Origin of the sequence: Gordonia sp. NPDC062954 (assembly GCF_044543825.1) — a bacterium.
GTDB lineage: Bacteria > Actinomycetota > Actinomycetes > Mycobacteriales > Mycobacteriaceae > Gordonia > Gordonia tangerina.
The window spans coordinates 170,700-284,956 of the sequence record NZ_JBITWL010000003.1 but is presented as its reverse complement, the minus strand read 5'-3'; the positions used below and the strand labels follow the sequence as shown (position 1 = coordinate 284,956).

Sequence of the window (114,257 nt, the reverse complement as noted above, 5' to 3'; positions counted from 1 at the left end):
GCGGTGATGTAGGTCATCCGATGGGGACTCCACAACCGCTGCAGGCGATCGGGATCCCCGGTGCCGCAATCCCGGATCGTGCGATCGTCGTCAGCCATCGGCGGTGCCCGCCCGGTCCGCCGTGTCGATGGCCGCCTCCGTCGGAGAATCGTTGCGTCGCTGCGCAACCCAATCGGTGATGAGCGCCACCGCGGTATCCACCGACACCCCGTTGACCTGCGACCCGTCGCGGAACCGGAAACTCACCGCGTCGGCGGTCACGTCGCGCTCGCCGGCGAGCAGCATGAACGGCACCTTGGCCTTGGTGTGGGTGCGGATCTTCTTCTGCATGCGGTCGTCGGAGTAGTCGACCTCGGCGCGGATGCCGGCGGCCTTGAGCCGATCGACCACACCCTGCAGATGGTCGGTGAAGGCCTCGGCGACCGGGATGCCGACCACCTGGACCGGGGCCAGCCAGGCCGGGAATGCGCCGGCGTAGTGCTCGGTGAGCACCCCGAAGAAGCGCTCGATGGAGCCGAACAGAGCGCGGTGGACCATCACGGGACGTTTCTTCGTCCCGTCCGGGGCGGTGTATTCGAGTTCGAACAATTCTGGCTCGAAGAAGTCGAGCTGCAGCGTCGACATCTGCCAGGTACGGCCGAGTGCGTCCTTGGCCTGTACCGAGATCTTCGGCCCGTAGAAGGCCGCGCCCCCTGGATCAGGCACCAGTTCGAGACCCGACGCCGCACCGACCTGGCGCAACGTCTCGGTGGCCTGCGCCCACACCTCGTCGGTGCCGACGAACTTCTTGGGGTCCTTGGTGGAGAGCTCGAGGTAGAAGTCGTCGAGGCCATAGTCCTTGAGCAATTGCAGCACGAACTGCAGGGTGCTGGTCAGTTCGTCGACGACCTGCTCCTGCGTGCAATAGATGTGCGCGTCGTCCTGGGTGAATCCGCGCGCGCGGGTCAAGCCGTGCACCACGCCTGACTTCTCGTAGCGGTATACCGATCCGAACTCGAAGAGCCGCAGCGGCAACTCGCGATAGGAACGCCCCCGCGAGCGGTAGATCAGATTGTGCATCGGGCAGTTCATCGGCTTGACGTAATAGTCCTGCCCGGGTTTGCGGATGGTCCCGTCTTCGTTGTACTCCGCATCGAGGTGCATCGCCGGGAACATGCCCTCGGCGTACCAGTCGAGGTGTTTGGACACCTCGAACAGGTGTCCCTTCGACAGATGCGGGGTGTTCACGAACTCGTAGCCCGCGGCGACGTGCCGGGCCCGCGAGAAGTCCTCCATCTCCTTGCGGATGATGCCGCCCTTGGGATGGAACACCGGCAGCCCGGATCCGAGCTCGTCGGGGAAGCTGAAAAGATCCATCTCGGCGCCGAGCCGGCGATGGTCGCGGCGTTCGGCCTCGGCCAACAGGTCCAGATAGGCGTCGAGCGCCTCCGTCGACTCCCACGCGGTGCCGTAGACACGCTGCAGATCGGCATTGTCCTGGTCGCCACGCCAGTAGGCCGCCGAGCTGCGGGTCAGCTTGAACGCGGCGATGTACTTCGTGGTCGGGACGTGCGGGCCGCGACACAGGTCGCACCAGATCGTCTCGCCGGTACGCGGATTGAGGTTGTCGTAGGCCGTCAGCTCCGCACCGCCGACTTCCATCACCTCGCTGTCGGCGGCAGCCCCCTTGTCGTCGATCAGTTCGAGCTTGTAGGGCTCGCGCGCCAACTCCATCCGCGCGGCGTCCTTCGACGCGTACACGCGCCGCGAGAACCTCTGACCCGACTTGATGATCTGCTTCATCTTCTTCTCGAGAGCCGTCAGGTCCTCGGGGGTGAACGGCTCGGCGACGTCGAAGTCGTAGTAGAAGCCGTCCTTGATCGGCGGACCGATACCGAGTTTGGCGTCCGGGAAGAGTTCTTGCACGGCCTGGGCCAGGACGTGCGCACAGGAATGTCGGATGACGCTGCGACCGGCCTCGGTGTTTGCCGCCACGGGCTCGACGTCGGTGTCGAGATCGGGGGTCCAGGACAGGTCACGGAGCTGCCCGGCGGCATCGCGGACCACCACGATGGCCTCGGGTCCCTTGTTCGGCAGGTCGTGATCGCGCAGCGCCGTGCCCGCGGTGGTCCCGGCCGGCACGCGAATCGTGGCGGGGGCGGTGACCTGCAGATCGTCGGGCACGAGGCGCTCCTCAGCAGTTGTGACACGGGGGTCGTGTCGATGGGCATGGGTTACTCAAGAGATCGTATCTGCGCCCTATCCGACGACCGGGAACCACCCGGAGCCGTCCCAGGAGGCTTTCGGTCAGGACAGTCGGCTTGCGGTCACGACAAGATGGGGCTCGACAGCCAATCGGCGTCGATGTTGAACCATCCGGCGACCATGCCGACCGCGCCGAGCAACCACAGGGTCACCACCACGACTGCGGCGGTGCCCAGCCAGAAGACGGCCTGGACCGACCAATGCTGCCGACCGATCCAGACCATCCAGGCGTCGTACTTGCCACGCGCGAACGTCAGCAGCCGGTGGGCCCAGCCGAACTCCGAGGCAAGGATCCCCAGGCCGACGAACACGATCAGCCACCCCGGGCCTGGGTAAGGGATGGCGACGACGCCGCCGGCGAGTACCAGCGTGCCCACGACGCCGATGGCGACCCGGTACCCGAGGTTCAACGTTGGATTCTGCCGGATCACATATCGGCGTTGGCGCGCCCACACTCGCATCTTGGTCGCCACGCCACTCCGTTCCCTCGCCCGTCGGGCCGTCGCGGCCCGCCCTCCTCGTGACACGATCGATCCGCCGGTGCCCGTCTCGTCGATCACGGTCGGCAGATGGGCACCCCGGCGGATCACGGCGTCCAGGATACGTGTCAGTCCACCGGTGCCCCCATGCATATGGACGCCGCGGCTCGAGTTCGCCGACACGCCGTGAACCCGTCCCGGCGGCGTTAACCTATCGATGTTCACGACGGTTGCCCCACGTCTCCGGGTGATCAACGGGTGGCCATGATGCAGACCGGACCTGACCTGCGCGCTCGCTCCGGCCTGCCCATCGGGCGGTGACCGGTGCTCTCGACTCTGCCGGCCGCGTTCGGCAACCACCTCCGTGTGCACGATCCCGATCACGATGCGCTGCGCAGGGCCGTACGTGCCGGACTGATCATTCCGGTGTCATTCGCGCTCGGTCTGGCGGTTGGGGGTGCACAGACTCCGTTGTTTGCCGCATTCGGTGCCTTCGCCGTGCTGGTCTTCGCCGATTTCCCCGGCGACCGTCATGCGCGCGCCACGAGCTACCTCGGCCTGGGCATCGTCGGCGCAGTGATGATCACCGTGGCCACTCTCGTGTCCCGGTCTGCGTGGCTCGCGGTGGCCACGATGTTCCTGGTCGGCGTGGTCGTGATCTTCGTCGGGTTACTCAGTGCCGCCCTTGCTGCGGCGCAGCGCTCGGTGCTGTTGACATTTGTGCTGCCGGTGGCGACGCCGGCGGCGCCCAGCGCCGTCGGCGACCGGCTGCTCGGCTGGGCGATAGCCCTGGTGTGTTGTGTTCCCGCGGCGCTGTATCTGCTCGCACCACATCATCACGACCGGCTGCGCAGGCAAGCCGCCCGGATGTGTCGCCTGCTCGCCGATCTGGTCACGGGCAACGGCGATCTCAACGAGGCACGCGCGACCATGCGGGATCTCCGGACGAGTTTCCAGGCGACCGCGTGCCGACCGGTGGGCCTGTCGGCGGGTAGTCGGGCACTCGTGCGTGTGGTCGGTGAGCTGGAATGGCTCACCGACCGTCTGACCCTCTCGTCGTCCGGAACCGTGGCGACCGGGTCGTCGCCGGCGACATCGGCACGGATGTTGCGTGCGGCAGCGGCGACACTGGGGGCCGACGGCTCCGAACTCCGATCGGCCATGCGCACTCTCGAGCAACTGGTGGCAGAGCTGGATTCCGAACGTGACCAGGCCTTCGACGACTTCGCGGCGGCAACCGATCACCGCACGGCAACTGCCGTGCTCGCCTCGCACGCGGTGGATTCTGCGGTGGCCACCGTCGGGCGCATCGTCGCCTGGTCGGGGGCCGCCGATGCGCGAAGAACGATCGACCGGCTCCTCGGGCGGGGGCTGTCCGGCCGGGGCGCCGACGGCCGCATGATCCCGGCTCCATTGGTGTCACCGCACTACACCCGTGGCTATCTGCGCTCGCGGTCGGTGAGTCTGCAAAACAGTCTTCGCGGTGGGTTGGGTCTGGCCGCCGCAGTCGCGGTCACCGAGTTGCTCTCGGTACAACACGGTTTCTGGGTCGTACTCGGCACGTTGTCGGTACTCCGCAGTTCCGCGCTCACCACCGGATCCTCGGTGCTGCGCGCCATTGTGGGCACCGTCATCGGGTTTGCGCTCGGCGCCGGGTTCCTCGCGATGGTGGGCACAGGTCCGGTGGCGTTGTGGCTCGCCCTTCCGCCTGCGATCTTCCTGGCCGCCTTCGTCCCGGAGGTGGTGTCGTTCATCGCGGGTCAGGCCGCCTTCACGGTGACGGTTCTGTTGCTGTTCAACGTGATCGACCCGGTGGGCTTTCAAGTCGGGCTGATTCGGATCGAGGATGTGCTGATCGGTTCGGCCGTGGCCGCCGTCGTGGCCGTGCTGCTGTGGCCACGCGACGTCGGTACCGCACTTCGAGCAGGCAGCGACGACGCGGCGGTGGCCTGCTCCCGTTTTCTGCTCGCCGCGGTCCGACACGTCACCCGCAAGCGGCCGCTCGATACCGCGGTCGTTGCCGACACTTATTCCGCGGCGAGGACGTTCGACGATGACGTACGCCAGTACCTGGCCGAGAAGGGCGGCGGACCAGGGGGCCTCACGCCGGTGCTGGATGCCTCGACACGAGTGGTGCGGACCGTACAGGCCGCAGAAGCGATCGGGCGGCTCACGCCCGATTGCCGCGCACCTGCGGGCTCAGGGGTCGGAGAGGTGCTCGAACGGCATGCGGCACAGATCGCCATCTGGCTCACCGAGGGAGGCCGACGACGCGCGTCGGCCTCGGTCGGTGCCGACCTGCTCGATGTGCTCGATGCCCATCGGGTAGGCGCCGACCTGCTCTGGACCGCAGCACATCTCAACGAACTGGAGTTGTTGTGGGACCATCAGACGCGGTCGGACCGACCGGTGTGAGGACGCCCGCCGGCAGTTTGCCGCCCACCGGCACGGCGTGCGCGAGGATCACACGAAACGCCGCACGTCCTCGCCGCCGCCATGTGCCGGCCACCCCGGGCCACCGATGCTCGCGAACCTCACCCATGCGTCATGCATGTCGTCGGCGATACGTTGATCCGGCTCGGGTCCGACCAACGCATGGGCCGCGGCGAGATGGTCGAAGACGAACGGGATCTCCACCGCGTGGCCGGCCTGGATGTCGGCCTGCGGACTGCGGTAGCCGAACTCGTACAGGTACGTCGAACCCGTCGGCCGGGATTCGGCGATTTCCGTGGTCGGCGACGAGAAGGCCCGCGCGGTGAGCGCCTCGCTGAGCACATCACCGGCACTCGCCCCGGCAGCGAGCCGAGTGCGGAGATGGTCGAGGCCACCGGGCGCGCGACCCAGGACCGCTGCCGCGCCCTCCTCGGTGACGGCCTGCGCTCCGCCGGTCGCGACCATGAAGAAGCGGAATTCATCGGCATTCCAGCCCGCGAGCAACGGTATGTCGGCTCCGGCACCCGCGGCGATGGCCTGACGGGGAACCGCTGGGAGGACTTCGCCGTCCACGACCGGGAACTGTGACATGATCCCCATACCGACGTCGACGACCGTCGGCCCCCACACCTCCGGGTTCGGGTCGAGCATCAGTTCCAGCGCCACCGTCGATTGGGCGCGCAGCATGTCGTCGACGCCGATACGGCCCAAGGCCTCGACGGACGCATCGACGTCGAGGATCTCCGCGAGACGAGCAGTGACCTTGCGCGCGTCGGTCGGATCGGCCGCGGCAGAACCATTGCCGCTCTGCATGATCGCGCGCCGGAACAGACCGGTGGCCAGTGGCGAGGCCAGCAGTGACGCGATGCTCATCGCTCCGGCGGATTCGCCGAAGACCGTGACGTTGTCGGGATCCCCACCGAAGGCCGCGATGTTGTCACGCACCCACCCCAGCGCGGCGATCTGATCGAGCAGCCCACGATTGTCCGGCGCCCCCTCGATCGACGCGAAACCCGCTGCGCCGAGCCGATAGTTGATCCCGACACAGACGACGCCGTCACGAGCGAACGTGTCCCCGGCATACATCTCGATGCGATTGGAACCACGTGTGAAGGCGCCCCCGTGGATCCACACCATCACGGGCAGTCCTCCCGCGCTGGGGTCCGGGGTCCACACGTTGAGATTCAGGTAGTCATCGCCGAGCACGATGGCGTTGTCGAACAGTGCCGCGATCGGGGCTGGATAGGCGACCTGCGGGGCGGTCGGTCCGTACTCGGTGGCCGGTCGCACTCCCTCCCACGCAGCGGGAGGCGCCGGAGCAGCGAAGGCCGCCTCGCCTACGGGTGGTGCGGCGTAAGAGATTCCGAGATAGGCGAAGATCCCGTCGGCAGTCAGGCCGCGAACGCGGCCACTGGTTGTGTCCACCGCGGGAGCATCCACGCCAGCACGAGTCATACCGATCGACCGTACGCGACCGTGCCGGCTGTGGTGACTCATCCTCGGAAGCCGATCCCCGTGGTCGACGCAGGTCTACCGTGGGCTCCAAGGGTGAATGGAGGAGTGATGGCCGACCCGACCACTGCCGTGCGTGATGTCGAGCAACGCTACGACGAGGCGTGGCAGCGGGGTGACCTCGACGGCATCCTCGCGTGCCTCCATCCCGCCGCCGTGCTGGTGAGCCCGCGTGACGAGGTGGCCCGTGGGCACCGTGAGATCCGAGCCGTGTTGGGCCGACTACTCATCGGCGAGGCCGCCGGATCGTGTCACGAGAGCACCATCGACCGCGTCGAGTTCGTCACCGACGACGTCGCAGTTGTCGACGGCCGGGCGCGGGTGACGGGGGTTGCGCGCTCGCTCGGCGGCGAGGCAGCAGTTGTCGTGCACGGTTTCACCGACGTGCTCGTACGCAGCGACGAGCGGTGGGTCATCTCCCAGATCCGCGCCCATGGTCTGCATTCGCCCGAGCGGTGACGAGACTGCGTACCTGCCGGTCGATGGCGACTTCGGCCCTCTCACCCACCCAGGCTCAGGCGCGGTCCAACTGCGAGGTGAGGTGGTGGGTCATCGGCACACCGACCGCCGCCATCGCGAAGTCGGTGCGCAGGCTGTCGCCGTCGAGCCGATATCGACGTTCGGTTGCCTCCACCGATTTGGCCGTGGCCGTTGCGGTCACGACGCCGGACATCCTGAGTTCGACGACCCCGTCGATGACTTCCAGCGTGCCCGCGCACAGTTCGGTGTGCCCGGTCGGCTGTGCGAGGGTGAGTTCGACAACGCCGTCGGCCGGCACGCGCAGGAATCCGGATTCGGTGTGCAGCGGAACACCTGTCGCCGAGCGAGTGCGCTGGCGGTAGACCAGGAAGGGTTTGCCGATGTTCTCGACGGTGATCGTCTCGATGTAATCGAACGATTCGATCGTCGGATACTCACCGCTGCCCGGACCGGTCCAGGTGCCGACGAGAGAGGCGATAGGGGTCAGATTCGGGGCAAGATCCACCCTGCGAGGGTAATGCCGCACCGACGGCGAAACAGTGAGGCCCTCCCCGCAGAAAGCGGAAAGGGCCTCACTGGACTCCTGGTGGTCCCGGCTGGGATCGAACCAGCGACCTTCCCGGTGTGAACGGGACGCTCTTCCACTGAGCCACGGGACCGCGCGAGACGCCGTCGGCGCCTGTGCACGAGGCAGAAGATTACACGCTCACCACTCGCATCCCCAAATCGGCCCGTTGGGTGCGCCGAACATTCTCAAGCGGTCGGCGCCGCACATACGATTGGCCGCTCACAGCACTTTGACCAGGCGATTTGGCGAAGCGCGAGTACGTCGGATAGTGTTCCTCATCGCGTCGAGAGCAACAAAAGATCCACAAGATCGCTCCCGACCACGCGGATGTAGCGCAGCTGGTAGCGCATCACCTTGCCAAGGTGAGGGTCGCGGGTTCGAATCCCGTCATCCGCTCGAGGCGAGTCCTCTCGCATCTGGTGGTGTGGCCGAGTGGTGAGGCAACGGCCTGCAAAGCCGTGTACACGGGTTCGATTCCCGTCGCCACCTCCACACCAATTGCATATCCCGCGCGATTAGCTCAGTGGGAGAGCGCTTCCCTGACACGGAAGAGGTCACTGGTTCAATCCCAGTATCGCGCACCACGAAAAGCCCGCTGCCCCGCAGCGGGCTTTGTGCATCTGAAGGCTGGTGCGGCTCGAGCACCCCGGAAAGGCAACCGGGCCAAGGCCCTCGAGGATGTCGGACCCGACCTGGGGCCCGCCCCCTGACGCGCAAACCTTGAGTGGTTCAGCTCCCGATTCCCAAACCACCCGCGATCGTCGGCCACGCACGATGCAGGTCACGATTCCAGTAGCCCCACGAGTGCAGCCCCGGCCGGAAATCGTAGGTCGCGCTGACACCGGCTCTCTCGGCGCGCGCCTTGAAACCCAACGTGCACTGCAGGACGACACTTTCCAGGAGACCACCAACCGGCGACGCGAGGCCGGCGAGGCCCAGCGACGGGTCCGGCACGCCGTTGCCGCTGGAGATGTAGACGACCTTCCCTCGCAGGGCGGCCACATGAGCGGCAGGATCGTGGGCCGCCCACTCCGAGCCGCTCACCGGGCCCCACATGTTGTCCGGGTTGCCGCCGCGCGTTGCCACGGTCGCCGCGGTCGCCTGTCGGAACTCACTCGATCCCTGGTCGAGGCACCCGCTGAATGCGGCCACCGCCGTGTACAGGTCGGGATGGCGCACAGCGATCGACATGGCGCCGAGGGCGCCCATGGAGAGCCCACCGATGGCGTTCACGCCGTTACCCTGAAAACGCGAATCAATCAGTGGCGGCAACTCTTCGGTGAGAAACGTCTCCCACCGGTTGTTCCCGAGCACCGGGTCGGCCGTAGACCAGTCTGTGTAGTAGGAACCGGTACCGCCGATCGGCAGCACCACGTTGACCGCTTCGTCAGCCATGAACTCGGCGATATCGGTCTGGTAGGTCCAGCCGCTCTGGGTGTAATTGGTGTAGACGCCGCCGTCGATTCCGTCCAGGAGATACCAGGTCGGCCGCTCCCGGTCCCGCCGTTCGGGCACAAGAACCGACACGCGGATCGGTCGATCCATCGCCCGCGAATACACGGTCACCGTCGCGTGGTTAGGGGTCGTCATGGACATCGCGAGTATTCGAGACGGCCCGCGCGCATCGGGTACGGCCGCGGCGGGCCCGCCTGCCCATCCCCCCACGCCGATCATCAAACATGCTGCGACGACCAGAACGGCAGATCTCTGCCACATTGCTTGTCTCCCCCACAGAATCCCGACCACGGCCGGCCACCTCGCGGTCCCCACCGCCGAGATGATCAACGACAGTGAAACACGAATGCGTCGGCTCCGGGGGCAATACGGACATGCAGGCCCCACATGTCAACAGGGCCGACGATCATCCGAGTCAGTTGTCGGTCGCCAGACCCAGAGCGCCCAGGCACATCAGGTCGAGTGTGTCGAGCAGAGCGTCTTCGTCGGCGTCCTCCCCTTGGACGAGCCACAGGTAGAGCGTGTGGTCGACCATCGCCGCCATCGCGCGTGCCGCCATCACCGGATCCAGTGACGCCCGCACCCGACCCTGTTCCTGCCAGTGCGCGATGGCGCCGGCCGTCTTGTCGATCAGCGACGCACGATGCTCGTGGCGCAGGTGCCGGAACTCCTCGTTGAAGGTCGCCACCTGTTCGACGATGGCCATCATGCGAGCATGCCGCCGATACGCCTGGTAATAGGAACGATTGGTGGCGATGAGGCGCTCAGCTGGGGTCATTCCCGGAGCAGACGGTTCTTTGCGATGCACTTCGGTGAACAGCCGGGTGCTCAACTCCCGGAAGACGTCTTCCTTCGACACGAAGTATCGGTAAAAGGTCCCGTAGGAGACACCGGCCTCCTGAGCGATCAACTCCACTCGCGCATCGACGAATCCGATGCGCTCGAATACCCGCTGCGCACCGTCGAGCACGGCGTCGCGCGTGGCCCTGCCCCGCGGCGACAGAGCGTCGACCGGCGCCGGCACACCCGAGGTGCTTCCGGTGGACTTGTTGACAGCGAGCCTGGCCACGAACAAGACTCTTCAACAAGTTGACATGACAGTCAAGTCATGTCACGGGTCGCCGATCATCTCCGAAAGGACGCTCCACATGCCGACCAACCCCAACTTCGAACTCCGCGGCATCAACCACCTCGCGCTCGTCTGCGCCGATATGCGCAGGACCATCGACTTCTACTCCGGTGTCCTCGGCATGCCCCTGGTGAAGACCCTCGATCTGCCCGGCAACCTCGGACAGCATTTCTTTTTCGACTGCGGCGGCGGCAACACGGTGGCGTTCTTCTGGCTCGCCGACTCGCCGGACGCCGCCCCCGGTATCGCCGCCCCCAAAGGACGCCCCGATGAGGGCGAACTGGCCAGCGCCATCGGCTCGATGAACCACGTCGCCTTTGCCGTGCCGCCCGAGGACTTCGACGACTACCGCAGCCGTCTCGAGGCCGCCGGCGTCGCGGTCAGCCCCGTTCTCAACCACGACGACAGCGCCGCCGGCGTCTCCCGGCATGTACATCCGGGCACCTTCGTCCGCTCCTTCTACTTTCAGGACCCGGACGGAGTTCTGCTGGAGTTCGCTTGCTGGACGCGCGAATTCACCGACGCCGACGTCGCCCACGAACCGAAGACGGCAGCGGACCGCCGCGTCGCCACCCCCTCCTGAGCCCACCAGAACGCCCACCGAGAGGAACTCATGCCACGCCTGCCCGAGGTCCATCGCGCCGACGTCACCGACGACAAGATCCGGTACTTCTACGACCGCCTGTTCGGCCCCGACAAGGACCCCGCGACCGAGCACGGGACGATCCATGCGACCCCCGGTGATTGGTGGACGGTGTTCGCCAACTCCCCCGAGGTGTTCGGTCACGCAGTTCGCGGCTTTGCGCTCTACCGCAATGCGACACTCGATCCCCTGCTGCGCGAACTCGGTCAGGGCCGCGCGGGTTATGCGCGCGGCAGCCAGTTCGTGTTCTCCCAACACTGCAAGCAGATGCGGTCACTGGGTATGCCCGAGGAAAAGATCGCGGCGATCCCCGCGTGGCAGGTCAGCGATCTGTTCAGCCCCCTCGAACGTGCGGTGCTGGCCTACGCCGACGGTCTGGTGCTCGACGGTGGACGAGTCCCCGACGCGGTCTTCGCCGTGCTCACCGAGCACCTCCCGGCCAACCAGATCCTGGAACTGACCTACATCACCGCGCTGTACGACATGCACGCCACGATGGCCAAGGCACTGCGACTGGAGTTCGACGACGTCCCCGAACGCGTCGCAGAGGTCCGGATACCCGAGGGCGTCAAGGTCGCCGACCTCTCGGCGGATCTGTCCGGAGAGTAGCCGGGCCCGCCTCACCACCGGCGCGGCGTACGCTGCGCATGTGCGAGCGCCCACCGTGATCGAGATCGTCGACGACCCGCGCCACGCCGCGGAGATCGCCACGCTGGCGGCAGCCACCTTTCCGTTGGCCTGCCCGCCCCACTCGACGACCGCGGACATCGCCGAGCACATCCGTGAGCACCTGCAGCCGGCGAACTTCGACCATCACATCACCAGCGCCGACAGTGACGTCGTGGTGGCGCGCGACGGGATCGAGGGACCGGTCATCGGATACAGCCTGGTGCTGCACACCGCGCCGGTCCACCCAGATGTCGCGGCGGTGGTGACGCAACGGCCGGTCACCGAGATCTCCAAGATGTACGTGGCACCGGACCATCACGCCCGCGGACTCACCGAGGCGCCTTCGCACATGCTGATGCAGACCGCACTCGAGGTGTCACGCTCCCGAGGCAGCGTGCTGGCATGGCTTGGCGTCAATCAGGAAAACGAACGCGCACAACGCTTCTACACCAAAATGGGTTTCGCACGGGCCGGAGTCAAGACGTTCGATCTCAACGGCTCCGTCGAGCACGACTTCATCTTTGTTCAGCAGCTGTGAAATCCGCGACGGCCGGCGTCAGACTGCGCTCTCGGCGAACCGCGACAACGCCAACAACCGCGACGTCGCACGCAGGTACTTCTTCTTGTATCCACCGTTGAGCATCTCTTCGGTGAAGATCTCGTCGAGCTTGCTGCCAGAAACGGTGACCGGGATGTTGGCGTCGTAGAGACGGTCGGCGAGAACCACCATGCGCAGTGCCACCGACTGATCGCGTGCGGCGTGCACATCGCTGATGCAGACCAGCGAGACACCGTCGACGAGATCCTTGTACTTCGACGGATGCAGCGTGCTCAGGTGATCACACAACTCATCGAAGTCGTCGAGGGTGGCACCGACGGTCGACTCGGCGAGTTCGGCGAGTTCGGCATCCGAGCGTGGATCGGGTGCCGGCGGCAGATCACGATGCCGGTAGTCGGGGCCGTCCACCCGGATCGTCTCGAACACCGCGGACAACTTGCGGATCTCGCGCAGGAAGTCCTGGGCGGCGAATCGCCCCTCGCCGAGCTGTCCCGGCAGCGTGTTGGATGTCGCCGCGATGGAGACCCCGTTCGTCGTCAACTCGGTCAGCAATCGAGACACCAGCATGGTGTCACCCGGGTCGTCGAGTTCGAATTCGTCGATACAGAGCACCGTGTGCTGTGAGAGTCGTTCGACGGCGTTGACGAAACCGAGGGCTCCGACCACGTGGGTCACCTCGACGAAGGTCGCGAAGGCTTTCGGCTCCGGCATCGAGTGGTAGATCGAGGCCAGCAGATGGGTCTTGCCGACACCGAATCCGCCGTCGAGATAGAGCCCGACGCCCTGGCCGGTCTTCTTGCGGGAGAACAGGCCACCCTTACCGCCACGCACCTTGGCCGCCCGGGCCACGAAGTCGTGCCCCTTGGCGACCGCCTCGGCCTGTGAGGGCTCGGCCGGATCGGGGATATAGGAGTCGAAGCTGACCGAGTCGAACGTCGACGGGGGCACCATCTCGTCGATCAGCGCCTCGGGTGCAACCGTCGGATTGCGGTCGCAGAGTCGTGCGGTCATAAGGGGCAGCGTAACGACCTCGGCCATGATGGAGTCATGTTCGGTCTACAGAAAGCGACCCAGCTCACACCTGCCGATGACCAGGCCACAACCCTGCGGTGGCTCGCCGAGCAGTATGCCTACCCACCGCTTCCCTCCTCTCCGCCCTGCCTGCCCCGACCCTTCGTGCGAGCGAACATGGTCGGGTCCATCGACGGTGCGGTGACAGTGGACGGTCGCTCGGGCGGGCTCGGCGGACCCGGCGACAAGGCGGTGTTCCGTGTGCTGAGAGCACTCGCCGATGTCGTCGTGGTCGGCGCGAGCACCGCGGTCACCGAGGGCTACCGACAACCGTCGGCCGACGACGAGTTCACCGCTGACCGCACCGCGCGAGACCAGACGCCCGCACCCGCGCTGGCGTTGCTGTCGCGGTCGTTGTCGATCCCCGACGACTTCGCGCCCGTGGCTCAGCCGCAGACCCTGGTTCTGACCTGCGCGTCGGCTCCCGCGGACAGGCGCTCGGCCCTGACCGACATCGGCGCGACACTCATCGACTGCGGCGACGACACCGTCGACCCGCACGCCGTCCTCGATGTGTGTGCCGAGCGCGGTTGGGTCCGGGTGTTGACCGAGGGCGGGCCGTCGTTGCTCGGCTCGTTGGCGCAGGCAGATGCGCTCGACGAACTGTGTGTCACCACCGCCCCCGTCGTCGTCGGCGGCGATGCCGGCCGCATCGTCTCCCACCGTGACGCCCTACCGACTCGGCCGATGCGGCCGGTGTCGATCATCACCGACGACGACGGCTACGTCTTCACCCGATGGGCGCGCACACCCACCGAAGACACGTACGGGCACCGCACCGACACCGACTAGGCTCGCGGTCATGCGACGAGCACCCCGGCGGCGGACCCGCGGATCCGAACCGAGGCGCACGGCGATGCCGGCCATCGCTGCGGCGCTGGTGACCGTCCTCGGCCTCGGTGGGTGTGCGGTCGGCCCGGACACCGGACCTCAAGTGGTGCACGGCGGTGGGGGCGGCGGCGAGCAGCCGTCGTCATCGGCGGCACCGACGGGCCTTCCGCCGATTCAGGCGCCACGCAATGACCTCGACTGGACCGACTGCGCACCCCAGACCGCCACCCGGTGGGGTGTCGACCGGCCAGACGGTGTCACGGTGCAATGTGCGGATCTGACCGTCCCCGTCAACCCCTACCGACCCACCGGCGACACCCTCACGGTCGGCCTCACCCGGGCACAGGTGGCGGCCACGCCCGACGACGCGGTGCCCGTCGTGTTGACCTCGGGTTCGGACCTGCCGTCCTCACGGACGCTGCTGATGCTGGCCGCCGGTCCGGGCCGCGCCCTACTGGAACAGCATCCGGTGGTGGCAATCGACCGCCGTGGGGCACCGACCAGCGGCGAACTGGACTGTATGACCCGCGAGGAGCGGGCCGCGATACGCAGCAACGGCCTGGCCGGCGACGCCGACGCCACCCAGCAGCAACGGATCGACCGGCTGGCCGGGTCCGCCTCATCAGCCGCAGGTGGATGCACCGAGACCCTCGAACCGCATCAACTCGACTTCGGCGAGGCATTCGCCGCCGCCGACATCGAGGCCTTGCGTATCCGGTGGGGCGTCGACCAACTGGCGCTGGCCGGGGTCGGCGAAGGCTCCGACGTCGTCCTCGCCTACGCCGGGAACTTCTCGGGTCGCGCCGGACGCATCATCCTCGACACACCGACCCCGTTCGGCGCGAACGCCCGCGACCGCGCAGCCACCCGCGCTACCGGCGTACAGGCCGCCTTGCGGACCTTCGCCCAGCAGTGCAGCACCGCCGGCTCGTGCCCGCTCGGTGCCGACGGCACGGCCACCATCGCCGATGTCCTCGCCAAAGGCCGGGCCGGCCGGCTCAGCGGATTGTCCGACACGGAGGCATTGTCGGCGATCACCACGGCGGTGGCGCTGGCCCCCGACCGACCGGCCGCGACGACCGAGACCGCCGCGGCGATCGCGGCCGCCGATCGTGGCGACATCGGCGCGCTGACCACGCTGGCCGACCGCGCCGCCGCGCTGCGGCTCACCGACGGTCAGCTGGTCGCCCGCTGCAACGATGTGAGCGGGCCGGTGGGTCAGAACGAGATCCCGGGACTGATCGACGCCTGGAGCAAGCAGAACCCGCTCACCGGCGCCGACACTGCGCTGTCGCTGATGCGATGCAACGCGTGGGCGTCGTCGACGCCCGTGAACCCGCCGAGCGCGTTACCGGTCGACCCGCTGGTACTCGACGGTGCCAACGACCCCATCAACGGCGGTGGCGGCGCCCAGGCACTCGGTGGTCTGTTCATCAGGGCCGGCACCACGCCAACAACGGTGAGCTGGGGTGGTCTGGGATATTCGGTCCTCGCCCGTAGTGCCTGCGCAGCCGACATCGTGACGCAGTACCTCGGTGACGAACCACTCGGTGAACCCACCGACCGTGGTTGCCCGAGCTGACTGCGGCGACGCGGCCCGCAACGTCGCAGGGCATGCGGTTTCGGCGCGCTGCTCGTAGTACGGTTCGCGGGTGGCGATTCTCGACAGGTACCTCCATCCGCAGATGACCTTTGATCGGATCATCCCGATGGTGCTGTGGCCGATCTCCATCATGATGGTCTTCCAGCGGTCGGTGATCCTTGCCGTCAACGGTGACCGGACCGACGATTTCCGGCCCGTATATCAGGCCGCCCTGCAGTTCCTCAACGGTCAACCCGTCTACGCCGAGAACCTCGACACCGTCGACCCCCACTACCTGTATCCCCCGTCGGGCACGCTACTGATGGCCCCGATCGCGGTGATCGATCCGGAGCGCTCGCGCTGGCTGTTCATCGTGCTCAGCGTGCTCGCGCTGATCGCCTCAGCCTTTCTGCTGGCCAAACTCTTCGGATTCGCCGGACGCTCGTGGGTCGTGCCGCTGATCCTGTTCTTCTTCTTCAGTACCGAAACCGTGTCCCACACCCTGATCTTCACGAACTTCAACTCGTTCGTGCTGTTGGGGATGCTCGCCTTCATGCTGCTGATGATGCGGCGGCACGACTGGTGGGCGGGCCTCGCGATCGGCGTGACCGTCGCGGTCAAACCGGTGCTGATCCCGTTGCTGTTGCTGCCACTGCTCAACCGTCAATGGCGGGTGCTGGTGACCGGCATCGGAACGCCGGTGATCCTCAACATCATCGCGTGGCCGTTGATCGCCGACCCCAATTCCTTCGTCACCCGCACGGTGCCTTACCTCGGGGAGGCGCGGGACTACTACAACAGCTCGATCGCCGGCAACGGCGCGTACTTCGGGGTCGCCGACTGGCTGGTGCTGCTGCTGCGCATCGCGTTCGTCCTGATGGCGGCGTTCAGCCTGTGGTTCCTCTACCGCTACTACCGTCGCACCGATGAACTGCTGTGGCTGGCGACCTCCACCGGCGTCCTGCTGGTCACTGAATTCCTGGTCGGCGCGCTCGGCCAGGGCTACTACTCGATGCTGCTGTTCCCGCTGCTGATGACCGTCTTCCTGCCCGGTTCGACGATGCGCAACTGGCCGGCCTGGCTGGGCGTCTACGGGTGTATGACCTTCGACTCCTACTACTCCGACGAATGGGACGCCTTCGGCCGGATGCTGGAGTTCAACAAGGTCACCTGGGGCTGGTCACTGTTGATGATCGCGGTGTTCTGCTCGCTGCTGTTCCGCTACCTCGACATGCGACGCGACGGTGTCACGACCCTGTCGGCCGATGCCGGTTCCGGGGCGGTGGACCCCGCGCTGACCGCGCGCACCCGCGACGGTGGCGAGGGCGCCGACACAGTGGCTACCGTGGAGAAATGAGTTCGAACATCCCCGCCGAGTCCGCATCCGTGGATGCCGGTGAGATCACCGACGACCAGTGGCGGCAGCGACTGACCCCGGCCGAGTACCGGGTGCTGCGACAGGCCGGCACCGAAGCCCCCTTCACCGGCGAGTACACCGACACCAAGACCGTCGGTGTGTACCGCTGCCGGGCATGCGATGCCGAATTGTTCCGCAGCGAGCAGAAATTCGACTCACACTGCGGATGGCCGTCGTTCTTCTCCCCGCTGGCCGGCGACGCCATCATCGAGCGGGCCGACGACTCACTCGGCATGCGGCGTGTGGAGGTGCTGTGCGCCAACTGCGGCAGCCATCTGGGTCACGTCTTCTCCGGCGAGGGCTACAACACACCCACCGATCTGCGCTACTGCATCAACTCGATCAGCCTGAAACTCGAACCGGCCGAGGAGTGAGCGGGTTCGCCCTTCCGCAAGCTCCAGGGCCCCGCAGGGACCAGACTTCGTGACGCCCTTCCGCAAGCTCCAGGGCTCCTCAGGGACCAGGACAGGCTCTTCCGTTGTCCCGCGCTCCCTGACGAACCCGCGAAGAGGCGTCACGGAGGGCTCCTCCATCGACCCCGCCCGCTGATCGAGTAGCCGCCGAGCCCCTGGGCGAGGACGCGTATCGAGATCAGATCAGTGGGGTTTCGATACGCGTCGGGCTCGCAAGCTCGCACGCCGCTACTCAACCAGCAGGTGGGCGTCGGGCTCGCAAGCTCGCACGCCGCTTCTCAACCAGCGTCGTTACGGTGCACAGCCAGCAGCGCTCAGGGCAGCGCGTCGATCAGTGCGGTCGGCTCGACGCGCGGGCCGGTGAAGAACGGCGTCTCCTCGCGCACATGCATCCGTGCCTCGGTGGCGCGCAGATCGCGCATCAGGTCGACGATGCGGTGCAGCTCGGGCGCCTCGAAGGCGAGCAGCCACTCGTAGTCGCCGAGCGCGAACGACGAGACGGTGTTGGCACGGACATCCTTGTAGGCGCGTGCCGCCTTGCCGTGATCGGCCAGCATCTTGCGACGCTCCTCGTCCGGCAGCAGGTACCACTCGTAGGACCGCACGAACGGGTAGACGCAGATGTAGTTGCCGGGTTCCTCCCCCGCCAGGAACGCAGGGATGTGGCTTTTGTTGAACTCTGCGGGACGGTGCAAGGCGACGTTGCTCCACACGGCGTCGCAGGCCCGACCGAGGATCGTCTCACGACGGAAGCGTGCATAGGCGGCCTGGAGCGCTTCGACCTCTTCGGCGTGCCACCAGATCATGAAGTCGGCATCGGCACGCAGACCCGAGACGTCGTAGATGCCGCGGACCACCACCCCGGAGTCCTCCAGCGACTTGAGGAAGTCGGTGGCATCGGCCTTCGCCTGATCCCGATCGGCGCCCAGTTCGCCGGGCCGCACGGCGAACACCGAGAACATCAGGTAGCGGATGGTGGAATTGAGTTCGGCGTAGTCCAAACGGCTCATGCGTTCATGGTGCCACCGTGACCGCACGCACGATCAGTCAGGTCAGGTCGGCCAGATCCGCGAGCAGCGCAGACACCGCCCGACCGGCCTGGCCGATACAGGCGGGTACGCCCACCCCGGCATAGGCCGATCCGGCGAGCACGAGGCCGCGCGGACGAGCACGCGCCACGTCGGCCATGGCAGCCAGATGGCCAGGTGCGTACACCGGCAGTCCGTTAGTCCATCGCTGCACGTAGGTGGCCCGCACCCGTCCCGAGGGAGCCGGGACGCCCGCGGCCCGGCAGACTTCGTCCAGATCCTCGAGTGCCTCCGCGCGGATCCGGTCGTCGACACCCGCCTCAATGCAGTCGTCGGGGATCGGCGCCCGATACCGGCCAAACGAGGCCCGAACCGACACCGGTCCGTCGTCGTCGGCGAGATGCGCCCACTTGCGAGAGCTGAAGGTGAATGCCTTGGCACGCAGCGTGTCCCCTGTCGCCACGAGCACACCCGAGCGATCCGGCAACACGGTGCCCGGTTCCAGCGCGATCGACACCACCAGCGACGACGCGCGCGGGACGGCCTGCAGCGGCGCCGCCATCCGCGGCTCGGCGCGGCGCAGGAGATGCCCGGCCTGCCAGGCGGGCATCGCGAGCACCACTCCGTCATGGTGGACGTGGCGGTCGCCGTCGACCTCCAGATTCCAGCCACCGTCACCCGGCGCCAGATCGCGGACGTACGAACACATCTGCGGCGCGACCCCGGCCGCCTCGATCAGCGCATCGATGAGGACGGCATAGCCACCCACCAGGGTTCCGAACACCGGTCCGGTACCGGTCGCCTTCACCGTGAGATCCGTCACCGCGGTCGTCAGATTCGGCGCCCCTTGGTCGAGCGCCGCTGCCAGTGCCGGAAGCGCCTCGCGCACACCGATGTCGGTGGCCAGGCTCGAGTAGACCCCGCCCAACATCGGGTCGACGCTTCGCGCGACCACCGAGGGCCCGAACCGGTCGGCGACCAGGTCTCCCACCGATGGATCATCACCGACCCGCCAGCGCAGTCGCCGCGACGACTCGTCGGCCATCCACTCCACGTCGGCCGGATCCGCCAGTTCGGCCACCGCGTCCGGCGTGGCCGGTATCCCCATCAGCGCGGGCGTAGGCAGCGGGTGAAGGCGCCCGCCTGACCAGATCGCCGGTCGACGCGGCGTGGGTGCCACAACCCGGTCGCCCAGACCCAGTTCACCGACCAGGTCGACGGCTTCGGGCCGCCGGACGATGAACGCCTCGGCACCCACGTCGACCGCTCGCCCACCGACATCGAGGGTCCGCACCACACCACCCGGGATGGTGCCGGATTCGTAGACGTCGATGTGCACGTCGTCACCGAGTGCCTGCCGAACCCGGTAGGCCGCCGTAAGGCCGGAAATCCCGGCGCCGATGATCGCGATGCGGGCGGTCATGACGTCGCGTCGGGCATCAGAGGCTGTGGACGAGCTCGACCGCGCGGGTGATCACATCGGGGTCGGTACTCGGCAACACGCCGTGGCCCAGGTTGAAGATGTGTCCGGTCGCGCCCGCGCGCACCGCGCGGTCCCCGTCGGCGACGACTCTGCGGACCTCACGTTCCACCACGTCAGACCCCGCGAACATCAACGTCGGGTCGAGATTGCCCTGAACCGCCTTGCCCGGGCCGACGCGGCGTACCGCTTCGTCGAGCGGCACGCGCCAGTCGACGCCGATCACATCGGCCCCGGCATCGGCCATGGCTCCGAGCAACTCGCCAGTGCCCACTCCGAAGTGGATGCGCGGCACGTCGTGGTCGGCGACCTCGGCGAAGACGCGGGAACTGTGGGGGGCGACATAGGTCTGATAATCGGCGAGTGACAGCATGCCCGCCCACGAGTCGAACAGCTGCAGTGCGTCGATCCCGGCATCGAGTTGGACCCGCAGGAAGGTGATCGTGATGTCGGCCAGACGCCCCATCAGTGCGTGCCAGGTCTCCGGATCGCCGTGCATGAGTGCCTTGGTGCGCTCGTAGTGCCGGCTCGGACCACCTTCGATCAGGTACGAGGCCAACGTGAACGGCGCACCGGCGAAACCGATGAGGGCGGCCTTGTCCGGCAGTTCGTCGAGAATCAGCTCGATCGCATGCGCGATGGCACCCACCGAGTGCTCCTCGAGCCGCGGCAGATTCGCCACGTCTGCGGCGTCCCTCACCGGGTTGGCGATCACCGGTCCGGTACCGGCGACGATGTCGAGATCGATGCCGGCCGCCTTCAACGGCACCACGATATCGGAGAACAGGATGGCCGCATCCACATCGTGTCGACGGACCGGCTGCATGGTGATCTCGCAGACCAGTGCCGGGTCGAAGCAGGACTCCAGCATGCCGTGGTCGGCGCGGATGGCACGGTACTCCGGAAGCGATCGACCCGCCTGCCGCATGAACCACACCGGCCGACGTTCCGGGGAGGCGCCGCGGGCCGCGGCGACCAGTGGGAGATCGTGTGTGCGACGGGCGCGGGAACGTGTTGTCTCGGACATCGCCTCTACTCTGCCACGTCTCGGCGCGCCTCCTACCACCGTGGGGCCACCGGACCTACCGTCGAGGCGTGACCTCTTCGGGAGCTCCGACGGAGCCTGCTGACTTCCGCGCCGCGGTGTCGTCATTGCATGCCGCGCGGATCCGACCGGAAATCGAGGTCGGACCGATCCGTCCGCCACAACGTCTCGCCCCGTACAGCTACGCGGTCGGTGCCGAGGTACGTAGCGCCGGCGACGCCGACGACGTACCGGTGGATTCCACGGGTAGCTCGTTCGGGCGGCTGATCCTGCTCTATGACCCCGCCGGCCAGGAAGCCTGGAACGGGACCATGCGGATGGTCGCCTACGTGCAGGCCGAGGTGGAGGCCGCGCTGGCGATGGACCCGCTGCTGCCGGAGGTGGCATGGAGCTGGCTGTCCGACGCGCTCGGCGTTCCGACCGGTGAGACCTCCGGGCACGCGCCGGCGAGCGGGGTGGCGGTGACCGCACTCGGCGGCACGGTGACCTCCACCACCTCGGTTCGCTACGGCGACATCGCGGGACCGCCGCGCGCCCACCAACTCGAGCTGCGCGCCTCATGGACCGCGGGGGGTCTGGAACTGGCCGGACACCTCGAGGCGTTCTGCGAGGTGTTGTCGTCGGCCGCCGGTCTGCCACCCTCGGGTGTCACCGAACTGGGCCCGGCCTGATTCGGTGGCGGGTCCGATGACGAGCGGCGACGAGACGACCGGACCCTCTGATCCGACACCACCGGAGGCGGTGACCGAACCCCTCCTCCGTCCGGCCGAGGGCGTGCCGCCTGTGCTGACCAGCGCCGCCGAGTTCGCTGCGGCTGCCGAGTCCATCGCCGCCGCACATGGGCCGATCGCGGTGGACACCGAGCGCGCCTCCGGCTATCGCTACTCCCAACGGGCCTACCTGATCCAGATCCGCCGCACCGGTGCGGGCACCTTTCTGCTCGACCCGATCGAGGAGCCTGCCGCGCTGGCGCCGGTCATCGAAGCGCTGGACGGACCCGAGTGGGTCCTGCATGCCGCCGACCAGGACCTGCCCTGTCTGCGCGAGGTCGGCTTCGTCTGCCGCGAGCTCTACGACACCGAGTTGGCCGGACGCCTACTCGGCCTGAGCAAGGTGAATCTCGCCGCGATGGTGGCCGAGTTTCTCGGCCTCGGGCTCGTGAAGGGCCATGGCGCCGCCGATTGGTCGCGGCGGCCGCTACCCGCAGAGTGGCTGAACTATGCCGCCCTGGACGTGGAGGTCCTCGTCGAGCTGCGCGACGCGATGGATGCCGCCCTCGCCGCCGCCGGAAAGGACCAGTGGGCGCGCGAGGAGTTCCGGTTCGTGCTGGAGCGGCCACCTGCTCCCCCACGTCCCGACCGCTGGCGCAAGACGTCCAACATCCACACGATCAAGAACGTCCGGACCCTGGCCGCGATCCGCGAACTGTGGACCGCTCGTGAGGAACTCGCGCAACGTCGAGACGTCGCACCCGGGCGGGTACTGCCCGATTCGGCCATCGTCACCGCCGCCACCGCCAACCCCACGTCACAAGCGGAACTCACGCGCCTGCCCGTGTTCGGGGGTCCCCGCCAACGCCGCCAGGCCCACATCTGGCTGGGCGCGCTGGACCGGGCCCGGGAGCTCGCTGATGCCGACCTGCCTCCGCGCCGGTCCCCGACGACCGGACTTCCGCCGATCAATCGGTGGGATCAGCGCAATCCCGACGCGGCGGCGCGGGCCGCGCGGGTACGTCCCGTGATCCGAGAGATCGCCGAAGCGCACCAGGTGCCGACGGAAAACCTGCTCGCCCCCGAGGTGGTGCGGCAATTGTGCTGGGAGGGTGTGCCTCTGCCGGCCACCGCCGCGTCGGTTGCTGCCCGCCAGGCTGACGAGGGAGCCCGTCGATGGCAACGCGATCTGACCGCAGCTGCGATCGCAGAGGCACTCAACAGCGTCGACGCCGAGCCCTCCGCCACGAACCAGACCCCCGACGCCGAACGCCGCGACTGAAACACTCGGCCTCTGGCGGCGTCAGCCGTCGGCCTCGGGTGCGGCCGACACATCCGACTGGGACAGCTCGGACTCGTCCAACTCGCTATCGGCCGAGTCCCTCGCCGAGTGCATCTCGGCGACGGTCGCGGTGATGGTGCGCGCGAGATCCTGGGCGGTGAGACCGAAACCGGAGAGCAGTTGTCCGCGCGAGGCATGTTCGACGAACCGTTGCGGAATGCCCCGGTGATGCACCGGGACCGCGACGCCCGCGTCGGACAACGCGTCACTGACCGCCGACCCGACTCCGCCGCGCACACCGCTGTCCTCGAGAGTCACCACCAGTCGATGACGTCGGGCGAGATCGGCGATCGACCCCGGGACCGGTAGCACCCAGCGCGGGTCCACCACAGTTGCGTCGATGCCCTGCCGTCCGAGCCGCTGCGCAGTGTCCACCGCGAGACCGCAGAAGGCACCGACCGCGACGATGAGCACATCGCCGGCCGCCGCACCGACACCCGGCGCCACCCGATGCAGCACGTCAACGCCGTCTTCAAGGCGCTCGACCGCCCGGATATCTTCGGGCACAGCGCCTTTGGAGAATCGCACGGCGGTCGGGCAGTCGCTGACCGCGAGGGCTTCGGCAAATTCCTCGCGCAGCCGCACGGCGTCGCGCGGCGCGGCGACCCGTAGGCCGGGCACCAACGACATCAAGGACAGATCCCACATGCCGTGATGGCTGGGGCCGTCGGGTCCGGTGATACCGGAGCGGTCCAGCACCAGGGTCACCGGCAGCTTCAGCAGCGCCACATCCATCAGCAACTGGTCGAAGGCGCGGTTGAGGAAGGTGGAGTAGATCGCGACGACCGGATGGAGCCCACCGAGCGCCAGCCCCGCGGCCGAGGTCATCGCATGCTGCTCGGCGATCCCGACATCGAACATCCGGTCAGGGAACTTCTCGCCGAACGGCGTCAGACCGGTGGGACCGGGCATGGCCGCGGTGATCGCGACGATGTCGTCGCGGCGCGAGCCGGCCTCGATCAACGCCGCGGAGAACACCGAGGTCCAGTCCTGTGGCGACACGCTGGTGGCGCGTCCGGTCCGCGGATCGATGATCCCGGTTGAGTGCATCTGGTCGGCTTCGTGGTTCTCGGCGGGCGCATACCCCATCCCCTTCCGGGTGACGGTGTGCACGATGACCGGGGCACCGAATGCCTTGGCCTGCCCGAACGCCGACTCCAGTGCCGCGATGTCATGACCGTCGACCGGGCCGACGTACTTGATGCCCAGGTCGGTGAACATTGCCTGCGGGGAGAGCAGATCTTTGAGGCCGCTTTTCATCCCGTGCAGTACCGCGTACGCGGGTTCGCCGACCACCGGCAACTGCTTGACCGCGCGACGACTCTCGTCGAGGAAACGCTCGTAGGCCGGCTGCAGCCGCAACCCGGACAGGTGGCGGGCCAACCCGCCGATGGTGGGGGCATAGGACCGGCCGTTGTCGTTGACCACGATCACCACCGGTCGGTCGCCACCGGCGATGTTGTTCAACGCTTCCCAGCACATACCGCCGGTCAGCGCGCCGTCGCCGACGACGGCCACCACGGTCCGGTCAGCAGAGCCGGTCAACTCGAAGGATTTGGAAAGGCCGTCGGCGTAGGACAGTGCCGCCGACGCATGTGAGGACTCGACCCAGTCGTGCTCGCTCTCGGCGCGCTCCTGGTAGCCGGTGAGTCCGCCCTGCTGGCGCAGCCCGTCGAAACCGTCCTGCCGGCCGGTGACGATCTTGTGGACATAACTCTGATGTCCGGTGTCGAAGATGACCGGGTCGCGGGGGGACTCGAACACGCGGTGCAGCGCCAACGTCAGTTCCACGACCCCGAGATTGGGGCCGAGGTGCCCGCCGGTCGCGGACACCTTGTCGATGAGGAACGCCCGGATCTCGGCGGCCAGAGTGGTCATGTCCTCCGGCGACAGCGCCTGCAGATCGGTCGGCGAACCGATCTTCTCGAGCACGCCCATCGAGTCCTCCATCACATCCGTCGATTCAGATCAGCACGCCGGGCTGATGGCGTGCGTTCCATCGGGCGCTGTGGCCTCGATGGCTTTCCCGACAGTCTACGGACCGGACCCGGATCGTCGGATTCACGCCGACCGCCGCGCGCCCGTCGGATTGATCACACGCGGGTGGCGCGTCACCGTCGGCGATGTGCGGGCACCAAGGCGGCGATGACCTCGACGTGATGGGTCAACGGGAACGCGTCGAACGCCCTGATCTCCTGCACCCGATATCCCTGGTCACCGAAGAGGGCCAGATCGCGAGCGAATCGCCCGATGTCGCATCCCACGTGCACGATCACATCCGGATCGGCATCGGCGACCACACCGATCACTGCCGCGCCGGCACCGGTGCGCGGCGGGTCCAGGATCACCACGTCGGGGGTCGGCAGTTGCGCGGCCACCGTCGCCACCTCACCGCGATGCACCTCGACGATGCCGTCGTCGAAGGTGGCCTCGGCAGCAGCGAGGGCGGCCGCGTCGGAATCCACGACATGCACCGTGGCCACCGACCCGAGGTCCGCCCTGCCTGCCACATCGATCATCGCTGCCGCCAACACACCGGCCCCGCCGTACAGATCCCACACGACACCGTCCCCGCAACCGCCCGCCGCTGCGACCAGGTCCACGACCGTCTGCCCGTACGTCGCGGGGGCGGCGCGGTGGGCCTGCCAGAAACCGGTCACGGGGATCTGCCAGATCCGGTCGCCGACACGATGTGGCGCGGTGGCCGAACCCTCGACCACGCGTTGCGCGCGGGGCTGCTCACGCCGCCGCCGCGTCGCCTGCGCCGCGCCGCGGGCACCACGGCGTGCACCCCGCCGCACCGGCCGGGGAGGGGCGATTTCGATGATGTGGCGCCCACCGTCCATATCGGCGACGATCGCGAGGTCACCGCCCGGGGTCAGCTCGAGATCGTCGAGTCCGGCCAGCATCCCGGCCTCCGGGGCCGCACACGAATGGCCGGCGACGATGCCCGAGCCGTGCCGGGCGTGCATGCCCGCGCGGCCGGCGGAATCGATGCCGAGACGGGTCCGTACCCGCCAGCCGGTGCCGCTGTCACCCAGACCGGTCACCGGTGTGGACGCGATGCCGAGGTCGTCGAGCGCGTCAGCGCCGAATCCGCCGATCCGACCCAACGCGTCCCGCACGACCTGTGCCTTCAGGTCACGCGCATGCTCGACCGAAACGAACGCGAGGTCACAACATCCGGCACCGTGTCGGGCGGCATCACAGATCGGCTCGACCCGGAAGGGCGAGGGTTCGATGATCTCAACGACCTCGGCTCGAACGAAGCGCTCCCGGCTGTCGTCGACGATCCGAGCCCGGACCAGTTCACCCGGGATCGCATCCCGGACGAAGACGACCAGACCGTCGAGTCGACCGACCGCCTCGCCACCGTTGGCCGGACGGTCGGGCCGCAGCACGATCTCGCGGGGATCGTCGTCGGTTGTGCTCACCGTGCTGTCACCGGTCGTCGAGGTCGCTGCCCAGGGCCCGGCGCGTGTCCCCCGGCGCCGAGTACTCGAGGTCGCGATTCTTGAGTCGGATCGACGAGTTGAGCTGCCACGGCACAGACGTGACCATGACGCCCGGTTCGAACAGCAACCGTGTCTTGAGGCGCAGCGCCGACTGGTTGTGCAGGATCTGCTCCCACCAATGCCCGACCACGTATTCGGGAATGAAGACGGTGATCACGTCGCGCGGCGATTCGCGACGCACCCGACGCACATAGTCGATGACCGGGCGGGTGACCTCCCGGTACGGAGACGCAATCACCTTCAGCGGCACCGAGACCTCACTTGCCTCCCACTGCGATACCAGCTTGCGTGTATCGCGGTCGTCGACGTTGACGGTGATCGCCTCCAGGACGTCGGGTCGCGTTGCCCGGGCGTAGAGCACGGCGCGACGGGTGGCCAGATGCAGCGTGGAGACCAGCACGATCGAGTGAGTGCGGCTGGGCAGCACCGAATCCTCGTCGGCCCGCTCGAGTTCGCGCTGCACGGTCGAATAGTGCAGGTGGATCAGCTTCATCAACACGAACAACACCACCATCGCGAGGATCGCGATCCAGGCGCCCTGGGTGAACTTGGTCACCAGCACCACCACCAACACGGTCGCCGTCATCACCAGGCCGACAGCGTTGATCACCCGCGACCGCTGCATCCGGTGGCGCGCATGCGGGTCGGTCTCGGTCCGCAGGTGACGTGTCCAATGTCGGACCATGCCCGTCTGGCTGAGCGTAAACGAGACGAACACCCCGACGATGTAGAGCTGGATCAGCGACGTGACCTGCGCGCCGAACGCGATCACGAAGACCATCGCGGCGACCGCGAGGAACACGATGCCGTTGCTGAAAGCGAGCCGATCACCGCGGGTGTGCAGCTGACGCGGCAGGTACCGGTCCTGCGCAAGCACCGAGCCGAGCACGGGGAACCCGTTGAATGCGGTGTTGGCGGCCAAGATCAGGATCAGTGCGGTGACGGTCGCGACGAAGTAGAAGCCCGGCGTGAACGAGTCGAACACCGCATGTGCCAGCTGGGCGATCATCGCCTTCTGCTGATACCCCTCCGGGGCGCCGATGAGATCCTGCTCCGGGTTCTCGACGTACTTGGCGCCGATCTGCTGGGCGAGCAGGACGATACCCATCAGCAGCGTGATGGAAAAAGCTCCGAGCAGCAGCAGTGTGGTCGCCGCGTTGCGGGACTTGGGTTTCCGGAAGGCCGGAACGCCGTTGCTGATGGCCTCCACGCCGGTCAACGCGGCACATCCGGAGGAGAACGCCCGGGCGATCAGGAACACGAAAGCGATACCGACGAGGTGGCTGTCCTCGGCGCGGATCTCGAAATCGGCCGTCTCGGACTGGATGTCCTCACCCAGCACGAAGATCTCCAGGAATCCCCAGATCAGCATCGCGGAGACACCGAAGATGAAGGCGTAGGTGGGGATCGCGAGTACTGCCCCCGATTCCTTGATCCCGCGCAGGTTGACCGCGGCGAGCAACGCGATCGCGGCGACACTGAACCACACCTTGTGTTCGGAGACGAACGGGATGGCCGAGCCCACGTTCTCGGCGGCCGACGCGATCGACACCGCGACGGTGAGCACATAGTCGACCAGCAGCGCGCTGCCCACAGTGAGTCCGGCGTTGGGACCGAGGTTGACCGTCGCCACCTCGTAGTCACCGCCACCGGACGGATAGGCGTGCACGTTCTGCCGGTAGCTGGCCACCACCACGATCATCACGACGGCGACCGCTACTGCCACCCACGGGGTGAAGACCAGACCACTGAGTCCGGCGATGGACAGCACCAGGAAGATCTCCTGCGGTGCGTAGGCCACCGAAGACATCGCGTCGGAAGCGAACACCGGCAGCGCGATGCGCTTGGGCAGCAGGGTGTGACCCAGTTTGTCGCTGCGGAACGGGCGGCCGAGCAGAATCCGTTTGGTCGCTACGGACACCTTGGACACGGTGGACACCAGGCAACACTAGAGCGTGTAGTAGACAAAGGCCACAAGGGACCGGCCGCATCGATCCGGCCACCACGGATGTGTAACGTCGTCGCCCGACACGTCGGTGTGCGCGGTAGGTTCGATGGGTCCGTACCGCGCTTGCATCGTCGTCGCGGGATGTCCGCACAGTCGGAAGGGTGCACGTGCAGGTAGTCATCATGGGGTGCGGTCGCGTGGGTTCATCGCTGGCGATGGCCATGCAGAAGCGGGGCCACGACGTCGCGGTCATCGACCGTGACGAGTCGTCGTTCATCCGGCTGAGCCCGCAGTTCGTCGGCACCACCGTGGTGGGCGTCGGCTTCGACCGGGATGTACTGACGCGCGCGGGTATCGAGAAGGCCGACGCGTTCGCGGCGGTGTCCTCCGGGGACAACTCCAACATCATCTCCGCGCGTGTCGCGCGGGAGACCTTCGGGGTCGAACGCGTCGTCGCACGCATCTACGACGCAAAACGCGCGCAGGTCTACGAACGGCTCGGCATCCCCACCGTCGCCACCGTGCCGTGGACGACGGAGCGATTCGTCTCGGCGCTCGGCGAGACCTCCACCACCATCGAATGGCGAGATCCGTCGGGGTCATTGGTCATCGCCGAACTCGAGGTCGACGAATCCTGGATCGGGGTGAAGGTCGGCAAGTTCCAGGAAGAGACCGGTGGGCGGATCGCCTTCCTGAACCGACTGGGGAACCCAATCCTTCCTGATGCGAAAACCGTTGTGCAGCAAGATGACCTCATCTATGCGGCGATCCCGACCGAGCAGCTCGATGCCGCTCGCGCCACTGCCCGGTCCCCGCGGATCACATCCGACTGACTCAGCTGAGGGAGAAGACGATGAAGGTTGCCATCGCCGGTGCGGGCGCGGTCGGGCGCTCGATCGCGCGGGAGTTGCTGGTCAACAGGCACGAGGTGACGCTGTTCGAACGCAAGTCGGCCCATATCGATCCCGGAGCCGTGCCCGACGCGAACTGGGTACAGGCCGATGCGTGCGAGCTCAGCAATCTCGAACGGGCCGAGCTGCAGACCTATGACGTGATGGTCGCGGCCACCGGCGACGACAAGGCGAACCTCGTGGTGAGCCTGCTCGCCAAGACCGAGTTCGCAGTCAATCGGGTGGTGGCACGTGTCAACGACCCCCGCAACGAGTGGTTGTTCGACGAGGACTGGGGCGTCGACGTCGCCGTCTCGACCCCCCGCATCCTGGCGTCCCTGGTCGAGGAGGCGGTGTCTGTCGGAGACCTGGTGCGTCTGATGACGTTTCGTCAGGGACAGGCCAACCTGGTGGAACTCACCTTGCCGGCCAACACACCGCTGGCGGGTAAACCCGTTCGCAAACTCGCGCTACCCCGCGACGCCGCACTCGTGACCATCCTGCGCGGCGGTCGGGTCATCGTGCCGCAGAACGACGACCCGATCGAGGGCGGCGACGAATTGGTTTTCATCGCTCCGGCCGAGGCGGAACCGGCGCTCTACGAAGCGATGCGCCTGGGTAACTGAACCGATCGAGGAGACCCGGCGCCGGGGTCAGTGCCGGCCGGTGTCGGTCTCGGCGACTTCGGGATCGGACTGCTCGTCGGCCACGATCCGATCCTCCTCCTTGCTCGCGCGGCGCACCAGCAGCACCGTCGCCAGCACCGCCAGCGCGGTCAGCGGCCACCCCATCGCGATCCGGGAGACCGCAAGCCAGCCGGTGCTGCCGTGATCGTAGAGTTCGGATTGCGTCAGATATCGGGCGGCGAAGACCAGTGCCCAGAAGGCCGTTGCGAGATCGTAGGCACGCAAGGTCTTGCGGTGTCGGCGCCAGTCCATACCCTCGCCGCTGATGAGATTCCAGATCACACCCACCAACGGCCACCGCACCAGGATCGACCCCACGAACACGATCGCGTAGGCCAGCGTGGTCCAGATGCCGAACAGGAAGTAACCCTTGGCGTCGCCGGTCCGGTAGGCGATGAACACACAGATCGCGACCCCGATCAGACCGGAGATCGCCGGGTTCAAGGGTTCGCGGCGGAGTAGCCGGATCACGAACACGGCCAGCGCCGCGATGAGCGCCGCAACGATCGCCGCCGTGAGTCCCCACGCGGAGTTGACGGGCACGAAGACGACGATGGGCACCGTCGAATAGATCAGCCCGGATACGCCACCCATCTGTTCCAGCACAGACGGGCGAACATCGGATTCGGGTGCGCCACCGAGTGTGGGTTCCGACGGGTCTGGCGACGACGTCATTCGTCGTCGGGGCCCTGGAGTTCGTAATACGGGTTGTAGATGAGCTTGGTGCCGTCATGTTCGGCCAGTCGGCCCCGCACAGTGATCTTGCGGCCCGGTTCGATCCCCGGGATCCGATTGCGACCGAGCCATTTGAGCATCACGGTGTCCGACCCGTCGAAGAACTCCGCTTTGACGCCGACCTTTGCCGCACGTGAGCAGGTCTCCACTGACCGCAATTCGCCGTGCATCGTTACCTCGTCGCCACGACAGCACTCCGCGGCGCGCTGGGCGCCGGAGGCACGCGACTCCTCGGCGATCTCCACGGCGTCGGCGTCGCCGAGATCTTCGGTCAGCCTGCGGGTCAACCGCTTCAGGTAGCCGGTGGTAGGCATCGCACCCTCCCCTTGGGTGACGCGTCTCTCGTCGAGACATTGGTGAAACATTGTGGGGCGGATTCGCCGACCCTGCTTACAGTCGCCAGCGTAATCCCGTCCGTACTCTGGGTACAACGTCGGGCATGATCATGACATGCCCGCGACACGCCCGCCGGTTCGCCCGGTTGCGCAGAAGCTCGTGGCCATTCCCGGAACCGGTTCGGACGCCGATTTCGTCCGCCGGGCATTCGGCCCCGCCGCCGCTCGATGCGGATTGACACTGGTGGCGCTCGAACCCTCGACCGACCTCGTGGACGGACATCTCCGACGCCTCGACGAGATGGCGGCGACGTCGGGTCCGCTCGTGGTCGGTGGGGTGTCGATCGGCGCAGCGATCGCGCTGGCCTGGGCGTTAAACCACGACTGCGCGGGAGTGTGGGCGGCGTTGCCGGCATGGAGTGGGGACCCCGCAAAGGCTCCGGGGGCAGCGGGGGCGGCGGCCACGGCCGCGGCCCTGGCACGTGACGGTCTGGAGACGACGATCGCGGCGATGGCCGCGTCGAGCCCGCCCTGGCTGGCGACCGAGCTGAGCCGGTCATGGCGCGCGCTGCATCCGGCGCTCGGCGGCCATCTGACCCAGGCTGCGCAATTCCACGGGCCGACGATGACCGAGATCTCGACACTGTCGGCGCCGCTCGCGGTGACCGCGGCCGTCGATGACCCGGTTCACCCGCTGGCGGTCGGTCGCTCCTGGGTGCGCGCGGCACCGCGTGCGGTGCTGAACGAGGTGACCCTCGACGAGTGGGGCAACGATCCGTCGACGCTCGGCTTGCGCTGTGCTCGCGGGTGGCAAACGCTGCGCTGATCACGTCCGGGCACGGCGAATCGGGACGATCAGCCTCGCCGGTCGCGCCGGAGGCGCTGCATCGCCGAACCGGATGAGCGCGGCATCGGTTCGGGGTCGTCGGACTGCGGCTGCGCGATGTCGGGCGCAGCCGATTGCGGAGCGACGCCGGGCGTCGACTCACCCTGCGAGCCGGCCTCCTGTTGTTGCGCCATCTGCTCTTGTGCCGCAGCGACCTGCTCCGCCAGCACCGGCGGCAACACCACCGGCAGCGGGTCGCGCGGCGGAAACGGTTCCGTGCCGCGGCGCACCACCGACTCGGCCAGCACCGCGCGCGCCAACCGGCCCAGTTCATCGGCGCGGTCATCGGGTCCGCTGGCGACGCAGCGGACCATCCACCGCGGCCCGTCCACACCGAGGAAACGATGCACGCCGCCGGGCACGGTGGCGACCACCTCCCTACCCCAGTGGCCATCCTCGACCGCCACCGACGCACCCTCGTCACGCAGCGACTCGGCGAGCTCGCGCACCACTTCACGCCACAGGCCCGGTGATTTCGGTGCCGCGAAGGCGCTGACGTTTATGCGCCCATGTGGCGTCACCAGATAAACGGCTTCCGGCTGATGATCGGCCGACATCTCGACGGTCACCTGACCACCCTCGACCACCGGGACCAACACCGATCCGAGGTCGAGATGGGAGTTCCCGAGCTCCTCGGCCGGCGTCGTCAGCGCTTCGATGTCGTACGGCCCCTGGGCGGTGCCGATGCGCAGGTCGCCGTCGGTGTCATCGTCGTTGGCTGCCATGTCGTCTACTCCTCGATGTCACGTGTCGTCGGGTGATCCGATCCGCGGTCACCATCGGGTGCCGCCGCGGCCAGAATCGCGTGTCCACCGCTGGAACCGTGTCCGCCGAGTCCACGGCTGGTCTCGTCGAGCTCGTCTACCTCGACGAAGTCCGGTAACTCGACGCGCTGCACGAGCAACTGCGCGATCCGGTCTCCGCGGGTGATCACGATCGACTCGTCGGGGTCGAGGTTGATCAGGCACACCTTGATCTCGCCGCGGTAGCCGGCATCGATGGTGCCCGGGCTGTTGACGATGGACAGGCCGGCGCGTGCGGCGAGCCCAGACCGCGGATGGACCAGCCCGACCGTGCCGATCGGCAACGCCACCGCGATCCCGGTACCGACCAGCTGCCGCCGACCGGGCGGCAACTCGAGGTCGATCGTCGAACACAAGTCGACACCGGCGTCGCCGGCATGCGCGCGGGTGGGCACAGGAATGTCGGGGTCGAGTCGGCGGAGGGCGATCGGTTCGCTCGCGTCGCCCCGGTCGTTTGTCACGGTGGGAGAATTCGGCGCCACGAGGGCAGACTACGCTGGTCGCGTGACTCCCCCTGAAGCAGCTGATGATCCGGCCGGTCGTCCCTCCGGCGACGGCCCAGGTGAGTCAAGAAATGGCGCGCAGCACCCGGCGACAGAACGCCATCCGGCGTCGGACCGGTTCGCCGAACGCCTGAGGGTGCCCTGGTGGTGGTGGCTGGCCGCCGCCGTGGTGACCGGCGTCGTCGGCTACGAGATTCAGCTGTCCGCGCACCGGTCGGCGTGGAGTGTCGCAGGCTACGTCGTGGTGGGCGTGTTGTGTGCCTCGGTGCTGTGGTCGATGGGGCGGGTCTCGGTCCGGGTCACCGCCGAGCGGGAGCTACACGCCGGTCGGGCGCGCCTGCCGCGCGGCGTCATCGCACGCGGCGCAACCGTGCCGGCGACCGCCAAGAGTGCCGCACTCGGTCGACAACTGGATCCGGCCGCGTTCCTCATGCACCGCGCCTGGGTGAAGACGATGGTGTTGCTCGTGCTCGACGACCCGGACGACCCCACCCCGTACTGGCTGGTGTCCACGCGCGACCCGGCCGGACTGCTCGCCGCGCTCGACGTGCCGGACGCCGCCGCCGAGGCCGGTATCGCCGACTGACCCGGCGGGGATGAACAAGAGGGCGGGATGAACGACGGGGCGGGCCCGATTTCGGTCGGCCCGCCCCATTCATTCTGGGTGCATTTGTGGTGCTGAGCCGCGAGTCTGCGGCGCTCGTCAGGCGCAGTCCACGCAGATCCGCGAGTTGCCGTTCTCCCGCGCCAGCCGGCTGCGGTGATAGACGAGAAAGCAGCTGGTGCAGGTGAATTCGTCGGCCTGCTTCGGGATGACCCGAACCGAGAGCTCCTCGCCCGAGAGATCGGCGCCGGGGAGTTCGAAGGATTCCGCGGTGTCGCCCTCATCGACGTCGACGGCAGCCGACTGCGCCTCGCTGCGGCGGGCCTTCAGCTCCTCGAGCGAGTCCTCGTTCAGATCCTCGGTGTCTGTGCGACGTGGCGCGTCATAATCAGTAGCCATTGTGTGCCTTACCTATGTGAGAGTGTGCGAGCGCTCTCGGTTGTCCAGGCTTGTGGCCGGACAAACGTAGGTGCGCGGACCCGCCGGGATTGTCTTGCCGTCGGGCGTCACTTCAACGTCATGACCGGTGCAATTCGTTACCCAGGACCCTGCAGATCGGAGTGATTTTCATCACATCCGACTCGCATGCCTTCCGTCTGCTTCGGAGGGCGGGCGCCCGAAGCCTAGTGCACCGATGCCGCTGGGTCAACGGCGGAGCCATTCGGATCATTCCCTGGCGTGTTCCATCGGCGAAGCCGGCCCGTTCGGCCGAGACAACGGGTCCACCGGCCTGTCTACGCCGAGCGCCGGCGCCGACCCTCTAGAGTGGTGCCGCAGGTCGAGGTGAGAAGGAGCCGATTCGCGGTGGTGTCGCAAATTACCGGGGGAACATCGGTTGACGCCAGAGGTCGTCCGTTCCGGCGGCGCCGGGCACGTCCGGCGATCATCGCCGCAGTCGTGCTGCTGGTGGCCGCGGTGATCACGTGGGCGGTGGCATTGGGCGAATCGGGGCCCGCCGCGATCCCCACCGCATGCAACCAACCCACACCCGCATCAGCGGATCCGTCCGCTCCGCCCCCGGCGACTCCGGCCGCGGAGCCGCCGGAGCTGGCCGCGGCCGACCGGGACGAGATGCTCGAGGTGACCCCGGCGGCGCTGTCCACCTTCCAGGTCCGTGTGCTCAACGCGTCGTCTCAGCGCGGTGCCGCCCGGTCGGTGTCCGATGACCTGACGGCCCAGGGCTTCACCCCGGTCGCCGATGCCCCGTATGCCGACGACACCGTGTATCCCAATCGCGACCTGGCGTGCTATGCGCAGATTCGATTCGGGCCGGCCGGCCAGTCCGCCGCCGCGGCGGTGTGGCTGGCACTACCCTGCGCGCAGCCCGTCCTCGACGGCCGAACCGACAATTCCGTCGATGTCGCGCTCGGCGAGTACTACGAGGCCCGGGAACAATCCCAGGACGCGCAGGCCGCATTGGAGGCTCTACGCTCGGCCGATCCGAAGAACCCCCAGACCGGTGCGGACCCCGGTCTCGTCAAGGCAGTGCACTCCTCGTCCTGCTGACCGCCCTCGACCGAGCGGCCAGTCCCACCTACCCGAGCGTTGACTGGGCACCATTTCCCGTTGACTGGGCACTGGGTAGCGCAGAGCCACCCGACGTCGACTCCGGCCTTCTGCGCACTCGAGCAGAATCAGCGCCCTCGACGCGGTGGAGCGCGTCCCTAGCCTCGATCTTTCACGTGGCTGGGTGATGGGCGGCGTGTGATACGCGAAAGTGCCTGTCTGCTGGGGGATTCTTGGCTTGTCGAAGGTCAAGGTCCGCCGAGCAGAGAGGCACTCCGCAGGTGAAGGGTAGCTGGTATCCACGGTTGGTTGTTAGACGCGGCCACGAGTCGCTGGTCTCCTCGTCGGGGGCAGTGTTGTTACGCGAGGCGGTTCGGCTCTCGGGGCTGGACGCGGTGCTCTCAGACGCGCTGGCGCCATGGCGGTCCGATCGCGCTCTGCACGATCCTGCGAAGGTCCTCGTCGATGAGGCGATGGTGCTGGCATTGGGTGGTGACTGCATGGCTGATCTGGCGGTGCTGCGCGCACAACCCGGGGTGTTCGGCACGGTGGCCTCGGATGCGACGGCATCGCGGGTGCTGTCGGCATTGGCGGCCGGTGGGGACGAGGCGCTCTCGGCGATCCGCGACGCGCGGGTGCGGGCTCGCGACCGGGTGTGGTCACAGCGCCGTCCGCTCGGTTCCAGCCTTTCGGGGCAGGTCATCGTCGATGTCGATGCCACCGTGGTGACCGCGCACTCCGAGAAAGAGTCGGCTGCACCGACCTATAAACGCACGTTCGGGTTTCATCCGATGTGTGCGTTGGTCGACCATGGCGAACACGGCACCGGAGAACCCCTGGTGCTGACGTTGCGAGCGGGAAATGCCTCCGCCGCGATGGGTGCTGCTGACCACATCGCTGTCCTCGATGCAGCGCTGGCCCAGTTACCGGCCACCGACCGTGCTCAGGTGTTGGTGCGTACCGACACCGGTGGCTGTTCGAAAGCGTTTTTGCATCACATCACCGACGCCAGGTTGCAGTACTCCATCGGATTCGGGGTCAGCGACCCGATCCGGGCTGCAATCGCCACGATCCCTGTGCAGGCGTGGCGCGCAGCACTCAACGGTGACGGCGAGGCTCGCGACGGAGCCCAGGTCGCCGAACTGACCGCCTGGATGCCCACCACGACCCGCGATCACCTCAGTGGCCTTAACGTGTGGCCTGTCGGGATGCGGATTATCGCGCGCCGCGAACGCCCCCACCCCGGCGCGCAACTACGACTCACCGACGAAGACGGCTGGCGTATCACCTGCTTTGCCACCAACACCCGAGGACCAGGCTGGACACTGCCAATGCTCGAGGTGCGTCACCGCCAGCGTGCCCGTGCCGAGGACCGTATCCGCAGCCTCAAAGACACCGAGATGCGTAATCTGCCTTTCCACGGTTTCGCGCACAACCAGCTGTGGCTCGAAATCGTGTCCCTGGCCGCAGAATTGATCGCTTGGACCCAAACATTGGGATTCCACGAACACAGTCCGGTACGCCGATGGGCACCCAAGAAGCTGCGCCTGCGTCTGTTCTCGGTCGCTGGACGCATCGTGCATACCGGGCGGCGACGGCGACTGCACCTCCCCCGAGACTGGCCCTACCTCGACCTCCTCGACACCGCCTGGACCACCTTGCAGACCGCCTGAGCCGTCGCTCCCACCCGAACAACCAAGGACCTCGAACAGCCGGCGACCGAACGCCGGGAATCGCCCCTGCTCACCCCACGCTGACCCGCTGACCACCACAAACGCCGGCCACGTGAAAGATCGAGGCTAGTGTCCCGCGTCGGCGGACATGGTCCTGCGTGCCCCGAGTCGGTCGAGAACCTCGATGAAGTCGTCGGCGATGCCGGGCGCACACGCGATAGTGACGTGACCGTCCGACGAGCGCGAATCCGGTGGCGGGGTGTGCACCACTGCGCCCGCCTCGGCGGCAATCAATCCGCCGGCCGCCCAGTCCCACGGGCTCAATCCGTGTTCGAAATGCGCATCCACCGCACCACTTGCGACCATGCACAGATCCAAGGCGGCCGCGCCGACCCGCCGCAGATCACGAACCTGCGGCAGCAACTCGGCGACGATGGCCCCTTGCTCGGCCCGACGGCGCGCGTCATAGGAGAAACCCGTCGCGACCAGGGCGAGCTCGACACGATCGATCGGGTTACAGGCCAGCGCAATCGGCCCGGTGCCGGCGTCGAGGCGTGCACCTGCGCCGAGCGACGCGGAGTACGTGATCGCACGCGCCACATCCACCACCGCACCGGCAACCGAACGACCGTCCACCTGGGCGGCAACCGAGACCGCATAGGCCGGGATGCCGTACATGAAGTTCACGGTTCCGTCGATGGGGTCCACCACCCAGCGCACTCCGGACGGCACATCGACCGAGCCACCCGCTTCCTCGCCCAACACCTCGTCGCCGGGCCGGCGTGCGCGCAATTCGGATCGGACGAGCTGTTCGGTCTCGGTGTCGGCGAGCGTCACCGGATCAGTGGGCGTCGATTTGGTGCTGACGGCCGGCGCCTGGGTGGATCGGTCCGATCCGGTATCGACCGCGCCGGGGTCGTGACCGGGCCGGGCGCCGAACAACTCGGATCGCCGGACCCGTACATGGGCGGCGGCACGTTGTGCCACATCGATTGCGACACGCTCGAGTTCGTCGAAGCCGGGATCATCGGTCACGCCACCATGTCAGCACACCGACACCGGCCGCGTCGCGGCGGGATGAGCGGTGAACACCGGGACCGGCAACGATGACGAGTTGGTGTCGACCACAGCGTCGCGTCCGCGCGCTGGATAGCCTAGGTCGCACACGATTTCCCCGAGTACGGGGAACCCGACGGTTCGATCAGAGAGGACCCGGACATGAGCGATGCCGAGGCAGCGAGCACCGAGACAGCCACCCCCACCAACCTCGGATTCGGCGTCGACGTCGGTGGTTCCGGAATCAAGGGCGGCATCGTCGACCTCGACAGCGGCGAGCTGGTCGGCGAGCGCTTCAAAGTGCTCACACCTCAGCCCTCGACGCCAGAGGCCGTGGCCGGCGGTGTGGCCGAGGTCGTCGAACACTTCGGGTGGACCGGACCGGTCGGCATCACCCTGCCCGGCGTGGTCACCGACGGCATCATGCGCACCGCAGCCAACATCGACAAGGGCTGGATCGACACCGACGTCTACGAGCTGTTCAGCTCGCATCTGGGGGGTCGGCAGGTCTCGGTGCTCAACGACGCCGACGCCGCCGGGATGGCCGAGGACCGCTACGGTGCGGCGGCCGATGTGGACGGCGTCGTGATGCTGCTGACTCTGGGCACCGGCATCGGCTCGGCGATCCTGATCGACGGCACGCTGGTACCCAACACCGAGCTCGGGCACATGATCGTCGACGGCAAAGAAGCCGAACACCGGGCGTCGTCGAAGGTGAAAGAAGACAAGGGCTGGAGCTATGAGAAGTGGGCCGGCAAGGTCTCCAAGGTTCTCGAGGCCTACGAAGTTCTGTTCTGGCCCAAGGTCTTCGTGATCGGCGGTGGTATCAGTCGCAAGAGTGACAAATGGGTGCCGTTCCTCACCAACTCGACACCGGTCGTGCCCGCGACGTTGAAGAACACCGCGGGTATCGTCGGCGCGGCGATGGCGGTGACCGCCGGGCTACGCGCCTGACCGCCTCGTGGAGGTGATCGGGGCGGATCGCGACGTGGCCTGACCAGGGCTTTGCCACATGGTGCGAGGCGATGTCGTTACAATGGTCCACACCGGTCATCGCGCACCGAGAAATCAAGCCCCTGATCCGCGTCGGCGTGCGCCGCCGTCGGTGGATACACGAGTCAGTTCCGAAAGGTTGTACGTGGCAGCCACCAAGACCCGACAGGCCGACGTCGACGAATCGACAGACGCAACTACCGCCACGGAGCCTGCGCCGGCCCAACGGACCGCCAAGAAAGCCGCCAAGAAGGCCACCGCCCGCAAGGCACCCGCGAAAAAGGCAGCAAAGAAGGCGGCGAGCAAGCGCGCCCCGAAGAAGGGCACCAAGCCTGCCGAATCCGACGGCGAGTCGACCGAAGATCTCGACGACAGCGGCACCATCGACGACATCGATGGTCCCGATACCGAACTCGGCGACGATGTCGAGATCGACGACATCGAGGTCGACGAGGACGATGACGCCTCCGACGACGACTCCTCCGATGATGACGAGGACGACGACACGGCCGACGCCGAGACCGCACCTGCGGCGACGAAGGCCACCGGCACCAAGGCCAAAGCGGACAGCAAGGAGAAGACCTCCGGTGACTTCGTCTGGGACGAAGAAGAATCCGAGGCACTCCGCCAGGCCCGCAAGGACGCCGAACTCACCGCGTCGGCCGACTCCGTCCGCGCCTATCTGAAGCAGATCGGCAAGGTCGCCCTGCTCAACGCCGAGGAGGAGGTCGAACTCGCCAAGCGCATCGAAGCCGGCCTGTTCGCAACCGAGCGGCTGCGCCGGATCGTCGATTCCGGCGAGAAGATCAGCACCGCCGCCAAACGCGACCTGAACTGGATCTCCCGCGACGGAAACCGTGCCAAGAACCACCTGCTCGAGGCAAACCTCCGGCTCGTGGTGTCGCTGGCCAAGCGCTACACCGGTCGCGGTATGGCGTTCCTGGATCTCATCCAAGAGGGCAACCTCGGTCTGATCCGCGCCGTGGAGAAGTTCGACTACACCAAGGGCTACAAGTTCTCCACCTACGCGACGTGGTGGATCCGGCAGGCGATCACCCGTGCGATGGCCGACCAGGCACGCACCATCCGCATCCCGGTGCACATGGTGGAGGTCATCAACAAGCTGGGCCGGATCCAGCGCGAACTGCTCCAGGATCTCGGCCGCGAGCCCACACCGGAGGAGCTCGCCAAGGAGATGGACATCACGCCGGAGAAGGTGCTGGAGATCCAGCAGTACGCGCGTGAACCGATCTCACTGGACCAGACCATCGGCGACGAGGGCGACAGCCAACTCGGTGACTTCATCGAGGACTCCGAGGCCGTGGTCGCGGTGGACGCCGTGAGTTTCACCCTGCTGCAAGACCAGCTGCAGTCGGTGCTGGAGACGCTGTCCGAACGCGAGGCCGGTGTGGTCCGGCTACGCTTCGGTCTCACCGACGGCCAGCCACGGACCCTCGACGAGATCGGTCAGGTCTACGGCGTGACGCGCGAACGTATCCGCCAGATCGAGTCGAAGACGATGTCGAAGTTGCGGCACCCGTCGCGGTCGCAGGTGCTGCGCGACTACCTGGACTGATCTCGGCTCGATGGGTCCGAATCCGACCCGGAGATCTTCGTCACGAACGCGGGCGGTGCGAAAGCACCGTCCGCGTTCGCCTTATATGGGTGTACGTCGATGACGGCATCGACCGGCAATGCGCCGTAGAGATGGGGGAACCGCATCCCCTCAGGATCAGACGGCACTCCCGGTTCCCAGACGACCGGCGCCGACAGCCGGTCCGGGTCGATGACGAGCAGCACGAGGTCGTCGCGTCCGGCATACAGCCGGTTGGCGGGGAGATGGACCTGAGCGGGCCCAGAGAGGTGGATGAACCCGACTTCGGTGAGCGACGGCGGTTCGTGAGATCCGGCCCGGCGCGACTGCTCCCATTCGACGCGGGCACACAGGTGCAGCAGCACAGGCTCGGAGTCGACATTCATTGGTCGTTGCTTAAACCATCCGGCAGCCGGCTTGTCAAGAGTTGTGCGCGGTCGGATTCTCCCGACCGCGCCAAATGCACGAATCGGGTCTGTCTGCCCTTACGATTCTCCGCATGCTGGTGACCCGACGAGCCATCGACCTCCTGAGGGTGGCGTCGATGCTGTGTCTGCGGCGCCGCGGCCCGATCTGATCGAGATGCCGCGGCGCGTACCCCATCGCGCCAGCGTCTGCCAGGGTTTCCCGGCTACCGGTGCGTGTCCGCACAACCCCGAGTCATTTGAACCGAAAGTTCTCATCGCATGCGCACCATCGTCCTGATCGGCCTGGTCGGTCTCGCCGCTCAACTCGTCGACGGCAGCCTCGGCATGGCCTACGGCGTCACCACCACCACCCTGTTGTTGGCCATCGGGGCCAACCCCGCCGCCGCGTCGGCCACGGTCCACCTGGCCGAGATCGGGACCACACTCGTGTCCGGGGTATCGCATTGGCGCTTCGGCAACGTCGACTGGAAGGTCGTCCGACGCATCGCCCTGCCCGGCGCGATCGGCGCGTTTCTCGGCGCGACCGTGTTGTCGAATCTCTCCACCGAGGCTGCGGCTCCGCTGATGGCCATCATCCTGTTGCTGCTGGGTCTCTACATCCTGACCCGGTTCACCTTCCAGGGCATCCCGCGTCAGCATCTCGGCAAGCCGCTGCGCAAGCGGTTCCTGTCCCCGCTGGGACTCGTCGCCGGTTTCGTCGATGCCACCGGTGGCGGCGGTTGGGGGCCCGTCGGCACCCCGGCCATACTCGCCAGCGGGCGACTCGAACCGCGCAAGGTCATCGGTTCCATCGACACCAGCGAGTTCATCATCGCGGTGGCCGCGAGTCTGGGCTTCCTGGTGAGTCTGGGCTCGCAAGGGATCAACTTCGCATGGGTCGGCGCGATCCTGGTCGGTGGGATCATCGCTGCCCCGATAGCGGCCTGGCTGGTCCGGCACATCCCGCCGCGGCTGCTCGGCGCCTCGGTCGGTGGTCTGATCGTGCTCACCAACACCCGCAGCCTGCTGCGCAGCGATCTCGTCGACGTCCCGTCGACCGCACAGACGGGCATCTACCTCACGATCATCGTGCTCTCGGTGGCCGCCTTCGCGTACTCGCTGCGGGAGTACCTGCGTGACCGCGAGAACGAGTCGTCGGACGCCGTCAGTCGGCTGCGTGCCGAGCAGGCCGAGGCTGTGGAGCGCGAACCCGATGAGGCCGCTGAGCCGACCGGTACCCCGGCCGTGGGCTGATGCGACTCCGAGCACACATGGTCGACGACGATGTGCTGGGCTCGTGTGAGCGTTGTCTCAGCACACGTAAACTCGGATTGAGCGCGTGTTGCCGCTGGAGCAGCACGGGTTAACGGTGAGTGACGACACACCCGGGCGACCCGCGGAACAATACGAAACGCTCATACGTCTGAAAGGGTGAGGGTGACGCATCAGACCGATGTGTCGGCTCACGAAGGGAAAGGCGACCGGCAACGACGCCACCGCCGGACCGGGACGGAGGAACTATGTCAGACACAGCCACCACAGCCCCGATCTCCATGCCGCTGACCGCCGCCGATCGCTGTGATCGTTGCGGAGCGGCCGCCAAGGTGCGGGCTGTACTGCCCGCCGGTGGCGAGCTTCTCTTCTGCCGCCACCACTTCAACGAGCACGAGGCCAAGCTCGTGGAGCTGTCCGCAGTCGTGGAGTCGAGCGAAGAATTGGTCTGAATCGTCCACACGATGTCGCGACCCGGTCGGAGTGATCCGGCCGGGTCGCTGTCGTATCACCGTCGAATGGGCACCGTTTCTCGAGTGGGCGCCGTTTGTCGTCGAGTGGGCGCCTCTTGTCGTCGAGGTTGCGCCCAACCGCGGGTACCTAATTCAGCGCCACTCACGCAGCGCGGAGATCCGCTCACGGAGTTGCTCGGCGGTGGCCATCGCCGTGGGTGGACCACCGAGACGCTCGCGAAGTTCGTTGTGAACCATGCCGTGTGGCTTACCGGTGCGATGGTGGTGCATCGCGACCAGCGTGTTGAGCTCCTTGCGCAGGGCGTGCAGATTCTCCCCGGTCGGGCGCGCAGGCGCAGCGGTCTCGATCACCTGGGCAGGACCGGCCGCCGACCGCTGTGACACCTGCTCGGCCTGCCGTTTGCGAAGCAGCTCACGCACCTGATCGGCATCAAGGAGCCCTGGTAGACCCAGATAGTCCTCTTCCTCGTCGCTGCCCGAGAACGTCGCCGTCCCGTAGGAGGCGCCGTCGAAGATGAGTTGGTCCAGTTCGGCGTCGGCGTGCAGCGACTGGAAGGCCTTCTCGTCCTCGCCTTCTTCGTCCTTTTGCTTGTTGGCATCGATCAACAGCGCGTCATCGAGGCCGTCGCTGTCCCGATGTGGTTTACCCAGGACGTGATCGCGTTCGGCCTCCATCTTGGAGGCCAGGTCGAGCAGCACCGGAACCGACGGCAGGAACACACTGGCGGTTTCGCCCGGGCGCCGGGAACGGACGAAGCGACCGATCGCCTGAGCGAAGAACAGAGGCGTCGACGAGCTCGTCGCGTACACGCCCACCGCCAGCCGAGGCACGTCGACCCCCTCGGACACCATGCGCACCGCCACCATCCACTCGTCGCGCGATGCCGCGAACTCGGCGATACGTGAGGACGACTTGGGATCGTCGGACAGCACCAGCGTCGGCCGGGTACCGGTGATCGCGGTGAGTAGTTCCGCGTAGTCGCGGGCGACGGTCTGGTCGGTCGCGATGACCAACCCGCCGGCATCGGGCATTCCGCCGGCGCGAAGCTGTCGCAGCCGCGTGCTGGCGGCCTCGAGTACCGACGGAATCCAGTCCCCATGCGGGTCCAACGCGGTCCGCCAGGCGCGGGCGGTGTGTTCGGCCGACAGTGGCTCACCCAACCGCGCCGTGAACTCCTCCCCCGCGCTGGTACGCCAGCTGGCCTGCCCGCTGTACGCGAGGAACATGACCGGACGGACGACGCCGTCGGCGAGTGCGTCGGCGTAACCGTAGGTGTGATCGGCCACCGACCGCAGCACCCCGCCCGGCTCGGGCTCATACGTCACGAACGGGATGGGCGAGTCGTCGGAACGGAATGGCGTTCCCGTCAGCGACAGGCGGCGGGTGGCGTCGGAGAAGGCCTCGCGAATCGCGTCTCCCCACGACTTCGCGTCCCCGCCATGGTGGATCTCGTCGAGGATCACCAGCGTGCGCCTGTTCTCCGTGCGCACCCGGTGCCGCGACGGGTGCGCGGCGACCTGCGCATAGGTCAGCGCCACACCGTGATAGTCCGAACTGGTCTGTCCGGTCGCGTTGCGGAACCTCGAGTCCAACGCGATGCCCACCCGGGCGGCCGCCTCGGCCCACTGGTGCTTGAGGTGTTCGGTCGGGGCCACCACGGCGATCTGCTCGACGGTGCGGTCGTCGAGGAGCTCACGCGCCACGCGCAGGCCGAACGTGGTCTTACCCGCACCCGGCGTCGCGACGGCCATGAAGTCGACCGGTCGGCGGGTGAGGTATTTCGTCAACGCCCGCCGCTGCCACGCGCGCAGTGGTGGACCTGGGGGGATGGTTGCCTCTTCGGCTGCCGTGCCGTCGGCTGCTGAAGTCACTCGTGCACTGCTCCTGACACCTGGTCTGACCGGACTGTCCGTTCGGGACACATTCGGGACATGAAATGTCCCCTCGGGGTGAGAACCGTCGGAGGGGACGCGAGCAATGGTACTCCGGACCACCGAGCGGCTACCCGATCGACTCGCGCAGCGTCCCCGACGGGTGGTGAATCGACGACGGCACACCACCGGGGGCCCGGTTGCCCCGTTTCGTCGCCGGATCAGGGATGCTGGAGCCATCAGCAGTCGAAACCGGAACCCCGTACCGATCACCGAGGACACCACGTCGTCGGCAGGTACTCCCTATCCGGCATCAGCGGCCCCGATCCCACCCGACCGATCGCGACCGCGTCGACGTCCGGCCCCGTCACCGACGCCACCGGATGGCCCGCCGATGGCAGCGACGCCGACCACCCCGATAGACGACACCCATCCCACCCGCCCCCTGGGGGCCCGGCCGGGCATGGACCGGTCTCGACCACAGGCCGCTCCCCCGGCCGCGGCACCACCGGACGGCCCGGAGCCGGCGACTCCCGACACGGACATGCCGGACTCGGGCACGGGGACAAGGCCGGGGCGTTCCCATGCCGATCGAGGCGTCGACGACGCGGCCGCCGAGACACCGCCGTCGGTCGGTCGACCTGTGCTGCCGAATCTGCACCGCCTGGTGTGGCGCACCATCGTCAAGGCGTGGGACGACGGCATCGTGGGTTGGGCGGCCCAAGCCGCGTTCTGGCAGGCACTGTCGCTACCGCCACTACTGCTGGGTCTGCTCGGCAGTGTCGGCTACATCGCCGGCTGGTTCGGTCCGGACACGGTCGACGTCATCTACGAACGCATCGTGGCCTTCGCCGACCGTACGTTCTCCGCCAACGTCGTCGACGAGATCATCCGACCCACGGTCGACAACGTCCTCGGCCGTGGCCGGGTGGTCGTCATCTCGGCGGGCTTCGTGATCTCGCTGTGGGCCGGGTCGTCGGCGGTGTCTTGTTTCGTCGCGTCGATCGTGCGCGCCCACGGACAGCACGAGGTCCGCAACCCCGTATGGCAACGATTCTTCGCGCTGTTCGTCTACATGGGATTCCTGGTGGCGTCGGTGTTCGTGTTGCCGCTGGTCGCCCTCGGGCCCAATTACCTCCACGAGATAGTGCCGGACTCGTGGGACCCGATCGTCACCCACCTGATCGATTACGGCTACTTCCCGTTCGTGGCCGTACTACTGCTGGTCATGCTGACCACGCTTTACCATCTGGCGCTGCCCAACCCGCTGCCGTGGCACCGGCTGGTGGGCGGAGCGGTGGTCGCCGGGATCTTCTTCTGGGTCGCCAGCTACATACTGCGCATCTACCTGACCGAGCTCACCCGCGCCGGGTACAGCTATGGCGCGTTGGCGACGCCGGTGGCGTTCCTGCTGTTCACGTTCTTCCTCGGCTTCGCCATCGTCGTCGGCGCCGAGTTCAATGCCGCGGTACAGGAGTTCTGGCCGGCGAAACCGCCGGTGTCAGCGCAGATGCGCGATTGGGTTTCGTCGCAGACCGCGGAGGTGACCGGTCAACTCAAGACGTTGCCCGACCGGCTGGCGTCCGGACCGATCCGGCGGGGGCGTACGGCCGGGCCGTCACGCCGGCCGCCTCCATCGCCACCGACCTCGGAGTGAGCCGGCCGCACGCCAGGCGAGCTCACTCCCCTTTGCGCATCCGGCTGTAGATCTTCTTGCATTTCGGGCAGACCGGCGATCCGGGTTTGGCCGAGCGGGTGACGGGGAATGTCTCACCACACAAGGCCACCACGTGATTTCCCATGACCGCGCTCTCGGCGATCTTGTCCTTCTTCACGTAGTGGAAGAACTTGGGGCGATCGTCGTCGCCGTGGTCGGTGGTGTCGGCATCGGGCCGTTCGTCGACGTCTGTCCGCTCGTCGAGGTCCGGCCGCTCGATTGTCTCAGTTCCCATACCGACCATTGTGCGCCACGACGACGGGCGAGGGACAACGCCGAAAGGGGTACAGCTCCGAATGACCTACATGAGACCTCGATCGGCGAGTTCGATTCGGATGGCCCGTCGGTGCATCCGCCGCGGCGAAGTGGGATGGTGGACGTATGAGCAGACAAGGATCATCGGGGCACCGTACCGACCCCCAGACCTTTCTGATCACCGGTGCGCAGCAGTCGCTCGACGATCAGCACCGGGCACGTGTGCGCAAGTATCTGACCCTGATGGCGTTTCGTGTGCCGGCGCTGGTGATCGCCGGAATTGTGTACAGCGCCACCGGAAACGGACTGCTCGCGCTCGCCATCGTCGCCGCGTCCATCCCGATTCCATGGGTCGCGGTCCTCATCGCGAACGACCGGCCGCCGCGCAAGCGCGGCGAGGTGGCGCAATACAAATACGGCGTCGATCACTCGGTGCTCGGCCCGGCCGGGATCGAGGGGCATCGGCAGACCCTCGATCCGACGATCGTCGAGGGCACCGCCGAGTCGTCGGACGAACCGTCGCGCTCCGATCGCGATCGTCGTTCCCACTGACCGACACTCTCAGCAACTTCTCATGTACTCGGCTGCATCTGCCGGGAAAAACGCTGGTCACACCACCCACGGTCGACGCCGGGGGTCGGCGTCCCCGGGAACTTTCCCCTACCCGTTCGCGTTGAACCGGGTGTACGCACTCACGTCAGGAGGCCGAATGTCACGCTCGACAGTTGCACGCCCGACCACGACCACTGCAACCACGACCACTGGAGTAGCCGACGATCCCGCACGCATCCGTCCGGCGATGACGGAGCAGGATCTCGACGCGCAGTCCCCGGCAGCTGATCTTGTTCGCGTCTATCTCAACGGCATCGGTCGCACCGCACTGCTCAATGCCGAGCAAGAGGTCGAACTGGCCAAGCAGATCGAGGCCGGCCTCTACGCCAAGCATCTGCTGGCCACCAAGAAGCGACTCTCGGCCACCAAGAAGCGCGACCTCGCCGTGATCGTTCGCGAGGGCGAGTACGCGCGTGCGCACCTGCTCGAGGCCAACCTCCGCCTCGTGGTGTCGCTGGCCAAGCGCTACACCGGACGCGGGATGCCGTTGCTCGATCTCATCCAGGAAGGCAACCTGGGTCTGATCCGTGCGATGGAGAAGTTCGACTACGCCAAGGGATTCAAGTTCTCCACGTACGCGACCTGGTGGATTCGTCAAGCGATCACCCGCGGTATGGCCGATCAGAGCCGCACGATCCGGCTCCCGGTCCATCTCGTGGAGCAGGTGAACAAGCTCGCCCGCATCAAACGTGAACTTCATCAGCAACTCGGCCGTGAGGCCACCGACGACGAACTGGCCAACGAGTCGGGCATCCCGGCGGAAAAGATCGCCGACCTCCTCGATCACAGCCGTGACCCGGTGAGCCTCGACATGCCTGTGGGCAATGACGAAGAGGCGCCGCTCGGAGACTTCATCGAAGACGCTGAAGCGACTTCGGCGGAGAATGCGGTGATAGCCGGCCTGCTGCACTCCGACATCCGGTCGGTGCTGTCCACTCTCGATGAGCGCGAACAGCAGGTCATCCGGATGCGCTACGGGCTCGACGACGGCCAACCGCGCACACTCGATCAGATCGGTCGGATGTTCGGGTTGTCCCGCGAACGTGTGCGGCAGATCGAGCGCGAGGTCATGGGCAAACTGCGTCAGGGCGAGCGCGCCGAACGCTTGCGCGCGTACGCCAGCTGATTTACCTACGCCAGTCGTCTCGGTCCGGTGTCCGCGCGTGTGGGCACCGGACCGATTCGTATCAGGGCGTTGAGCACCGCCGCACCGTCGGGCGAGGCCAGGATGGGGTCGCAGTGCACCTCGCGTACCTCGGGAATGTCATCGACCAGCGTGGATATGCGCACCAGCAAGTCCGTGAGCGCCGACCGGTCCACGGGTGGCTCGCCGGCGTACCCGGCCAGCAAGGGCGCCGACCGCGGTTCGTCGATCAGTTCTTCCGCGTCGAGCGGCGTCAGGGGTGTCGCCCGATAGCCGTGGTCACCGAGCAGCTCGAAGGTTCGCCCGGACAGTCCGAACGAGATGAGCGAGCCGAACGAGCGGTCGTCGCGCACCCGGATCATCGTGCCGATGCCCTTGGGTGCCATCTTCTGGACGTGTAGGACCTCGTCGCCGGTCAATTGGCTCAGCTCGGAGAAGGCGGTGATCACCGCCGTCGCATCGGGCAGATCGAGCCGCGCACCTTCCCGGTCGAGTCGGCCGCGCCAGGACGCCGAGGTGGCCTTGACCGCGACCGGGAAGCCGAAACGTTCGGCGGCCGCGGCCGCCTCGTGCATCGTCGACACCTCCGCGAAGGGCACCACGTCGATGCCGTAGGAGCGCAGGAGCGTTGCCGACTCGACCGGCCCGAGCGCGCGCGTGGCCTCCGCGTCTGCGTCGCCACCCATCGCTTCGCGCACGAACATCCGCGCACCCTCGGGGTCGGTGCCGTCCGGACGGTGGATCTCCGGTTCCGGGCGTTGCCGCCACCGCGCGTACTGCCACGCCCGCACCAGCGCATTGGCCGCTCGCTCCGGGCTGCCGTAGGACGGGATCGAACCATTGGCCGGAAGACCGTTGTGGCCGGGCTTCATCAGCCCCGGCGGGATGCCCTCGACCGCCAGGAACGTCGTCACGATGGGTTTCGGGCCATCGGCGTCGGGTGTGTTGGCCGCTGCCATCAGCGCACGCGCATGCCAGTCGGCGTCCACCGCCACCGGTGGCACGAACACCACGATCACCGCGTCCACGGCCGGGTCGCGCATCGCGCCGGTGACCGCCGATTCGAACTCGTCTTCGCTGGCTCCCGCCCCGAGGTCGATCGTGTCGGTCACCGTCAGTCCCCCACCTCGGGCGGTGTCGCCCGCCAGGCTGCCCAGGACCGAGGAATTGCCGATGATCCGGGTGCGCGGACCGCGCGGCAGCGGCTGGTAGGCAAACAGTGTCGCGCAGTCGAATAGTTCGGAGATCGTGTGCACTTGGATCACGCCGGCCTGTTCGAGCACCATCTGCGCGATCCGATCGTCCAGGCTGGCCGCCGACGACCGTTCGGCACGCGCGGCGGTCATCGCACCCTTACCCGACTTCACCGCGACAATCGGCTTCGATCGAGACACCCGTCGCGCGATCCGGGAGAACTTGCGTGGGTTTCCGAAGCTCTCCAAGTAGAGCAGCACGACATCGGTGTCGGTGTCGGAATCCCAGTACTGCAACAGGTCGTTACCCGAAACGTCGGCGCGGTTACCCGCCGACACGAACGTCGACAACCCGATCTGCCGGCGCGCCGCGGTGTCGAGGATCGCGATCCCCAGAGCACCGGACTGGCAGAAGAAGCCGACGCGACCAGCGGCCGGAATCCGCGGTGCCAAAGTGGCGTTCAGCGCGATCGACGCGCTGTTGTTGGCCACCCCGAGCGCATTCGGACCGACCAGCCGCATCCCGTGCTCCCGCGCCTGCTCGACGAGACGCCGCTCGCTCTGCAGTCCGGCCGCACCACTCTCACCAAAACCCGAAGACACCACGACCAGCGTGCGCACGCCTTTGACCAGACAATCGTCGAGGACGTCGTCGACGACTGCTGCCGGCACCGCGACGACCGCGAGGTCGACCGGATCCGGCACGTCCCGCACGGTGGGATAGGCCCGGATACCGCGGACCGACGGCGGCCTCGGGTGAGCGTGCTGCCGCCCGCTGCGCCGCGTGTGGCCGTGGCCGGGCGCGAGCGCGTCCGCATCCGAATCCGCCTCCGGCTCCTCGGGTCCGGGACCGTTGACCGGGAACACGGGCCCGGTGAAGCCACCGGCGATGATGTTCGCGAGCAACGCATTGCCGACCTTCTTCGGATCGGTGGACGCGCCGATGACGGCAACCGAGGACGGTCGCAGCAGGTTGGCGACGCTGCGGGCCTCCGACGCCCGCTCACGGGCGTTGCGCACCGAGAGGAGAGCCTCGGTGGGGTCGATCAAGAACTCCACATGCACCGTGCTGCCGTCGAAGTTGCGTGACAACTGGTAACCGGCGTCGCGGAACACCGCGACCATGTTCGGATTCTCGCTGAGCACCTCGGCCTCGAAACGGGTGAAGCCGTTCTCGGCGGCGGCGCCGGCGAGATGTTCGAGAAGAATGGGTCCGAGTCCGCGGCCCTGATGGTCGTCCGCGACGACGAAGGCCACCTCCGCCGACTCCGGTTTGCCGTCGAATCCGAGGCCCTCGTACAGGCCGATCGCGATGATGTCGCCACCGAGAACGGCGACGAGCGCTACCCGCTTCTGGTAGTCGACGGTGGTCATCCGGGCCAGCTCCCGGGGCGGCAGGGTCGGAGTCGGTCCGAAGTACCGCATGTACCGGGTGCGCTCGGAGAGCCCGCCGTGGAAGCGGACGACACGGTCGGCATCGTCGGGCACGATCGGCCGCAGGTGGACGACACCGCCGTCGGAAGCCAGCACGTCGGCGATCCAGTGTCGCGGGTAATCCCAGGGATCACGCTGTCGCGACGGTTCTGCGAGGTTCGCTGCGGCGACGTGCGCTGCCGGCGATGCCGACTGATCGGTCTGATCCTGCTCAGTCACGGGGGTCCTCCGGATCGAGTCCGTGCAGCGGGTACACGGCGCGGCGGGTGGCGAGGATGGCCCGGTCGGTCTGGCGCTGCGCGGCTCCGGTGATGCCCTCGGGTGGGTCCTGCCCGGTGTCACCGTCCCAGGCGATGTAGTCGACATCGCCGCCGTCACCCATCACACCCACCGGCGGCTGGGAGTAGTCGGGGTGCACGGTCTCGGCGATCTGTTCGGCTGTGGCATACCACGATTCGTTGATCGCGGTGTCGGTGTCGACATCCCGATCGAGTACCACGGCCAGCAGGTGGGTCCAACTGCGTGGTACCACGTTGACCACCCCGTAACCGCCTCCGCCGACGGCGATCCATCGGCCATCGCAGTATTTCTCGGCAAGGTCGCGCATTGCCTGCATCGCGGCTCGCTGGCCGTCGACGGTCAGCGCGAGATCGGTCAACGGGTCCGCCCGATGGCTGTCCACGCCGCACTGGCTGATCAGGATCTGCGGCCGGAACTGGTCGAGCACCGACGGAACGACGGCGTGAAAGGCGCGCAGCCAGAGCCGATCGGACACCTCCGGCATCAGCGCGATGTTCACTGCTGACCCGGCCGCCGCGCCGTCACCGACCTCGGTGGGCCAACCGGTGCCGGGCCACAGGGTGGCCGGATGCTGATGCAACGACACGGTCAGCACGCGTGGGTCGTCGGCGAACTCGACCTGCACACCGTCACCGTGGTGGGCGTCGATGTCGACGTACGCGATCCGGTCGTACCCGTTGTCCAGCAGCCAGCGTATGGCGATCGCGCAATCGTTGTAGATACAGAAGCCGGCGGCGCGAGCCTTCATCGCATGGTGCATACCGCCGCCGATGTTGACCGCGCGCCGCACCGATCCGGAGCCGACGGCCTGCGCGGCCGCCAGGGTTCCGCCGACCAGCAGACGGGCGGCCTCGTGCATCCCCTCGAACACGGGGTTGTCGGCGTCGCCGAGGCCGAACAGTCTCTCGAGCAGCGGACCGGCCAACGATGCCGTGCCGGATCCGACCGCTCGCACGGCGTCGATGTACTCGGTGGAATGGACCACCGTCAACGCCGAGTCGTCGATCGCCAGGGGTGCGCGGCTGTCCACTCCGTCGAGGACCCCCAGGCTCTGCGCGAGCGTCATGGTCAGCGCCAGCCGGACCGGATTCATCGGGTGGGTGTGGGCCCACTTGTAGGTCAGGAAGTCCTCACTCCAGATGACTGCCGCCGCTTCGTCGCCCGTGCTCCGCGTCACGGTTTCAGGCTAGGGCATGTCCCTCGATTCCACCGCGAGGAATCGAGGGAGTGGTGTGCGCGCGGCAACCGACGGTGACGACACGCAGGACCCGAACCGGTGGGCAGGTCAAGGTACCCTTGGGACAGACGAAGGGACTGCGTACCGTGAACGATCTGGTTGACACCACCGAGATGTACTTGCGGACGATCTACGACCTCGAAGAGGAAGGCATCGTCCCCCTGCGCGCACGTATCGCCGAGCGGCTCGAGCAGAGCGGCCCGACCGTGTCACAGACGGTCGCCCGCATGGAGCGGGACGGCCTCTTGCATGTGGCCGGCGACCGGCACCTCGAACTCACCGAGAAGGGCCGCGAGCTCGCTGTGGCGGTGATGCGCAAGCACCGGCTCGCCGAGCGGCTGCTCGTCGACGTCATCGGTATGCCCTGGGACCAGGTCCACGAGGAGGCCTGCCGCTGGGAGCACGTCATGAGCGAGAACGTCGAGCGGCGTCTGCTGGCCGTGCTGGACAACCCGACGACATCGCCGTACGGCAATCCCATCCCGGGTCTGGACCAGCTGGGCATGGACAAGGCTCCGGCCACCGACGGCGCCACCCGCCTGTCCGACCTTCCCCAGGGCGATCCGGTGGTCGTCATCGTCCGGCGGCTGTCCGAGCACGCCCAATCCGATGCGGCGCTGATCAGCGATCTGCGTGAGGCCGGCGTGGTGCCCAACGCCCGCGTGACGGTGACCATCAGCCCCGGCCGCGCCGTGGTGAACTCCCCCGGTCACGACGGTCTCGAGCTGGCCGAGGACATGGCACACGCGGTGTTCGTCGAGAAGGTCTGAGGTCGGTTCCACTCAGGTCCCCGGCGATGACACGGTCCGGTCAGCTCACCTCACGGTCGACGCTGGGCCCGGGCATCGCGACACCGAGCGAATCGGCGACGTCGTAGCCCATCGGGATCATCTCCCGCATCGCGGTGGGGTGTATCCCGCCGCGCAGCGCCGTGTCGAGCAGGTCCGCCAGATGCCACTGCGGGTCCGCGGCCAACGCATGATCAAAGGCGACGCCGGCGTATCCGCCTTCGCCATTGACGTAATGCAGATGCCCGAGCATCGTGGCCGCGCTTGCGGACCTCGAGCCCCTCAACCGCCGGGCGAGTTGGCGCCACAGGGCCTCCGCGGCGTGGCGCAGATCGGTGACCGCCAGCACGAGGGCGGCATCGCGGACCTGCAGCCGCAACAACGCATCGCCGAGGAGCGTGACCGCGGCGCAATCGAGTTCTGGTGGGTGGCGAGGCGACGCGAAGGCGATCACGTGCCCGACCAGCTCACGCAACAGCACTCCGTCGTCGATGCCGTCTATCTCGTCGATGCCGTCTATGTCGTCACCGAACTCGCGGTGCGGGCCCACGCAATGAGGCAACGGCCGCAACATCTCCTGCATCTCCGAACGTCGGGCGAGCACTCGCCGGCCGCTCTCGACGGCATGTCGGACAGCCGTCGGACTGGTGTGTGGGTCGCCCATCCGCCCCCGCAATGCTCCGGCGCGCGTCAGCGGTATATACGTGCCGGCGGTTTGCGGAGCGTCCCACACCCGCTGCCAACGCGCATTGTCGGCGAACTGCTCGACCACGAATCCGGCAACGGCACCACCGATCCCGGCGAAACACCGGTCCGCGGTCACGCACACCCGTCGGTACCGATCGTCACCGATCGGATACCGATCGTCGGCGATCACCAGGATGACGGCGTGTGCTTGCTCGCGCGCGCAGATCTCCGCGAGTCCGTCGAGGACCGTGACCAACGGTGCCGCGAGGTCGCCGTTCTCGTCGAAGATCAGGTCGTGACGCATGGTGGTCCGCACGGTGTGCGGGTCGGCTCCGAAGGCAAGAACGATCAACGATCGTTCGGGGATGAATCCGAGGAGGCCGGGTAGTGCCGTCAGGAGCGACGACGGGGTGAGCGGGCGTGGGCGCTGTGAGGTCGACATGACCCCATCCTCAGGTGATTCGGAGCATGCCCACGCCCCCAATCACCCGCTGTGCACAACCGAATCGGTCCTCCACAGGTGGCCTTCGGCTCGGCGGTCGCCCAGGCCGATCGCCTCACCCGAAGGCAGCAGTGATCGCCGAGTCGAACAATGCGTCCAGCGATGCCCCGGCCTCGGCCGACATCTCGTCCGCGCCCTGATGCCGGTACTCGACGATCACCCGGAGCCCGTCCTGCTGCGCCATCAGACCAGTGGTGCCGGTGATCAGGGGCGACTCGGCACCGCCGGTGGTCATCGTCCGCCGCAACGCGGCGGTCTGGTTACCGGACCGGTCCGGCGCCGGCAGCACCTCGGTGGTGACGACAGTGACCGCGGTCGGCGCGGACCCGGTGACCGTTCGTGGGCACCGACGTGCCAGTCCGGTCACCTGATCGAGCGAGTCGTCGACGTGCACGACCGCCGAGGTGAACGTGGCCGTCGAGGTGTCCGGGTCGGGGCCGACGATCACAACGGCGCCGTCCGGCGAGATCAGCCGGGGCGTGCATTCGGCCGGGGTGACGCTGCCGTGCAGGGGGCGCCCGGAGAGATCGGCCAGCGCTGCCGGGACGGCGGGGGCGGGCAGCCGGGTCGCGGTGTGACCCGGGAAGTCGGCCGGCGCGAGCGAGCGGGCGGTGAGATCCTCACTTCCACCGGCAGTTGCCTGGCCATCGACCGAACAACCCGCCGTAAGCAGTGCGAGCGCCGCAAGAAGGACCGGCCCCCGGCCGCCGCGCCGCCGGGGTTGCCCGAACTCGACCCGGTCCAGCTCGCAACGCCCCGCTTCCGACGTTGGGCGGTCGGGCCGGTCACGCTCCGGTGACACGACACGCAGCGCAGACGACGCACGACGCAGCCATTCCATCACAACGACCTACTGTGCCACCGTCTACTCTCCGGGACCGGTCGCGACACCCGCAGCCTCGGGTGCCACCCGGGAATCCTCATCCCGGTCGTGGTGTTGAAACCGGTGACAGCAGCCATGGGAGGTGGCGGACCGGCGGCGCGTGATTGGCCCCGGAGACCACCGATGCGAGACACTTGAGACAACCGACACGAGGAGGCACGACCATGGACGAGCGGCCCGCCGAGCACAGCGCGCTGTACTCGCTGGAGTTCCCCGCGCCCCAGGTCTCCAATGACGAGGGCACGGGGCCGGTACTGGTCCACGCGCTCGAGGGCTTCGCCGATGCCGGCCATGCCGTCGCGCTGGCTGCGCGGCATCTGCGTGACGCGCTTGACTCCGAACTCGTCGCGACCTTTTCCACCGACGAATTGATCGATTACCGGTCGCGGCGGCCCACCGTCACCTTCGACGGGAACACCTTCACCGATATCGAGATGCCGTCGCTGACGATGCACGCGATCCGGGACACCACCGGACGCCCTTTCCTGCTTCTGGCCGGTTCCGAACCCGACCTGCGTTGGGAACAGTTCGTCGAAGCGGTGCGCAGGCTGGTGGAACACTTCGGTGTCACCGATGTCATCGGGCTCAACGCGATACCGATGGCGGTGCCCCACACGCGCCCGGCGTCGCTCACCGCACACGGCAACGAGCCCGACCGGCTCGGCGACCTGCCGCGGTGGGGCTCGGAGATGAAGCTGCCGGCGAGTGCGTCGATGCTGCTCGAGCTGCGAATGAGCCAGCACGATCATCGCGCGTCGGGGCTGTCGGTGCATGTACCGCACTACCTGTCGCAGACCGACTATCCGGCTGCGTCTGCGCGACTGCTGACTGCGGTCGGCGAACTCACCGGCCTGCAGATCCCGGTCGCCGCACTGGACAACGCCGCCGCCAAGGTACGCGAACAGGTAGACAAGGAAGTCGACGGCAACGCCGAGATCGAAGGCGTCGTCCAAGCCCTCGAGTCGCAATACGACACCTTTGCCCAGGCTCAGGCCCAGCGAGCCTCGCTGCTGGCGGCAGAGGCCGACCTGCCGACCGGCGACGAACTCGGCGCGGAGCTGGAACGTTTCCTGGCCCAGCAGACCAGCGACGTCGGACAAGGAGGCCAGGAACCGGGCGCGAACGGGGAACCGGGCCGCGAAGATGAGCCGGACGACGACGAACCGGGCGACGACGGACCGGGCGGTTCGCCATCGCCGATCTGAGCGAGACGACCACCCGGCACCTCGTACCCGTCGACGACGAGGACACCGCATTCGAGGTATTCGCCGGCTGGTGGGATGAACGTGGGATTGCGCTGTACCCCCACCAAGAGGAATCGCTGCTGGAGTTGATCTCAGGCAACAACGTGATCCTCGCGACCCCGACCGGCTCGGGGAAGTCGCTCGTGGCGGCCGGCGCCATCTATTTCGCCCGCTGCCGCGGGGAACGCGCCTATTACACGGCGCCGATCAAGGCGTTGGTCAGCGAAAAGTTCTTCGACCTGTGCGCGACCTTCGGCGCCGACTCTGTCGGGCTGTTGACCGGCGACGCCGCGGTCAACGCGGACGCCCCGATCATCTGCGCGACGGCCGAGATCGTGGCAAATCTGGCCTTGCGCGACGGCGACCGCAGCGACATCGGCGCACTCGTCGCCGATGAATTCCATTACTACGGCGAGCCCGACCGCGGTTGGGCCTGGCAGGTGCCACTCGTCGAACTCCCCCACACCCAGTTCCTGCTGATGTCGGCGACCCTCGGCGACACCTCGTTCTTCGTCGACGATCTGCAGCGGCGCACCGGCCGCGACACCACCGCGGTCACCGGTACCGAACGGCCCGTACCGCTCGATCACAGCTACGCGATCACGCCGATCCACGAAACAATCGAGAATCTCGTCACCGCCGGCCGCGCACCGATCTACGTGGTGCACTTCACCCAGGCCGCCGCCGTGGAACGCGCGCAGGCGCTGATGTCGGTGAAGATCGCCGACAAGGCCGATCGCGCCGCGATCGCTGAGGCGATCGGAGACTTCCGATTCCACACCGGATTCGGTGCGACACTGTCGAAACTGCTACGGGCCGGCATCGGCGTCCACCACGCCGGCATGCTCCCCCGCTACCGCCGCCTCGTCGAGCGTCTCGCCCAGCAAGGGCTACTGAAGGTGATCGCGGGCACCGACACCCTCGGCGTGGGCATCAACGTACCCATCCGGACGGTCCTGTTCGCCGGGCTCAGCAAGTACGACGGCACCCGGGTGCGCCGGCTGCGCGCCCGCGAGTTCCACCAGATCGCCGGTCGAGCGGGTCGTGCCGGATTCGATACCGTCGGTTATGTGGTGGCGCAGGCCCCCGAGCACGATGTCGAGAACGCACGCGCCGTCGCCAAGGCCGGCGATGACCCGAAGAAGCTTCGCAAACTCGTCCGGAAGAAACCGCCAGAGGGCTTCGTGTCGTGGGGCGAGAAGACCTTCACCCAGCTCGTCGACGCCCCGGACGAACCATTGCGATCCCATTTCCGGATGACCACGGCCATCCTGATGGAGGTGCTGGCACGGCCGGGCGACTGTTTCGCGGCCTTGCGGCATCTACTCGAAGACAACCACGAACCGCGCAGTCGTCAGCTCCGACAGATCCGCCACACGATCGAGTTGTTCCGCGGCTTGCGAGATTCCGGCATCGTCGTACAACTCGACGCCCCGGACGCCGACGGAAAGAACGTCGCACTCTCGGTGGATATGCCGGAGAACTTCGCGTTGACCAACCCGCTCTCGTCGTTCGCGCTGGCGGCGTTCGAGATCCTCGATCCCGACTCGTCGACGTACGCTCTCGATGTGATCTCGATCCTGGAGTCCACCCTGGAGGATCCACGGCAGGTGTTGTTCGCCCAGCGCAAGGTGGCTCGCGACGCCGCGGTCGCCGAGATGAAGGCCGACGGTATCGAGTACGAAGAACGCATGGCACGGCTGGAGGAGATCACCTGGCCGCGCCCACTTTTCGACGAGATCGAGTTCGCGTTCTCCGTCTACCGGCGCGGCCACCCATGGGTGGCGTCCTCTCCACCGTCGCCGAAATCGGTGCTGCGCGAGATGCTGGAGCGCTCGATGACCTTCACCGAACTCATCTCCGGCTACGGCCTCGCCCGCAGCGAGGGCGTGGTTCTCCGCTATCTGTCTGACTGTTATCGGGTTCTGCGCCAAGGTCTTCCGAACACCGTCAGCACCGACGAGATAGCCGAGATCACCGAACACGTGGGCACGATGGTGCGCTCGGTGGACTCCAGCCTCGTCGACGAATGGGAGCAGCTGACCCACTCGGAGGCCTGAATCGCAGCGCCGCGGTCCGGACCGAGCCCCCCTGGGCCACGTCTCACCTGTCGACCAGCGCGTCCCGGGCCACCACGTCGGAAATGACGTCCGCCAATACGCGGTAGGCGTCTGCGCGAGAACTCGACTCACGAAACACGAGCCCGATCCGTCGGCCGGGCCGTGGCCGCGCAAACATGGCGGTCGCCAGGCCACCGCCGCCGGTCTCGACCGCCACCGCGGTCTGCGGTATCAACGTCACACCGAGCCCGCCTTCGACACACTGGACCGCCGTGGCCAGCGATGCCGCGCGCGTCTGCCCGACCTCGGGCCGCACGCCGGCCAACCGGCAGACCTCCAACGCCTGATCGCGCAGACAGTGCCCTTCGTCGAGCAACAACAACGGTAGATCGGCGAGTTGGTCCGGATTCACGCGTTTGCGCGCGGCAAGCGGGTGATCACGGGGCAGGGCGAGGACAAAATCTTCGCGGTACATCGGGATCTCGCCGAGGCCGGATTCATTGGTGGGCAACGCCATGACGGCGACGTCGAGTGATCCCTCTCTCAGCTGACCCACCAACCTGGTGGTCTGGTCCTCCACCACCTGCACGCCGAGCTCGGGTAGCCGATCGGCCAGTTCGCGCAGCACAGCGGGCAGAATGTACGGCGCCACAGTCGGAATGAGTCCGAGCCGCACCGTCGACGCCAGCGGGTCACCGTTACCCGACGCCGCCGAGACCAGTTCGTCGACCGCATCGATCACCGCGAGCGCCTTGGGTAGCAGACGCTGGCCTTCGGGCGTCAAGAAGACACGCCGGGTGGTGCGTTCGACGAGTTGTAGCCCGAGCCCCGCCTCGAGGCCACCGAGACCCTGCGACAAGGTTGGCTGGCTGACACCAAGATTCGCAGCGGCAGAACCGAAATGGCGATCCTTGGCGATCGCGGCGAATGCGCGCAACGCAGCGATCGAGGGCTGATAACTCTTATTGGTCATACCTATCAATATAGTGCGTATCATCACGTTTCACTTTCGCCGAGAATTCGGCACGATAGTGCATGTCTGACGAAAACCTTCGCGCAAGACAACAGAATCACCGCCACGTAGAGGAGCGACTCAACCCATGCCACTGTTGACCATCGGCGACCAGTTCCCGGCCTACAACCTCACCGCGGTCATCGGCGGCGACCTCTCGAAGGTGAACGCCCAGCAGCCCGACGACTACTTCACCACCGTCACCAGCGAGGACCACCCGGGCAAGTGGCGCATCGTCTTCTTCTGGCCCAAGGACTTCACCTTCGTGTGCCCGACCGAGATCGCTGCGTTCGGCAAACTCGAGGACGAGTTCGCCGACCGCGACGCACAGGTGCTCGGCGCCTCGGTGGACAACGAGTTCGTGCACTTCCAGTGGCGCGCGCAGCACGAGGATCTCAAAACCCTCCCGTTCCCCATGCTCAGTGACCTGAAGCGTGAACTCGCCTCCGCAGCAGGCGTTCTCAATGCAGACGGCGTCGCCGACCGCGCCACCTTCATCGTCGACCCAAACAACGAGATCCAGTTCGTCTCGGTGACGGCCGGATCCGTCGGACGCAACGTCGACGAGGTGCTGCGCGTTCTCGACGCGCTGCAGTCCGACGAACTGTGCGCATGCAATTGGAAGAAGGGCGATCCGACGCTCGACGCCGGCGAACTGCTGACCGCAAGCGTCTGAGAGGACAGCACATGAGCATCGACAATCTCAAGGAAGCACTTCCGGAGTACGCCAAGGACCTCAAGCTGAACCTCGGTTCGCTCGCCCGGTCCACCGAGCTCACCGAGCAGCAGCTGTGGGGCACCTTCCTCGCCACCGCCGCGGCTGCGCGAAACCCGCAGGTGCTCAACGAGATCGCGAGCGAGGCCGCCGACATTCTTTCGGCGGAGGCGTACAACGCGGCGCTCGGCGCCGCATCGATCATGGGCATGAACAACGTCGCCTACCGGGCCAAGAGTTTCCTCGACGACGATTACGCCGGAGTCCGGATGGGCCTGCGGATGAACATCATCGGCAACCCAGGCGTCGAGAAGGCAGATTTCGAGCTGTGGAGCCTGGCGGTCTCAACCATCAACGGCTGTCACGACTGCACCAGCGCCCACGCCGACGTGGTACGCAAGGCCGGGCTGACCAAGGAGCAGGTCTGGGAGGCCGTGAAGGTCGCCGCAACCATCGAGGGCGTGGCGCAGGCCCTTACGACCACACAGGTCCTGACCGGGGTCTGACTCCCCTCGCCATCGCAGCAGGCCCGGTCGCCCTCGCGGGTGGCCGGGCCTGCTGTTCGTCTGTGCCGTACTGGTCTGTGCCGTACTGGTCTGTGCCGTACTGGTTTGTGCCGTGCTCGTCGGCGCGCTGTTTCGCTGATGCGCGTGGCAGCTCAGGACAACGCCGCGCGCATCCGCTCGGCCAGTTCACCGACCTCGTCGGTGGTCATGACGAAGGCCGGGGAGATCTGCAAGGCGCCCTGACCCGCGGCCCGCCCGCTCACACCGTGCTCGCGCAACCGGCCCACCATCGGCAGCGCCTGCGCCGGATCGGCGAGCTGCACCGCGGTGACCGCACCCAACCCGGTCCGCACTTCGGCGACGGCGTCCAACTGCGCCAACGGGCTCAACAGCGCGGCCAGATCCGCCTCCAGCCGCGCAGCCTCCGCCAGCAAACCTTCGCGTTCGATGATGTCGAGGTTGGCCATCGCTGCCGCCGCGGCACCGGCGTGCCCGCCGTAGGTGTAGCCGTGCCGCCACCAGGTACCGCCGGCGTAGAAGGGCTCGGCAACATGCGGTGCGATGAACACCGCCCCCATTGGGACGTACCCCGACGTCAACCCCTTCGCGGTGGTCATCATGTCCGGCGCCAGATCGAATCGCGACGAGGCGAACCATGACTGCCCACCGATGCGGCCGAAACCGGTGACCACCTCGTCGGCGACGAACAACACATCGTGATCGCGGCAGATCTGGCGTACCTCGGCGAGATATCCCTCCGGCGGCAGATAGATCCCGCCGGCACCGATGATCGGCTCACAGAAGAACGCCGCGACCCGCTCCGCCCCGACTCGCTCGATCAGACCGAGCAGGCTCTTGGCGTTGTCCCACTCCACGGTCTCCGCATCCGCCATCAGCTCCCCGTAGCCCTCGCGGTTCACCCCGATTCCGGCGAGCGCGGTTCCGGCGACGTGCATTCCGTGGTAGGCCTTGGTGCGGCCGACGACGATGTTCTTCTCCGGCTTGCCCACCTCGTGCCAGTACCGCCGGGCCAGTTTGGCCGCGGTGTCCACCGAATCGCTGCCACCGGAGGTGAAGAAGATCTTGCTACCGGCTACCGGAGCGATCCCGGCCAACCGTTCGGCGAGCTCGGCGGTCACGTCCGCGGTGAGGTCACCGAAGCCGGAGTAATGCGCGAGCCGGCCCAGCTGGTCGGCCACGGCGTCAGCGACCTCGGTGCGCCCATGGCCGATGTTGGTGAACCACAGACCGGCGGTCGCGTCGAGGTACTCGCGTCCCTGTCCGTCCCAGATCCGGGTACCGCTTCCGCGGGTCACCACGAACGGTCCGTTCGCGGTGACCGATCCCATGTCGGCGAATCCATGCCAAAGTGAGCCTGCCATGGCTCAATCATGCCGGTCGTCGGCATCGCCGGAGGACGCAGGTCGTCCGGCGCCGATGATGCGGACGTGCGCGCCCCCACTCGTGGCCACCCCATATCCTGTATGCATCATGTCCGCACCGACTTCCGCAGACCGCCGCGCGCTGCTCGACACGCTCGATGAACTGACCATCGTCGATGCACACCGGCTGCGCCGCCGGATCGACAAGCTCGGGCGCCATCCCGGGGCCACGGCTTGGCAGCGGCTCGCCGCGGACGTGGCTTCGGCACAATCACGTGTGGACCGACGGCGCGCATCGCTCCCGCTACTCGAGTTCCCGCCCGAACTGCCCATATCCGAGGCGCGCTCCGCCATCGCCGGCGCCATCGCCGAGCATCAGGTGGTGGTCGTGGCGGGCGAGACCGGTTCGGGTAAGACGACGCAGCTTCCCAAGATCTGTCTGGAACTCGGCCGTGGAGTGCGCGGCGCGATCGGGCACACCCAACCTCGCCGGATCGCGGCGAGTTCGGTAGCGCGTCGCATCGCCGACGAAACCGCGTCGCAGATCGGCGACGCGATCGGCTACTCCGTGCGCTTCACCGACCGTGCCGGCGCCGACACCATGGTCAAGGTCATGACCGACGGCATCCTGCTCCGCGAGATCGCCGGCGACCCGTTGCTGCGCAGCTACGACACGCTGATCATCGACGAGGCCCACGAACGCAGTCTGAACATCGATTTCATCCTCGGCTACCTCCGCCGGCTACTGCCCCGACGCCGTGACCTCAAGGTGATCATCACCTCTGCCACGATCGAGCCGGATCGGTTCGCCCGGCATTTCGCGGACGCCGTCGACGGCGCAGAGGTGCCGATTCTCGAGGTGTCCGGTCGGACCTACCCCGTGGAGGTCCGCTATCGGCCGTTCGGTGACGCACGCGACCCGGACAGTGACCATCGCGACCTCGATCAGGCACAGGCGATCGACGCCGCGGTCGGCGAGTTGTGGGCCGGTCGGCGCAGCGGCGACATCCTGGTGTTCCTGCCGACCGAACGTGACATCCGCGAGACGGCCGATGCACTGCGGCATCGTGCCTCGGCCGGGGCCGAGATCGTGCCCCTGTTCGCCCGTCTGTCCATCGCCGATCAGCAACGGGTGTTCGTGCCGTCGTCGGGACACCGCATCGTGCTTGCCACCAATGTCGCCGAGACCTCGTTGACCGTCCCGGGCATCCGCTACGTGATCGACCCCGGCACCGCGCGAATCTCCCGCTACTCCACCCGGTCCAAGGTGAACCGACTTCCGGTGGAAGCGATCTCACAGGCCAGTGCCCGCCAGCGTGCGGGACGGTGCGGCCGCGTGGCGCCGGGCGTGTGCATCCGGCTCTACGCGGAGGAGGATTTCGACGCCCGCGCCGCGTTCACCGATCCGGAGATCCTGCGCACAAACCTCGCCGCGGTCATCCTGCAGATGGCCTCCTTGCGCATCGGCGACGTCTCGCAGTTCCCGTTCGTCCAACCCCCGGACGCTCGCGCAATCCGCGACGGCATGGCCGTGCTCACCGAGCTCGGCGCAATACACGAGACGCAACGCGACGACCACGAACCCGTGCTCACCCAGGTCGGCCGCCAGATGGCCCGCATCCCGGTGGATCCACGACTGGCCCGCATGCTCATCGCGGCGCGTGACGGCGGGTGCCTCGACCATGTTCTGGTCATCGCCGCGGCGCTGTCGATTCCTGATGTGCGCGAGCGCCCTGCCGACCAGCGCGAGGCAGCCGACGCCGCTCACCGGCGGTTCGCCGTGCCGGGCTCGGAGTTCCTGGCCCACCTCGAGCTCTGGTCGTATCTGACCGAGCGCCGCAAAGAGCTGTCCGGGAATCAGTTCCGGAGACTCTGCGAACGCGAGTTCCTTCACTTTCTGCGGATCCGGGAATGGCAGGAACTGCATCGACAGCTGACCCGGGTGGTGACCGACCTCGACTGGTCTGTTCCGGCAACCGAACGCGATGCCGATGCCATCCACCGCGCCATCTTGGCCGGCCTGCTGGGCAACATAGCCGTGCGGCAGGGTGATTCACGCGAATACCTGGGCGCACGCAACACCACCATGGCGATCTTCCCGGGTTCGGCGCTGGCCCGGAAGCCGCCCGCGTTCCTGATGGCCGCCGAGCTCGTGGAGACCTCCCGGCTGTTCGCGCACACGGTGGCGGCGATCGATCCGCTGTGGGTCGAGCAACTCGCCGGAGATCTGGTTCGCCGCAGCTACAGCGAGCCGCACTGGTCGGCGAAACGTGGCGCCGCGTTGGCCTACGAGCGGGTGACGCTCTATGGCGTCCCGCTGGTGGCACGACGCCGGGTGCAGTTCGGGCCCATTGATCCACCGACCGCACGAGAGATGTTCATCCGTCACGCCCTCGTCGAGGGTGACTGGCGCACCGAGCACACGTTCTTCCACAACAACCGTGCTCTGCTCGAGGCCGCGGCCGATGTGGAACACCGTGCACGGCGTCGCGATGTGGTGATCAGCGAACAGCAACTGTTCGACTTCTACGACGCGCGTATCGGTGACGAGGTCGTCTCGGCCCGACATTTTGACAGCTGGTGGAAGAAGGCCCGGCGCGCGCAGCCAGACCTGCTCGATCTCCGCCCGGAGGATGTGGCCACCGACGTCGCTGTCGCCGACACCGACTTCCCCGGCGCCTGGCAGCAGGGCGAAACCCGCCTCGAGCTGCGGTACCGGTTCGAACCGGGTGCGCCCGATGACGGTGTCACCGTGGTGATCCCGCGGCCGCTGCTCGACCATGTGCGGCCGGCAGGCTTCGACTGGTCGGTTCCGGGCCTGCGCAGCGAGCTCGCGACCGAACTCGTCCGGTCACTCCCCAAGTCGCTACGCAAGTCGATGGCGCCGGCGCAGCGTTTCGCCGATCTCGCGTTGTCCCGATTGACACCGCGCGCCGAGCCCCTCGTCGCCGGCCTCGCCCGCGAACTGTCGACGATCACGACCATGACGGTGTCTCCCGACGACTTCGCACCCGAGCGGATTCCACCCCACCTCACGATGAATTTTGCCGTGGTCGACCGTGACGGCACCGTGCTCACGACCGGGAAGTCGCTGCACCGGCTGAAGCAGGAGTTCGACGGGTCGCACGAGGCCGCCCGGCCCGTCGAGGTCGTCACGGACTGGACCGCCACCGGCATCGGCGAGCTACCGCCCACGGTGACGACAACTGTTGCCGGACAGCAGATAACCCATTATGTGGGACTCGACGCTGTTCGTGACGCAGCCGGCCGGACGGTTGGGGTGACCCGAGTCGAGCCGAGCACCGAGGCCGAACGCGACCGCCGTCACAGCGCAGCGGTGGTGGCACTCCTCGACCTGACCATCCCACCGCTGACCCGCAAGATCACCGCGACCCTTGATGCCGCCGGTCGGTTGGCGATGAGTCAGAGCCCCTACCGCGATGTCGAACATCTCGTGGGCGACTGCACCCGACGCGCCATCCGCGACCTCGCGGCAGACCGGAACCTTCGTGCCGTGCGATCGGCGACCGAATTCCGGCGACTCCGCGACGATCTGCGCCCCCGGGTGGCGCAACAGGCTCCCGATTACTTCACCCTGAGCGTTGACGTGCTCCGCCGCGTGGCCCCACTGCGCGCGCAGATGGACCGGCTCAGCGGCTCGGTGGCCGCCGATGACGTCGCCGAGCAGTTGGACAATCTGGTCTTCGACGGATTCGTCGTCGCGACCCCGCACGACCGCCTTGTCCATGTGCCGCGCTACCTCGAGGCCGCGACCGTTCGCCTCACGGAGTTGCCCGCAGCTGCCGGCCGCGACAGTACCGCCCTGGCATCCATCGATCGTGTTGTGACGCATTGGAATCAGCGTGCAACGCACCTCGCTGCGGCGCGCCGGGATGCGTTCGACGAACACGCGCACTGGCTTGTCGAGGAACTGCGGGTGGGACTGTTCGCGCAGCGGTTGGGCACCGCACGGCCGATCTCGGAGAAGCGGGCGATCCGCGCCCTCGATCAGTTCAGCTGAGACCGTCGGTGACGCTGACCCGCTCATCAACCACCCCGGAATCGGCCTCGGAGCGGTGGGTGAGATTGCCCTGCAGGTCGTCGATCTCTCGCTGAAAGTCCTCCAGCGAGTCGAATGACCGGTAGACCGAGGCGAAGCGCAGATAGGCCACCTCGTCGAGATCACGCAGCGGACCGAGGATCGCCAACCCCACCTCATTGCTGGGAATCTCGGCCGATCCCGATGCGCGGACCGCATCCTCGACCTGCTGGGCCAACTTGGCGAGCGCGTCCTCGGCGACGTCTCGGCCCTGGCAGGCCCGACGAACCCCGCGCATCACCTTCTCCCGACTGAACGGCTCGGTGACCCCGTTGCGTTTGGCGACCGACAGCACGGCACTCTCGACGGTGGAGAATCGGCGACCGCACTCCGCACACGAACGGCGCCGTCGGATCGCCTGCCCCTCGTCGGCGACACGCGAGTCGATGACCTTGGTGTCTTCGTTCTTGCAAAACGGGCAGCGCATGTCGTCCTCACGCACGTCTCTGGACACACCGGCGTACCGGTCACCCGTCACGCCGTGCCGGTTCCCGGCCGGACCCTGTGCCATCGAGGATACCGTCAGGCCCTCAGCTGTATGCGGGTGCGATCAAAGCCTGCCCCACCCGCAGGCCGGAGCCGGCGAGTTTGTTGCGTTCGACGATCTGCTCGATGACGGCCTGGCGTGGCACATCCGGCGCGATGCGATCGGCGATGGAGCTCAACGAATCACCCTGCCGCACGTGGACCACCTCGGTCCCGGTAGGGCTCGGTTGCACCGACGCGGCATAGTTGGAGCCGACGATGGCGACCGCCCACACCAGCACCGCGAGCGCCCCACCGAGCACCACGGCTGCGACCGTCGCGCGTCGACGCACGAACCTACGGTCGACTCCCGGCGACGCACAACTCGTCCCCGACACCCGTGCCGCGGGGGCACCGGACCCGCCCGGTCGACGCCTCGTGGGCCCAGTGGAGTCATATCGCCCCCGCCGCCGCGGTCGGGAGACATGCCCGGCCGGGACTCTGTCGCGCGTCGGGACGTCTGCAGGGCGCCCGGATGCCGGGTGCATCGGGGACGCAGCCGGTGCGTACTGCGTCTGCCGATGAAGGGTCGCTGTGCTCATCGTGTCCTCCTGGGAACGAGTCGGATCGAACCTCGGGCGCCTCTCGAACGCACGTCGCTCATGTGTTCGAGAGAACGCATGTTCGATTTGTAGCACGTGGGTCCGACAATGTCTCGACACACGTCGAACACATGTTTGAACATGTCAAAATGTTCGGCTACTGTCGGCGACATGGTGACGTGCGTGGATGGGCCCTGAACAGCAGCTCCGAACCAGCCGAGCAGTCTCCCCGAACAGACCAGCAGTTTTTCGATCCAGACCGGCAACCCGTAATCGGCCACTGCCGGTTTCGGCGACAGGAAGGACTCGACCGATGAGCGACAAAGCCGGCGGGCGGCGCGGCGCGTCCCGCGGGATCAGCAGCAAGCCGAAACCCGAGGCGCAGGCGCCGACCGGAGCCGATACGGAGGCATCGGATAGCGCGGTCGCCGATCCGGAAGTCGTCGAGGCTAGCCTGACCCCTCGTCAGCGAGGCGTCCTCGAGTACATCCGCGCCTCGGTCCGCGAGCGCGGATATCCGCCGAGCATCCGGGAGATCGGCGATGCCGTCGGCCTCACCTCGACGTCGTCGGTGGCCCACCAGCTGCGGACCCTGGAACGCAAAGGTCTACTCAAGCGCGACCACAACCGCCCACGCGCGGTCAACATCCAAGACGGCGACCAGCACATCCCACCGGGCGGTACGGCCGCATCGGGCGATGGCGCGCAGTTGCCCACCCCGACGTTCGTACCGGTCCTCGGCCGGATCGCCGCGGGTGGACCCATTCTCGCCGAGGAAGCCGTCGAGGACGTGTTCCCGCTGCCCCGCGAACTCGTCGGTGAGGGCTCACTGTTCCTGCTCCGCGTGGTCGGCGAGTCGATGATCGACGCGGCGATATGCGACGGCGACTGGGTGGTCGTACGCCAGCAGAGTGTCGCCGACAACGGCGACATCGTGGCAGCGATGATCGACGGCGAGGCCACGGTCAAGACCTTCAAGCGCAAGGACGGCCACGTCTGGCTGATGCCGCACAACGATCTGTTCGACCCGATCTCGGGCGATGACGCCGCCATTCTCGGCAAGGTCGTCACCGTGATGCGCCGGGTCTGAACCCGAGCGGGCCGGCCGCTCAGCCGACCACTGCGCCGGCCAGCACCGCAGTCGCAGCAGCACGCGCCGCGGCGGGTTCGGCCGTCGCCAGGGCAGCCTCGGCGGCCGCACGACATTGCTCGACGGTCACCTCCGCAAGCCTGGCGCCGACCGCGGCCGAGGCCGCGGGCGCAGTCGACAGGGACGTGACCCCGAGTCCGACCAGCACACACGCGAGCAACGGATCGGCTGCCGCCTCGCCGCAGACCCCGACGGGTTTGTCGGCGGCCTGACCGGCACGCGCCACGCCGGCGATAAGGGTGAGCACCGCGGGCTGCCAGGGATCGGTGAGAGCGGCGAGCTCCGCCGACATCCGGTCGGCGGCCATCGTGTACTGGGTCAGGTCGTTGGTTCCGATCGACACGAAGTCGACCTCCGCCAGGATCGATTCGGCGAGGATCGCTGCCGCCGGCACCTCGATCATCACACCGGCGATCAGTCCGCGTCGGCGTACCTCCCCGGCGAACTCCGCGGCCTCGGTCGCCGAGGCGATCATCGGCGCCATCACCCACGGCGTCGGTTGATGTCCGTCGGCGGCTGCCGCGATCGCGTCGAGCTGGGCCGCCCGGATGCCCGGATGAGCATCGACGATCCGGTTGCCACGCACGCCGAGTGCCGGATTGGTCTCCTCGATCTGCGTGACGAACTTCAGCGGCTTGTCGGAGCCCGCATCGAGGGTCCGGATCACCACCTTGCGCCCCTCGAAGGCGTCGAGCACCTCGCGATAGAGCCGCGTCTGCTCCTCCACCGAGGGCTCGTCCGCGCGGTCGAGAAACGCCAACTCCGTACGGAACAGGCCGACACCCTCTACCGGGTGGGAGGTCGCCGACCGGGCCGACGTGCCATCGGCGACATTGGCGAGGACCGCGATCGGTCGCCCGTCGGCGGTCACTCCCGGTCCGGCCCAGGCCGCCACCAATTCCGCCATCCGCCGGCTCTCGGCCACGCGCGCGGCGGCGTCGTCGGGATCCGGCTCGACCTCCAGGGTGCCCGCGGTACCGTCGACCAGCACCGTCGTCCCGGCGGCCACCTCACCGAGGCCGGATACCGCCACCACACACGGAATCCCGAGTTGTCGCGCGATGATCGCGGTGTGACTGGTCGGGCCGCCCAGCCGTGTGACCAGCGCGGTGACCTTTGTCGGGTCCAGTCCCGCCGTGTCGGCCGGAGCAAGATCGTCGGCCAACAGCACAGACGGTTCGGCGGGTTCCGGAACCCCGGGTTCGGGGACTCCCAGTAGTTCGGCGACCACGCGGTCCCGGACATCGTTGAGATCCGTGACGCGCTCGGCCATGAGGCCGCCGAGCTTGGTGAACATCTCCGCGAACTGGTCGGTCGCGGCGACCGCTGCCGCCGGCGCTGGCGTCCCTGTCGTGATGAGTTTCGAGGCCGCGCCGGTCCACCCGCGGTCCTCGGCGAGACCCGCCGTCGCCGACAACACCTCCGCCGCGGCACCCGAGGCGTGTGATGCCCGCTCCCGCAGCCTCCCCGCGACCGCGGCCGCCGCGTCGGTGAACCGCTTGATCTCCACGTCGCGTTCGTCCTCGAGGACTGGGGCGGCGACGGCCGGGTCATACACCGGACGCTCACCCGGCCAGATCGCGGGCCCGTAGGCGTGTCCGCCGACGACCGGCGTTCCGTTCAGTACGTGTGTGTGCTCCACCGAGATCCTCACTTGTCCGACGGGCTGGGCCACGGTGTGCCGCCACGATCCACTGGTCACCGTTGTGATCCAAGTTACAAGAAAACCTTGACTTGTCAACATAAACAGGCGTAAACACAGATATACCCACATCCAAAGCCAATCAAATCAACAGACGAGGACATCGTGTACGCGGAAGAACGTCAGCAGGCGATCGCCAACCAGGTACGGGTCAACGGCCGCGCCTCGGTCACCGCTTTGGCCTCGTTGTTCGACGTGACGAGCGAGACCGTCCGCCGCGATCTCGCTGTGCTGGAACGCAACGGACACCTCCAGCGCGTCCATGGTGGCGCCGTACGTCCCGGCGCGACGCCGGTCGTCGGCGAACAGGGCATCGACGAACGCCTGATGTCGCACACCGACCAGAAGCTCGCGATCGGTGCGGCCGCGTCGCGCTTCCTCCCACCCGACGGCGGGTCGGTGTTCATCGACGCCGGCACCACCACCTACCAGGCCGCCCTCGCACTCCCCCGTGACCGCCGACTGACGTTGATGACCCACAGCATTCCCATCGCCGGCGCCCTGGCCGCACAGGGCGCCGAGACCCTGCATGTGCTCGGCGGCCGAGTCCGCGGACTCACCCAGGCGATGGTCGGCGCCGACACCGTCGCCGCACTCGAACGGCTGCGCATCACCACGGCCTTCGTCGGCACCAACGGCATCAGCATCGCCCACGGTCTGTCCACCCCGGATCCGGACGAGGCAGCGATCAAGTCGGCGATCGTCCGTTCCGCCCACCGCGTCGTCGTTCTGGCGGACTCGTCGAAGGCGGGCCATGAAGATCTCACGTCCTTCGCCGCGCTCGCCGACATCGACGTACTGATCACCGACACCGGTATCGACCCCGACTTCGCGGGGGCACTCGCCGACCACGGCATCGAGACGGTGATCGCGTGATCACCGACCACACCACGGAGAGGGAATCCATGACAGACCCCCACCCGGCTTCGGCCGCCGGCCGGGTCGACCCCGGCCGTTCGCCGGCGATCGTGACCGTGACAGCAAATCCGAGTCTGGACCGGACGCTGGAACTGACCGCGCCGTTGAGCCATGGCGCGGTCCAGCGTGCGAGCAACGTCCGCACCGAACCGGGCGGCAAGGGCGTCAACGTCGCCCGGGTGGCATCCGCTGCGGGTATCGGAACGCGGGCACTGCTCCCGGCGCGCGCCGGTGACCCGCTGCTCGCGGCGCTCGACTCGGTCGCGTTGCCCTACCTGACACTCGCGATCGACGGTGAGGTCCGGTCCAACGTCACCATCGTCGACCCCGACGGCACCACCACGAAGGTCAACGCACCCGGTTTCGTGCTCGACGACGCGTCGGCCGCCGAACTGACCGAGCTGGTCCTCGCCAATGCCAACGATGCCCGCTGGGTGGCGTTGTGCGGCTCGCTGCCGCCGGGGCTGCCGCACAACTGGTACCGCACGGTCGTCGACGCACTTGCCGATACGGGTTGCCGGGTGGCGGTGGACACCTCCGGCGCTCCGCTCGCCGCGGCGGTCACCGGGCCGGTCGATCTCCTCAAGCCCAATGAGGAAGAGCTCGCCGAGGCCACCGGTGTCGACCCGGCGGAGTTGTCGACGGCATCTGCGCGTGGCGACCACGCTCCCCTGATCGCCGCCGCCACCGTGCTGGCGCACCGCACCGGGGCGGCGATCCTCGCCACTCTCGGCGCCGCCGGCGCCCTGTTGGTCACCTCGACAGGCGCATGGTTCGCGACCCCACCGCCCATCGTGCCGCGCAGCACCGTCGGCGCCGGCGACGCTGCCCTCACCGGTTATCTCATCGCCGAATGCAGTGGTGCCGAAGAACCCGAACGGCTCCGGATGGCCGTGGCGTACGGCTCTGCGGCCACCGCTCTGGCCGGCACTCAACCGCCCTATCCCGATCAGATCGATCCGGACAACGTCTCCGTCACCGACCTCACCGGGGCCGCCAGTGCAGGTTGACGATCCCCTTGCGTTGACACCGAAGCAAATCCACCTTCCGACAAGCACCCGCACGAAGGAAAACCCATGTCAGAACAGATCATCACCCCACAGACGGTGAGCCTCGACGTGGACGCCGGCGACGACCCGGCGGCCGTGATCGGTTACCTCGCCGATCGGCTGGCCTCGGCCGGCCGCACCACCGACGCCACCGTGCTGGCCCGCGGCGCGCTCGATCGCGAGGCCAAGTCCGCCACCGGACTGCCCGGCGGAATCGCGATCCCGCACGCGCGCGCCGCGTCGGTCACCGCAGCCTCCCTCGCGATGGCGCGCCTGTCGCGAAAGGTCGACTTCGGCGCCCCGGACGGTCCCGCCGACCTGGTGTTCCTCATCGCCGCACCCGAAGGCGGCGCCTCCGAGCACATGAAGCTGCTCAGCTCGCTGGCCCGGTCGCTGGTGCGTCCGGAGTTCGTCGACTCGCTGCGGGCGGCCGACAGCGACGAGCGCGTCGTACAACTCGTCGACGAGGCCATCAACCCGCAGCCCACCCAGACGCCGGCGGCGACATCCACGGTGGCGACCCCCGAGACAACGCCCACGGCACCAGACGCCGGCGACGCCGACCGACGGCCGTCTGTCGTGGCGATCACCGCCTGCCCCACCGGTATCGCCCACACCTACATGGCCGCCGACGCACTCAAGTACGCGGCCGAACGCGCCGACGTCGACTTCCACGTGGAAACCCAGGGTTCCTCGGCGACCACCTCGTTCGATCCCCAGGTCATCGCCGATGCCGACGCCGTGATCTTCGCCACCGATGTCGGGGTGAAGGGCAAGGATCGTTTCCGCGGCAAACCCGTGGTCGCCTCGGGCGTCAAACGCGCGATCAACGAACCCGACGCGATGATCGCCGAAGCGGTTGCCGCGTCGAAGAATCCGTCGGCGACCGTGGTCAGCGGCGCCGCCGACGACGACGGCGCCGAAACGGAGGCATCCGGGACTGCGGGCGTCGGTCTCGGCGGCCAGGTCCGACAGGCGCTGATGACGGGTGTGAGCTACATGATCCCGTTCGTCGCGGCCGGCGGCTTGCTCATCGCATTGGGCTTCCTGCCCTTCCTCGGCGGTTACGAGATCGCCAACAGCACCCTCGATGAAGCCGGCTCACTGTCCGACGGCGCTTTCATCGCACTGAACAACAGTCTCTGGGACCTCCCGGCCGGCGGAGTCGGCCAGTACATCGGCGCCGTACTCTTCGCAGTCGGCTCGCTGGCCATGGGCATGCTGGTCCCGGTGTTGGCCGGCTACATCTCGTTCGCCATCGCCGACCGACCGGGCATCGCGCCGGGATTCGTGGCCGGCCTGGTCTCGGTCGCCGTGGGCGCGAGCTTCATCGGCGGACTGGTCGGCGGCCTCATCGCCGGTGTCGTGTGCTTGTGGATCGCCCGGATCCCGTTGCCGCAGTGGGCACGCGGACTGCAACCGGTGGTCATCATCCCACTGCTGGGCAGCATGGTGATCGGCGTGCTGCTCTACATGCTCCTCGGCAAGCCGCTGGCCTGGGTGACCGACCAGATGACCGACGCACTCAACAGCATGTCGGGAGGCTCCGCAGTGGTGTTGGGCGTGGTCCTCGGCCTGATGATGTGCTTCGACCTCGGTGGACCCGTCAACAAGGCGGCCTATCTGTTCGCCACCACCGGCCTGGCCATCGGCGGACCCGCACAGCTGCAGATCATGGCGGCGGTGATGTGTGCCGGCATGGTGCCGCCGCTGGCCATGGCACTGGCCACGGTGCTGCGTCCGCAGCTGTTCACCGAGCCCGAGCGTGAGAACGGCAAGGCCGCATGGCTGCTCGGCGCCTCGTTCATCTCCGAGGGAGCCATCCCGTTCGCCGCCACCGACCCGTTCCGGGTGATCCCCTCGATGATGGCCGGCGGAGCGCTCGCGGGCGGCCTGGTGATGGCATTCGGTGTCGAACTGCGCGCACCGCACGGCGGTATCTTCGTGTTCTTCGCCATGAACAACTGGATTCTGTTCCTCGTCGCCCTGGCCGCCGGAACCGTCCTGAGCGCGTTCGCCGTCATCACAGCCAAGCAGTGGCATGCCAACCGGCAACACGCCGGACGCTTCGAAGACGTCCAAACCGTCCCCGCTTGAGCGCTGTTCGGGCAGACTCAGTCGACATCGACCGCAACATTCCCGACCGCGACGATCCCGACTGCAACGCACCCGGCTCGAGATTTGAACCCACAAGCAAAGGAGTATCACCAATGCCCAGCACCACAGTCACCGTCGGCTCGGCCGTCGGCCTGCACGCCCGTCCCGCGACGATCATCGCCGAGGCGGTGGCCGACACCGGCGCCACCGTCACTCTGTCACTCGAGGGCGGTGACCCGGTGGATGCCGGTTCGGCGCTGATGATCATGACCCTGGGGGCGGAGAAGGGTACCGAGGTGGTGGTGACCGCCGACGATCAGAGCACCCTCGACGCGATCGCCGCACTTGTCGCCAAGGATCTCGACGCAGACTGACCGCAACGTCGACCACGGCCCCGTCGCATGACCTGCGGCGGGGCCGTCTGCTGTCCGGTCAGGCCCGCAATGGCTCCAGGATGCCCGCGAACGCGGCCGGGACCCGGACCCGCATGGTGGTGCCGTCGGCGGTGTGCTCGCTGGTCAGCACCTCACCCTCCTCGTGGATACGCGAGATGAGGTCGCCACGGGTGTAGGGCACGTCGATGGTCAGTTCCACGTCGGACCGACCGATGAACTCGCGCACCTGCTCGAACAGTTCCGGCAAACCTTCGCCGGTGCGCGCGGACACGAACACCGCGTCGCCGAGCGCGCCCCGCAACTCCGCCATCCGGGTGGCATCGATTGCGTCGATCTTGTTGACCACCAACAGTTCGGGCGGCGCGGTGGCACCCTCCTCGGCGACGACCTCGTTGATGACGCGGCGCACCGCGGAGATCTGCTCGACCGGGAACGGGTCGGCACCGTCGACGACGTGGAGCAGCAGATCAGCGTCCACCACTTCTTCCAGAGTCGACCGGAACGCCTCGACCAGCTGTGTGGGCAGATGTCGGACGAACCCGACGGTGTCGGTGAACACCACTGCTCGACCATCATCGAGTGTGGCGCGGCGGGTGGTCGGATCCAGGGTGGCGAACAGCGCATCCTGCACCAGGACACCCGAGCCGGTCATCGCATTGACCAGGCTGGACTTACCCGCGTTGGTGTAGCCGGCCACGGTGAGCCGCGGAATCTCGTTGCGCTCGCGGGCCGCACGCATCACCGTGCGGGACTTCTTCATCGCGCGGATCTCGCGGCGCAACTTGGCCATCCGTTCGCGAATCCGCCTGCGGTCGGTCTCGATCTTCGTCTCACCCGGTCCACGCAGACCGACACCACCGTTGCTGCCGGCACGACCGCCGGCCTGCCGCGACATCGACTCACCCCAACCACGCAGTCGCGGGAGCATGTATTCCATCTGTGCCAGCGACACCTGGGCCTTGCCTTCCCGCGAAGTCGCGTGCTGCGCGAAAATGTCGAGGATCAGCGCGGTACGGTCGATGACTTTGACCTTGACCACCTTCTCCAGGGCGGTCAGCTGTGCCGGGGTGAGTTCACCATCGCAGATCACCGTGTCCGCACCCGTCTCCAAGACGGCCGCGCGCAGTTCGTCGGCCTTTCCCGAACCGATGTAGGTGGCCGAGTCGGGCCGCGAACGTCGCTGGATCAACGCGTCGAGTACCTGCGAGCCCGCGGTCTCGGCCAGCGCGGCGAGTTCGGTCATGCTGGCCCGGGCCTGGGCGGCGGTGCCCTCGGTCCAGACGCCTACCAAGACCACCCGCTCGAGGCGCAGTTGGCGGTACTCGACCTCGGTGACGTCGGTGAGTTCGGTGGAAAGACCGGCGACACGCTGCAGAGACGCGCGTTCCTCGAGCTGGAGCTCACCGGTGGTCGGTCGGGACAACCCCGCCAAGATGTCGCGCCCGGTGGTGCCGTCATCGGATGCGTCGGGCAGGTCGGCCAGATCGGAGTCGGCCAGATCTCGGTTGGCCGGATGAGGTGGTGGTGTGATTGCTGATTCTGTCATGGGTGACATCCATGATGTCACGCTCGACGTGCGGGACGCATCCCGTTTTCCGCGCGGTGGCCGGACGTGGTGCCGCGGTCAGCTCGCGGGCCGATCCCATCCCGGCCGCAGGTGGCCTTCGGCGACCAGCATCGACGGGCCACGGAGATGGGAACCGTCCGCCCGGATACCCACCTCGACCCGACCTCCCGGCACGGTGATGCACAGCGTGCCCGCCGACTCACCCTGGTGTGCCAGCACTGCGGCACCGGCAGCCACCAGACCGGTCCCGCAGCTCCGAGTCTCCCCGACACCGCGTTCGAACACCCGCATCGACGCCGGTAGCCGGCCCTGGCCGTCGGGGGTGCCGGGGGCGGTCACGATCTCGACGTTCGCGCCGTGCGCGAACGCATCCGGCTCGAGGACCACCCCGTCGGAGAAATCGATGGCCGCCAGGTCGGTCGCGGTCAGATCCGGTACCACGCAGGCCAGGTGCGGGTTGCCGACGTCGATCATCACACCGAAATAGACGTCGTCGCCGATTCGCACCAGCGAGTCGCCGTCGCGGCGGACCGTCCCCATCTCGACGGTGACGTCGGCGTGGACGGCGTCGTGGGCATGGACGACAACCGGTCGAGCGCCGGCGCGTGATCCGACCGTGAAGCGGTCCGCGGCGACCAGACCGGAGGCGCGCAGGTGATGGGCGAAGACCCGCACCCCGTTTCCGCACATCTCGGCGATGGAGCCGTCGGCGTTGCGATAGTCCATGAACCAGTCATCGGGCGCGACCCCATCCGGGAGGGCGTCGAGCACTCCGCGTTCCACCAGTGCGGCCGACCGCACCACCCGCAGCAGACCGTCCGCGCCGATTCCACGCCGCCGGTCACACAATGCCGCGACGTGGGCTTGGGTCAGGTCGAGGTGTGCCGCCGGATCGGTCAGGATGACGAAATCGTTCTGGGTCCCGTGGCCCTTCACGAAATGCAGGGCGGGCGTCTGGTCACCCGTGGTTGTGGCCGTCACCCCACCAGCGTACGAGGCGAAGCCTAAGCCTCCACAATCCGCAGGGCTTGCGCCGCCACATCGTCGTGGGCGGCGTCGAGCCAGGTGATGCGGTGGTCGCGTCGAAACCATGACCGTTGCCTGCGGACGTACCGGCGCGTGCCGATGAAGGTCAACTCCTCGGCGGTGTCCATGTCGTACTCGCCGTCCAACGCGGCGAGGACCTGCGCATAGCCGATGGCTCGGGACGCCGTGCGCCCCGAGCGCAGACCGGCCAGACACAACTGCGCCACCTCGTCGACGAGGCCGAGCGCGAACATCTGCCGGGTGCGCACCCGGATGCGTGCGTCGAGATCGGCGGTGTCCCGGTCGAGGGCCAGGATGCGCGTGTGCCAGCGTGGCTCCCCGATCTTCGGCGCCGACGCCGCGAACGGCGCGCCGGTCAGTTCGACCACCTCCAGGGCCCGCACGATACGCCGACCGTCGGTGGCGAGAATGGATGCGGCCGCGTCCGGATCCACCTCGGCCAGACGCCGGTGCAGCGCCGCGACACCGATCTCATCGAGCAGCGCCTCGTACCGGCCACGTACCTGCGGATCGGTCGCGGGGAACCGCCAGTCGTCGAGCAGGCCCTGGATGTACATCATCGATCCGCCGACGAGGACCGGCACCCGTCCCGCGGCCCGCACGCGGTCGACGTCGGCTCCGGCGCCACGTTGGTGACGCGCGACGGTGGCGGTCTCGGTCACATCGAGCACGTCGATCTGATGATGAGGGATGCCGCGGCGGTCGGCGACGGGCACCTTCGCGGTACCGATGTCCATCCCGCGGTATTGCTGCATCGCATCGAGGTTGACGATCTCGCCGCCGACGTGTTCGGCGATGTCGAGGGCGAGATCGGATTTGCCGCTCGCCGTCGGACCCACGATCGCGATCGGAACGGGCCCGCTGGAACCGGTCATCGCGGCGTCCACGTGACCACCGTGTAGCCGACCCCGAACGGCGCATCGCGATAGGCGAGCCGCGAGGCGAACTGCCGACCCGAACACAGTGCGGCGGCGACCTGCCACGCCGGACGGCCCGCGACACCCGCGTGAGCACATGCCGTCGGGTCCAACGCCGCGAGCGTGTCGGTGTCGGCAGCCGCCAGGGCTTGGTCGATGCGTCGCTGCATGTCCACCGCACCGGGTCGCAGGCCGCCACCAGGTGCTCGCGCCGACAGTGCGGTAGCGCCGTCGGCCACCACCAGCACCCCCACCCGACCGGGATCGGCGTCTATCCGCCTCCGTAGTTCGGCGCCCACCCGCGCACAGTCGGCCGGCAGGGCATCGCGCGCCACCGTGACCGGTTCGACGGCCTCGATGCCGGACTCGGCACGTAACCACCCCGCGATCAGCATCGACAGCGGCAGATCCGACGGCGACAGATCGAGCGTGTCCTTGCGTGCGGTACCGGACTGAACCGCGACAGCGGCCGGACGGCGCAGTGTCACCGCCATGGGCACCCCGAACCGTCCGAAGTCGCCGTCCACCCCGATCTCGGCCGCCGAATCATCGTCGCGCGCGCCGATCGCCACGAACTCTGTGGCCGCGGCGGCCAGTTCCCGACCGGCCGTGCGGGTCGCTTCCCGTACCGCCTCGGTGTCGGTGGCGCCCGGCCCCGCGACCTGTGGCACCAGCAGCGGAGCACTCGGGACGAAGACCACGGACGCCAGCACGTTCACGACGCTAGTCGACCCGTTGGGCCACCAGCGCACCGCGTCCGGCCGCAATGTCACCGCAGCGCCCACACGGCACACCCTGACCTGGTTCAATGGGGGCAGCCTGTGGCGTCGGTACGTCGGTGCAGGCCTCGACGTGACGGCAGCCGTGGCGCGCGGCATCAACCTGCGGGAGAGGGCACCTGCACATGACGAATCCGACAGATCCCACTCCAGCCGATCCGGGGGGCGCCGATCCGGGGCGTGTCGAGCCCGCGGCATCCCGACCCGCCGAGCCGACCGCGCCGACCCCGGGCCCGCCCAAGCCGCATCCGATGCCCAAGCCGGGCCCCAAGCCCGGACCTCGCCCCGGGCCGCGCCCACGCGCCGCCGATGTGCACCCGGTGCCCACGCCTGTACCGTGCGGCGACCCGCACGAGTTCGGCCGAATCGACGCCGACGGTGTGGTGTGGCTGAAGACCACCGACGGAGAGCGTCAGATCGGTTCCTGGCAAGCAGGTTCCATCGAGGATGGACTGGCGCATTTCTCCCGCAAGTTCGATGACCTCGCCACCGAGGTGGAGATCCTCGAGGAACGTCTGGCGGCACGGTCGGGTGATCCACGCAAGGCGCAGACCGCCGCGCGCCATCTGCTCGATGCGCTACCGACCGCCGCAGTGATCGGTGATGTCGCCGCCCTCGAGCAGCGGCTGACGGTGATCGTGGGCAGCGCCGACGAGGTGGCCGACTCGATCAAGGCCGAGCGAGAGCAGGCCCGCGCCACGGCCATCGCCCGCAAGGAGGCGTTGGCCGCCGAGGCCGAGGACATCGGCGCCGAATCCACCCAGTGGAAGGTGGCCGGGGATCGGTTGCGGGCCATCCTCGATGAATGGAAGTCCATCAAGGGTGTCGACCGCAAGACCGACGATGCGTTGTGGAAGCGCTACGCGAAGGCGCGTGACGCGTTCAATCGGCGGCGGGGCGCCCATTTCGCCGAGCTCGACCGTGAACGAGCGGGCGCGAAGGCCCGCAAGGAAGAGCTGATCACGCGCGCCGAGGAACTGTCCACATCCACCGATTGGGGCGCCACCTCGGCACGCTTCCGTGAACTGCTCACCGAGTGGAAGGCCGCCGGACGCGCACCGCGCGACGCCGACGACGCTTTGTGGCAGCGGTTCAAAGCCGCCCAGGACGTGTTCTTCTCGGCCCGCAACGCCGCCACGTCGGAGCGCGACAACGAATTCGCGGCAAACGGGGCCGCGAAGCTGGCACTGTTGGAGCACGCCGAGAAGTCCATCGACCCGGCCGCCGACCTCGATGCCGCGCGACGCGAATTTCGCGCCTTCCGCGACCAGTGGGACGAGATCGGCAAGGTTCCGCGCGATCAGATGGGTTCACTCGAGGGACGCGCACGCGCCCTCGAGAAGCGCATCCGCGACGCGGAGGATGCACAATGGCAGCGAACCGATCCGGAGGCACAGGCGCGCGCCGCACAATTCGCCGACCGCGCCGCGCAACTCGAGGATCAGGCCCGCAAGGCCGATGACCGTGGCAAGGCCAAGGACGCCGTGAAGCTTCGGGAACAGGCTGCGCAGTGGCGAGAGTGGGCAGACGCCGCAGCCAGCGCCATCGCCGACCGCTGAGGGACGCACGCCGGGCGGTCGGCGCTCAGTTCGTCGACCCACCCGACGTCGTTTCGTCCGTCGTCGAGCCACCTGCCGTCGACACGGTCAGGGCACGCAGGATCGTCACGGCGGATTCCGGGAGCGGTCGGGACCGGCGAGTGGAGTCGTCGAAGGCGACGATGACGGTCGTGGCAGTCGCGACGCACGTATCAGCCTGGAATATGCCCTGTTCGAGCACGATGGAACTGCGACCGAGTGAGGCCACGCGGGTACCGACAACGATGTCACCCGGCCAGGTCATCTCGGCACGAAAGTCCAGCTCGAGCCGAGCGATCACGAATGAGGTGCCGGGCCCGGCCAGCGGTGCCTGCGGGTCGTAGAGCACCGCCACCCGCCCGGATTCGAGGAACGTCGCGAACACGGCGTTGTTGACATGACCTTGGCGATCGGTGTCGGCGTACCGAACCTTTTCGGTGACGTGCGCGCGATAATCCGCGACGCTCGGAAGTCTGCCGGATGTGTGCTCGCCCACGTCAGGCGTCGCGGTCCGGCTTGAGCTGCAAGGATCGCGCCACCGCGTCGCGCGTGGCCGCCTCTTTGCGCCGTTGTTCCTCGAGCGCCAGATGGTAGGTGCTACGGGCCCAGACGACACGCGCCCAGTGGAAGGTCAGCACCAGAACGGCGAGCCAGCCGATGATCAGTCCGATGCCCACCCCGGACGGTGGCTCGATGCCCCCGACGCCGGGAGTGTTGCGTGACCACCACGCCAGCATGCCGGCCACGCAGGCGACGGCGTTGCCGCACAGCGCTATCCACGCCAGCAGCCACCGTCGGGTCAGCAGGGCGAATGCCGACACACCGATGCCGAAGATCGTCAACAGGTAGACGAACACCTCCGAGGTGATGGTGACGCGTTCGGCGTCGGCGTCTGGGGCGAAGGTGAGCACCTCGATCCCACTGGCGGTACCGGTGTGCGGCAACACCATCGACAGCATCGCTACCAGCACACCTACCGCGACGACCACCGCACGCAGACCGGGATCGATCTCCCCGGCGACCTTACGTTCAGCTCGACGCAGATCGCTTTCGTAGGCGGCGAGGCCGCCGGCGGCGTCCTGACCGTGGTCGACCTCTTGGTCCTTGTCGGCAGTCATCAGCCGCATCCTCCTGAACATCCCACGCCGACCGATTCTGCGGGCGCCGCTCCGATACCGGGCATCCCCAGCCCCACCCCGACCGGTGCCGTCGTCGGCATCCGGCTGGCAGCATGGGCGTCCCCGGCCCGGGTCCGCCGATGACTGTCCACCCCGGCGTCGGCGATCAGATGGTGCGGAGCAGCGCCGGTGACCCGGGTGGTCACCACGTCGCCCGGACGGATCGTCTCGTCGTCGCCGTGAGGTGCCGGCGCGAAGTGCACCAGTCGACCGTCGCGAGCGCGCCCGGTGCGACGTCCGGTGTGGGCCGACTTGCGGCCCTCGTCGGCCACCACCAACAGCTCCACCTCGGTACCGAGCAACTTCTGATTCTCCGTGAGGCAGATCTGTTCCTGTAGATCGATGAGTCGGCGATACCGCTCCCCCACGACCTCCGGCGGAACCTGGTCGGGCATCGTCGCGGCCGGGGTACCGGGCCGCGGTGAGTACTGGAAGGTGAATGCGCTCGAGAACCGTGCGGCGGCAACCACATCCAGTGTCTGCTGGAAGTCCTCTTCGGTCTCACCGGGGAATCCGACGATGATGTCGGTGGTGATGGCCGCATGGGGCATCGCTGCTCGCACCTTCTCCAGGATGCCGAGGAACTTACGTTGCCGATAGCTGCGGCGCATCGACTTCAGAACACGGTCGGAACCCGATTGCAGCGGCATGTGCAGCTGTGGGCAGACGTTGGGTGTCTCGGCCATGGCATCGATGACGTCATCGGTGAACTCGGCCGGATGCGGCGAGGTGAACCTGACACGCTCGAGACCATCGATCTCACCGCAGGCCCGCAGCAGTTCGGCGAAGGCACCGCGGTTACGCGGTTGGTCCGGATCGGCGAACGACATGCCGTAGGCGTTCACGTTCTGACCCAGCAGGGTCACCTCCAGCACACCCTGCTCGACCAGCGCCGACACCTCGGCGAGCACGTCACCGGGGCGACGGTCGACCTCTTTGCCACGCAGCGACGGCACGATGCAGAAGGTGCAGGTGTTGTTGCATCCCACCGACACCGAGACCCACCCGGAGTACGCCGAGTCCCGCTTGGCGGGCAGCGTGGACGGGAAGCGTTCCAGCGACTCCAGGATCTCGACCTGCGCCGACTCGTTGTGACGGGCTCGTTCGAGTAGCGCGGGCAGCGAACCGATGTTGTGGGTGCCGAACACCACGTCCACCCAGGGCGCCTTGCGCAGCACCGAGTCCTTGTCCTTCTGCGCCAGGCAGCCACCGACGGCGATCTGCATTCCCGGCCGCTCGGACTTCACCGGCGCGAGGTGCGAGAGATTGCCATAGAGTTTGTTGTCGGCATTTTCGCGGATCGCGCACGTGTTGAACACCACGAGATCGGGGTCGTCACCGTCGTCGGCCTTGACATACCCGGCGTCTTCGAGCAGTCCGGCGATGCGTTCGGAATCGTGCACGTTCATCTGGCAGCCGTAGGTCCGCACCTGATAGCTGCGGCCACTGCCCGCGGACACGTCGTCGGCCGGGGCCGCCCGGACACCCTTCCGAGCGGCAACATGCCGATCGGACAACTCGATACTCACGGCTTCCAGGGTACGGGCGTGGGCAAATCGGTCCCAAATACGCGCACGGTTCACCGATGAACAGGACGAGTCGCATCCATCACACTAGTGTGAGCCACTATGACCGAATCGCCGACGGACGACTCCACAACGGCCGTGCCCACCTCCCGGCCACAGCCGATGATCGCGATGAAGAACGTACAGAAGCACTTCGGTGATCTGCATGTGCTGCGTGACATCGATTTCGAGGTTCCGGCCGGACAGGTCGTCGTGGTCCTCGGCCCGTCGGGATCGGGCAAGTCAACTCTGTGCCGCACCATCAACCGCCTGGAACCGGTCGACAGCGGCGTGATCGAGGTCGAGGGCCGCACACTTCCCGACGAGGGCCGCGATCTGGCCCGGCTACGTGCCGACGTGGGGATGGTCTTCCAGTCCTTCAACCTCTTCGCCCACAAAACAATCCTGGAGAACGTGACCCTCGCTCCGATCAAGGTGCGTAAGAAGAACAAGGCTGACGCGAACAAGCGAGCACTCGAACTTCTCGAACGGGTCGGGATAGCAAGCCAGAAGGACAAATACCCGGCCCAGTTGTCGGGTGGTCAGCAGCAACGTGTGGCGATCGCCCGGTCGCTGGCCATGGACCCGAAGATCATGTTGTTCGACGAACCGACCTCGGCACTCGATCCCGAGATGGTCAACGAGGTTCTCGACGTCATGGTGTCGCTCGCCAAGGAGGGCATGACCATGCTCGTGGTGACCCACGAGATGGGTTTTGCCCGCAAAGCAGCCGATCGCGTCATCTTCATGGCCGACGGCGCGATCGTGGAGGATTCAGATCCCGAAAGCTTCTTCTCGCAACCGAAGTCCGAACGCGCACGAGATTTCCTTGGAAAGATCCTCGGTCACTGAGATGAACAGATCACCAGTGACATCACGCAGACGTGTACCGCGCACCTCCACCCTCGGCCTGTTCGCGGTAGTTGCTGCCCTCCTGGCCGCGACACTCGCGGGATGCGGCAGCTCTGAGCCGCGCAATCTCGTCGACTCGATACGCGAGGGCACCGTGGTGCTCGGAACAAAATACGATCAGCCCGGCCTCGGCATCCGAAACCCCGACAAATCCGTGACCGGGTTCGATCCGGCGGTTTCGACCTATGTGGTCAACAGCATCGCCGATTCCCTCGGGGTGGAGCACCCGGAGATCCAGTGGCGGGAGACGCCATCGGCACAGCGCGAGACGCTCATCAAGAACGGCGAGGTCGACATGATCGCGGCCACCTATTCGATCACCTCGTCGCGCGCGAACGAAGTCGATTTCGCCGGTCCGTACCTGATCAATTACCAGGGTCTACTGGTCCGCGATGACGACGATTCGATCACCACGCTGACCGACCTCAACAAGGGCAAGAAGCTGTGCTCGGTCACCGGCTCCACGTCCGCTCAGAACGTGAAGGCGCAGCTTCCATCGGTCCAGCTCCAGGAGTACGACTCCTATTCGAGTTGTGTGGAGGCGCTGCGGCGCGGCAAGGTCGACGCGTTGACCACCGACGAGGTCATTCTCGCCGGGTATGCCAACTTCTTTCCCGACGAATTCAAACTCGTCGACATGAACTATCCGCAGGACGCCTGCGTGAAGGACGCCCTCAAAACAGCGGGTACCCCGTTCTCCACCGAGTACTACGGAATCGGCCTCGCGAAGGACAGCCCGGAGGTCGTCACCGCGGTCAACGAGGCCCTGGACGAGATGATGCAGCCGGGTCCCGACGGCACGTCCCCGTGGGATGCGGCGCTGCGTGACGCCATCGGCGACGAAGAGGTCGACCGCATGATGGCCCGCGCCGAGGAGCCCGATTCGCAGTACACGTTCACGCCGACACCCGGGGACCTGGATTTCCTGGACTCGGAACCCACACCATGCCCACCGGGCCTGAGCTGACGAGGGAGGTGGAGCACCGACATGAGTGAACTCTGGGCGGATATGGGGCCACAACTGTGGCCGGCTTTCTGGGTGACGCTGAAACTCACGTTCTTCTCGGCGATCGGGGCGCTGATCTGGGGCACCCTGCTGGCTGCGATGCGGGTGTCGCCGGTTCCGGTGATGCGCGGGTTCGCCGACGTGTACGTCAACGTGGTGCGCAACACCCCGTTGACACTGATCGTGCTGTTCTGCTCGATCGGCCTCTATCAGAACCTCGGTCTCGCGCTGGCACCCGACAACGAGAACTTCATCGAGAACAACAACTTCTGGCTCGCGGTGTTGGCGTTCATCCTCTACACGGCGACCTTCGTGTGCGAGACCCTCCGGTCGGGCTTCAACACGGTGCCCCTCGGGCAGGCCGAGGCGGCACGTTCCCTGGGTCTCACCTTTCCTCAGGTCTTCGGGATCATCGTGCTGCCGCAGGCGATTCGGTCCGTCATCGGCCCGTTGGGCAGCGTTCTCATCGCGCTCACCAAAAACACCACGGTGGCCTCGGTGATCGGTGTCGCCGAGGCATCGCTGCTGATGAAGGAAGAGATCGAGACGTTTTCTGACCAGATCATCGCGGTGTTCGCGATCATCGCCATCGGTTTCATGATCATCACGCTGACGGAGGGATTCGTGTTCGGTTACGTCGCCAAGCGTCTGGCGGTGAAGCGATGAGCGCCAACGCCACCGTCCTCTACGACGCACCGGGCCCGAAGGCACGACGCCGCAACGCCATCATCGCCGTGGTGTTCATCGCCATCTTGGTGGCGGTCGCGGCCTACGTGATCTATGTTCTGGCCGGCAACGATCAGCTCACCGCGGACAAATGGAACCCGTTCATCAAGTCGACGACGTGGACCACGTACATCCTGCCGGGGTTGTGGGGCACTCTGAAAGCTGCCGCGCTGTCGATCGTGTTCGCGCTGATCTTCGGTGCGGTTCTCGGCATCGGGCGACTCTCCGACCACACCTGGGTACGCGCCGTCTCCGGACTGATCGTCGAAGTGTTCCGTGCGATCCCGGTGCTGATCCTGATGATCTTCGCGTACTACCTGTTCGCCGACTACGCGATCTTCCCGTCGTCACAACTGGCCTTCGCGGCGGTGGTCACCGGGCTGACGCTGTACAACGGCTCGGTGATCGCCGAGATCATTCGTTCGGGTATCAATTCGTTGCCGAAGGGTCAGACCGAGGCATCGCAGGCCCTGGGCTTGCGCAAGAGTCAGATGATGCGGGTGATTCTGCTGCCGCAGGCGGTGACCGCGATGCTGCCCGCCCTCATCTCGCAGATGGTGATCGCACTCAAGGACAGTGCGCTCGGTTATGCCATCGGCTATGTCGAGGTGGTCCGCTCGGGCATCCAATCCGCGTCGTACTACGGCAACTACCTCCCGGCGCTCGTCGTGGTGGCCATTGTGATGATCCTCATCAACTTCGGATTGTCGTCGTTCGCCACCTACCTCGAGGCGCGACTGCGTGGTGGGCGACGAAAGACCGCCGTGGCCGACCACGAGGAGGCCGACCAGGCCGCCGCCGAGAACATGCCAACCTTCGGCAAGAAGTAGCGCACCCGGATTCGATGTCGAGCCGATCGATCAGTCCGTCGAGGTGGTCACTGCATCCAGCGATTCGGTGACCACCTCGATGGCCAGGGACTGGGCATACCCACGGCGCATCAGCATGCCGACGAGCCGACGGAACACGGCGTCACGCGATGCCGGGTCTTCCTGAAGTCGATCGACCTGACTCGGCGTGAGCTTCTTGGCGATCAGGTCGGTGGCCGCCACACGCTCATCCTCGGGGTCGAGGTCGGCCAGGGCGGACTCCACGATGCCGGCGTCGATTCCCTTTGCTCGCAGTTCCTGTCGTAGCGCGACACGTCCGCGTGCCGAATGGGCATGCCGCGAACGCACCCACTCGGCGGCGAAATCCTCGTCGTCGATGAGGTGATGTTTGTCGAGCCGGGCCATCACCTCGTCGACGGTGTCGCTGTCGAAGCCTTTCCGCGCGAGCCGGTCGATCATCTCGTGGCGGGAACGAGCTCGGACCCCGAGAAGACGGAGTGCCGCATCCCAGGCGCTGGGTCCGGTTCGTTCCTCGGGGTCCGAAGTGGTGCTCATCGGTGGTATCCGAACGTCGGTGATATCAGAACTCCACCGGCGCCGGAGCGACGTCGTCGGCATCGACCACCGCGCCGATACCCAGCTTCTCCTTGATTTTCTTCTCGATCTCGTCGCGGATGTCGTCGTTCTCGATCAAGAACTTGCGCGCGTTCTCCTTGCCCTGACCGAGCTGATCGCCCTCGTAGGTGAACCACGATCCGGACTTGCGGATGAATCCCTCGGCCACACCCATGTCGATCAGCGAGCCCTCCTTGCTGATGCCGTGGCCGTAGAGGATGTCGAACTCGGCCTGTTTGAACGGCGGGGCAACCTTGTTCTTGACGATCTTCACTCGCGTCCGGTTACCCACCGCATCGGTGCCATCCTTCAGCGTCTCGATCCGTCGCACGTCGAGACGGACCGAGGAGTAGAACTTCAACGCCTTACCGCCGGTGGTGGTCTCCGGCGAGCCGAACATCACCCCGATCTTCTCGCGCAGCTGGTTGATGAAGATGGCCGTGGTCTTGGAGTTGCTCAGCGCTGAGGTCATCTTGCGTAGGGCCTGGCTCATCAATCGCGCCTGCAGACCCACGTGACTGTCACCCATCTCGCCCTCGATCTCCGCACGCGGCACCAGCGCGGCCACGGAGTCGATGACCAGGATGTCCAGCGCACCGGAGCGGATCAGCATGTCGGCGATCTCGAGAGCCTGCTCACCGGTGTCGGGCTGCGACACCAGCAGCGCGTCGGTGTCCACGCCGAGCTTGGCGGCGTAGTCGGGATCGAGCGCGTGCTCGGCGTCGATGAACGCCGCGATCCCGCCCTGCGCCTGGGCATTGGCGACCGCATGCAGCGCCACGGTCGTCTTGCCCGACGACTCCGGGCCGTAGACCTCGATGATCCGGCCACGCGGCAGACCGCCGATGCCGAGCGCCACGTCGAGCGAGATGGAGCCGGTGGGGATCACCTCGATCGGCTGGCGGGTCTCCTCGCCGAGTCGCATGACCGACCCCTTGCCGAAGCTCTTGTCGATCTGGGCGAGGGCCAGATCGAGTGCCTTCTCCCGATCCTGCGGTGCTGGTGCCATGAGATTCTCCTCCGAACTCTGACCGGTGGCCGGTCGTGGATGTGGTGGTCTGCTGAAGTTGCTGACGTGATGTGCACGCTAGCCACGGGGTCTGACAAGTTTGCTGAACAGGCCGGGGACGGCTGCTCTCGGTTCGTGGGTTGGCTCGTGTCCCGTGGTTATGACGCACCGGAGGCGAGCGCGGTTCCTTCTGGATTCAGAATGGACGAACATGTGTTCGATGGCAAGCGTGACACGCCTGCGATCACCAGCGGTGGCGCGGGACGTCGAAATCCCGGCAGATGGCCACCCATACGTCGCGCGGGTCGATCCCGTCGTCGATGGCCTGCGCCCCGGTCCGACCGCCGAAATCGATCAGCACGTGGTCGAGAAGGATCGAATCGGCCGACTGTGCGCCGAATTCCTCGGTCATCAGCTCGGTGAACTCGGTGAGACGCATCGCCGTCAGCCTACGCGAAGCCGATCACCCGTCCGATCGGGCAGCCATCCGACCCAGCAGCCACTCCACGATGCGGACCGGATCGACGACCTCCCGCGCCGAACCCGACGCCTGTGCGGCCGCGGCGGCGAATCCCGGATCGGACAGCACCTGCCGCACCGCGGCCGCCATCGACCCGACATCCAACGGCCGAACCAGCACACCACTGCCCTGCCGCCGGACACGATTGGCCAGTTCCCACTGATCCCCACCACCGGGCACCGTCACCACCGGCACGGCGGCCTTCAATGCCTTGGCCAACATCCCGTGTCCGCCACCGCAGATCGCCAAGGTCGCGTCGGTGAGCACCTCGTCCTGGCGGGCGGTGCCCACCGTCACCTGCGCTGTAGGTTCGACCCCGTCGGGGATCTGCAGCGCAGAGACCACCACCCGCACCGAAAGATCGGCGAGTTCGCCGGTCAGCGCCGCCAGAGACGTCGACACCATGTCCGCCGCACCGGTGACGGCGGTGGACGGCGCCACGAGCACCACGGGTCCGTCGCCCACGGGTCGATCGAAGACCACGTCGGTGGGTTCCCACAGCAATGGGCCGATCAGATGTGTGTCGGCGGGCCAATCCGGTCGCCACACCTCCAGGGCAGGAAGAGTGGCCACCAGACGTGCGATCGGTTCCCCGCTGGGGCCGGACAGTCCGATCGTCGCCCGCGACCGGGCTCGTTGCCGTTCACCCGACCGCACCGAACGCGCCGTGGCCGCACGCATGGCCGTGTCGCGCAGGCGACCCACCCGGCCCACGCCCGGTTCGAGACCGGCCCCGATCGGCGGGCGACCGGCCGACGCCCGGTACAGCGGGTGCGGCGACAACTCGATCCACGGAACACCCGCCAATTCGGCCGCCCACGCTCCGCCAACGGTGATCACATCGGAGATGACCAGGTCGACGCATGTGGTGGTGAGAATCGGCGCCAAGGCCGACGCTATCCGCGCTGCACGGTGGCTCAATTTGGCGCCGGCATCGGTGTCGTCGTCGGTGGGGAGTGCGGCCAGCCCGGGTAGTACCTCGACACGGACGTCCCGGGTCCCGGCGTCTGCGCACCACCGCGCACCGGTGTACACGACAGCCTCGATCCCCGCGGCGGTCAGCCGCTCGGCGAGTGCGAACGCCGGAAACGCATGCCCGGCATCAGGTCCCGCGACGATGGCGACTCGTGCCACAACCCTCCTCGGCGGGAACTCGGATTCGAACACCGACCGCACACGACGACGGCCCCCCACGTCGGTAGGAGGCCGTCGGTGCGGTCATGCTCAGATGTCCGTCTGTCAGTTGCCCGTTTGAGGGGGCTGTTCGGTGCCCGGCTGCGCGGTCGGCTGCGCCGGCGCGGCGGTTTCGGCCGATCCCGAGGACGGCAGCGCGCCGCCGGACATGCTGGCGCGGATCTGCTCGAGACGCGCATGGCCGGCCATCTGGACCCCGGCTTGTTCGACCTCGTGCATCCGCCCCTGCACCGAGTTGCGGGCGAGGTCGGCCTGGCCGAGTGCGTTGGCGTAGCGGCGTTCGATCTTGTCGCGGACCTGATCGAGGTTGGGTGTGTTACCCGGCACCGACAGTTCGCTCATCTGGTTGAGCGACGCACTGACCTGCTCCTGCATCTTCGCCTGTTCGAGCTGGCTGAGCAGCTTGGACCGCTCCGCCAGCTTCTGCTGCAGCATCATCGCATTGCGCTCGACGGCCTGTTTGGCCTGTTCAGCAGCCTGCAACGACTGATCGTGGAGCACCTTGAGATCCTCTACGCTCTGCTCCGCGGTGACGAGCTGCGCGGCGAAGGCCTCTGCGGCGTTGGTGTACTCCTGAGTCTTCTGCGTGTCACCGGCCGAGCTGGCCTGATCGGCCAGGGTCAGCGCCTGGCGCGTGTTGGCCTGCAGCTTCTCGATCTCCTCGAGCTGCCGGTTGAGTTTCATCTCCAGTTGTCGCTGGTTGCCGATCACGGAGGCGGCCTGTTGCGACAGCGCCTGATGCTGTCGTTGCGCATCCTCGATGGCCTGCTGGATCTGGACCTTCGGATCCGCGTTCTCGTCGATCTTCGCGTTGCCGAGTGCCATCAGATAGCGCCACAACTTCACGAACGGGTTCGCCATACTTGCGTCAACTCCATAGTCCGGTATTCGCCTGCGGTGTGTAACCAATCTAGCCGTTGTGGCCGACGCGGGGCGACGGGTCGGGTCGGTTCGACAACCGACCTCACGCCGCTGCCAGTGCCGCCTCGGTACGACCACCGGGGCCGGGGATGACGACCTTCGCATCGAGCACACCCATCTCGCCCGCAGCCACCGGGTCCGTGGAACCGACGAGGTGTTCGTCGCCGGCGGGCAGCATCGCGTGCCCCACGTCGAGCAGGAGTTCGGCGATCTCGACGTCGAGCGCATCACAGATGGAGGCCAGCAGTTCGCTCGACGCCTCCTTCTGACCTCGCTCGACCTCCGAGAGATACCCGAGGCTGACCCGGGCATCGGTGGACACCTCACGCAGGGTCCGGCCCTGCGCGGTGCGCACCCGGCGCAGGCTGTCTCCCAGCGCCTCACGCAGTAGCACTGCCATCGAGGTCCTCCTCACTGCTTACCGTCCGCGACTGCTCACCGGCCGTACTGCACATCGTGACGACTCTGCACATCATGACATCGGGTGGTTCGTGACGTCCGACGTGTCCATGACGTCGGATCGGTTCGACGCCCCGGGGTACATCACATCAACGCGTCGACCCCGCGGCGAGTTCCGCCGACCTCTCCGCCGTCCGTGCCACGACAGTAGTCGAAGTTCACCGCCGCTGCCGCACTGCGCACCGCGAGCCGATTGCGCCAGGGGCGAACACGCCGGGCGTGTCAGTCGGGCGTCCTCGCGCGCCCCTCATCGGTCCGACCGGCGAGCGAGCGTCGGCGCAGGACGAGCGCCTGCCACACGTAGTCACCGCCGGTGAAGACGGTGGCGATCACGGCGGTCCCCATGGTCACCGCGGCCGCCACATGCCACAGTCCGGCCAACGGCAACAGATACAGCCCGATGGCCACCGCCTGCAGCAACGTCTTGAGCTTCCCACCGCGACTGGCCGGGATGACGCCGTGGCGTAGAACCCAGAACCGCAGGGCGGTGACCCCGAGTTCACGGATGAGGATCACGATGGTGACCCACCACGACAGATCTCCGAGGATCGACAAGCCCACCAGTGCCGAACCGATGAGCGCCTTGTCCGCGATCGGGTCGGCCATCTTGCCGAAGTCGGTGACGAGACCGCGCTCGCGGGCCAGGCGGCCGTCATAACGATCGGTGATCGCGGCGATGCCGAAAATCACTGCGGCCGCGATGCGCCAACCGGTGTCGTGACCGCCGCCGAGAAACAACGCCACAATGAAGACCGGGACGAGAACGATCCGGAAGACGGTGAGCGCGTTGGCGATGTTGACGACCGGAACCGGGTCGACCGGGTCAGTGATGTGATCGGGACCGCGCCCGGCATTCGCGAGACCGCTCTCCTCGACTGCACGACGCACACGATCGGTCATGATGCCCGGATCCGTTGTGGTTGCGTCGGTTGTGGCCGCACGCTGACCCGACGATACTGCTCCCACACGATGCCAGCCTATCTGGCCGATGTCGCCGGTCCGTGCGCCCGGGTCACGTTCGCGACTACTCTGTGATGCCATGCCTCCTGTCGCCCCCGAGCCGGCGTCGTCGCCCGCGGACCCCACATCGTCGGAATCGAGTGCGGCGGGCCCGGACTCGGCCCGCGCGGTGGCCATCCGCCGGGCCCGTACCTCCGATGTCCCGCGGATCAAGGAACTCATCGATCAGTACGCCGGGCGGATCCTGCTCGAGAAGAACCTCGTCACGCTCTACGAGTCGGTCCAGGAGTTCTGGGTCGCCGACATCGACGGTGTGGTGGTCGGGTGCGGTGCACTGCATGTCCTGTGGGCCGACCTCGGCGAGGTGCGCACGGTCGCCGTCGACACCGGGTATGCCGGCCGCGGCATCGGCCACCGACTGGTCGCCCGGCTGATGGATGTCGCACGTGAACTGCAACTGTCGCGCGTGTTCGTGCTCACCTTCGAGACGTCCTTCTTCGCGCGGCACGGCTTCGCCGAGATCGACGGGACGCCGGTGACCCGGGAGGTGTTCGAGGAGATGTGCCGCTCCTACGACACCGGCGTCGCCGAGTTCCTGGACCTGAGCTATGTCAAGCCCAACACCCTGGGTAACACCCGCATGCTGGCCGCGCTCGACTGATCCGACCGCACCGATCCGACCGCACTGAACCAACAGGAGTCGACGATGACCATCTTCGCCGTGCACTACACCTACGAACCCGCCAAGGCTGCCCTCCGCGACGAACACCGGCCGCTGCACCGCGAATGGCTCGGTAAGGAGTTCCGCGCGGGCAACGTACTGGCCTGCGGCCCCTACCCGGACGGCTCCGGCGCGCTGATCCTCATCCAGGCCGCGTCGCTCGACGCCGCCGAGGCGTTCCTGGCCAACGACCCGTTCAACGCGCACCGGGCCGTCGACGGGATCCGAGTGGTGGAGTGGACCGAGGTGTTCGGTCCGTTCGGTTCCTGATACGTCAACGGCACCGGCGCCGCGTTGGGTCAGGTCTCCGAGGACTCCGACTGTTTCGGCTTCTTCGAACTCATCAGGCTTGCGACGGTGGTGATGACCAGCGTCAGCACGATGACCCCCAGCGACACCGGGGTGGTGATCTCGGGCACCGACACGTGCTCACCGCCGTTGATGAACGGCAGGGTGTTCTCGTGCAGGGCGTGCAGCACCAGCTTGACGCCGATGAACGCCAGGATGAACGAGAGTCCGTAGGACAGGTACACCAGCCGGTCGAGGAGCCCCCCGAGCAGGAAGTACAGCTGTCGCAGCCCCATCAGCGCGAATGCGTTTGCGGTGAACACCAGGTAGGGCTCCTGGGTTAGCCCATAGATAGCCGGGATGGAATCCAGGGCGAACAGGATGTCGGTGAAGCCTATGACGATGAGCACCATCAGCATCGGGGTGGCCATCCGCTTGCCGTTGACACGGGTGAACAACTTGTCGCGGTCGTAGTCGTCGGTGGTGCGCAGACGGCGCTTGACGAAGCGTTCCAGCCGGGTTTCGCGCTGCTCCTCGTGGTCGACCGGGTCGTCGCTTTCCCGGACGAGTTTGATCGCGGTGTAGATCAGGAACGCACCGAACAGGTAGAAGACCCATGCGTAGGCGTTGATGGCAGCAGCACCGACCGCGATGAACAGGCCGCGCAGGATGAGTGCCATCACGATGCCGAGCAGCAGCACCTTCTGCTGATACTCCTTGGGCACCGCGAACTTCGACATGATGATGACGAACACGAACAGGTTGTCGACCGACAACGCCTTCTCGGTCACATACCCGGCGAAATATTCGCCACCGTAGGTGCTTCCCCACTGCCACCACACGAAGAGACCGAACAGGATGGCGATGCCGATGTACACGGCCGACCACGAGCCCGATTCCTTCAGCGATGGGGCGTGTGGCACGCGGACGTGGGCGAAGAAGTCGAAGACGAAGAGTCCGGCGATCACCACACAGGTGACAATCCAGACGGTTGACGAAACATCCATGCGAGCGATCTCCTCCAGCGCGCAGCACAACGGTTGCGATGCCAGAGGTCTCTCCCGCCGGTACACCGGACGCCCACTACGTACGTGTGCGCTCCGCGAGCCGACCGACGAACCCGGGACGGTCCTGACGACGATGATCCGCATCGTCGGCGGGACGCGGCCGTATTGACGGGAACGCCGCGAGGTCGGGGATACTCCCCTCTTCGATCGTCGCCCAGCCTAGTACACCCACGCGTACGGTTGCATCCATGTCGCCTGCATCCGGGTCGGCCGGGACGCGTCCGGCGTCGGTGGCCGACATCCACACGACTGCCCGGGGCATGCCACATGTGACCGATGCCGGCACCCATGCCGACCGGCCCGTCTACCAGGTCGGCGGCAAGTCGTTCGTGTTCTTCCGCACTCCCCGCCCTGATGCGGTCGACCCGGTGACGGGCGAACGCTACGACGACGTGGTGGTCATCTGGGTCGCCTCGGAGGCCGACAAACTCGCGTTGGTGCAGCAGGATCGGTCACCGTTCTTCACCACGAACCATTTCAACGGACATCTGTCGGTGTTGTTGCGCACGTCAAGAGTTTCCGAGGTCACTCGGGACGAACTCACCGAGATCATCCAGGACGCCTGGCTGAGCCGGGCATCGGCGCGCCGGGCCGCCACGTGGCTGACCGAGCACGGTCTCGACTGACCGACGCCGAGCCCTCAGGCCTGTTCGCTGGAGTCCGCGCCGCCGGTGATCGAGGTGATCACCCCGGCCAAGTCCTCCGGCTTGACCAAGACCTCCCGTGCCTTCGAGCCCTCGCTGGGGCCGACAACGCCGCGGGTCTCCATCAGGTCCATCAACCGGCCCGCCTTGGCGAACCCGACGCGCAGTTTGCGTTGGAGCATCGAGGTGGAGCCGAACTGGCTCGACACCACCAGCTCGATCGCCTGTAGCAGATCATCGAGGTCGTTGCCGATGTCGCCGTCGATTTCCTTCTTGTCGCCGGCCTTCGCGGTGGTGACACCCTCGGTGTAGTCAGGGTCGCTCTGTTCGCGAGTGAAGTCGACGACCGCCTGAATCTCTTCGTCGGTGATGAACGCGCCCTGCATGCGGATCGGCTTGTTCGCCCCCATGGGCAGGAACAGCCCGTCACCCATGCCGATGAGTTTCTCCGCGCCCGGCTGATCGAGGATGACGCGTGAGTCGGTGAGCGACGAGGTGGCGAAGGCCAGCCGCGACGGCACGTTGGTCTTGATCAGTCCCGTCACCACGTCGACCGAAGGACGCTGGGTGGCCAGCACGAGGTGGATACCCGCGGCGCGCGCCTTCTGGGTGATGCGCACGATCGCATCCTCCACATCGCGGGGCGCGGTCATCATCAGGTCGGCGAGCTCGTCGACGATGGCCATGATGTACGGGTAGGGCTTGTAGACGCGTTCACTGCCCAGCGGAGTGGTGATCTCGCCCGAGCGCACCTTGGCGTTGAAGTCGTCGATGTGGCGCACCCGCGACGCCTTCATGTCCTGATAGCGCTGCTCCATCTCCTCCACCAGCCAGGCCAGCGCGGCGGCAGCCTTCTTCGGCTGGGTGATGATCGGCGTGATCAGGTGCGGAATCCCCTCGTACGGAGTCAATTCCACCATCTTCGGGTCGATCAGGATCATCCGCACGTCCTCGGGGGTGGCGCGGGTGAGCAACGAGACGAGCATCGAGTTGACGAAACTGGACTTACCCGAGCCGGTGGAACCGGCGACCAGCAGGTGCGGCATCTTCGCCAGGTTCGCGCTCACGAACTCACCTTCGATGTCCTTGCCGAGACCGATCACCAGCGGATGGGTGTCCTTGCGGGTCTTGGGCGCCTTGAGGACATCCGCCAGACGCACCATCTCCCGGTCGGTGTTGGGCACCTCGATACCGACCGCAGACTTGCCGGGAATCGGAGCCAGCAGACGCACGTTGTCGGTGGCGACGGCGTAGGCGATGTTGCGCTGCAGGGCGGTGATCTTCTCCACCTTGACGCCCGGCCCGAGCTCGACCTCGTAGCGGGTGACGGTGGGACCGCGGGTGTAGCCGGTGACCGCCGCGTCGATCTTGAACTGTTCGAGCACCCCACCGATCCGGTCGATCATGTCGTCGTTCGACCGGCCACCCTGTTTCGGGGGGTCACCATCGATGAGCAGCGACGACGGGGGCAGGTGGTATTCACCGTCGACGACCCGTTCGACGAGACCGCCGCCCGGCAGTTCGTCGGCTTCCGGCTCGGCCGGTACCGGAGCACTCGGGGTCGGCGCCGGCGTGCTCCGCTCGGCCTTCGCACGAGATCGTCCGCTCGTCGACACCGACGGTTCGGGACGACCGATCTGTTCGGTGACCTCGTCGTCGAGGGGAACGGTCGTCGCGGCGGCGAAGTCGGCGGCGTCGATTTCGGGATCAGCCGGTCGACGCCGTCGGCGACTGCGCGATGCCGGTTCGGCGTCGGGCGGATAGTTGTCATAGGGATCGGCGGAGTATCTTCCCCGGCCGTCGAGGACCTCGGTCGCCTCCGGGTCCCGGTTGTCCACCGGATCGGCGAACTCTGCGGCAGTGTCGACCTCGTCGTCCAGGTCATCCCACGGCGCGACATCATCCTCTAGCGCAAGGTCGCCGCCCAGACCCAGATATCCGACGACCCCGTCGGCGACCTCACGCACGGTCTTACCACTCAGGATCAGGCACCCGAACGCCACACACAGCACCAGAATCGGCACCGAGATCCACGCGGTGACGCCGTTGGTCAGCGGCGTGCCGACCGCGAAGCCCAAGAACCCACCGGCCGCCGAGCGACCCGGGAGGTCCTCGGGAGCACCTGCGACGAGGTGGATGAGTCCGAGGACGGGGAGCACGATCAGCAACCCCGCACCCAGGTAGCGCGCTCGCTCCGATGGGTTCGGCGGACGCCGCATCAGCATGATCGACACGGCGACCAGCGCCAGCGGCACCACGACCGACACCCCGCCGACGACGGCCCGGATCAACGCTTCGATGAACGCCCCGACCGGACCGGCCGCACCGAACCAGACGCTGGCGCCGACGAGCAACCCGGCGGCGAGCACCGCGAGTGCGGCGCCGTCGCGTCGGTGGGTGTGTCCGCTGAGATCACGCGCCGCGCCGGCCACCGGCCGTCGATGGGCCTGCGAGCGGCGACCGGATGTCTCGTCGACGATGGGCCCGTCGAGATCGAACCCGTCGTCGACGACGTCGTCGCCGGCATCGGAGACATCGTCATCGAGGAATCCATCGTCGGTCAGGTCGTCTTGCTCGTCACGACGTCCCGACTGCGTTCCCCCGCCGGCGCGGGCGATACTCCCCACCCCGCGCGCCATCAAAGACCACCCCGCCCCGAGACCTCGTCCCACCGCCGACGCACCGCTGGCCGCCACCGACCTCCGATGGATGTCGGCCGACGCGTCGGCCTGCCGCGACGCACCCGCGCGCTTCGATGTCCCAGTGGTGCGGGCATCAGACGGGCGCCGCGAGCTGCCGGAACGGACGGTGCCGGCGGTGGCGCGCGCCGGCGCGCGCCGTCCGCTGGTGCTACGCGCCGTGCGAGCGCCCGTCTTCGCACTTCCTGCGGTCGCCCGGGTCCTGCTCGTGGTCGACCTCGCGGTGGTCGCACCCGTCTTCGCTGCGCCCTTCTTCTGGGCACCGGCGGTTGCTTTCGAAGCCATGCGGACAGACTAGTCGCCAGACGCCTCGCCAGTCACATGGGCAACACTGGCAACGCGCTCGCGTGTCGGATTCGTAACCGATCGGTGTCGGCGGCCGGGTTCACAGCCCCCGTTTGGCCGCCTGCACCGCCGAAACCGCCTGCTCATCACCATCGAAGACCACGTTCACCGGTGCTCGACCGAAGGCGAAGAGCAGCAGTTCACCTGGGTTGCCCACGACGACGGCCTCGGGCCCGGTGCCTACGGTCACCACATCGCGGCTGTCGCGTGTTCGGAGGGTGACGCGAGCCGGGCAGCTCTTGAGGGTCATCCTGCTCATCGACTTGGCCGGTGCGATCAACGCCTCCTGCAACTCTGCGGAGATCTCGCGCGGTGTCCAGGTCTGATCGGGTCGGGCGGCACCGCGCAGGACGTCCTCGTGGTGGACGAACATCTCGGCCAGGTTGGCCCATCGGTCGACCACCTTGAGCGGCGAATAGAGCGGAGGTCCGGCGGCCAACTGGGCCAGCATGTCGTCCCACGAGCCTGCCGCTGCGGCGGCACGCACCTTCTCGGTGTGGCCCGCGAAGGCCGGGATCATGATGCCTGGTGCGGTGTCCGGGCGGCGCTCCCGGACGACCAGGTGGGCCAGCAGGTCCTTGGCCGTCCATCCGGCGCAGAGCGTGGGCGCATCGGGCCCGACCGACCGCATCGTATCGACCAGGGCAGCTCGTTCTTCTTGTGCGAAGGTCACCGGTTCACCCTAACGAACGCTCGGCGCCCGCACCCGAGCTCAGGAACCGACGGCGAGTACGGTCGGCACGATCATCGGTCGCCGGCGGTAGGTTTCGGCGACCCAGCGACCCACGGTGCGTCGAATGGTCTGGGCGATTCGATGGGCGTCGGTGATGCCTTCCGCGGCGAGCGCGTCGAGTGCCTGGTCGACGAGATCCGCGGCCGCCTTCAGGGCGTCCGGGTCGTCGGAGAAGCCACGCCCGGACACCTCCGGGGCGGACACCGCCCGGCCGGTGGTGGCATCGATCGCGATCGTGATCGAGATGAATCCGCCCTCACCCAGCACCAGACGTTCCGACAGCGTCGACTCGCCGACGTCGCCGACCGACAGGCCGTCGACATACACGTGCCCGACCGGCACGCGACCGGTGATCGCTGCGCGCCCGTCCACGAGGTCGACCACCACGCCGTCCTCGGCGAGCACCACCCGGTCCTCGGCCACACCGGTGGCGACCGCAAGCGCCGAATTGGCGCGCAGGTGCCGCCATTCACCGTGCACCGGCATGACATTCGACGGCCGGACTGCGTTGTACAGGTACAGCAACTCGCCCGCCGACGCGTGCCCGGACACATGGACCTTCGCGCTCTGCTGGGTGATCACGGTGGCGCCACGCTTGGCGAGCCCGTTGACCACGGCGAACACCGAGTTCTCGTTGCCCGGGATCAGCGACGACGCCAACACCACCAGATCGTCGGCCCGGATGTTGATCTGACGATGTTCGCCACGGGCCATCCGCGACAGCGCCGACAACGGTTCACCCTGCGAACCCGTCGAGATCAGCACCAGCCGGTGATCCGGCAGCGTGGCAGCGGTGTCGAGATCCACCAGGACGCCGTCGGGCACCGACAGGTAGCCGAGATCCTGGGCGATCTGCATGTTGCGCACCATCGATCGCCCGACGAAGCAGATCCGACGGTTGTGGGCGTGCGCGACGTCGACGATCTGCTGGATGCGGTGGACATGGCTGGCGAAGGACGCGACGATCACGCGCTGTCTGGCCCGACCGATCACCTGATCGAGGACACCGCCGATCTCGCGCTCCGGGGTGACGAATCCCGGCACCTCGGCGTTGGTCGAGTCCACGAGGAACAGGTCGACGCCTTCATCACCGAGCCTGCTGAAGCCGGCCAGATCGGTGAGGCGACCGTCGAGTGGCAACTGGTCGAGTTTGATGTCGCCGGTGTGGAGCGCAACGCCCGCGCCCGTGCGGATCGCCACGGCTATCGCGTCGGGGATGGAGTGGTTGACCGCGAAGTACTCACACTCGAAGGGACCGTGCGTGGTCCGCTCTCCCTCGGTGACCTGCACGAGCTTCGGCCGCAGGCGATGCTCACGACACTTGGCCGCCACCAGCGCCAGAGTGAACTTGGAACCGATGACGGGAATGTCACTGCGCAGCCGCAGCAGGAACGGCACGGCGCCGATGTGATCCTCGTGGCCATGGGTCAGGATGATCGCGTCGACGTCGTCCATCCGGTCTTCGATGTAGGTGAAGTCCGGCAGGATCAGGTCGACACCGGGTTGTGCGTCCTCGGGGAACAACACACCACAGTCGACGATCAACAGCCGACCGTCGTACTCGAACACCGTCATGTTGCGGCCGATCTCGCCGATCCCGCCCAGCGCGACTATCCGCAATCCGTGGCGGGGCGCCCGCGGCGGTGTGCCGAGACTGTCGACGGCCGGCACCGCAGCCGGCTGTGGTTTCTGCTGGCCGCGAGTTCGGTTGTCGGCGCGGCGATCCCGACGCTCGTGGCGGCCGCCACCACTCCGCGACGCTCCGGTCTGTGGTCGTTGTGTCTGCCCAGCAGCGTGTTTCGGCTCGGTGCCGGTGGTTTCTGGGCTGGTGGCCTCTGGGCTGGGCGTCGGCGGATCGACGGGCGCGGCCGGGGGCCCGGCCTGGCGACGTGCGGATCGTCGACGACGGGTGGGTTCGGTCATCGGTCGAGAACACCTGCCGCCCGCAGGTCCGCGATCAACGCTTCGATCTGTGGGCCACCGGCCGGAACCTGCGGCAGTCGTGGCGCCCCGACATCGAGTCCCAAGAGCTGTAGTGATGCCTTGACCATCGTCACCCCACCGAGCCGGCCCATGGCGTTGACCAGCGGCAGCATCGAGGTGTTGATTTCGCGTGCGGTGCGCACGTCGCCCTTGTCGAAGGCGATCTGCATCTCGCGCAGACGATCAGCCACGAGGTGGCCGATAACACTGACGAAACCGGTGGCCCCGACCGACAACCACGGCAGATTGAGCGCATCCTCTCCCGACAGGTACTCGAGATCTGTGGAGGCGATGATGCCGGCCGCCGAGTGCAGGTCACCCTTCGCGTCCTTGACGGCTTTGATCCGCGGGTGCTCGGCGAGGGCGAGCATCGTCTCGTTGGCTATGGGCACCACCGACCGCGGCGGGATGTCGTAGAGCAACACCGGCAGGTCCGTGGAATCGGCGATGGTCCGGAAGTGCGCCAGCAACCCGGCCTGCGGAGGCTTCGAGTAGTAGGGCGTCACGACGAGCAACCCATGCGCGCCCACCTTCTCCGCCTCGACGGAGAAGCGGACACTCTCGGCGGTGTCGTAGCTTCCGGCTCCCTGGGTGATCCGAGCGCGGTCACCAACCGCATCGAGCACCACACGCAGCAGTTCGAGCTTCTCGGGCACCGTGGTGGTGGGCGACTCACCGGTCGTGCCGGAGACAATCAGTCCGTCACACCCCTTGGAGACCAGGTGATCCGCGAGTTCCGCAGCCTTGTCCAGATCCAGCGCACCGTCGGGGGTGAACGGGGTCACCATCGCCACGGCGATGGTCCCGAACGGGTGGTCCTGCGGCTGGTCTGCGCCTGCGTTCATGGTGCTCAAGGCTACCTTCTCTCCAGGGCGCATTCGCGTGTGGGCGCACTGTGTCGCGACGGGTCGACCCGCGGATGCCAACGGCGAGGTCACGCCCCTCCATCACCCGCGGGTCGGGCGCTGTCACCAGGTGCTCTGGGTCGCGGTTCAGGTCGCCGGGCGGGGCGTCGGGACCGCGTCCGGGATCTCGAGGATTCGGCCACCGTGGGTCAGTACGAACAGGCTGTGCGGCGCGAACCGGGTGCCGTTCTTTCCGACGACGAGTCCGGCCGGCAATAGTTCATCGGCCATCAGCACGCAGGCCGATTCGCCGTCGGCCGAGATCCGCCACACCTGCCCCGCACCCCATGCGGCCACATACAGGTTCCCGGCGCCATCGCGCTTGACGTCGTCGAGGTGTGCCAGTGCCAGACTCGCCGGTGGACGCCAGTAGACCCGCCCGCGACCGGTCGTCGTGTCGATGGCGATGACCTTGGCGTCGAGGGTGAAGGTCTCGGTGACATACAGCGTCTTTCCGTCGGCGCTCACGGTCCCGCCATTGGTACCGCTGCTCTGATAGAAGCCCTTGATGACGTGTCCGTTGGGCAGGATCTTGTCGAGCGATGCCGCGAGGTCGTTCGAGGCGTAGATGCTCCCGTCCGGTCCCCTGGTCAGTCCGTTGCCCTGCGAGACCAGCTGCCGCGCGTAGGCGTGGAAACTCCCGTCGTCTGGGTTCATGCTCAGCAACTGTCCGCTGGGAATGAACTGGCTCAACGGTGCAAGTGTGGTGACGCCGTTGCCGACCACCATCAGGCCGTCGTCGTTGTTCACCACCCCGAGCGGGAACAGCAGAAACGGATTGATCACGTGGGTGCGCCCAGGCGTGTCCATCCGATGCACGTTGGAACCGAGCCAGTTCGAAACGACAGGGCGACCCTCGTCGTCGAAATCACCGCCCTCGAAGGTCGCCAGATCGGTGGTCAGGACCTGTGGTGGTCCCGCGTTCGGGCACGACGGCATCGAGGCGGCCTGATGCGTCGCCGCAGTCGGTGCCGTGGTGGCGTTTGCCGCGACACCTGTCGCGGCGACCGCCGCCACGCATCCGGCTGTGAGCGAAACCGCCAGGCGATGTATCGCCTGGCGGACGCGCCGCGTGCCGGTCGAATGAATTCGTGCGGTCGAATGGATCCCTGACGTGAACACGGCTGAGTTCCTCCCCCTGGGTACTGCCGCATGAGCGATGAATGCGCCGCTCTCCGGCGGCGCCCACCGATTTGATGCCCGGGATCGGTCTCTCACTCGAACTCGACGGCACATCCGGACGACAGTCGAGTGAACGATCCGTCACCGGAATGTGGCCGGCCACACAATGGCCCCGCGATGTGGTAGGCGGTCAACCCTCGAGCACGAACGGAGAGGTGGCGACCTCGGTGCCATCGCGGAGGGTGCTGATCTCGAAGTCACCGAAAACTGTCGGCGCCACCCGCATCAGGTGGCGCAGGCACTCCACGGCGAGCTGCCGGATCTCGACATCGGCGTGCTCGGTGGCGCGCATACCGACGAAATGCCGCCATGCCCGATAATTGCCGGTCACCACGATCTTGGTCTCGGTGGCGTTCGGCAACACCGACCGCGCTGCTTGTCGTGCCTGTTTGCGGCGCAGGATCGCATTGGGCACATCGGCGAATTTGGCTTCCAATGCGTCGAGCAATTCGCTGTAGGCCTTGCGCGAGGCGTCGGTGGCCTCGGTGAAGAGCGCCTCGAGTTCGGTGTCACCACGAATTGCCGGGGGCGCCACCACGTTGGCGTCGTGTTCGGGCACGAACCGCTGCGACAGCTGCGAGTAGGAGAAATGCCGATGGCGGATCAGTTCGTGGGTGCACGAGCGGGAGATCCCGGTGATGTAGAAGGTGACCGACGCGTGTTCGAGCAGCGAAGTGTGGCCGACTTCGAGGATGTGGCGCAGATATCCCGCGTTGGTGGCGGTCCGGGGGTTCGGTTTGTCCCAACTCTGGTAGCACGCGCGGCCGGAGAACTCGACCAGCGCTTCCCCACCCTCGGCGTCGGTGGTCCAGTCGACGTCCGGCGGCGGGGTGAACTCGGTCGCAGCCACCATCTGAACCTTCAGCGGCACCAACTCGGACACGTCTGCTCCTCACCACGTCTGCACGATCCGCACCCTGAGGGGACGGGGCGTCGATTGTCCCCCAGTATCGGGCGTCGGGCAGCGCAGTTCGCCACCGGGTCCGGACGAGATCGTCGCCGGGCGGAGTTCACCACGTCACATTCCACCGAACGGCCAGGTGAACGTTCGGCGACGAGGTGGCAAAACACCCAGCAGGTCAGATGACCCGTTGTCCCGATCGCTCGCTACCGCCGAGCAACATGGCGCATGATGTTCGGCGATGTGTCAGTAGCGCCTGATCCGGCCCCGCCGGAAGTGGCGCCCGATGTGGGGGAATCATGTCCGTTCAGTCATCCAGTCAGAATCATGAGCGGGCCGCCACCTCGCGCCGGGCCCTCCTCCGGACCAGTGCCGTGGTCACCGGGGCTGCGGCACTTCCGGTCGTGGCCGGCAGAGCGACTGCGGCCCCGGCATCTACTGCGGTCTTCGCACATGGGGTCGCTTCCGGGGACCCGCTGCCCGATGGGGTCATCCTCTGGACCAGGGTGACCCCGACCCCCGCAGCGCGACCGGGTTCGGGCCTCGGTCCGGCCACCGGGGTCACGTGGGAGGTCGCGCGCGACGACTCGTTCGCCACGGTCGTCGCCTCTGGCACCGTCACCACGGCGGCGGGCACCGACCACACCGTGAAGGTCGACGTCGCCGGCTTGGCCGCGAACACCCGATACACCTACCGATTCCGAGTGACGTCCGGCCCGGCAACCGGAGCGATGTCCCCCGTGGGATACACCCGGACCGCGCCCGCGCCCAACGCCGACGTGAGCCGCGTCCGGTTCGGCGTGGTCTCGTGTTCCAACTGGGAAGCAGGCTATTTCGGGGCGTACCGTCATCTCCGCGCTCATCGCGACCTCACCGCGGTCGTGCACCTCGGCGACTACTTCTACGAATACGAGAGCGACGGATACACCGGCAAGTCCGGAGTGGTGCGCGCCACCTCCCCCACCAACGAGACCGTGACCCTACGCGATTATCGGATGCGGCACGCGCAGTACAAGACCGACCCGGATCTCGCCGAGCTACATCGCCGTGTGCCGTGGATCTGCACCTGGGACGATCACGAGTCCGCCAACGACTCTTGGAAGGGTGGCGCCGAGAACCACGACGCGAGCGAGGGCCCCTGGGGGACACGGAAAGCGGCGTCGGAGAAGGCGTACTACGAGTGGATGCCGGTGCGCCCCGCCGCCGGACCGAACGGCCGGCACCTTTACCGGCGCCTCGGCTTCGGTCGCCTGTTGGAACTGTCGATGCTCGACCTGCGCACCTACCGCGATGAGCAGGTCTCTGCCACGTCGCGGCGTGTCGACGACCCGTCCCGCAGCATCACCGGGGCCGCCCAGATGGGTTGGCTGACGGAGGGTTTGACCTCGTCGACGACGCGATGGCGAATCGTCGGCAACCCGGTGATGATCTCGCCGGTGCTGGTTCCGCCGCTCGACGAACGAAACGCCGCCGCCCTCACTGAGGTGCTCGGGCTGCCCAGGCAGGGCGTCCCCTACAACGCCGATCAATGGGACGGCTACACCGCCGACCGCACCCGGCTGCTCGACGCCATCCGGACCAACAACGTAGACAACGTGGTGTTCATCACCGGTGACATCCATTCATCCTGGGCCTGCGACATCCCGGCCGACCCCGCTCGCTATCCGGCCGCCGGTACCGTCGCCACCGAATTGGTGGTGCCGTCGGTGACCTCGTCGAACGTCGACGACATTCTCGGGGTCCCCGAGCACACCGTGGGCAATGCGGTCCCCGCCGCGATCATGACCGCCAACCGACATGTGCGCTGGAACGACTTCGACGCGCACGGCTACGCGGTGCTCACCGTCACGCCGGCCGCCGCCCAGATGGACTGGTATTTCGTCAACGACAAGACCGATCCGCAGACGGGCCGGTACCACGCGCGGTCGTTTCGGGTGGCCCCGGGAAGCCAACGCGTCCAGTCGGTTTCGCAGCCACAGGACTGACCGACAGCACGTCGCCCTGCTCCTGCTCGACCTCAGCGAACAACGCTGTCGATACTGCTGTCGAGTAGCTCCGCAATCCTCGAGAATGCCGCAGCCGACGGGTGCATCTCGTCCTGCCAGTCAGAACGGTAGTCGTCCGCGCTGTTCGCAAGCACCGGGCGCACATCGACGTAGTGCAACACCGGGACGCTCCGCGCCAGCTGCGCGAGCACCGCGTTGTAGTGACCGATGACCTGGGAGACGATTAGTGTCATCGCTTCGATGTCCCGGTCGCGATCGAGCCCCTTCCGCTCGAATGCGGGCGCCAGCCACGGGCCGGGAAGCAGCCCGATACCCTTGAACGCCCTTCCTGTCGGCCGCGCATTGCCATAACCATGAATGAAGATCGGGATGTCGTCCCGTCTGAAGTAGCGCTGCGAGAACTCCTGAATGCTGCCTGTCAACGAGAGCACGGCGTTCCGAATGCGCACCCCCAGCACATGATCCATGACCTCGGTCGCGGCGCGGGCACCGCCGGGGGAACGCGCATGCTCCAACAGCATTGCGAACTCCGGGCCAGCGATATCGTTTCCGCCGCCCGAGATCAGGAACGCTGTCGGCCCCGGCCTCACATCCGAATCCCCGGGACCGTCGATACCAAGTCCTGAACTCCGCGCCAGCCGCTCACACTCTCGCCGTAACCCCTCGAGTTGCCAGGCTTCGAATGCCATGGCCTCGACATCGTGCCCGAAGCGGGCCACTGACCTGACGTCCCAGTTCATCTCACGCAGGCAGCGCACTACATCCGCACCGGGGTAGTCGAACCACGAATCCCCCTCCGCGATCAGGGTGCCCTTCGGTTCCTCGTGAAGAGCCGCCTTCACGTTGAGTTCCGGCGGATGGAGCAAATCCTGAGCCAACCGTCGCCCGTGTGCCAGGTAGGGTTCGATCGCCTCAGGCGGCAACGCATCCGACTGTGACATGGCGCTCCCATCGTCTTTCGATGGATTCTCGCCCGGGCGGCAGCCTGCGATTCGTGGAATTCAGGGTTATTAGATCGTTCAGCCGACGATCGCCGACAGCTTTTCATGGGTGTCGCGCCACCCGTCCACGGCGATCGAGGTGATACCGAGATCCTGGACCGGCCGATCGTTGCCGCCCTCGTCCAGGCGATCGCCGAAGAAGAGGATGTCGTCGATGCCCAGCTCCAGGATGTCCATGAGTTTGCGAGCGCCGTAGGCCTTGTCGATGCCTTTCTTGGTGACATCGACCGATGTTGAACCGCCGCTACGCACCTCGAGGTCGGGCAGCCGCTGCGCTGCGTAGGCGCGCAGCGACTCCTTCTTCGCACCGTCGGGATCCCAGGCGGCCTTCGCGTCGACCGGCGCGGTCTGTCCGAGTGCGCTGAAAGTTATCTGGCTACCGCGGTCCTCCAGGATCGGGCCCCAGGTCTCGGTCTCCCACAGACCGAGTTCTTGCGCCCCGGTTTCGAGGACATTGAGGGTGCGCTGCTTCTCGTCGTCGGTGAGGTACTCCGCGTAGACCGTCTCCCACCCGGCGCCCGACCAGCGGACGTACTGGGTTCCGCAGGTGGGCATCAGGTGTAGGTTGCCGGCTCCCGCAAACTCCCCGAGCCGCGCGATCACCTGCTTTTCGAACTGCGTGAACCGCCCACCGGAGATGACACAGCCCATGGTGTCGTCGAGCATCCGGGCCAGCACGGCGGCCATCTCATCTGGCAGCGGACTCTTGGACGGCGCCAGGGTGTCGTCGAGGTCGAACATGACCAGCGAATAGTCCTTGCCCTGGTACGAAACCGTCATCGTCTGCCTTTCCGGTCGCCGACGCCAGTCGGCACGAACGTGTCGACAGCAGCATGTCATTGTCCGGCCGGCCACGCACGAACGGGTGGACCGAGATCACCTCACATCGGCCGCATCCGGCGCCACCACTGCCGACCTCGCAGTCGCTTCGAGCAGCGCGAGTGCCGACTCGGTGTCCACTCGCGCGAGCACGTTCGCCGCGATCACCGCCCCCGCCACCGATCGAGCGCGTGCCTCGACAACACGCTCAGGCGCCGACGAATCCGCTGCGCGGGCCCCGGCCAACACCGCATCGAGCAGTTCACGGTGGTACGCGGCGATCACTTCGCGCACGGCCGAGTCGTCACCCAGCGACGTCGCCGCCGTCCCCAATAGCAGGCATCCGGTCGGTTCGTCGGAGTCGGCGCGCTGTTCGATCGCCACACCGAGGTCGCGGAGGTAGTCCTGGAGCGCATGCGGCGACACCCGGTCGCCGGTGAGACCACGCAGGCGCGGCCGGACGACGGTATCGAGGTAATCGAGAACTGCGGCGTCGAACAAGCCCCGCATGCTGCCGAACGCATGGTAGACGCTCGACCGCGACAGCCCCGTCGCGCGTTCGACATCGGTCACCGAGACCTTGTCGAAACCGTTTCGCCAGAACAGATTCCGCGCTCGGGAGATCACGTTTGCGGCGTCATAGCCCGGGTGGCGACCCATACCCACTCCCTCGCTCGGTTGTCGTTTCGGCGACTCGATCTCTATTCTGGACCGAGCAGTTCACAATTGCCAACTCAGCGGGAGGTTCCGATGACCGTGACCAGCACCCAGATCCAACTCGTCAACCGACCGACCGGCTGGCCCGAACCCAAGGACTTCAGCACTGTCACCGTCGAGTACGGCGACCTCGCGGCAGGCCAGGTCCGGGTCGCCAACGAGTTCATCTCGGTCGACCCGTACATGCGTGGGCGGATGATCGACACCCGCAGCTACATCCCGCCGTTCCAGCTCGACGAGACGATGACGGGCGGCGCGGTGGGTCGCGTCGTCGCCACGACGGTCGACGACCTGCCCGTCGGCACACTCGTCAGCCACATGCTCGGCTGGCGCGACGTCACTCAGGCGGATGCGGGTGAGTTCCGCGCGCTACCCGAACCCCCCACGGGTGCAGCGTCGTCGATCTATCTCGGTGTGTTGGGCATGACGGGGCTGACCGCCTACGTGGGTCTGTTGACGATCGCATCGATGCAGCCCGGCGACACCGTGTTCATCTCGGGCGCAGCGGGCGCGGTGGGCACCGCCGCCGCACAGATCGCCCGCCTCAAAGGCGCACACCGCGTCATCGGCTCGGCCGGGTCGGCAGAGAAGGTGGCACTGCTGACCGACCGATACGGGTATGACGCCGCGTTCAACTACAAGGACGGTCCGGTGCGTCGACAGCTGCGCGATGCTGCGCCCGACGGGATCGACGTGTACTTCGACAACGTCGGCGGCGACCACCTCGAGGCGGCGCTCGACTCGTTCAACGACGGTGGCCGCGCCGCCCTCTGTGGCGCGATCGCACAGTACAACGCCACCAGCCGCACGCCGGGGCCATCGAACATGGCCAACATCATCACCCGCGGATTGACGTTGCGTGGCTTCACCATCGGCAACCACTTCGACCAGGCCGGCGAGTTCAACCGGGAGATGAGCGGCTGGTTCGCCGACGGCAAGATCGTGCATGACGAGACAGTGGTGACGGGCATCGACAACGCGGTGGACGCCTTCCTCGGTCTCATGCGCGGGGAGAACACCGGAAAGATGGTCGTGCGCACGTCCTGACCGTCAGGCGCGAGCGATCTCGGCGCGCAACGCGCCGGCGAGATCGCCGCGTCCGCCGACGACCACGTCGTCGAGGCCCAGCCACCCGGCCATGTTTCGAAGGTCATCCGCGAGACGTTCGGCGACAACGGTTCTGGGGCGTTCGTCCTCGAGGAATGCGCCGAGCACGCGCAGCGTCCGCTCTCGACGGTCCGCCTTGAGATCGACACGCGCGACGATGTCGTCATCCATCAGGTACGGCAGCACGTAATAGCCGTGGACACGTTTGTGCTCGGGCACGTAGATCTCGATGCGATAGTGGAAGTCGAAAAGCCGCTCGGTGCGCGGCCGGTAGAAGATGAGCGGATCGAAGGGTGACAGGATCGCCGAGCGTTCGACGCGGCGCGGGATGCGGGCGTCGGCGTGAAGGTAGGCGGTGTCGCGCCAGCCTGCCACCGCCACCGGCGTCAGCACACCCGAGTCCACCAGGTCATCCACGGCGGGCCGGACGTCGGCGGTCTTGGTCCGGTAGTAGTCGGCGAGATCGGCGATGGTCGCGACACCGAGTGCACGCCCGGCCTGTGCGGTGAGTTCACGGTGTGCGTCGGCACGGTCGACACGTGCGGTGACCCCGGCACCGATGACCCGTTCGGCGAGATCGTAATGGCGCGCGAAGTTCTCGTTGCGCACCGCAGACAGGTCTCCGGCGGCGAACATGGCCTCGCAGACGTGTTTCACGTCGCCGCGATGCCACCAACCGCCGGGCTGACCCGGGACACGCTCGATTCCGAGATGATCCTCGATCTGTTTCGGGGTACTGGGCCCGCATTCGGCGATGACATCGTGCACATCGCAGGCGAGTTCGCGGTTGTTGCGCATCACCTCGCGGGTGTACCGATATCGTCCGTCACGGAATTCATCTCTGCGCCAACCGAACAACGGCCAGTCCTCGATCGGTATCAGTGCCGCCTCATGCGCCCAGTACTCCGCCAGCACGCGCGATCGGTGACGCGGACGCCACGCTGCCCGATCCAACAACTGCATGTCGTAGACACCCAAGCGACTGAACAGCGGCATGTAGTGCGCGCGGACCGCGATGTTGACCGAGTCCATCTGGAGCAAACGAGTGCGCCCCACGACGCGTCGCAGATGTGCCAGGGTCGGCGCGACCGTCGGCAACCGATCGGTGAAACCCTGCGCTGCCAGCGCGATCCGACGTGCCTGATGGATTGAGAGTGCGCGAGTCATCCGCGCACGAGCGCATGTCTGACGTAATCGACGAATCGATACCGGGTTCCGGTCGACGACGTCTGCCACTCCCCTGTGTCCGATGTGTCCCACACGTACGGGTCGATTTCGGGCGCGAAGGTGTCCGCCGACTCCACCAGCATGTCGATCTCGGTGACCCGCAGATGTGTCGCGCTGGTCATCGCGACCTCATAGATCTGACCGCCACCGATGACCGTGACAGGCCCTGTGATGAGTTCGAGGGCGTCGTCGAGGGTGTGCACGATCTCTGCGCCGGCGGCGTCCAACGCGGCCGATCGGGTGATGACCACGTTGCGACGATTGGGCAATGGTCGAAAACGGTCCGGCAGCGACTCCCAGGTCTTGCGTCCCATCACCACCGGATGGGTACCGGTCAGCTCGCGGAACCGCCGCATGTCCTCCGGCACATGCCAGGGAATGGTGTTGGCCCGGCCGATAGCGCCGCTGCGGTCCTGCGCCCACAACAGGGTGATGGTGGTGGCCATCTCAGACCGCCACCGGCGCTTTGATTCCCGGGTGGGACTCATAGCCGACGACCGCGATGTCGTCGAAGTCGTAGTCGGAGATCGTCGCGGCTCGTCGAAGTTCGAGCCTCGGATAGGGATAGGGGTCCCGGGACAGCTGCAACTGCACCTGTTCGACGTGATTGTCGTAGATGTGGCAGTCGCCGCCGGTCCACACGAAGTCGCCGACCTCGAGATCGGCCTGCTGGGCCATCATGTGGGTGAGCAGCGCATACGACGCGATGTTGAACGGTACGCCGAGGAAGAGGTCGGCACTGCGCTGGTAGAGCTGACAGGACAACTTGCCGTCGGCGACGTAGAACTGGAAGAACGCGTGACACGGCGGCAACGCCATCTGCGGGATCTCCCCGACATTCCAGGCGGACACGATGTTGCGCCGCGAATCGGGGTTCGTCTTGAGGAGTTCCAGCGCCGCCCCGATCTGATCGATGTGCTCACCCGACGGGGTGGGCCAGCTACGCCACTGGACGCCGTAGACCGGCCCGAGATCGCCGTCCGCGTCGGCCCACTCATCCCAGATGCTCACGCCACGCTCCTGCAACCACCGGGCGTTGGAATCTCCGCGCAGAAACCACAGCAACTCGTAGATGATGGACTTCAGGTGCACCTTCTTGGTGGTGATCAGCGGGAAGCCCTCGGTGAGGTCATAGCGCAGCTGATGCCCGAACAGGCTGCGCGTCCCGGTTCCGGTGCGATCGGCCTTCGGCGTCCCCGTCTCGAGGACCAGGCGCAACAGATCCTCGTAGGGGGTCGGGACGCCCCCCGCCGGCGTGATGTCTCGGATGGCCGTACTCACGCCGTCCAGTCTAGGACGGTCGGTACGGCAACCGGACGATCGGCTCGCGCACGAAGTCGGCCGGCTCGACCGACCTGGTCATACGCCAGTAGTCGATGATCCGCCACGGCAACACGGCCACCACCCGACCGTCGTCATTGCGGTACCAGTTGGTCATCGCCGGGTGGGTCCACACCATCCGGGCATGCGCCTCATCGACGGCCCTGTTGTAGTCGGCGGTCACGTCATGGCGCACTTCCAGGGCACCGAGTCGTTCACGGGCCATCAGCGCGATCGCGTCGGCCACGTAGCGGACCTGATATTCGAGGATGCTGATGAAGCTTCCGCCATGACCGAGTGCCGTGTTGGGTCCGGTCAGCACGAACAGGTTGGGGAAGTCGGGCGCCGTGATGCCGAGGTAGGCGAAGGCGTCATTCTCGCCCCACACCTCGACCGTGGAGCGACCACTGCGGCCCCGCACATCCATCGGGTACAGGAACCGATCGCTGTGGAAACCGGTGGCCAATACGATGATGTCGAAATCCCGGGCACTGCCGTCGGCGTCGATGACTCCGGTCCGCGTCACCTTCTCAACCGCGCGCGGTATGAGGTCGACATTGTCGCGGCGCAACATCGAGTACCAGCCGTTGTCGAGCAGCATGCGTTTGCCGAAGGGCGGGTAATCCGGCGTCGAGAGCTCAATGAGATCCTCCCGGTCACCGAGCTGCTCACGCAGATAACGAAGGTAGAAGCCGCGATGCCCGTGGTTGGCCGCGTTGATCGACGCAGTCGCCTCCGGCCAGTCCGGGTCCACCTGCAGCGTTGGGTGCACCTTGTCGTTGAAGATCCATGACAACCGTGCCCGATACCATTCCCGATATCCCGGAACGTGATCCATCAACCAGTGCACGTCGTCACCCACCGGGGCGAAGTAGTCGTCGTTGGGGGCGATCCACTGCGGTGAACGTTGGAACACCGTCAACGACTCCACGTCGTCGACGATTGCCGGTCCGATCTGCATGGCACTGGCACCGGAGCCGACAATTGCCACCCGCTTGCCGGTCAACGCGCCGGGTTCGTCGAGCTCGGTCGGCCACTGCGCCGAGTGGAAGATCCGGCCCGCGAAGTCGTCCATCCCCGGCAGTGCGGGGATCTTGGGACGGTTGAGCAAACCCACAGCGCTGATCACCAGCCGTGCCTCCAGTGTTTCGCACACGCCGTCGCGATCACGGGTTCGCACCGCCCACTGCTGGGCGGCGGGGTCGTAGGCGGCCGATTCGACCTCCACTCCGAAGCGGATTCGGCTGCGCAGGCGATGCTCATCCGCGTAGGCGGCCAGGTAGCCCTGCACCTCGTCACGCTTACCGAAGTGCGTCGACCAGTGATGTTCGAATGACGAGATCGAGTAGAGGTAGCTCGGCGTGTCCACACCGGCGCCCGGGTAGCGGTTCTCCCACCACGAGCCACCCACTTCGTCGTTCTTCTCCAGCACGATGTGCTCGACCCCGGCCGCCGCCAGTTGTACCGACATCAGCATTCCGGCGACACCCGCCCCGATCACGATGGCCGTCAGCTGACTCGTATCAAGCGGCTCCGCCGAGACTCGAGGTTCCGTTGTCCCGCCGACGATCTCCGCCATCATCGGACTGAACTCATGCGGGACCGATTCGCCGGCGGTGAAATCCAAGACGGCAGCGATCTCGTCCCCACTCATCTGCCGACGCGGCGGGCTCCCGGCTGTGTGCCACCGACACACTGCCTCGACCACGGCATCGCAGATCTCGTCACGCACCTCCGGTGCCAGTCCACCTGTCCGATTGTCGTCCATCCCGCGTGGCCTGCTGGGTCGGTATCTCTCGGTCAGCCACCGGCTGTCCCCGG

At 67.1% G+C, this 114,257-nt stretch carries 105 protein-coding genes and 4 tRNA genes (2 of these 109 cut by a window edge); 48 read left to right on the top strand and 61 right to left on the bottom strand.

Translation table 11 applies throughout. The features are described 5' to 3' along the window. The 3 genes from ACIGKQ_RS05460 to ACIGKQ_RS05450 form a co-directional block, all read right to left on the bottom strand. Positions 1-98, bottom strand: partial view of an HIT domain-containing protein gene (locus ACIGKQ_RS05460; protein WP_235722119.1) — the beginning only. Its footprint begins 454 nt before the window's first position; 98 of the gene's 552 nt are visible here — the first part of the coding sequence; it begins with the start codon at positions 96-98; its stop codon lies off the left edge, out of view. After that, positions 91-2,163, bottom strand: coding sequence for a threonine--tRNA ligase (thrS, locus tag ACIGKQ_RS05455; RefSeq protein ID WP_266062623.1), 2,073 nt, complete (start codon positions 2,161-2,163; stop codon positions 91-93). Before thrS ends, ACIGKQ_RS05460 begins: the two co-directional genes overlap by 8 nt. 143 nt (positions 2,164-2,306) lie before the next feature. Beyond that, a complete protein-coding gene (locus tag ACIGKQ_RS05450) occupies positions 2,307-2,705 on the bottom strand; it encodes a TIGR02611 family protein (protein WP_235722371.1) in 399 nt (132 codons plus the stop codon). A gap of 342 nt (positions 2,706-3,047) precedes the next feature. Between ACIGKQ_RS05450 and ACIGKQ_RS05445 the strand changes: the two genes are divergently transcribed. Beyond that, positions 3,048-5,138, top strand: coding sequence for an FUSC family protein (locus ACIGKQ_RS05445; RefSeq protein ID WP_235722121.1), 2,091 nt, complete (start codon positions 3,048-3,050; stop codon positions 5,136-5,138). 48 nt (positions 5,139-5,186) lie between these two features. Here the strand turns inward: ACIGKQ_RS05445 and ACIGKQ_RS05440 are convergent, their stop codons facing one another. Next, on the bottom strand, positions 5,187-6,611 hold the full coding sequence (locus tag ACIGKQ_RS05440) for a carboxylesterase/lipase family protein (RefSeq protein WP_396572624.1): 1,425 nt from the start codon (positions 6,609-6,611) through the stop codon (positions 5,187-5,189). A 108-nt stretch (positions 6,612-6,719) separates the two neighbouring features. On the opposite strand from ACIGKQ_RS05440, the gene ACIGKQ_RS05435 reads away from it, so the two are divergent. Continuing rightward, positions 6,720-7,127, top strand: a complete 408-nt coding sequence (locus tag ACIGKQ_RS05435) for a nuclear transport factor 2 family protein (RefSeq protein ID WP_266062620.1) — start codon at positions 6,720-6,722, stop codon at positions 7,125-7,127. Positions 7,128-7,182: 55 nt separating this feature from the next. Here the strand turns inward: ACIGKQ_RS05435 and ACIGKQ_RS05430 are convergent, their stop codons facing one another. Next, positions 7,183-7,653 carry an FABP family protein gene (locus ACIGKQ_RS05430; protein WP_287015483.1) on the bottom strand — a complete coding sequence of 157 codons (471 nt, stop codon included), beginning with the start codon at positions 7,651-7,653 and terminating at the stop codon, positions 7,183-7,185. Between the two features lie 79 nt (positions 7,654-7,732). After that, positions 7,733-7,807 (bottom strand) — tRNA-Val (locus ACIGKQ_RS05425). Between the two features lie 232 nt (positions 7,808-8,039). Here ACIGKQ_RS05425 and ACIGKQ_RS05420 point away from each other — a divergent pair. The 3 genes from ACIGKQ_RS05420 to ACIGKQ_RS05410 all read left to right on the top strand — a co-directional run bounded on the left by ACIGKQ_RS05420 (position 8,040) and on the right by ACIGKQ_RS05410 (position 8,300). Continuing rightward, positions 8,040-8,112: transfer RNA gene (locus ACIGKQ_RS05420), tRNA-Gly, on the top strand. Between the two features lie 22 nt (positions 8,113-8,134). Then, a tRNA-Cys gene (locus ACIGKQ_RS05415) sits at positions 8,135-8,208 on the top strand. A 17-nt stretch (positions 8,209-8,225) separates the two neighbouring features. Further along, a tRNA-Val gene (locus ACIGKQ_RS05410) sits at positions 8,226-8,300 on the top strand. A 145-nt stretch (positions 8,301-8,445) separates the two neighbouring features. Here the strand turns inward: ACIGKQ_RS05410 and ACIGKQ_RS05405 are convergent. Then, positions 8,446-9,432 (bottom strand): alpha/beta hydrolase, encoded by a 987-nt coding sequence (locus ACIGKQ_RS05405; RefSeq protein WP_396572622.1) that lies wholly within the window; start codon positions 9,430-9,432, stop codon positions 8,446-8,448. 154 nt (positions 9,433-9,586) lie between these two features. Next, the gene (locus ACIGKQ_RS05400) at positions 9,587-10,240 is read right to left on the bottom strand and encodes a TetR/AcrR family transcriptional regulator (RefSeq protein ID WP_235722126.1); all 654 of its coding nucleotides are present in this window, start codon (positions 10,238-10,240) and stop codon (positions 9,587-9,589) included. A gap of 79 nt (positions 10,241-10,319) precedes the next feature. On the opposite strand from ACIGKQ_RS05400, the gene ACIGKQ_RS05395 reads away from it, so the two are divergent. Genes ACIGKQ_RS05395 through ACIGKQ_RS05385 form a run of 3 tightly spaced genes read left to right on the top strand, consistent with a single transcriptional unit; the run spans position 10,320 to position 12,150 of the window. Beyond that, positions 10,320-10,883, top strand: coding sequence for a VOC family protein (locus tag ACIGKQ_RS05395; protein WP_235722127.1), 564 nt, complete (start codon positions 10,320-10,322; stop codon positions 10,881-10,883). Between the two features lie 30 nt (positions 10,884-10,913). Next, the gene (locus ACIGKQ_RS05390) at positions 10,914-11,552 is read left to right on the top strand and encodes a carboxymuconolactone decarboxylase family protein (protein ID WP_235722128.1); all 639 of its coding nucleotides are present in this window, start codon (positions 10,914-10,916) and stop codon (positions 11,550-11,552) included. Between the two features lie 40 nt (positions 11,553-11,592). Beyond that, positions 11,593-12,150 carry a GNAT family N-acetyltransferase gene (locus ACIGKQ_RS05385; RefSeq protein ID WP_235722129.1) on the top strand — a complete coding sequence of 186 codons (558 nt, stop codon included), beginning with the start codon at positions 11,593-11,595 and terminating at the stop codon, positions 12,148-12,150. A gap of 18 nt (positions 12,151-12,168) precedes the next feature. Here the strand turns inward: ACIGKQ_RS05385 and zapE are convergent, their stop codons facing one another. Further along, positions 12,169-13,182 carry a cell division protein ZapE gene (zapE, locus tag ACIGKQ_RS05380; RefSeq protein WP_396572619.1) on the bottom strand — a complete coding sequence of 338 codons (1,014 nt, stop codon included), beginning with the start codon at positions 13,180-13,182 and terminating at the stop codon, positions 12,169-12,171. A gap of 36 nt (positions 13,183-13,218) precedes the next feature. Here zapE and ACIGKQ_RS05375 point away from each other — a divergent pair, with 36 nt between their 5' ends. The 4 genes from ACIGKQ_RS05375 (at position 13,219) to msrB (ending at position 17,446) form a co-directional block, all read left to right on the top strand. Next, the gene (locus ACIGKQ_RS05375; RefSeq protein WP_287015481.1) at positions 13,219-14,034 is read left to right on the top strand and encodes a dihydrofolate reductase family protein; all 816 of its coding nucleotides are present in this window, start codon (positions 13,219-13,221) and stop codon (positions 14,032-14,034) included. A 10-nt stretch (positions 14,035-14,044) separates the two neighbouring features. Then, positions 14,045-15,655 carry an alpha/beta hydrolase gene (locus tag ACIGKQ_RS05370; protein WP_396572617.1) on the top strand — a complete coding sequence of 537 codons (1,611 nt, stop codon included), beginning with the start codon at positions 14,045-14,047 and terminating at the stop codon, positions 15,653-15,655. A 70-nt stretch (positions 15,656-15,725) separates the two neighbouring features. Next, entirely contained in the window at positions 15,726-17,012 is a 1,287-nt protein-coding gene (locus ACIGKQ_RS05365) for a glycosyltransferase family 87 protein (RefSeq protein WP_328713344.1), read from the top strand. Further along, positions 17,009-17,446: a peptide-methionine (R)-S-oxide reductase MsrB gene (gene msrB / locus ACIGKQ_RS05360; RefSeq protein ID WP_396572614.1), complete on the top strand. Its 438-nt coding sequence runs from the start codon at positions 17,009-17,011 to the stop codon at positions 17,444-17,446. Before ACIGKQ_RS05365 ends, msrB begins: the two co-directional genes overlap by 4 nt. A 353-nt stretch (positions 17,447-17,799) precedes the next feature. On the opposite strand, the gene hemQ is transcribed toward msrB, so the two are convergent. From hemQ to hemE, 3 genes are read right to left on the bottom strand one after another with little or no spacing between them, the layout of a single operon-like run. Next, on the bottom strand, positions 17,800-18,495 hold the full coding sequence (gene hemQ / locus ACIGKQ_RS05355; protein ID WP_235722134.1) for a hydrogen peroxide-dependent heme synthase: 696 nt from the start codon (positions 18,493-18,495) through the stop codon (positions 17,800-17,802). Between the two features lie 37 nt (positions 18,496-18,532). Continuing rightward, on the bottom strand, positions 18,533-19,936 hold the full coding sequence (gene hemG / locus ACIGKQ_RS05350; RefSeq protein ID WP_396572612.1) for a protoporphyrinogen oxidase: 1,404 nt from the start codon (positions 19,934-19,936) through the stop codon (positions 18,533-18,535). Between the two features lie 16 nt (positions 19,937-19,952). Next, positions 19,953-21,020, bottom strand: a complete 1,068-nt coding sequence (gene hemE / locus ACIGKQ_RS05345; RefSeq protein ID WP_396572610.1) for a uroporphyrinogen decarboxylase — start codon at positions 21,018-21,020, stop codon at positions 19,953-19,955. A 68-nt stretch (positions 21,021-21,088) separates the two neighbouring features. Between hemE and ACIGKQ_RS05340 the strand changes: the two genes are divergently transcribed. Beyond that, a complete protein-coding gene (locus ACIGKQ_RS05340; protein WP_235722137.1) occupies positions 21,089-21,709 on the top strand; it encodes a DUF3000 domain-containing protein in 621 nt (206 codons plus the stop codon). A 16-nt stretch (positions 21,710-21,725) separates the two neighbouring features. Next, on the top strand, positions 21,726-23,030 hold the full coding sequence (locus ACIGKQ_RS05335; protein ID WP_396572608.1) for an HRDC domain-containing protein: 1,305 nt from the start codon (positions 21,726-21,728) through the stop codon (positions 23,028-23,030). A gap of 21 nt (positions 23,031-23,051) precedes the next feature. Here the strand turns inward: ACIGKQ_RS05335 and dxs are convergent, their stop codons facing one another. From dxs to ACIGKQ_RS05320, 3 genes are all read right to left on the bottom strand, one after another. Further along, positions 23,052-25,028, bottom strand: a complete 1,977-nt coding sequence (dxs, locus tag ACIGKQ_RS05330; protein WP_396572644.1) for a 1-deoxy-D-xylulose-5-phosphate synthase — start codon at positions 25,026-25,028, stop codon at positions 23,052-23,054. A 173-nt stretch (positions 25,029-25,201) separates the two neighbouring features. Further along, the gene (locus tag ACIGKQ_RS05325) at positions 25,202-26,524 is read right to left on the bottom strand and encodes a class I SAM-dependent RNA methyltransferase (protein WP_396572606.1); all 1,323 of its coding nucleotides are present in this window, start codon (positions 26,522-26,524) and stop codon (positions 25,202-25,204) included. Between the two features lie 7 nt (positions 26,525-26,531). Continuing rightward, positions 26,532-28,544: an APC family permease gene (locus ACIGKQ_RS05320; RefSeq protein ID WP_266062613.1), complete on the bottom strand. Its 2,013-nt coding sequence runs from the start codon at positions 28,542-28,544 to the stop codon at positions 26,532-26,534. 176 nt (positions 28,545-28,720) lie between these two features. Here ACIGKQ_RS05320 and ACIGKQ_RS05315 point away from each other — a divergent pair, with 176 nt between their 5' ends. Then, the gene (locus tag ACIGKQ_RS05315) at positions 28,721-29,386 is read left to right on the top strand and encodes a TrkA family potassium uptake protein (protein ID WP_235722374.1); all 666 of its coding nucleotides are present in this window, start codon (positions 28,721-28,723) and stop codon (positions 29,384-29,386) included. Positions 29,387-29,406: 20 nt separating this feature from the next. Continuing rightward, positions 29,407-30,069 (top strand): TrkA family potassium uptake protein, encoded by a 663-nt coding sequence (locus ACIGKQ_RS05310; RefSeq protein ID WP_235722141.1) that lies wholly within the window; start codon positions 29,407-29,409, stop codon positions 30,067-30,069. 27 nt (positions 30,070-30,096) lie between these two features. On the opposite strand, the gene ACIGKQ_RS05305 is transcribed toward ACIGKQ_RS05310, so the two are convergent. Together ACIGKQ_RS05305 and ACIGKQ_RS05300 are read right to left on the bottom strand one after the other, a co-directional pair. After that, positions 30,097-30,804 (bottom strand): DUF3159 domain-containing protein, encoded by a 708-nt coding sequence (locus ACIGKQ_RS05305; RefSeq protein WP_266062612.1) that lies wholly within the window; start codon positions 30,802-30,804, stop codon positions 30,097-30,099. Then, positions 30,801-31,178 (bottom strand): OB-fold nucleic acid binding domain-containing protein, encoded by a 378-nt coding sequence (locus ACIGKQ_RS05300; RefSeq protein WP_235722143.1) that lies wholly within the window; start codon positions 31,176-31,178, stop codon positions 30,801-30,803. The genes ACIGKQ_RS05305 and ACIGKQ_RS05300 overlap by 4 nt, the downstream gene beginning before the upstream one ends. 136 nt (positions 31,179-31,314) lie before the next feature. Here ACIGKQ_RS05300 and ACIGKQ_RS05295 point away from each other — a divergent pair, with 136 nt between their 5' ends. Further along, the gene (locus tag ACIGKQ_RS05295) at positions 31,315-32,025 is read left to right on the top strand and encodes an alpha/beta hydrolase (protein WP_396572603.1); all 711 of its coding nucleotides are present in this window, start codon (positions 31,315-31,317) and stop codon (positions 32,023-32,025) included. Between the two features lie 29 nt (positions 32,026-32,054). Here ACIGKQ_RS05295 and ACIGKQ_RS05290 read toward each other — a convergent pair whose 3' ends face one another. Together ACIGKQ_RS05290 and dut are read right to left on the bottom strand one after the other, a co-directional pair. Next, complete coding sequence (locus tag ACIGKQ_RS05290) at positions 32,055-32,810, bottom strand: DUF3710 domain-containing protein (protein ID WP_396572601.1); 756 nt, start codon at positions 32,808-32,810, stop codon at positions 32,055-32,057. 5 nt (positions 32,811-32,815) lie between these two features. After that, positions 32,816-33,349 carry a dUTP diphosphatase gene (dut, locus tag ACIGKQ_RS05285; protein ID WP_235722146.1) on the bottom strand — a complete coding sequence of 178 codons (534 nt, stop codon included), beginning with the start codon at positions 33,347-33,349 and terminating at the stop codon, positions 32,816-32,818. A 43-nt stretch (positions 33,350-33,392) separates the two neighbouring features. On the opposite strand from dut, the gene ACIGKQ_RS05280 reads away from it, so the two are divergent. Continuing rightward, complete coding sequence (locus ACIGKQ_RS05280) at positions 33,393-33,977, top strand: DUF3093 domain-containing protein (protein WP_235722147.1); 585 nt, start codon at positions 33,393-33,395, stop codon at positions 33,975-33,977. A gap of 117 nt (positions 33,978-34,094) precedes the next feature. Here ACIGKQ_RS05280 and ACIGKQ_RS05275 read toward each other — a convergent pair whose 3' ends face one another. Beyond that, positions 34,095-34,394, bottom strand: a complete 300-nt coding sequence (locus ACIGKQ_RS05275) for a DUF4193 domain-containing protein (RefSeq protein ID WP_235722148.1) — start codon at positions 34,392-34,394, stop codon at positions 34,095-34,097. A gap of 405 nt (positions 34,395-34,799) precedes the next feature. Between ACIGKQ_RS05275 and cei the strand changes: the two genes are divergently transcribed. Then, positions 34,800-35,501 (top strand): envelope integrity protein Cei, encoded by a 702-nt coding sequence (gene cei, locus ACIGKQ_RS05270; RefSeq protein ID WP_266062608.1) that lies wholly within the window; start codon positions 34,800-34,802, stop codon positions 35,499-35,501. 281 nt (positions 35,502-35,782) lie between these two features. Next, positions 35,783-37,174 (top strand): IS1380 family transposase, encoded by a 1,392-nt coding sequence (locus tag ACIGKQ_RS05265; protein ID WP_396572599.1) that lies wholly within the window; start codon positions 35,783-35,785, stop codon positions 37,172-37,174. Between the two features lie 126 nt (positions 37,175-37,300). Here ACIGKQ_RS05265 and ACIGKQ_RS05260 read toward each other — a convergent pair whose 3' ends face one another. Then, entirely contained in the window at positions 37,301-38,209 is a 909-nt protein-coding gene (locus tag ACIGKQ_RS05260; protein WP_328713336.1) for an inositol monophosphatase family protein, read from the bottom strand. 183 nt (positions 38,210-38,392) lie between these two features. On the opposite strand from ACIGKQ_RS05260, the gene ppgK reads away from it, so the two are divergent. Together ppgK and ACIGKQ_RS05250 are read left to right on the top strand one after the other, a co-directional pair. After that, positions 38,393-39,184: a polyphosphate--glucose phosphotransferase gene (ppgK, locus tag ACIGKQ_RS05255; RefSeq protein WP_235722151.1), complete on the top strand. Its 792-nt coding sequence runs from the start codon at positions 38,393-38,395 to the stop codon at positions 39,182-39,184. Positions 39,185-39,368: 184 nt separating this feature from the next. After that, positions 39,369-40,799: an RNA polymerase sigma factor gene (locus ACIGKQ_RS05250; protein WP_266062606.1), complete on the top strand. Its 1,431-nt coding sequence runs from the start codon at positions 39,369-39,371 to the stop codon at positions 40,797-40,799. Here ACIGKQ_RS05250 and ACIGKQ_RS05245 read toward each other — a convergent pair. Beyond that, the gene (locus tag ACIGKQ_RS05245) at positions 40,787-41,203 is read right to left on the bottom strand and encodes a DUF952 domain-containing protein (protein WP_235722153.1); all 417 of its coding nucleotides are present in this window, start codon (positions 41,201-41,203) and stop codon (positions 40,787-40,789) included. The genes ACIGKQ_RS05250 and ACIGKQ_RS05245 overlap by 13 nt on opposite strands. A 300-nt stretch (positions 41,204-41,503) precedes the next feature. On the opposite strand from ACIGKQ_RS05245, the gene ACIGKQ_RS05240 reads away from it, so the two are divergent. Both ACIGKQ_RS05240 and ACIGKQ_RS05235 read left to right on the top strand, forming a co-directional pair. After that, positions 41,504-42,478 (top strand): sulfite exporter TauE/SafE family protein, encoded by a 975-nt coding sequence (locus tag ACIGKQ_RS05240; RefSeq protein ID WP_396572596.1) that lies wholly within the window; start codon positions 41,504-41,506, stop codon positions 42,476-42,478. Positions 42,479-42,744: 266 nt separating this feature from the next. After that, the gene (locus ACIGKQ_RS05235; protein ID WP_160902505.1) at positions 42,745-42,948 is read left to right on the top strand and encodes a hypothetical protein; all 204 of its coding nucleotides are present in this window, start codon (positions 42,745-42,747) and stop codon (positions 42,946-42,948) included. 153 nt (positions 42,949-43,101) lie between these two features. On the opposite strand, the gene ACIGKQ_RS05230 is transcribed toward ACIGKQ_RS05235, so the two are convergent. Next, a complete protein-coding gene (locus ACIGKQ_RS05230) occupies positions 43,102-44,841 on the bottom strand; it encodes a DEAD/DEAH box helicase (protein ID WP_266062603.1) in 1,740 nt (579 codons plus the stop codon). A 394-nt stretch (positions 44,842-45,235) separates the two neighbouring features. Here ACIGKQ_RS05230 and ACIGKQ_RS05225 point away from each other — a divergent pair, with 394 nt between their 5' ends. Then, the gene (locus tag ACIGKQ_RS05225; protein ID WP_396572593.1) at positions 45,236-46,498 is read left to right on the top strand and encodes a YihY/virulence factor BrkB family protein; all 1,263 of its coding nucleotides are present in this window, start codon (positions 45,236-45,238) and stop codon (positions 46,496-46,498) included. A 22-nt stretch (positions 46,499-46,520) separates the two neighbouring features. Here the strand turns inward: ACIGKQ_RS05225 and ACIGKQ_RS05220 are convergent, their stop codons facing one another. Further along, positions 46,521-46,793 carry a DUF3039 domain-containing protein gene (locus tag ACIGKQ_RS05220; protein ID WP_235722156.1) on the bottom strand — a complete coding sequence of 91 codons (273 nt, stop codon included), beginning with the start codon at positions 46,791-46,793 and terminating at the stop codon, positions 46,521-46,523. 146 nt (positions 46,794-46,939) lie between these two features. Between ACIGKQ_RS05220 and ACIGKQ_RS05215 the strand changes: the two genes are divergently transcribed. Then, a complete protein-coding gene (locus ACIGKQ_RS05215) occupies positions 46,940-47,365 on the top strand; it encodes a DUF3099 domain-containing protein (RefSeq protein WP_235722157.1) in 426 nt (141 codons plus the stop codon). A gap of 157 nt (positions 47,366-47,522) precedes the next feature. Beyond that, positions 47,523-48,551 carry a sigma-70 family RNA polymerase sigma factor gene (locus tag ACIGKQ_RS05210; RefSeq protein WP_266062601.1) on the top strand — a complete coding sequence of 343 codons (1,029 nt, stop codon included), beginning with the start codon at positions 47,523-47,525 and terminating at the stop codon, positions 48,549-48,551. A gap of 5 nt (positions 48,552-48,556) precedes the next feature. Here ACIGKQ_RS05210 and ACIGKQ_RS05205 read toward each other — a convergent pair whose 3' ends face one another. Beyond that, positions 48,557-51,415 carry a GNAT family N-acetyltransferase gene (locus ACIGKQ_RS05205; RefSeq protein ID WP_266062600.1) on the bottom strand — a complete coding sequence of 953 codons (2,859 nt, stop codon included), beginning with the start codon at positions 51,413-51,415 and terminating at the stop codon, positions 48,557-48,559. Continuing rightward, positions 51,408-52,673, bottom strand: coding sequence for an acetoin utilization protein AcuC (locus tag ACIGKQ_RS05200; protein ID WP_396572590.1), 1,266 nt, complete (start codon positions 52,671-52,673; stop codon positions 51,408-51,410). Before ACIGKQ_RS05200 ends, ACIGKQ_RS05205 begins: the two co-directional genes overlap by 8 nt. Positions 52,674-52,819: 146 nt before the next feature. Between ACIGKQ_RS05200 and ACIGKQ_RS05195 the strand changes: the two genes are divergently transcribed. Beyond that, the gene (locus ACIGKQ_RS05195; RefSeq protein ID WP_235722160.1) at positions 52,820-53,503 is read left to right on the top strand and encodes a metal-dependent transcriptional regulator; all 684 of its coding nucleotides are present in this window, start codon (positions 52,820-52,822) and stop codon (positions 53,501-53,503) included. Positions 53,504-53,543: 40 nt separating this feature from the next. Here the strand turns inward: ACIGKQ_RS05195 and ACIGKQ_RS05190 are convergent, their stop codons facing one another. Together ACIGKQ_RS05190 and ACIGKQ_RS05185 are read right to left on the bottom strand one after the other, a co-directional pair. Next, positions 53,544-54,650: a DUF4192 domain-containing protein gene (locus tag ACIGKQ_RS05190; protein ID WP_266062599.1), complete on the bottom strand. Its 1,107-nt coding sequence runs from the start codon at positions 54,648-54,650 to the stop codon at positions 53,544-53,546. Between the two features lie 115 nt (positions 54,651-54,765). Then, positions 54,766-55,551 (bottom strand): hypothetical protein, encoded by a 786-nt coding sequence (locus tag ACIGKQ_RS05185; protein ID WP_266062598.1) that lies wholly within the window; start codon positions 55,549-55,551, stop codon positions 54,766-54,768. Positions 55,552-55,757: 206 nt separating this feature from the next. On the opposite strand from ACIGKQ_RS05185, the gene ACIGKQ_RS05180 reads away from it, so the two are divergent. Continuing rightward, complete coding sequence (locus ACIGKQ_RS05180) at positions 55,758-56,798, top strand: PAC2 family protein (RefSeq protein WP_266062597.1); 1,041 nt, start codon at positions 55,758-55,760, stop codon at positions 56,796-56,798. Further along, complete coding sequence (locus ACIGKQ_RS05175) at positions 56,795-58,897, top strand: RNA helicase (protein ID WP_266062630.1); 2,103 nt, start codon at positions 56,795-56,797, stop codon at positions 58,895-58,897. Before ACIGKQ_RS05180 ends, ACIGKQ_RS05175 begins: the two co-directional genes overlap by 4 nt. Before the next feature lie 43 nt (positions 58,898-58,940). Here ACIGKQ_RS05175 and ACIGKQ_RS05170 read toward each other — a convergent pair whose 3' ends face one another. Next, positions 58,941-59,870: a hydrogen peroxide-inducible genes activator gene (locus tag ACIGKQ_RS05170; protein ID WP_266062596.1), complete on the bottom strand. Its 930-nt coding sequence runs from the start codon at positions 59,868-59,870 to the stop codon at positions 58,941-58,943. Positions 59,871-59,997: 127 nt separating this feature from the next. Between ACIGKQ_RS05170 and ACIGKQ_RS05165 the strand changes: the two genes are divergently transcribed. Beyond that, positions 59,998-60,585 carry a peroxiredoxin gene (locus tag ACIGKQ_RS05165; protein ID WP_235722165.1) on the top strand — a complete coding sequence of 196 codons (588 nt, stop codon included), beginning with the start codon at positions 59,998-60,000 and terminating at the stop codon, positions 60,583-60,585. Positions 60,586-60,596: 11 nt separating this feature from the next. Beyond that, the gene (locus ACIGKQ_RS05160) at positions 60,597-61,130 is read left to right on the top strand and encodes a carboxymuconolactone decarboxylase family protein (protein ID WP_266062595.1); all 534 of its coding nucleotides are present in this window, start codon (positions 60,597-60,599) and stop codon (positions 61,128-61,130) included. A gap of 152 nt (positions 61,131-61,282) precedes the next feature. On the opposite strand, the gene ACIGKQ_RS05155 is transcribed toward ACIGKQ_RS05160, so the two are convergent. Then, positions 61,283-62,512, bottom strand: coding sequence for an aspartate aminotransferase family protein (locus ACIGKQ_RS05155; RefSeq protein WP_235722167.1), 1,230 nt, complete (start codon positions 62,510-62,512; stop codon positions 61,283-61,285). A gap of 109 nt (positions 62,513-62,621) precedes the next feature. Between ACIGKQ_RS05155 and hrpA the strand changes: the two genes are divergently transcribed. Continuing rightward, on the top strand, positions 62,622-66,533 hold the full coding sequence (gene hrpA, locus ACIGKQ_RS05150; RefSeq protein ID WP_396572586.1) for an ATP-dependent RNA helicase HrpA: 3,912 nt from the start codon (positions 62,622-62,624) through the stop codon (positions 66,531-66,533). On the opposite strand, the gene nrdR is transcribed toward hrpA, so the two are convergent. Together nrdR and ACIGKQ_RS05140 are read right to left on the bottom strand one after the other, a co-directional pair. Next, entirely contained in the window at positions 66,526-67,038 is a 513-nt protein-coding gene (gene nrdR / locus ACIGKQ_RS05145) for a transcriptional regulator NrdR (protein ID WP_266062629.1), read from the bottom strand. The two genes, hrpA and nrdR, sit on opposite strands and share 8 nt — an antisense overlap. A 103-nt stretch (positions 67,039-67,141) precedes the next feature. Beyond that, positions 67,142-67,429 (bottom strand): LysM peptidoglycan-binding domain-containing protein, encoded by a 288-nt coding sequence (locus tag ACIGKQ_RS05140; RefSeq protein WP_396572584.1) that lies wholly within the window; start codon positions 67,427-67,429, stop codon positions 67,142-67,144. A gap of 562 nt (positions 67,430-67,991) precedes the next feature. Between ACIGKQ_RS05140 and lexA the strand changes: the two genes are divergently transcribed. Continuing rightward, entirely contained in the window at positions 67,992-68,768 is a 777-nt protein-coding gene (gene lexA, locus ACIGKQ_RS05135) for a transcriptional repressor LexA (RefSeq protein ID WP_235722170.1), read from the top strand. A gap of 19 nt (positions 68,769-68,787) precedes the next feature. Here lexA and ACIGKQ_RS05130 read toward each other — a convergent pair whose 3' ends face one another. Further along, entirely contained in the window at positions 68,788-70,470 is a 1,683-nt protein-coding gene (locus ACIGKQ_RS05130) for a phosphoenolpyruvate--protein phosphotransferase (RefSeq protein WP_266062592.1), read from the bottom strand. Between the two features lie 165 nt (positions 70,471-70,635). Here ACIGKQ_RS05130 and ACIGKQ_RS05125 point away from each other — a divergent pair, with 165 nt between their 5' ends. From ACIGKQ_RS05125 to ACIGKQ_RS05110, 4 genes are all read left to right on the top strand, one after another. Then, positions 70,636-71,406, top strand: a complete 771-nt coding sequence (locus ACIGKQ_RS05125) for a DeoR/GlpR family DNA-binding transcription regulator (RefSeq protein WP_235722172.1) — start codon at positions 70,636-70,638, stop codon at positions 71,404-71,406. A gap of 29 nt (positions 71,407-71,435) precedes the next feature. Further along, complete coding sequence (locus tag ACIGKQ_RS05120; RefSeq protein WP_396572581.1) at positions 71,436-72,458, top strand: 1-phosphofructokinase family hexose kinase; 1,023 nt, start codon at positions 71,436-71,438, stop codon at positions 72,456-72,458. A 66-nt stretch (positions 72,459-72,524) separates the two neighbouring features. Continuing rightward, a complete protein-coding gene (locus ACIGKQ_RS05115) occupies positions 72,525-74,594 on the top strand; it encodes a fructose-specific PTS transporter subunit EIIC (protein ID WP_235722174.1) in 2,070 nt (689 codons plus the stop codon). A gap of 113 nt (positions 74,595-74,707) precedes the next feature. Further along, the gene (locus ACIGKQ_RS05110; protein ID WP_235722175.1) at positions 74,708-74,968 is read left to right on the top strand and encodes an HPr family phosphocarrier protein; all 261 of its coding nucleotides are present in this window, start codon (positions 74,708-74,710) and stop codon (positions 74,966-74,968) included. A 58-nt stretch (positions 74,969-75,026) separates the two neighbouring features. On the opposite strand, the gene hflX is transcribed toward ACIGKQ_RS05110, so the two are convergent. From hflX to ACIGKQ_RS05090, 4 genes are all read right to left on the bottom strand, one after another. Further along, on the bottom strand, positions 75,027-76,535 hold the full coding sequence (hflX, locus tag ACIGKQ_RS05105; RefSeq protein ID WP_235722176.1) for a GTPase HflX: 1,509 nt from the start codon (positions 76,533-76,535) through the stop codon (positions 75,027-75,029). 78 nt (positions 76,536-76,613) lie between these two features. Further along, positions 76,614-77,537: a diaminopimelate epimerase gene (gene dapF, locus ACIGKQ_RS05100; RefSeq protein ID WP_396572578.1), complete on the bottom strand. Its 924-nt coding sequence runs from the start codon at positions 77,535-77,537 to the stop codon at positions 76,614-76,616. Positions 77,538-77,560: 23 nt separating this feature from the next. After that, positions 77,561-78,478, bottom strand: a complete 918-nt coding sequence (gene miaA, locus ACIGKQ_RS05095) for a tRNA (adenosine(37)-N6)-dimethylallyltransferase MiaA (RefSeq protein ID WP_396572577.1) — start codon at positions 78,476-78,478, stop codon at positions 77,561-77,563. Then, the gene (locus ACIGKQ_RS05090; RefSeq protein WP_235722179.1) at positions 78,475-79,233 is read right to left on the bottom strand and encodes a hypothetical protein; all 759 of its coding nucleotides are present in this window, start codon (positions 79,231-79,233) and stop codon (positions 78,475-78,477) included. The genes miaA and ACIGKQ_RS05090 overlap by 4 nt, the downstream gene beginning before the upstream one ends. A gap of 191 nt (positions 79,234-79,424) precedes the next feature. Here ACIGKQ_RS05090 and ACIGKQ_RS05085 point away from each other — a divergent pair, with 191 nt between their 5' ends. Continuing rightward, the gene (locus ACIGKQ_RS05085) at positions 79,425-80,858 is read left to right on the top strand and encodes a DUF349 domain-containing protein (protein ID WP_372512442.1); all 1,434 of its coding nucleotides are present in this window, start codon (positions 79,425-79,427) and stop codon (positions 80,856-80,858) included. Positions 80,859-80,883: 25 nt separating this feature from the next. On the opposite strand, the gene ACIGKQ_RS05080 is transcribed toward ACIGKQ_RS05085, so the two are convergent. The 3 genes from ACIGKQ_RS05080 to miaB are packed head-to-tail and all read right to left on the bottom strand — an operon-like array spanning position 80,884 to position 83,583. Next, a complete protein-coding gene (locus ACIGKQ_RS05080) occupies positions 80,884-81,372 on the bottom strand; it encodes a thioesterase family protein (RefSeq protein ID WP_287016031.1) in 489 nt (162 codons plus the stop codon). 1 nt (position 81,373) lies between these two features. Next, entirely contained in the window at positions 81,374-81,994 is a 621-nt protein-coding gene (locus tag ACIGKQ_RS05075) for a hypothetical protein (RefSeq protein ID WP_266062584.1), read from the bottom strand. Continuing rightward, complete coding sequence (miaB, locus tag ACIGKQ_RS05070) at positions 81,994-83,583, bottom strand: tRNA (N6-isopentenyl adenosine(37)-C2)-methylthiotransferase MiaB (RefSeq protein WP_396572574.1); 1,590 nt, start codon at positions 83,581-83,583, stop codon at positions 81,994-81,996. Before miaB ends, ACIGKQ_RS05075 begins: the two co-directional genes overlap by 1 nt. A 159-nt stretch (positions 83,584-83,742) precedes the next feature. On the opposite strand from miaB, the gene ACIGKQ_RS05065 reads away from it, so the two are divergent. From ACIGKQ_RS05065 to ACIGKQ_RS05050, 4 genes are read left to right on the top strand one after another with little or no spacing between them, the layout of a single operon-like run. After that, complete coding sequence (locus ACIGKQ_RS05065; protein WP_235722381.1) at positions 83,743-84,471, top strand: amino acid ABC transporter ATP-binding protein; 729 nt, start codon at positions 83,743-83,745, stop codon at positions 84,469-84,471. A 1-nt stretch (position 84,472) separates the two neighbouring features. Then, positions 84,473-85,498 (top strand): glutamate ABC transporter substrate-binding protein, encoded by a 1,026-nt coding sequence (locus ACIGKQ_RS05060; RefSeq protein ID WP_235722182.1) that lies wholly within the window; start codon positions 84,473-84,475, stop codon positions 85,496-85,498. 21 nt (positions 85,499-85,519) lie between these two features. Then, positions 85,520-86,203: an amino acid ABC transporter permease gene (locus ACIGKQ_RS05055; RefSeq protein ID WP_396572571.1), complete on the top strand. Its 684-nt coding sequence runs from the start codon at positions 85,520-85,522 to the stop codon at positions 86,201-86,203. Further along, positions 86,200-87,093, top strand: coding sequence for an amino acid ABC transporter permease (locus ACIGKQ_RS05050; RefSeq protein ID WP_266062582.1), 894 nt, complete (start codon positions 86,200-86,202; stop codon positions 87,091-87,093). The genes ACIGKQ_RS05055 and ACIGKQ_RS05050 overlap by 4 nt, the downstream gene beginning before the upstream one ends. 30 nt (positions 87,094-87,123) lie before the next feature. On the opposite strand, the gene ACIGKQ_RS05045 is transcribed toward ACIGKQ_RS05050, so the two are convergent. The 7 genes from ACIGKQ_RS05045 to pgsA form a co-directional block, all read right to left on the bottom strand. Continuing rightward, on the bottom strand, positions 87,124-87,648 hold the full coding sequence (locus ACIGKQ_RS05045) for a regulatory protein RecX (RefSeq protein ID WP_235722185.1): 525 nt from the start codon (positions 87,646-87,648) through the stop codon (positions 87,124-87,126). Positions 87,649-87,673: 25 nt separating this feature from the next. After that, positions 87,674-88,717 (bottom strand): recombinase RecA, encoded by a 1,044-nt coding sequence (gene recA / locus ACIGKQ_RS05040; protein ID WP_235722186.1) that lies wholly within the window; start codon positions 88,715-88,717, stop codon positions 87,674-87,676. 244 nt (positions 88,718-88,961) lie between these two features. Next, on the bottom strand, positions 88,962-89,156 hold the full coding sequence (locus ACIGKQ_RS05035; protein WP_235722187.1) for a DUF3046 domain-containing protein: 195 nt from the start codon (positions 89,154-89,156) through the stop codon (positions 88,962-88,964). Between the two features lie 24 nt (positions 89,157-89,180). Then, the gene (locus ACIGKQ_RS05030) at positions 89,181-90,371 is read right to left on the bottom strand and encodes a glycosyltransferase (protein WP_396572568.1); all 1,191 of its coding nucleotides are present in this window, start codon (positions 90,369-90,371) and stop codon (positions 89,181-89,183) included. 105 nt (positions 90,372-90,476) lie between these two features. Further along, positions 90,477-91,292 (bottom strand): PspA/IM30 family protein, encoded by an 816-nt coding sequence (locus tag ACIGKQ_RS05025; protein ID WP_235722189.1) that lies wholly within the window; start codon positions 91,290-91,292, stop codon positions 90,477-90,479. Between the two features lie 103 nt (positions 91,293-91,395). Next, positions 91,396-91,752, bottom strand: a complete 357-nt coding sequence (locus ACIGKQ_RS05020; protein ID WP_235722190.1) for a helix-turn-helix domain-containing protein — start codon at positions 91,750-91,752, stop codon at positions 91,396-91,398. 281 nt (positions 91,753-92,033) lie between these two features. Further along, the gene (gene pgsA / locus ACIGKQ_RS05015; protein ID WP_235722191.1) at positions 92,034-92,711 is read right to left on the bottom strand and encodes a CDP-diacylglycerol--glycerol-3-phosphate 3-phosphatidyltransferase; all 678 of its coding nucleotides are present in this window, start codon (positions 92,709-92,711) and stop codon (positions 92,034-92,036) included. A 139-nt stretch (positions 92,712-92,850) separates the two neighbouring features. On the opposite strand from pgsA, the gene ACIGKQ_RS05010 reads away from it, so the two are divergent. Further along, a complete protein-coding gene (locus ACIGKQ_RS05010) occupies positions 92,851-93,432 on the top strand; it encodes an amino-acid N-acetyltransferase (RefSeq protein ID WP_235722192.1) in 582 nt (193 codons plus the stop codon). A 45-nt stretch (positions 93,433-93,477) separates the two neighbouring features. Continuing rightward, positions 93,478-93,762, top strand: a complete 285-nt coding sequence (locus ACIGKQ_RS05005; protein WP_396572566.1) for a YciI family protein — start codon at positions 93,478-93,480, stop codon at positions 93,760-93,762. Positions 93,763-93,791: 29 nt separating this feature from the next. Here ACIGKQ_RS05005 and ACIGKQ_RS05000 read toward each other — a convergent pair whose 3' ends face one another. After that, on the bottom strand, positions 93,792-94,787 hold the full coding sequence (locus ACIGKQ_RS05000) for a TerC family protein (RefSeq protein WP_235722194.1): 996 nt from the start codon (positions 94,785-94,787) through the stop codon (positions 93,792-93,794). A 248-nt stretch (positions 94,788-95,035) separates the two neighbouring features. Between ACIGKQ_RS05000 and ACIGKQ_RS04995 the strand changes: the two genes are divergently transcribed. Further along, a complete protein-coding gene (locus ACIGKQ_RS04995; protein WP_287016037.1) occupies positions 95,036-95,473 on the top strand; it encodes an MmcQ/YjbR family DNA-binding protein in 438 nt (145 codons plus the stop codon). Between the two features lie 14 nt (positions 95,474-95,487). Here the strand turns inward: ACIGKQ_RS04995 and ACIGKQ_RS04990 are convergent, their stop codons facing one another. From ACIGKQ_RS04990 to thyX, 6 genes are all read right to left on the bottom strand, one after another. Then, positions 95,488-98,475 carry a DNA translocase FtsK gene (locus ACIGKQ_RS04990; RefSeq protein WP_396572564.1) on the bottom strand — a complete coding sequence of 996 codons (2,988 nt, stop codon included), beginning with the start codon at positions 98,473-98,475 and terminating at the stop codon, positions 95,488-95,490. Positions 98,476-98,575: 100 nt separating this feature from the next. After that, positions 98,576-99,208: a TIGR03085 family metal-binding protein gene (locus tag ACIGKQ_RS04985; RefSeq protein ID WP_235722197.1), complete on the bottom strand. Its 633-nt coding sequence runs from the start codon at positions 99,206-99,208 to the stop codon at positions 98,576-98,578. 39 nt (positions 99,209-99,247) lie between these two features. Beyond that, positions 99,248-101,191 (bottom strand): RNase J family beta-CASP ribonuclease, encoded by a 1,944-nt coding sequence (locus ACIGKQ_RS04980; RefSeq protein ID WP_235722198.1) that lies wholly within the window; start codon positions 101,189-101,191, stop codon positions 99,248-99,250. Further along, positions 101,188-102,096, bottom strand: coding sequence for a 4-hydroxy-tetrahydrodipicolinate synthase (gene dapA, locus ACIGKQ_RS04975; RefSeq protein WP_235722199.1), 909 nt, complete (start codon positions 102,094-102,096; stop codon positions 101,188-101,190). The genes ACIGKQ_RS04980 and dapA overlap by 4 nt, the downstream gene beginning before the upstream one ends. Before the next feature lie 147 nt (positions 102,097-102,243). After that, complete coding sequence (locus ACIGKQ_RS04970; protein WP_396572561.1) at positions 102,244-103,278, bottom strand: SMP-30/gluconolactonase/LRE family protein; 1,035 nt, start codon at positions 103,276-103,278, stop codon at positions 102,244-102,246. A gap of 190 nt (positions 103,279-103,468) precedes the next feature. Then, positions 103,469-104,221, bottom strand: a complete 753-nt coding sequence (gene thyX / locus ACIGKQ_RS04965; RefSeq protein WP_235722201.1) for an FAD-dependent thymidylate synthase — start codon at positions 104,219-104,221, stop codon at positions 103,469-103,471. A 317-nt stretch (positions 104,222-104,538) separates the two neighbouring features. On the opposite strand from thyX, the gene ACIGKQ_RS04960 reads away from it, so the two are divergent. After that, positions 104,539-106,224, top strand: a complete 1,686-nt coding sequence (locus tag ACIGKQ_RS04960) for an alkaline phosphatase D family protein (protein WP_396572559.1) — start codon at positions 104,539-104,541, stop codon at positions 106,222-106,224. Between the two features lie 32 nt (positions 106,225-106,256). Here ACIGKQ_RS04960 and ACIGKQ_RS04955 read toward each other — a convergent pair whose 3' ends face one another. The 3 genes from ACIGKQ_RS04955 to ACIGKQ_RS04945 form a co-directional block, all read right to left on the bottom strand. Continuing rightward, complete coding sequence (locus tag ACIGKQ_RS04955; protein WP_235722203.1) at positions 106,257-107,186, bottom strand: hypothetical protein; 930 nt, start codon at positions 107,184-107,186, stop codon at positions 106,257-106,259. A gap of 78 nt (positions 107,187-107,264) precedes the next feature. After that, entirely contained in the window at positions 107,265-108,026 is a 762-nt protein-coding gene (locus ACIGKQ_RS04950; protein WP_235722204.1) for an HAD-IIB family hydrolase, read from the bottom strand. Positions 108,027-108,122: 96 nt separating this feature from the next. Continuing rightward, positions 108,123-108,725 carry a TetR/AcrR family transcriptional regulator gene (locus ACIGKQ_RS04945; protein ID WP_235722205.1) on the bottom strand — a complete coding sequence of 201 codons (603 nt, stop codon included), beginning with the start codon at positions 108,723-108,725 and terminating at the stop codon, positions 108,123-108,125. 90 nt (positions 108,726-108,815) lie between these two features. Between ACIGKQ_RS04945 and ACIGKQ_RS04940 the strand changes: the two genes are divergently transcribed. Then, positions 108,816-109,829, top strand: coding sequence for an NADP-dependent oxidoreductase (locus tag ACIGKQ_RS04940; protein WP_235722206.1), 1,014 nt, complete (start codon positions 108,816-108,818; stop codon positions 109,827-109,829). Between the two features lie 3 nt (positions 109,830-109,832). Here the strand turns inward: ACIGKQ_RS04940 and ACIGKQ_RS04935 are convergent, their stop codons facing one another. The 4 genes in view from ACIGKQ_RS04935 to ACIGKQ_RS04920 are tightly spaced (at most 10 nt apart) and all read right to left on the bottom strand, a layout consistent with a single transcriptional unit that may run on beyond the window. Further along, positions 109,833-111,056 carry a winged helix-turn-helix domain-containing protein gene (locus tag ACIGKQ_RS04935; protein ID WP_235722207.1) on the bottom strand — a complete coding sequence of 408 codons (1,224 nt, stop codon included), beginning with the start codon at positions 111,054-111,056 and terminating at the stop codon, positions 109,833-109,835. Beyond that, a complete protein-coding gene (locus ACIGKQ_RS04930) occupies positions 111,053-111,562 on the bottom strand; it encodes a dihydrofolate reductase (protein ID WP_235722208.1) in 510 nt (169 codons plus the stop codon). Before ACIGKQ_RS04930 ends, ACIGKQ_RS04935 begins: the two co-directional genes overlap by 4 nt. A 1-nt stretch (position 111,563) precedes the next feature. Further along, the gene (locus tag ACIGKQ_RS04925) at positions 111,564-112,397 is read right to left on the bottom strand and encodes a thymidylate synthase (RefSeq protein WP_396572555.1); all 834 of its coding nucleotides are present in this window, start codon (positions 112,395-112,397) and stop codon (positions 111,564-111,566) included. Between the two features lie 10 nt (positions 112,398-112,407). Then, a protein-coding gene (locus tag ACIGKQ_RS04920; protein WP_235722210.1) for an NAD(P)/FAD-dependent oxidoreductase crosses the window boundary here: on the bottom strand, positions 112,408-114,257 show its 3' portion. It continues 109 nt past the right edge of the window; only the last 1,850 of its 1,959 coding nucleotides appear in the window; its start codon lies beyond the right edge, outside the window — the gene reads right to left on this strand; the stop codon is at positions 112,408-112,410.

Excerpts from the sequence above, each read along its gene's own strand:
- ACIGKQ_RS05305 (WP_266062612.1), bottom strand. The coding sequence starts at position 30,804 with ATGACGTCGTCGCCAGACCCGTCGGAACCCACACTCGGTGGCGCACCC.
- ACIGKQ_RS05240 (WP_396572596.1), top strand. The coding sequence starts at position 41,504 with ATGCGCACCATCGTCCTGATCGGCCTGGTCGGTCTCGCCGCTCAACTC.
- ACIGKQ_RS05405 (WP_396572622.1), bottom strand. The coding sequence starts at position 9,432 with ATGTGGCAGAGATCTGCCGTTCTGGTCGTCGCAGCATGTTTGATGATC.
- ACIGKQ_RS05375 (WP_287015481.1), top strand. The coding sequence starts at position 13,219 with ATGTTCGGTCTACAGAAAGCGACCCAGCTCACACCTGCCGATGACCAG.
- ACIGKQ_RS05005 (WP_396572566.1), top strand. The coding sequence starts at position 93,478 with ATGACCATCTTCGCCGTGCACTACACCTACGAACCCGCCAAGGCTGCC.
- miaA (WP_396572577.1), bottom strand. The coding sequence starts at position 78,478 with ATGACCGGTTCCAGCGGGCCCGTTCCGATCGCGATCGTGGGTCCGACG.
- ACIGKQ_RS05215 (WP_235722157.1), top strand. The coding sequence starts at position 46,940 with ATGAGCAGACAAGGATCATCGGGGCACCGTACCGACCCCCAGACCTTT.
- hemQ (WP_235722134.1), bottom strand. The coding sequence starts at position 18,495 with ATGAGCCGTTTGGACTACGCCGAACTCAATTCCACCATCCGCTACCTG.
- hemG (WP_396572612.1), bottom strand. The coding sequence starts at position 19,936 with ATGACCGCCCGCATCGCGATCATCGGCGCCGGGATTTCCGGCCTTACG.
- dxs (WP_396572644.1), bottom strand. The coding sequence starts at position 25,028 with ATGGGCGTGCTCGAGAAGATCGGTTCGCCGACCGATCTGCAGGCGCTG.
- ACIGKQ_RS05190 (WP_266062599.1), bottom strand. The coding sequence starts at position 54,650 with ATGTCGACCTCACAGCGCCCACGCCCGCTCACCCCGTCGTCGCTCCTG.
- ACIGKQ_RS05120 (WP_396572581.1), top strand. The coding sequence starts at position 71,436 with ATGACAGACCCCCACCCGGCTTCGGCCGCCGGCCGGGTCGACCCCGGC.
- ACIGKQ_RS05225 (WP_396572593.1), top strand. The coding sequence starts at position 45,236 with ATGGCAGCGACGCCGACCACCCCGATAGACGACACCCATCCCACCCGC.
- ACIGKQ_RS05170 (WP_266062596.1), bottom strand. The coding sequence starts at position 59,870 with ATGACCAATAAGAGTTATCAGCCCTCGATCGCTGCGTTGCGCGCATTC.
- ppgK (WP_235722151.1), top strand. The coding sequence starts at position 38,393 with ATGAGCGATGCCGAGGCAGCGAGCACCGAGACAGCCACCCCCACCAAC.
- ACIGKQ_RS05275 (WP_235722148.1), bottom strand. The coding sequence starts at position 34,394 with ATGGCTACTGATTATGACGCGCCACGTCGCACAGACACCGAGGATCTG.
- ACIGKQ_RS05050 (WP_266062582.1), top strand. The coding sequence starts at position 86,200 with ATGAGCGCCAACGCCACCGTCCTCTACGACGCACCGGGCCCGAAGGCA.
- ACIGKQ_RS04955 (WP_235722203.1), bottom strand. The coding sequence starts at position 107,186 with ATGTCACAGTCGGATGCGTTGCCGCCTGAGGCGATCGAACCCTACCTG.
- ACIGKQ_RS05395 (WP_235722127.1), top strand. The coding sequence starts at position 10,320 with ATGCCGACCAACCCCAACTTCGAACTCCGCGGCATCAACCACCTCGCG.
- ACIGKQ_RS04990 (WP_396572564.1), bottom strand. The coding sequence starts at position 98,475 with ATGGCTTCGAAAGCAACCGCCGGTGCCCAGAAGAAGGGCGCAGCGAAG.
- ACIGKQ_RS04950 (WP_235722204.1), bottom strand. The coding sequence starts at position 108,026 with ATGACGGTTTCGTACCAGGGCAAGGACTATTCGCTGGTCATGTTCGAC.
- ACIGKQ_RS05245 (WP_235722153.1), bottom strand. The coding sequence starts at position 41,203 with ATGAATGTCGACTCCGAGCCTGTGCTGCTGCACCTGTGTGCCCGCGTC.
- ACIGKQ_RS05310 (WP_235722141.1), top strand. The coding sequence starts at position 29,407 with ATGAAGGTTGCCATCGCCGGTGCGGGCGCGGTCGGGCGCTCGATCGCG.
- ACIGKQ_RS05025 (WP_235722189.1), bottom strand. The coding sequence starts at position 91,292 with ATGGCGAACCCGTTCGTGAAGTTGTGGCGCTATCTGATGGCACTCGGC.
- ACIGKQ_RS05165 (WP_235722165.1), top strand. The coding sequence starts at position 59,998 with ATGCCACTGTTGACCATCGGCGACCAGTTCCCGGCCTACAACCTCACC.
- ACIGKQ_RS04960 (WP_396572559.1), top strand. The coding sequence starts at position 104,539 with ATGTCCGTTCAGTCATCCAGTCAGAATCATGAGCGGGCCGCCACCTCG.
- lexA (WP_235722170.1), top strand. The coding sequence starts at position 67,992 with ATGAGCGACAAAGCCGGCGGGCGGCGCGGCGCGTCCCGCGGGATCAGC.
- ACIGKQ_RS05020 (WP_235722190.1), bottom strand. The coding sequence starts at position 91,752 with ATGGCAGTGCTACTGCGTGAGGCGCTGGGAGACAGCCTGCGCCGGGTG.
- nrdR (WP_266062629.1), bottom strand. The coding sequence starts at position 67,038 with ATGCGCTGCCCGTTTTGCAAGAACGAAGACACCAAGGTCATCGACTCG.
- ACIGKQ_RS05370 (WP_396572617.1), top strand. The coding sequence starts at position 14,045 with ATGCGACGAGCACCCCGGCGGCGGACCCGCGGATCCGAACCGAGGCGC.
- recA (WP_235722186.1), bottom strand. The coding sequence starts at position 88,717 with ATGGCACCAGCACCGCAGGATCGGGAGAAGGCACTCGATCTGGCCCTC.
- hflX (WP_235722176.1), bottom strand. The coding sequence starts at position 76,535 with ATGACAGAATCAGCAATCACACCACCACCTCATCCGGCCAACCGAGAT.
- ACIGKQ_RS05220 (WP_235722156.1), bottom strand. The coding sequence starts at position 46,793 with ATGGGAACTGAGACAATCGAGCGGCCGGACCTCGACGAGCGGACAGAC.
- ACIGKQ_RS05115 (WP_235722174.1), top strand. The coding sequence starts at position 72,525 with ATGTCAGAACAGATCATCACCCCACAGACGGTGAGCCTCGACGTGGAC.
- ACIGKQ_RS05085 (WP_372512442.1), top strand. The coding sequence starts at position 79,425 with ATGACGAATCCGACAGATCCCACTCCAGCCGATCCGGGGGGCGCCGAT.
- ACIGKQ_RS05235 (WP_160902505.1), top strand. The coding sequence starts at position 42,745 with ATGTCAGACACAGCCACCACAGCCCCGATCTCCATGCCGCTGACCGCC.
- ACIGKQ_RS05180 (WP_266062597.1), top strand. The coding sequence starts at position 55,758 with ATGGACGAGCGGCCCGCCGAGCACAGCGCGCTGTACTCGCTGGAGTTC.
- ACIGKQ_RS04940 (WP_235722206.1), top strand. The coding sequence starts at position 108,816 with ATGACCGTGACCAGCACCCAGATCCAACTCGTCAACCGACCGACCGGC.
- pgsA (WP_235722191.1), bottom strand. The coding sequence starts at position 92,711 with ATGACCGATCGTGTGCGTCGTGCAGTCGAGGAGAGCGGTCTCGCGAAT.
- ACIGKQ_RS05295 (WP_396572603.1), top strand. The coding sequence starts at position 31,315 with ATGCCCGCGACACGCCCGCCGGTTCGCCCGGTTGCGCAGAAGCTCGTG.
- ACIGKQ_RS05185 (WP_266062598.1), bottom strand. The coding sequence starts at position 55,551 with ATGGAATGGCTGCGTCGTGCGTCGTCTGCGCTGCGTGTCGTGTCACCG.
- ACIGKQ_RS05210 (WP_266062601.1), top strand. The coding sequence starts at position 47,523 with ATGTCACGCTCGACAGTTGCACGCCCGACCACGACCACTGCAACCACG.
- ACIGKQ_RS05045 (WP_235722185.1), bottom strand. The coding sequence starts at position 87,648 with ATGAGCACCACTTCGGACCCCGAGGAACGAACCGGACCCAGCGCCTGG.
- ACIGKQ_RS05300 (WP_235722143.1), bottom strand. The coding sequence starts at position 31,178 with ATGCCTACCACCGGCTACCTGAAGCGGTTGACCCGCAGGCTGACCGAA.
- ACIGKQ_RS05390 (WP_235722128.1), top strand. The coding sequence starts at position 10,914 with ATGCCACGCCTGCCCGAGGTCCATCGCGCCGACGTCACCGACGACAAG.
- hrpA (WP_396572586.1), top strand. The coding sequence starts at position 62,622 with ATGTCCGCACCGACTTCCGCAGACCGCCGCGCGCTGCTCGACACGCTC.
- msrB (WP_396572614.1), top strand. The coding sequence starts at position 17,009 with ATGAGTTCGAACATCCCCGCCGAGTCCGCATCCGTGGATGCCGGTGAG.
- ACIGKQ_RS05010 (WP_235722192.1), top strand. The coding sequence starts at position 92,851 with ATGCCTCCTGTCGCCCCCGAGCCGGCGTCGTCGCCCGCGGACCCCACA.
- ACIGKQ_RS04980 (WP_235722198.1), bottom strand. The coding sequence starts at position 101,191 with ATGACCGAACCCACCCGTCGTCGACGATCCGCACGTCGCCAGGCCGGG.
- ACIGKQ_RS05110 (WP_235722175.1), top strand. The coding sequence starts at position 74,708 with ATGCCCAGCACCACAGTCACCGTCGGCTCGGCCGTCGGCCTGCACGCC.
- ACIGKQ_RS05000 (WP_235722194.1), bottom strand. The coding sequence starts at position 94,787 with ATGGATGTTTCGTCAACCGTCTGGATTGTCACCTGTGTGGTGATCGCC.
- ACIGKQ_RS05335 (WP_396572608.1), top strand. The coding sequence starts at position 21,726 with ATGACGAGCGGCGACGAGACGACCGGACCCTCTGATCCGACACCACCG.
- ACIGKQ_RS05450 (WP_235722371.1), bottom strand. The coding sequence starts at position 2,705 with ATGCGAGTGTGGGCGCGCCAACGCCGATATGTGATCCGGCAGAATCCA.
- ACIGKQ_RS05060 (WP_235722182.1), top strand. The coding sequence starts at position 84,473 with ATGAACAGATCACCAGTGACATCACGCAGACGTGTACCGCGCACCTCC.
- ACIGKQ_RS05155 (WP_235722167.1), bottom strand. The coding sequence starts at position 62,512 with ATGGCAGGCTCACTTTGGCATGGATTCGCCGACATGGGATCGGTCACC.
- ACIGKQ_RS05440 (WP_396572624.1), bottom strand. The coding sequence starts at position 6,611 with ATGACTCGTGCTGGCGTGGATGCTCCCGCGGTGGACACAACCAGTGGC.
- zapE (WP_396572619.1), bottom strand. The coding sequence starts at position 13,182 with ATGACCGCACGACTCTGCGACCGCAATCCGACGGTTGCACCCGAGGCG.
- ACIGKQ_RS04945 (WP_235722205.1), bottom strand. The coding sequence starts at position 108,725 with ATGGGTCGCCACCCGGGCTATGACGCCGCAAACGTGATCTCCCGAGCG.
- ACIGKQ_RS05290 (WP_396572601.1), bottom strand. The coding sequence starts at position 32,810 with ATGGCAGCCAACGACGATGACACCGACGGCGACCTGCGCATCGGCACC.
- ACIGKQ_RS04930 (WP_235722208.1), bottom strand. The coding sequence starts at position 111,562 with ATGGCCACCACCATCACCCTGTTGTGGGCGCAGGACCGCAGCGGCGCT.
- ACIGKQ_RS05035 (WP_235722187.1), bottom strand. The coding sequence starts at position 89,156 with ATGCGTCTCACCGAGTTCACCGAGCTGATGACCGAGGAATTCGGCGCA.
- ACIGKQ_RS05435 (WP_266062620.1), top strand. The coding sequence starts at position 6,720 with ATGGCCGACCCGACCACTGCCGTGCGTGATGTCGAGCAACGCTACGAC.
- dapA (WP_235722199.1), bottom strand. The coding sequence starts at position 102,096 with ATGAACGCAGGCGCAGACCAGCCGCAGGACCACCCGTTCGGGACCATC.
- ACIGKQ_RS05160 (WP_266062595.1), top strand. The coding sequence starts at position 60,597 with ATGAGCATCGACAATCTCAAGGAAGCACTTCCGGAGTACGCCAAGGAC.
- ACIGKQ_RS05065 (WP_235722381.1), top strand. The coding sequence starts at position 83,743 with ATGATCGCGATGAAGAACGTACAGAAGCACTTCGGTGATCTGCATGTG.
- hemE (WP_396572610.1), bottom strand. The coding sequence starts at position 21,020 with ATGTCCGAGACAACACGTTCCCGCGCCCGTCGCACACACGATCTCCCA.
- ACIGKQ_RS04935 (WP_235722207.1), bottom strand. The coding sequence starts at position 111,056 with ATGACTCGCGCACTCTCAATCCATCAGGCACGTCGGATCGCGCTGGCA.
- ACIGKQ_RS04995 (WP_287016037.1), top strand. The coding sequence starts at position 95,036 with ATGTCGCCTGCATCCGGGTCGGCCGGGACGCGTCCGGCGTCGGTGGCC.
- ACIGKQ_RS05055 (WP_396572571.1), top strand. The coding sequence starts at position 85,520 with ATGAGTGAACTCTGGGCGGATATGGGGCCACAACTGTGGCCGGCTTTC.
- ACIGKQ_RS05075 (WP_266062584.1), bottom strand. The coding sequence starts at position 81,994 with ATGACTGCCGACAAGGACCAAGAGGTCGACCACGGTCAGGACGCCGCC.